The 114899-nt window shown below is 69.8% G+C and carries 101 protein-coding genes, 2 tRNA genes and 8 pseudogenes (2 of these 111 only partly in view); 51 read left to right on the top strand and 60 right to left on the bottom strand.

Features of this window, described 5'->3' with window-relative positions:
* The 8 genes from ACH492_RS04655 to ACH492_RS04620 form a co-directional block, all read left to right on the top strand.
* Window positions 1-1633, top strand: partial view of a hypothetical protein gene (locus tag ACH492_RS04655; RefSeq protein ID WP_398982679.1) — the 3' portion only. 509 nt of this gene lie to the left of the window's left edge; only the last 1633 of its 2142 coding nucleotides appear in the window; its start codon lies off the left edge, out of view; its stop codon occupies window positions 1631-1633.
* 119 nt (window positions 1634-1752) lie between these two features.
* Window positions 1753-3240 (top strand): GT4 family glycosyltransferase PelF, encoded by a 1488-nt coding sequence (gene pelF / locus ACH492_RS04650; RefSeq protein ID WP_398982677.1) that lies wholly within the window; start codon window positions 1753-1755, stop codon window positions 3238-3240.
* Between the two features lie 47 nt (window positions 3241-3287).
* A complete protein-coding gene (locus ACH492_RS04645) occupies window positions 3288-4598 on the top strand; it encodes a hypothetical protein (protein ID WP_398982675.1) in 1311 nt (436 codons plus the stop codon).
* 90 nt (window positions 4599-4688) lie between these two features.
* Window positions 4689-5690, top strand: a complete 1002-nt coding sequence (locus tag ACH492_RS04640; RefSeq protein ID WP_398982673.1) for an SDR family NAD(P)-dependent oxidoreductase — start codon at window positions 4689-4691, stop codon at window positions 5688-5690.
* 27 nt (window positions 5691-5717) lie between these two features.
* Entirely contained in the window at window positions 5718-6431 is a 714-nt protein-coding gene (locus ACH492_RS04635) for an NDP-sugar synthase (protein ID WP_398982671.1), read from the top strand.
* 6 nt (window positions 6432-6437) lie between these two features.
* Window positions 6438-7337: an NAD-dependent epimerase/dehydratase family protein gene (locus tag ACH492_RS04630; RefSeq protein ID WP_398982669.1), complete on the top strand. Its 900-nt coding sequence runs from the start codon at window positions 6438-6440 to the stop codon at window positions 7335-7337.
* 54 nt (window positions 7338-7391) lie between these two features.
* A complete protein-coding gene (locus ACH492_RS04625) occupies window positions 7392-8051 on the top strand; it encodes a spherulation-specific family 4 protein (RefSeq protein WP_398982667.1) in 660 nt (219 codons plus the stop codon).
* Entirely contained in the window at window positions 8048-8845 is a 798-nt protein-coding gene (locus ACH492_RS04620; protein ID WP_398982665.1) for an endo alpha-1,4 polygalactosaminidase, read from the top strand. Before ACH492_RS04625 ends, ACH492_RS04620 begins: the two co-directional genes overlap by 4 nt.
* Before the next feature lie 15 nt (window positions 8846-8860).
* Here the strand turns inward: ACH492_RS04620 and ACH492_RS04615 are convergent, their stop codons facing one another.
* Window positions 8861-9277, bottom strand: a complete 417-nt coding sequence (locus ACH492_RS04615; protein ID WP_398982663.1) for an ATP-binding protein — start codon at window positions 9275-9277, stop codon at window positions 8861-8863.
* A gap of 196 nt (window positions 9278-9473) precedes the next feature.
* Window positions 9474-12173, bottom strand: a complete 2700-nt coding sequence (locus ACH492_RS04610; RefSeq protein WP_398982661.1) for a PA14 domain-containing protein — start codon at window positions 12171-12173, stop codon at window positions 9474-9476.
* Window positions 12174-12274: 101 nt separating this feature from the next.
* Between ACH492_RS04610 and ACH492_RS04605 the strand changes: the two genes are divergently transcribed.
* The gene (locus tag ACH492_RS04605) at window positions 12275-13300 is read left to right on the top strand and encodes a LacI family DNA-binding transcriptional regulator (protein ID WP_398982659.1); all 1026 of its coding nucleotides are present in this window, start codon (window positions 12275-12277) and stop codon (window positions 13298-13300) included.
* Between the two features lie 150 nt (window positions 13301-13450).
* On the opposite strand, the gene glgC is transcribed toward ACH492_RS04605, so the two are convergent.
* From glgC to ACH492_RS04590, 3 genes are all read right to left on the bottom strand, one after another.
* Window positions 13451-14668 (bottom strand): glucose-1-phosphate adenylyltransferase, encoded by a 1218-nt coding sequence (gene glgC, locus ACH492_RS04600; RefSeq protein ID WP_398982657.1) that lies wholly within the window; start codon window positions 14666-14668, stop codon window positions 13451-13453.
* 41 nt (window positions 14669-14709) lie between these two features.
* The gene (gene glgA, locus ACH492_RS04595; protein ID WP_398982655.1) at window positions 14710-15873 is read right to left on the bottom strand and encodes a glycogen synthase; all 1164 of its coding nucleotides are present in this window, start codon (window positions 15871-15873) and stop codon (window positions 14710-14712) included.
* A gap of 107 nt (window positions 15874-15980) precedes the next feature.
* The gene (locus tag ACH492_RS04590) at window positions 15981-16670 is read right to left on the bottom strand and encodes a (2Fe-2S)-binding protein (protein ID WP_398983318.1); all 690 of its coding nucleotides are present in this window, start codon (window positions 16668-16670) and stop codon (window positions 15981-15983) included.
* 200 nt (window positions 16671-16870) lie between these two features.
* Here ACH492_RS04590 and ACH492_RS04585 point away from each other — a divergent pair, with 200 nt between their 5' ends.
* Window positions 16871-17914, top strand: coding sequence for a DMT family transporter (locus tag ACH492_RS04585; protein ID WP_398982653.1), 1044 nt, complete (start codon window positions 16871-16873; stop codon window positions 17912-17914).
* Here ACH492_RS04585 and ACH492_RS04580 read toward each other — a convergent pair.
* Both ACH492_RS04580 and ACH492_RS04575 read right to left on the bottom strand, forming a co-directional pair.
* The gene (locus ACH492_RS04580) at window positions 17816-19024 is read right to left on the bottom strand and encodes a transglycosylase family protein (protein ID WP_398982651.1); all 1209 of its coding nucleotides are present in this window, start codon (window positions 19022-19024) and stop codon (window positions 17816-17818) included. The two genes, ACH492_RS04585 and ACH492_RS04580, sit on opposite strands and share 99 nt — an antisense overlap.
* 76 nt (window positions 19025-19100) lie before the next feature.
* Window positions 19101-20387, bottom strand: a complete 1287-nt coding sequence (locus ACH492_RS04575; protein WP_398982649.1) for an ROK family protein — start codon at window positions 20385-20387, stop codon at window positions 19101-19103.
* 142 nt (window positions 20388-20529) lie between these two features.
* Here ACH492_RS04575 and ACH492_RS04570 point away from each other — a divergent pair, with 142 nt between their 5' ends.
* The 6 genes from ACH492_RS04570 to ACH492_RS04545 all read left to right on the top strand — a co-directional run bounded on the left by ACH492_RS04570 (window position 20530) and on the right by ACH492_RS04545 (window position 26645).
* Window positions 20530-21840, top strand: coding sequence for an extracellular solute-binding protein (locus tag ACH492_RS04570; protein WP_398982647.1), 1311 nt, complete (start codon window positions 20530-20532; stop codon window positions 21838-21840).
* A 10-nt stretch (window positions 21841-21850) separates the two neighbouring features.
* Entirely contained in the window at window positions 21851-22858 is a 1008-nt protein-coding gene (locus ACH492_RS04565; protein ID WP_398982645.1) for a carbohydrate ABC transporter permease, read from the top strand.
* Window positions 22851-23714: a carbohydrate ABC transporter permease gene (locus tag ACH492_RS04560; RefSeq protein WP_398982643.1), complete on the top strand. Its 864-nt coding sequence runs from the start codon at window positions 22851-22853 to the stop codon at window positions 23712-23714. Before ACH492_RS04565 ends, ACH492_RS04560 begins: the two co-directional genes overlap by 8 nt.
* A 29-nt stretch (window positions 23715-23743) precedes the next feature.
* Entirely contained in the window at window positions 23744-25117 is a 1374-nt protein-coding gene (locus ACH492_RS04555; protein ID WP_398982641.1) for a GH1 family beta-glucosidase, read from the top strand.
* A 163-nt stretch (window positions 25118-25280) separates the two neighbouring features.
* Window positions 25281-25619: a hypothetical protein gene (locus ACH492_RS04550; RefSeq protein WP_398982639.1), complete on the top strand. Its 339-nt coding sequence runs from the start codon at window positions 25281-25283 to the stop codon at window positions 25617-25619.
* A gap of 561 nt (window positions 25620-26180) precedes the next feature.
* A complete protein-coding gene (locus tag ACH492_RS04545; protein WP_398982637.1) occupies window positions 26181-26645 on the top strand; it encodes a peptidoglycan-binding protein in 465 nt (154 codons plus the stop codon).
* Between the two features lie 301 nt (window positions 26646-26946).
* Here the strand turns inward: ACH492_RS04545 and ACH492_RS04540 are convergent, their stop codons facing one another.
* Window positions 26947-27957 (bottom strand): GlxA family transcriptional regulator, encoded by a 1011-nt coding sequence (locus ACH492_RS04540; RefSeq protein ID WP_398982635.1) that lies wholly within the window; start codon window positions 27955-27957, stop codon window positions 26947-26949.
* Window positions 27958-28031: 74 nt separating this feature from the next.
* Here ACH492_RS04540 and ACH492_RS04535 point away from each other — a divergent pair, with 74 nt between their 5' ends.
* Window positions 28032-28616, top strand: coding sequence for a cysteine hydrolase family protein (locus ACH492_RS04535; RefSeq protein ID WP_398982633.1), 585 nt, complete (start codon window positions 28032-28034; stop codon window positions 28614-28616).
* 156 nt (window positions 28617-28772) lie between these two features.
* On the opposite strand, the gene ACH492_RS04530 is transcribed toward ACH492_RS04535, so the two are convergent.
* The 6 genes from ACH492_RS04530 to ACH492_RS04505 form a co-directional block, all read right to left on the bottom strand.
* The gene (locus ACH492_RS04530) at window positions 28773-29684 is read right to left on the bottom strand and encodes a PfkB family carbohydrate kinase (protein ID WP_398982631.1); all 912 of its coding nucleotides are present in this window, start codon (window positions 29682-29684) and stop codon (window positions 28773-28775) included.
* Window positions 29681-30673 (bottom strand): zinc-dependent alcohol dehydrogenase family protein, encoded by a 993-nt coding sequence (locus tag ACH492_RS04525; RefSeq protein WP_398982629.1) that lies wholly within the window; start codon window positions 30671-30673, stop codon window positions 29681-29683. Before ACH492_RS04525 ends, ACH492_RS04530 begins: the two co-directional genes overlap by 4 nt.
* The gene (locus tag ACH492_RS04520) at window positions 30670-31578 is read right to left on the bottom strand and encodes a carbohydrate ABC transporter permease (RefSeq protein WP_398982627.1); all 909 of its coding nucleotides are present in this window, start codon (window positions 31576-31578) and stop codon (window positions 30670-30672) included. The genes ACH492_RS04525 and ACH492_RS04520 overlap by 4 nt, the downstream gene beginning before the upstream one ends.
* Window positions 31575-32549 (bottom strand): carbohydrate ABC transporter permease, encoded by a 975-nt coding sequence (locus ACH492_RS04515; RefSeq protein ID WP_398982625.1) that lies wholly within the window; start codon window positions 32547-32549, stop codon window positions 31575-31577. Before ACH492_RS04515 ends, ACH492_RS04520 begins: the two co-directional genes overlap by 4 nt.
* Window positions 32546-33904, bottom strand: coding sequence for an ABC transporter substrate-binding protein (locus tag ACH492_RS04510; protein WP_398982623.1), 1359 nt, complete (start codon window positions 33902-33904; stop codon window positions 32546-32548). The genes ACH492_RS04515 and ACH492_RS04510 overlap by 4 nt, the downstream gene beginning before the upstream one ends.
* Before the next feature lie 126 nt (window positions 33905-34030).
* Window positions 34031-34792: a DeoR/GlpR family DNA-binding transcription regulator gene (locus tag ACH492_RS04505; RefSeq protein ID WP_398982621.1), complete on the bottom strand. Its 762-nt coding sequence runs from the start codon at window positions 34790-34792 to the stop codon at window positions 34031-34033.
* A 426-nt stretch (window positions 34793-35218) separates the two neighbouring features.
* Here ACH492_RS04505 and gndA point away from each other — a divergent pair, with 426 nt between their 5' ends.
* Window positions 35219-36661: an NADP-dependent phosphogluconate dehydrogenase gene (gndA, locus tag ACH492_RS04500; RefSeq protein WP_398982619.1), complete on the top strand. Its 1443-nt coding sequence runs from the start codon at window positions 35219-35221 to the stop codon at window positions 36659-36661.
* Window positions 36662-36958: 297 nt separating this feature from the next.
* Here gndA and ACH492_RS04495 read toward each other — a convergent pair whose 3' ends face one another.
* The 4 genes and pseudogenes from ACH492_RS04495 to ACH492_RS04480 all read right to left on the bottom strand — a co-directional run bounded on the left by ACH492_RS04495 (window position 36959) and on the right by ACH492_RS04480 (window position 39436).
* A complete protein-coding gene (locus ACH492_RS04495) occupies window positions 36959-37591 on the bottom strand; it encodes an arylsulfatase (protein WP_398982617.1) in 633 nt (210 codons plus the stop codon).
* 45 nt (window positions 37592-37636) lie between these two features.
* A pseudogene (locus tag ACH492_RS04490) lies at window positions 37637-37987 on the bottom strand (GNAT family N-acetyltransferase); the annotation flags it as partial.
* A gap of 69 nt (window positions 37988-38056) precedes the next feature.
* A complete protein-coding gene (gene panD / locus ACH492_RS04485; protein ID WP_398982615.1) occupies window positions 38057-38473 on the bottom strand; it encodes an aspartate 1-decarboxylase in 417 nt (138 codons plus the stop codon).
* 409 nt (window positions 38474-38882) lie between these two features.
* A pseudogene (locus ACH492_RS04480) lies at window positions 38883-39436 on the bottom strand (DoxX family protein).
* Between the two features lie 179 nt (window positions 39437-39615).
* Between ACH492_RS04480 and ACH492_RS04475 the strand changes: the two are divergent.
* Window positions 39616-40038, top strand: coding sequence for a DUF350 domain-containing protein (locus tag ACH492_RS04475; protein ID WP_398982613.1), 423 nt, complete (start codon window positions 39616-39618; stop codon window positions 40036-40038).
* Between the two features lie 500 nt (window positions 40039-40538).
* On the opposite strand, the gene ACH492_RS04470 is transcribed toward ACH492_RS04475, so the two are convergent.
* Window positions 40539-42005, bottom strand: a complete 1467-nt coding sequence (locus ACH492_RS04470) for an AlkA N-terminal domain-containing protein (protein WP_398982611.1) — start codon at window positions 42003-42005, stop codon at window positions 40539-40541.
* 83 nt (window positions 42006-42088) lie between these two features.
* Here ACH492_RS04470 and ACH492_RS04465 point away from each other — a divergent pair, with 83 nt between their 5' ends.
* The 4 genes from ACH492_RS04465 to ACH492_RS04450 all read left to right on the top strand — a co-directional run bounded on the left by ACH492_RS04465 (window position 42089) and on the right by ACH492_RS04450 (window position 44919).
* Entirely contained in the window at window positions 42089-42454 is a 366-nt protein-coding gene (locus ACH492_RS04465) for an SDR family oxidoreductase (RefSeq protein ID WP_398983316.1), read from the top strand.
* A gap of 100 nt (window positions 42455-42554) precedes the next feature.
* Entirely contained in the window at window positions 42555-43001 is a 447-nt protein-coding gene (locus tag ACH492_RS04460; protein WP_398982610.1) for an SRPBCC family protein, read from the top strand.
* A gap of 253 nt (window positions 43002-43254) precedes the next feature.
* The gene (locus tag ACH492_RS04455) at window positions 43255-43656 is read left to right on the top strand and encodes a YciI family protein (protein ID WP_398982608.1); all 402 of its coding nucleotides are present in this window, start codon (window positions 43255-43257) and stop codon (window positions 43654-43656) included.
* Between the two features lie 6 nt (window positions 43657-43662).
* Window positions 43663-44919, top strand: a complete 1257-nt coding sequence (locus ACH492_RS04450; RefSeq protein WP_398983314.1) for an RNA polymerase sigma factor — start codon at window positions 43663-43665, stop codon at window positions 44917-44919.
* Window positions 44920-44973: 54 nt separating this feature from the next.
* On the opposite strand, the gene ACH492_RS04445 is transcribed toward ACH492_RS04450, so the two are convergent.
* Complete coding sequence (locus ACH492_RS04445) at window positions 44974-45756, bottom strand: VOC family protein (RefSeq protein ID WP_398982606.1); 783 nt, start codon at window positions 45754-45756, stop codon at window positions 44974-44976.
* Between the two features lie 528 nt (window positions 45757-46284).
* On the opposite strand from ACH492_RS04445, the gene ACH492_RS04440 reads away from it, so the two are divergent.
* The 4 genes and pseudogenes from ACH492_RS04440 to ACH492_RS04425 form a co-directional block, all read left to right on the top strand.
* Window positions 46285-48081 carry a S8 family peptidase gene (locus ACH492_RS04440; protein ID WP_398982604.1) on the top strand — a complete coding sequence of 599 codons (1797 nt, stop codon included), beginning with the start codon at window positions 46285-46287 and terminating at the stop codon, window positions 48079-48081.
* Between the two features lie 193 nt (window positions 48082-48274).
* Entirely contained in the window at window positions 48275-51208 is a 2934-nt protein-coding gene (locus tag ACH492_RS04435) for an AAA family ATPase (RefSeq protein WP_398982602.1), read from the top strand.
* Window positions 51209-51271: 63 nt separating this feature from the next.
* Window positions 51272-52042, top strand: a complete 771-nt coding sequence (locus ACH492_RS04430; RefSeq protein WP_398982601.1) for a DUF427 domain-containing protein — start codon at window positions 51272-51274, stop codon at window positions 52040-52042.
* Between the two features lie 665 nt (window positions 52043-52707).
* Window positions 52708-52943, top strand: a pseudogene (locus ACH492_RS04425) (DUF1266 domain-containing protein); the annotation flags it as partial.
* Window positions 52944-53105: 162 nt separating this feature from the next.
* Here the strand turns inward: ACH492_RS04425 and ACH492_RS04420 are convergent.
* From ACH492_RS04420 to ACH492_RS04405, 4 genes are all read right to left on the bottom strand, one after another.
* Window positions 53106-54359 carry a cytochrome P450 gene (locus ACH492_RS04420; RefSeq protein ID WP_398982599.1) on the bottom strand — a complete coding sequence of 418 codons (1254 nt, stop codon included), beginning with the start codon at window positions 54357-54359 and terminating at the stop codon, window positions 53106-53108.
* An 82-nt stretch (window positions 54360-54441) separates the two neighbouring features.
* Window positions 54442-56001, bottom strand: a complete 1560-nt coding sequence (locus ACH492_RS04415) for an aldehyde dehydrogenase family protein (RefSeq protein WP_398982597.1) — start codon at window positions 55999-56001, stop codon at window positions 54442-54444.
* Window positions 55998-56633, bottom strand: coding sequence for a hypothetical protein (locus ACH492_RS04410; protein WP_398982595.1), 636 nt, complete (start codon window positions 56631-56633; stop codon window positions 55998-56000). Before ACH492_RS04410 ends, ACH492_RS04415 begins: the two co-directional genes overlap by 4 nt.
* Entirely contained in the window at window positions 56620-57531 is a 912-nt protein-coding gene (locus ACH492_RS04405; protein ID WP_398982593.1) for an SDR family NAD(P)-dependent oxidoreductase, read from the bottom strand. Before ACH492_RS04405 ends, ACH492_RS04410 begins: the two co-directional genes overlap by 14 nt.
* 301 nt (window positions 57532-57832) lie before the next feature.
* Between ACH492_RS04405 and ACH492_RS04400 the strand changes: the two genes are divergently transcribed.
* Window positions 57833-57982, top strand: a complete 150-nt coding sequence (locus ACH492_RS04400; protein WP_398982591.1) for a hypothetical protein — start codon at window positions 57833-57835, stop codon at window positions 57980-57982.
* Here ACH492_RS04400 and ACH492_RS04395 read toward each other — a convergent pair.
* From ACH492_RS04395 to ACH492_RS04345, 11 genes and pseudogenes are all read right to left on the bottom strand, one after another.
* On the bottom strand, window positions 57954-59498 hold the full coding sequence (locus ACH492_RS04395; RefSeq protein WP_398982590.1) for a prenyltransferase/squalene oxidase repeat-containing protein: 1545 nt from the start codon (window positions 59496-59498) through the stop codon (window positions 57954-57956). The two genes, ACH492_RS04400 and ACH492_RS04395, sit on opposite strands and share 29 nt — an antisense overlap.
* A 9-nt stretch (window positions 59499-59507) precedes the next feature.
* Window positions 59508-60803, bottom strand: coding sequence for a cytochrome P450 (locus ACH492_RS04390; protein WP_398982588.1), 1296 nt, complete (start codon window positions 60801-60803; stop codon window positions 59508-59510).
* A complete protein-coding gene (locus tag ACH492_RS04385; RefSeq protein WP_398982586.1) occupies window positions 60800-61585 on the bottom strand; it encodes an HAD family hydrolase in 786 nt (261 codons plus the stop codon). Before ACH492_RS04385 ends, ACH492_RS04390 begins: the two co-directional genes overlap by 4 nt.
* Entirely contained in the window at window positions 61582-62664 is a 1083-nt protein-coding gene (locus tag ACH492_RS04380; protein ID WP_398982584.1) for a polyprenyl synthetase family protein, read from the bottom strand. Before ACH492_RS04380 ends, ACH492_RS04385 begins: the two co-directional genes overlap by 4 nt.
* Window positions 62661-63779, bottom strand: coding sequence for a flavodoxin-dependent (E)-4-hydroxy-3-methylbut-2-enyl-diphosphate synthase (gene ispG, locus ACH492_RS04375; protein ID WP_398982582.1), 1119 nt, complete (start codon window positions 63777-63779; stop codon window positions 62661-62663). Before ispG ends, ACH492_RS04380 begins: the two co-directional genes overlap by 4 nt.
* A gap of 346 nt (window positions 63780-64125) precedes the next feature.
* A pseudogene (locus ACH492_RS04370) lies at window positions 64126-64371 on the bottom strand (flavodoxin-dependent (E)-4-hydroxy-3-methylbut-2-enyl-diphosphate synthase); the annotation flags it as partial.
* Complete coding sequence (locus ACH492_RS04365) at window positions 64371-66227, bottom strand: 1-deoxy-D-xylulose-5-phosphate synthase (RefSeq protein ID WP_398982580.1); 1857 nt, start codon at window positions 66225-66227, stop codon at window positions 64371-64373. The gene ACH492_RS04365 and the pseudogene ACH492_RS04370, both read right to left, overlap by 1 nt.
* A gap of 565 nt (window positions 66228-66792) precedes the next feature.
* Entirely contained in the window at window positions 66793-67569 is a 777-nt protein-coding gene (locus tag ACH492_RS04360) for a LuxR C-terminal-related transcriptional regulator (protein ID WP_398982578.1), read from the bottom strand.
* A gap of 546 nt (window positions 67570-68115) precedes the next feature.
* Complete coding sequence (locus tag ACH492_RS04355; protein WP_398982576.1) at window positions 68116-68352, bottom strand: hypothetical protein; 237 nt, start codon at window positions 68350-68352, stop codon at window positions 68116-68118.
* A 181-nt stretch (window positions 68353-68533) separates the two neighbouring features.
* A complete protein-coding gene (locus tag ACH492_RS04350; protein ID WP_398982574.1) occupies window positions 68534-68983 on the bottom strand; it encodes an acyl-CoA dehydrogenase in 450 nt (149 codons plus the stop codon).
* A gap of 176 nt (window positions 68984-69159) precedes the next feature.
* A pseudogene (locus ACH492_RS04345) lies at window positions 69160-69501 on the bottom strand (acyl-CoA oxidase); the annotation flags it as partial.
* A 105-nt stretch (window positions 69502-69606) separates the two neighbouring features.
* On the opposite strand from ACH492_RS04345, the gene ACH492_RS04340 reads away from it, so the two are divergent.
* Entirely contained in the window at window positions 69607-69759 is a 153-nt protein-coding gene (locus tag ACH492_RS04340) for a hypothetical protein (RefSeq protein ID WP_398983338.1), read from the top strand.
* 353 nt (window positions 69760-70112) lie between these two features.
* Window positions 70113-70634 (top strand): transposase, encoded by a 522-nt coding sequence (locus ACH492_RS04335; RefSeq protein WP_398982572.1) that lies wholly within the window; start codon window positions 70113-70115, stop codon window positions 70632-70634.
* Here ACH492_RS04335 and ACH492_RS04330 read toward each other — a convergent pair.
* Complete coding sequence (locus ACH492_RS04330; protein WP_398982570.1) at window positions 70561-70839, bottom strand: hypothetical protein; 279 nt, start codon at window positions 70837-70839, stop codon at window positions 70561-70563. The genes ACH492_RS04335 and ACH492_RS04330 overlap by 74 nt on opposite strands.
* 58 nt (window positions 70840-70897) lie before the next feature.
* Window positions 70898-71715, bottom strand: a protein-coding gene (locus tag ACH492_RS04325) for an IS5 family transposase (protein WP_398982567.1) whose coding sequence is annotated in 2 segments (ribosomal slippage) — window positions 70898-71367 and window positions 71367-71715 — 819 coding nt in all. Because the reading frame shifts where the segments join, the coding sequence is not laid out codon by codon here.
* A 686-nt stretch (window positions 71716-72401) separates the two neighbouring features.
* Here ACH492_RS04325 and ACH492_RS04320 point away from each other — a divergent pair.
* A pseudogene (locus tag ACH492_RS04320) lies at window positions 72402-73186 on the top strand (tyrosine-type recombinase/integrase); the annotation flags it as partial.
* 99 nt (window positions 73187-73285) lie between these two features.
* Here the strand turns inward: ACH492_RS04320 and ACH492_RS04315 are convergent.
* From ACH492_RS04315 to ACH492_RS04285, 7 genes and pseudogenes are all read right to left on the bottom strand, one after another.
* A tRNA-Pro gene (locus ACH492_RS04315) sits at window positions 73286-73359 on the bottom strand.
* Window positions 73360-73495: 136 nt separating this feature from the next.
* Entirely contained in the window at window positions 73496-73681 is a 186-nt protein-coding gene (locus ACH492_RS04310; protein ID WP_307659893.1) for a rubredoxin, read from the bottom strand.
* Window positions 73678-74565 carry an alpha/beta hydrolase gene (locus tag ACH492_RS04305; RefSeq protein WP_398982565.1) on the bottom strand — a complete coding sequence of 296 codons (888 nt, stop codon included), beginning with the start codon at window positions 74563-74565 and terminating at the stop codon, window positions 73678-73680. The genes ACH492_RS04310 and ACH492_RS04305 overlap by 4 nt, the downstream gene beginning before the upstream one ends.
* Window positions 74562-74912 (bottom strand): hypothetical protein, encoded by a 351-nt coding sequence (locus ACH492_RS04300; protein WP_398982563.1) that lies wholly within the window; start codon window positions 74910-74912, stop codon window positions 74562-74564. Before ACH492_RS04300 ends, ACH492_RS04305 begins: the two co-directional genes overlap by 4 nt.
* 40 nt (window positions 74913-74952) lie before the next feature.
* Window positions 74953-75507, bottom strand: a complete 555-nt coding sequence (locus ACH492_RS04295; RefSeq protein ID WP_398983312.1) for a hypothetical protein — start codon at window positions 75505-75507, stop codon at window positions 74953-74955.
* A pseudogene (locus tag ACH492_RS04290) lies at window positions 75508-75630 on the bottom strand (thioesterase family protein); the annotation flags it as partial.
* Between the two features lie 523 nt (window positions 75631-76153).
* Complete coding sequence (locus ACH492_RS04285) at window positions 76154-76678, bottom strand: winged helix-turn-helix transcriptional regulator (protein WP_398982561.1); 525 nt, start codon at window positions 76676-76678, stop codon at window positions 76154-76156.
* A 173-nt stretch (window positions 76679-76851) separates the two neighbouring features.
* On the opposite strand from ACH492_RS04285, the gene ACH492_RS04280 reads away from it, so the two are divergent.
* Entirely contained in the window at window positions 76852-78270 is a 1419-nt protein-coding gene (locus ACH492_RS04280) for an MFS transporter (RefSeq protein WP_398982559.1), read from the top strand.
* 60 nt (window positions 78271-78330) lie between these two features.
* Window positions 78331-78819 carry a DUF309 domain-containing protein gene (locus ACH492_RS04275; protein ID WP_398982557.1) on the top strand — a complete coding sequence of 163 codons (489 nt, stop codon included), beginning with the start codon at window positions 78331-78333 and terminating at the stop codon, window positions 78817-78819.
* On the opposite strand, the gene ACH492_RS04270 is transcribed toward ACH492_RS04275, so the two are convergent.
* The 3 genes from ACH492_RS04270 to ACH492_RS04260 are packed head-to-tail and all read right to left on the bottom strand — an operon-like array spanning window position 78808 to window position 81571.
* Complete coding sequence (locus ACH492_RS04270; protein WP_398982555.1) at window positions 78808-79449, bottom strand: lactate utilization protein C; 642 nt, start codon at window positions 79447-79449, stop codon at window positions 78808-78810. The genes ACH492_RS04275 and ACH492_RS04270 overlap by 12 nt on opposite strands.
* Window positions 79446-80864 carry a LutB/LldF family L-lactate oxidation iron-sulfur protein gene (locus ACH492_RS04265; RefSeq protein WP_398982553.1) on the bottom strand — a complete coding sequence of 473 codons (1419 nt, stop codon included), beginning with the start codon at window positions 80862-80864 and terminating at the stop codon, window positions 79446-79448. Before ACH492_RS04265 ends, ACH492_RS04270 begins: the two co-directional genes overlap by 4 nt.
* Entirely contained in the window at window positions 80861-81571 is a 711-nt protein-coding gene (locus tag ACH492_RS04260; protein ID WP_398982551.1) for a (Fe-S)-binding protein, read from the bottom strand. Before ACH492_RS04260 ends, ACH492_RS04265 begins: the two co-directional genes overlap by 4 nt.
* Before the next feature lie 72 nt (window positions 81572-81643).
* Between ACH492_RS04260 and cobF the strand changes: the two genes are divergently transcribed.
* Window positions 81644-82399: a precorrin-6A synthase (deacetylating) gene (cobF, locus tag ACH492_RS04255; RefSeq protein ID WP_398982549.1), complete on the top strand. Its 756-nt coding sequence runs from the start codon at window positions 81644-81646 to the stop codon at window positions 82397-82399.
* On the opposite strand, the gene ACH492_RS04250 is transcribed toward cobF, so the two are convergent.
* Window positions 82368-83030 (bottom strand): sulfite exporter TauE/SafE family protein, encoded by a 663-nt coding sequence (locus ACH492_RS04250; protein WP_398982547.1) that lies wholly within the window; start codon window positions 83028-83030, stop codon window positions 82368-82370. The two genes, cobF and ACH492_RS04250, sit on opposite strands and share 32 nt — an antisense overlap.
* Window positions 83031-83127: 97 nt before the next feature.
* Here ACH492_RS04250 and ACH492_RS04245 point away from each other — a divergent pair, with 97 nt between their 5' ends.
* The 5 genes from ACH492_RS04245 (at window position 83128) to ACH492_RS04225 (ending at window position 90721) form a co-directional block, all read left to right on the top strand.
* Complete coding sequence (locus ACH492_RS04245; protein WP_398982545.1) at window positions 83128-83946, top strand: rhomboid family intramembrane serine protease; 819 nt, start codon at window positions 83128-83130, stop codon at window positions 83944-83946.
* A gap of 440 nt (window positions 83947-84386) precedes the next feature.
* Entirely contained in the window at window positions 84387-84782 is a 396-nt protein-coding gene (locus ACH492_RS04240; protein WP_398982543.1) for a hypothetical protein, read from the top strand.
* Complete coding sequence (locus tag ACH492_RS04235; protein WP_398982541.1) at window positions 84782-85339, top strand: hypothetical protein; 558 nt, start codon at window positions 84782-84784, stop codon at window positions 85337-85339. The genes ACH492_RS04240 and ACH492_RS04235 overlap by 1 nt, the downstream gene beginning before the upstream one ends.
* Window positions 85339-89967, top strand: coding sequence for a putative T7SS-secreted protein (locus ACH492_RS04230; RefSeq protein WP_398982539.1), 4629 nt, complete (start codon window positions 85339-85341; stop codon window positions 89965-89967). The genes ACH492_RS04235 and ACH492_RS04230 overlap by 1 nt, the downstream gene beginning before the upstream one ends.
* Complete coding sequence (locus ACH492_RS04225; RefSeq protein ID WP_398982537.1) at window positions 89960-90721, top strand: hypothetical protein; 762 nt, start codon at window positions 89960-89962, stop codon at window positions 90719-90721. Before ACH492_RS04230 ends, ACH492_RS04225 begins: the two co-directional genes overlap by 8 nt.
* A 281-nt stretch (window positions 90722-91002) precedes the next feature.
* On the opposite strand, the gene ACH492_RS04220 is transcribed toward ACH492_RS04225, so the two are convergent.
* Window positions 91003-91076, bottom strand: a tRNA-Pro gene (locus ACH492_RS04220).
* A gap of 311 nt (window positions 91077-91387) precedes the next feature.
* Between ACH492_RS04220 and ACH492_RS04215 the strand changes: the two are divergent.
* Window positions 91388-91572 (top strand): annotated as a pseudogene (locus ACH492_RS04215) (transketolase); the annotation flags it as partial.
* Between the two features lie 73 nt (window positions 91573-91645).
* On the opposite strand, the gene ACH492_RS04210 reads toward ACH492_RS04215, so the two are convergent.
* Entirely contained in the window at window positions 91646-92011 is a 366-nt protein-coding gene (locus tag ACH492_RS04210; protein WP_398982535.1) for an MmcQ/YjbR family DNA-binding protein, read from the bottom strand.
* A gap of 177 nt (window positions 92012-92188) precedes the next feature.
* Between ACH492_RS04210 and ACH492_RS04205 the strand changes: the two genes are divergently transcribed.
* Together ACH492_RS04205 and ACH492_RS04200 are read left to right on the top strand one after the other, a co-directional pair.
* Window positions 92189-95680 carry a ThuA domain-containing protein gene (locus ACH492_RS04205; RefSeq protein WP_398982533.1) on the top strand — a complete coding sequence of 1164 codons (3492 nt, stop codon included), beginning with the start codon at window positions 92189-92191 and terminating at the stop codon, window positions 95678-95680.
* Window positions 95681-95693: 13 nt separating this feature from the next.
* The gene (locus ACH492_RS04200; RefSeq protein WP_398982531.1) at window positions 95694-96551 is read left to right on the top strand and encodes a sugar phosphate isomerase/epimerase family protein; all 858 of its coding nucleotides are present in this window, start codon (window positions 95694-95696) and stop codon (window positions 96549-96551) included.
* 246 nt (window positions 96552-96797) lie between these two features.
* Here ACH492_RS04200 and ACH492_RS04195 read toward each other — a convergent pair whose 3' ends face one another.
* The 3 genes from ACH492_RS04195 to ACH492_RS04185 form a co-directional block, all read right to left on the bottom strand.
* The gene (locus ACH492_RS04195) at window positions 96798-97637 is read right to left on the bottom strand and encodes an ABC transporter ATP-binding protein (protein ID WP_398982529.1); all 840 of its coding nucleotides are present in this window, start codon (window positions 97635-97637) and stop codon (window positions 96798-96800) included.
* Window positions 97634-98653, bottom strand: coding sequence for an ABC transporter substrate-binding protein (locus ACH492_RS04190; RefSeq protein WP_398982527.1), 1020 nt, complete (start codon window positions 98651-98653; stop codon window positions 97634-97636). The genes ACH492_RS04195 and ACH492_RS04190 overlap by 4 nt, the downstream gene beginning before the upstream one ends.
* Before the next feature lie 75 nt (window positions 98654-98728).
* Window positions 98729-99592: an ABC transporter permease gene (locus ACH492_RS04185; RefSeq protein ID WP_398982525.1), complete on the bottom strand. Its 864-nt coding sequence runs from the start codon at window positions 99590-99592 to the stop codon at window positions 98729-98731.
* A 144-nt stretch (window positions 99593-99736) separates the two neighbouring features.
* On the opposite strand from ACH492_RS04185, the gene ACH492_RS04180 reads away from it, so the two are divergent.
* The 3 genes from ACH492_RS04180 to ACH492_RS04170 all read left to right on the top strand — a co-directional run bounded on the left by ACH492_RS04180 (window position 99737) and on the right by ACH492_RS04170 (window position 103864).
* Window positions 99737-100774, top strand: a complete 1038-nt coding sequence (locus tag ACH492_RS04180; protein ID WP_398983310.1) for a LacI family DNA-binding transcriptional regulator — start codon at window positions 99737-99739, stop codon at window positions 100772-100774.
* Window positions 100774-101913: a mandelate racemase/muconate lactonizing enzyme family protein gene (locus tag ACH492_RS04175; RefSeq protein WP_398982523.1), complete on the top strand. Its 1140-nt coding sequence runs from the start codon at window positions 100774-100776 to the stop codon at window positions 101911-101913. The genes ACH492_RS04180 and ACH492_RS04175 overlap by 1 nt, the downstream gene beginning before the upstream one ends.
* 754 nt (window positions 101914-102667) lie before the next feature.
* Window positions 102668-103864, top strand: coding sequence for an acyl-CoA dehydrogenase family protein (locus ACH492_RS04170; RefSeq protein ID WP_398982521.1), 1197 nt, complete (start codon window positions 102668-102670; stop codon window positions 103862-103864).
* 72 nt (window positions 103865-103936) lie between these two features.
* Here the strand turns inward: ACH492_RS04170 and ACH492_RS04165 are convergent, their stop codons facing one another.
* The 7 genes from ACH492_RS04165 to ACH492_RS04135 all read right to left on the bottom strand — a co-directional run bounded on the left by ACH492_RS04165 (window position 103937) and on the right by ACH492_RS04135 (window position 109845).
* Entirely contained in the window at window positions 103937-104512 is a 576-nt protein-coding gene (locus ACH492_RS04165; RefSeq protein WP_398982520.1) for a GAF domain-containing protein, read from the bottom strand.
* A complete protein-coding gene (locus tag ACH492_RS04160; RefSeq protein ID WP_398982518.1) occupies window positions 104509-105123 on the bottom strand; it encodes a GTP-binding protein in 615 nt (204 codons plus the stop codon). The genes ACH492_RS04165 and ACH492_RS04160 overlap by 4 nt, the downstream gene beginning before the upstream one ends.
* Window positions 105101-105472, bottom strand: coding sequence for a DUF742 domain-containing protein (locus ACH492_RS04155; protein WP_398982516.1), 372 nt, complete (start codon window positions 105470-105472; stop codon window positions 105101-105103). Before ACH492_RS04155 ends, ACH492_RS04160 begins: the two co-directional genes overlap by 23 nt.
* 2 nt (window positions 105473-105474) lie before the next feature.
* Window positions 105475-105909, bottom strand: coding sequence for a roadblock/LC7 domain-containing protein (locus ACH492_RS04150; RefSeq protein WP_398982514.1), 435 nt, complete (start codon window positions 105907-105909; stop codon window positions 105475-105477).
* A gap of 7 nt (window positions 105910-105916) precedes the next feature.
* Window positions 105917-107758 (bottom strand): sensor histidine kinase, encoded by a 1842-nt coding sequence (locus ACH492_RS04145; RefSeq protein ID WP_398982512.1) that lies wholly within the window; start codon window positions 107756-107758, stop codon window positions 105917-105919.
* A 298-nt stretch (window positions 107759-108056) separates the two neighbouring features.
* Window positions 108057-109241, bottom strand: coding sequence for an MBL fold metallo-hydrolase (locus ACH492_RS04140; RefSeq protein ID WP_398982510.1), 1185 nt, complete (start codon window positions 109239-109241; stop codon window positions 108057-108059).
* Between the two features lie 142 nt (window positions 109242-109383).
* A complete protein-coding gene (locus ACH492_RS04135) occupies window positions 109384-109845 on the bottom strand; it encodes a PPOX class F420-dependent oxidoreductase (RefSeq protein WP_398983308.1) in 462 nt (153 codons plus the stop codon).
* 138 nt (window positions 109846-109983) lie between these two features.
* On the opposite strand from ACH492_RS04135, the gene ACH492_RS04130 reads away from it, so the two are divergent.
* The 6 genes from ACH492_RS04130 to ACH492_RS04105 all read left to right on the top strand — a co-directional run.
* Window positions 109984-110553, top strand: coding sequence for a carboxymuconolactone decarboxylase family protein (locus ACH492_RS04130; protein WP_398982508.1), 570 nt, complete (start codon window positions 109984-109986; stop codon window positions 110551-110553).
* A gap of 122 nt (window positions 110554-110675) precedes the next feature.
* Entirely contained in the window at window positions 110676-110870 is a 195-nt protein-coding gene (locus ACH492_RS04125) for a hypothetical protein (protein WP_398982506.1), read from the top strand.
* A gap of 1 nt (window position 110871) precedes the next feature.
* On the top strand, window positions 110872-112671 hold the full coding sequence (locus ACH492_RS04120) for a thiamine pyrophosphate-dependent enzyme (protein ID WP_398982504.1): 1800 nt from the start codon (window positions 110872-110874) through the stop codon (window positions 112669-112671).
* Window positions 112668-113846, top strand: coding sequence for a Glu/Leu/Phe/Val dehydrogenase dimerization domain-containing protein (locus ACH492_RS04115; RefSeq protein ID WP_398982502.1), 1179 nt, complete (start codon window positions 112668-112670; stop codon window positions 113844-113846). Before ACH492_RS04120 ends, ACH492_RS04115 begins: the two co-directional genes overlap by 4 nt.
* Window positions 113847-113954: 108 nt before the next feature.
* Complete coding sequence (locus tag ACH492_RS04110) at window positions 113955-114575, top strand: TetR/AcrR family transcriptional regulator (RefSeq protein ID WP_398982500.1); 621 nt, start codon at window positions 113955-113957, stop codon at window positions 114573-114575.
* A 117-nt stretch (window positions 114576-114692) separates the two neighbouring features.
* On the top strand, window positions 114693-114899 hold the 5' portion of the coding sequence (locus ACH492_RS04105) for a carbohydrate kinase family protein (protein WP_398983306.1). The gene runs 672 nt beyond the window's last position; only the first 207 of its 879 coding nucleotides appear in the window; it begins with the start codon at window positions 114693-114695; its stop codon lies off the right edge, out of view.

Raw genomic sequence — 114899 nt, 5'->3', positions numbered from 1 at the left:
CGGGTCCGTACCCTTCGAGGACAACTCACCTTCCGTGGGCGAGAGTTACGCGCATATTGCGAAGCCCGCCGCGGGCGCCGACTTCACCAGCTACGTGGACGCGCCACTGCCCGGCTCGCAGCAGCGCGGTTCGATCGTCGGCGAGTACCGCCACGACGGCCGCCGCGAGCTCGTCGTGACCTTTGTCTACAACCAGTACCAGCAGCAGTTCCGGCTGCTCGCGCGCGGCATCGTGAACTGGCTGACGCAGGGAGTCCAGATCGGCGCGGCCCGCAACTACTTCGCCGTCCATGTCGACGATGTATTCGGCGCCGACGACCGCTGGGACGGCGTCCTCAACTGCACCCCCGGCGACGTGGACTGCGCGCCGGGACAGGGCGAGCCGGACCCGATCCGGATGACGGCCGCCGACGCGCAGTACGCGGCGCAGTGGTCCGCCTCCAAGGGCTTCACCCTCGACATGGTCTACAACGGCGGGGGCAGCGAGCTGTTCAAGGAGGAGCACGGCGGCAGCGACCCGCTCGCGCAGCAGCTGACCGCCGACAAGGACGCCTACCGATGGGTGAACCACACCTACAACCACCCCTTCCTCGGCTGCGTCCAGGACGTCACCGTCGTCCCCTGGGTGTGCGCCAAGAACGCGGACGGGAGTACGAAGTACGTCAGCCGCTCCGCGATCTCCGCCCAGATCGGGGACAACCGCTCCTGGGCCCAGCGGGCCGGATTCCCTCTGCACAGCGACGAGTTGGTCACCGGTGAGCATTCCGGGCTGCGGATCCTGCCGCAGCAGCCGGACGACAATCCGAACCTCGCGCCCGCGCTCGCCGACAACGCCGTCGCCTGGCTCGGCTCCGACAACTCGCGCGACCGAGCCCAGCGCCGGGTCGGCTCCGCCCTGACCGTGCCCCGCTTCCCGATGAACGTCTTCTACAACGCGGGCCGCACCGCCGAGCAGATCGACGAGTACAACTGGATCTACACCCGCTCGGCGGACGGTGGCAGCGGCATCTGCGAGACCGCGGCCAACTCCACCTGCCTGGCAGAGCCGCTGGACACCGCGACCGGGTACGCGGACTACGTGGTGCCGCTCGAGGCCCGCATCGGACTCGGCCACGCCCTCGCCAACGACCCGCGGCCGCACTTCATCCACCAGTCCAACCTGGCCGAGGACCGTATCGCCTACCCCGTGCTGAACCGCGTCCTCGACGACTACGCGGCCCTGTACGCGGACAGCACCCCGCTGGTGAATCTGCGCCAGCGCGACATCGGCGCCGAACTGCGCGACCGTGCCGCCTGGAACACCGCCGTCAAGTCGGGCCGGGTGACCGCCTACCGCATCGGCGACGCCGTCACCGTGCAGGCCCCCAGCGGCGTCCGGGTCACCGCGACCATGCCGGCCGGCACCCGGCAGAACCTGCTCCTCGGCACCGACGACTTCGGCAGCCCATACGCCGGCGCGGTCTCCGGATGGGTCGGCCCGGGGCTGCTCCAGGACCGGGTCACGCTCACCCTGCCCACCGCGGCGCCGACGGCGGCCCGCACCGCGAAGGCCTCGCCGGTCCAGGCGTCCGCGCCGCGGCTGCCGCTGCCCGTGGGCGTGCGCCAGCGGGTCCCGTACGGCGTGACCGGCTGACGCCTCGCCACACGCGGTCCCGGGGCCAGTCCCCCCGGGACCGCGCGCTCGACGCGCCGCCGCCCGCCCTTCGGGCGAGGCGCCCCCTTCCCTTCTCGCATCCAGGGGAGCAGTTCCAGATGGCCGAGTCCTTATGCGCGCCGCGGTCCGGCGCGCCTCTGGTCACCCTCCTCACCGAAGGCACCTATCCGCACAGCCATGGCGGCGTGAGCGTGTGGTGCGACCAACTTGTCGGCGGAATGCCTGACTTCGACTTCCACGTCATCGCGGTGACCGGCACCGGCCGGGAGTCCCTCGCCTGGGAGCTGCCCGCCCATGTCGCCGAGCCCGTCAGTGTCCCCATGTGGGGGCCCGACCCGGCCGGGGCCGCGCCGCGCGGACGCCGACTGCGGCGGCTGACTGAGACGTACGAAAGGTTTCTGACCTCGCTCCTCGACCCGGCGGCCGAGGCGCACTTCGGTCCCGCGCTGTACGAACTGGCCGGGGCGGCCCGGGACGGCGTACTCGCGCCCGCGCTGCGCACCGACCGGGCCGTGCGCATCCTGGCCGCCGTCTGGAACCGCCGCGACCTGCCGGTGTACGCGGCGCGGCCCACCCTGCACGATGCGCTCACCGCCACCGATCTGCTGGAACACGCGCTGCGGCCGCTCGCGGCCGCGCCGCCGGAGCGGGGCGTCGCGCACGCGGTCAGCGGCGGCATAGCCGTCCTGCCCGGTCTGGTCGGCCGACAACTCCACGGCGTACCGCTGCTGCTCACCGAGCACGGGGTGTATCTGCGCGAGCGGTATCTCGGCTACCGCACGGGCCCCTACCGCTGGCCCGTGAAGGCGCTGCTGCTCGGCTTCTTCAGGCTGCTCGCCGAGGAGACGTACCGCACGGCCGACCTGATCACTCCCGGCAATCGTTACAACCGGCTGTGGGAGGAGCGCGGCGGTGCGGACCCGGAGCTCATACGCACGGTCTACAACGGCGTCGACCCGGCGGCGTTCCCGCCCGCCGGGCCCGAACCGGACGTTCCCACGCTGAGCTGGGCCGGCCGCGTCGACCCGATAAAGGACCTGGAGACGCTGATCCGGGCCTTCGCGATCGTACGGAAGGACCTGCCGGACGCGCGGCTGCGGCTCTTCGGCGGCACCCCGCGCGGCGGCGAGGCCTACCGGGAGCGCTGCGAGGCGCTCGCCGCCGAGCTCGGGCACGCGGACGCCGTCACTTTCGAGGGGCGGGTCGACGACATACGGGACGCGTACGCGGCCGGCAATGTCGTGATGCTGTCCAGCATCAGCGAGGGCTTTCCATTCACGCTGATCGAGGCCATGTCCTGTGGGCGCGCCACCGTTTCCACCGACGTCGGAGGGGTACGCGAGGCCGTCGGCGACAGCGGTCTCGTGGTGCCGCCGCGGGAGCCGGAGGCAATGGCGCGCGCCGCGCTGGAGCTGCTGCGTGATCCGCGGCGGCGGGGCGCGATGGGCGAGGCGGCGCGGCTGCGGGTGATCGAGCAGTTCACGCTCCGGCAGACCGTCGACACCTTCCGCTCGATCTATCTCGAACTCGCCCTGGGCGCCCATGAGCCGGCGGCCTCGGCATGGCCCGCGGAGGTCCTCGCATGAGCGGCCCGTTACGCCTTCTGCCGGGCGACGGCGACAGCTTGCCTGTCATGCCCAGGCCACGCCTCCGGACGCGCTCACGGCCCAGCTGGGCCGAGGACCCGATCGACGAGCTCGCCGAGCGTCTGGTCGAGCAGGTCGCGAGCGCGGTCCATCCGTACGAGGTGGCCGCGCTGCTGGAGTCGGACGGCCTGACGGGTGAGCAGATAACCGAACGCTACGCGCGTCCGGACCTCTTCACGCTCGCCGAGGATCTGTACGCCCGCGTGCCGCGCCACTACCCGGAGCCGCCGCCCGCGCCCGACCCATGGCGGCCCGACCATCTGCGCTGTGCCCTGCGCGGTCTGGTCTTCGCCCTGCCCGGCCTTGCCTATGTGCTGGGCGCAGGGCTGTGGCACGGCACGGCGGACGTCTCCGGGCTCATCGTCTCCGCGCTCGCGGCCTGGGCGTGGAACCAGGCGCTCAGCCATCGCGCGTATCTGCGGCTTGCGGCCGAGGGGAAGGCCGCAGCCGGGCGGACCCTGCGCATCGGCGCGCCCGCCGGTGCGCTGGGGGCTGCGGTCACGGGTCTGCTCGTATCGGGTCCCGGTACGGGCGCGGCCTTCGCCGCCGGTCAGTCCTGCTATCTCGCGGCGGCGAGCGTCCTGCTGGTCCTCGGCCGCGAACGGGCCCTGCTGCTCACCCTGTTGCCCGTGGCCGCCGGTGCGGGAGGCGTGCTGATCCGGCAGGCCCCGGCACCACTCGCACTCGGGCTGCTGCTGGCGACGGTGACGCTCGCAGTCCTGGCCGCCGGTCACGCCGTACGCGACGCCGTGCGATCCGAGACCACGGCCGCGGGGGCCACGCCCAGGGTGCTGCGCTCCCTTCCGTACGGGCTGTTCGGCCTCGCCGCGGGCGTGCTCGCGGCGCTGGCCGGGGCGGACGACCCGCGCTCGGTCGTCGTCCTCACGCTCAGCATGGGCTTCGCCGAGTGGCTGCTGTACCGCTACCGCTCGCTCGCGCTGGCCGCGCTGCGGGCGAGCACCACCAGTCGCGGCTTCACGCTGCGCGCAGGGCGGGCCCTGGCGTACTGCCTCGGCGCGTATCTGGCGGTGCTCGGTCTCGGCTCGCTGGTCGCGGGGACCTGGCCCGCTCCCCTGCTCGGCCTCGGTGCCGTGCTCTGGACCGCGCTGCTGCTGCAGGCGTTCTCGCTGGCCTGGACATCGGCCGCCGTCACGCTCGCCGCCGCGGCCGCGGAAGCCACGGCCCACTTCGCCGGGCTGCCGCCCGGACCAGCCCAACTGATCTGTCGCACCGCGGCGGCGGCCGTCCTGGTCGCCGCGGCCTGCCGGCTGCTCGGCCGGCCCACCCCACACCGCTGACCACATCCCACCTCAACGCACCGTCCACGGACCACTCACCACCGTCCACCGACAGCTCACCACCGACCACCGACCACAGGAGCAACTGTCGTGACATCCAACGCGCTTGTCGCCGTCACCGGAGCCGAGGGCTTCATAGGATCACATCTGACCGAGGCCCTCGTCGCCGCCGGCTACCGGGTCCGCGCCATGGCCCAGTACAACTCCTTCTCCTCCTACGGATGGCTGGAGACGCTCTCGCCAGACACCCTCGACCAGGTCGAGATCGTCCTCGGCGACGTCCGTGACGCCGGCTCCGTGCATCAGCTCGCCGAGGGCGCCGAGGCCGTCTACCACCTCGCCGCACTGATCGCGATCCCGTACTCGTACCGGGCCCCGCACAGCTACGTGGACACCAATGTCACGGGCACCCTCAATGTGCTGGAGGTGGTGCGCAAACTGGGGATCCCGCGCATGGTGCACACCTCGACCAGCGAGACGTACGGCACCGCGCAGACGGTGCCGATCAACGAGGACCACCCCATCAACACCCAGTCCCCGTACGCCGCTTCGAAGGCCGGCGGGGACCGGCTCGCCGACAGCTACCACGCCAGCTTCGGCACTCCGGTCGTCACCCTGCGCCCGTTCAACACCTTCGGGCCGCGCCAGTCGATGCGGGCGGTCATCCCGACGGTCATCGGCCAGGTCGCGGCGGGCGAGCGGGTCATCACCCTCGGGGATCTGCGCCCCACCCGCGACTTCCTGTACGTCAAGGACACCGCCCGCGCCTTCCTCACCGTCGGCACCGCGCCCGCCGACGCCGTCGTCGGCCGCACCTTCAACGCCGGTACCGGCGGTGAGATCTCGGTGGGCGAACTCACCAGGCTGATCGGCAAGTTGATGGAGGCCGACCTTGATGTGCGCGAGGACGAGGAGCGCATCCGGCCGGCGGGTTCGGAGGTGATGCGGCTGGTCGCCGACGCGACGCGGCTGCGCGACGCCACCGGCTGGCAGCCCGAACACGACTTGGAGAACGGGCTCATACGCACCATCGAGTTCTTCCGCAACCCGGCGAATCTCGCCCGCTACAAGACCGGCATCTACAACATCTGAGCCACCGGACCTGACAGGGGAGTCCCCATGCACGCAGTGATACTCGCAGGAGGCAAGGGCGTCCGGCTTCGGCCGTACACCACCGCTTTACCCAAACCGCTGGTGCCGATCGGCGACCAGCACGCGATCCTGGAGATCGTGCTGCGCCAGCTGGCCGCCGCCGGCTTCGTCAGCTGCACCATCGCGATCGGCCATCTCGGCCACATCATCCGCGCCTACGTCGGCAACGGCTCGCAGTGGGGGCTGCGCGTCGGCTATTCCACCGAGGAGAGTCCGCTCGGCACCATGGGTCCGCTGCTCACCATGATGGACCGGCTGCCCGACGAGTTCCTCGTCATGAACGGGGACATCCTCACCGACCTCGACTACGGCGACGTCCTCAAGCAGCACCGGAATTCCGGCGCACCGCTCACCGTCGCCACATACGCGCGCACGGTCTCCATCGACTTCGGCGTGCTCACCACCGAGTCCGGCCGGGTCGTCGGCTTCGCCGAGAAGCCGAGCATGGACTACCGCGTCTCCATGGGCGTATACGGACTCACCCGCGAGACGCTCGCCGGCTATACGCCCGGTCTGCCGCTCGGCTTCGACGAACTGGTGCTCGATCTGCTCAAGGAGCAGAACCCGCCGCACGCCTACGAGTTCGACGGCTACTGGCTCGACATCGGCCGGCCCGACGACTACGACCGGGCGAACGCGGAATTCACCACGCACCGCGGCCTGCTGCTCAAGGGAGCGTGACGGTCCGTGCGCATCCTCCTCCTGGGCTCCACCGGATTCCTGGGCGGGCACACCGCCGAGCAGCTGCGCGCCCTGCCGGGCGTGCGGCTGCTCGTCGGCGGCCGGTCCGCGGACGCCGACGTACGGCTCGACCTCACCGCCACTCCCGGCGCCCTCGCGGACGCGCTGCTGGCGGCCCGGCCGTCCGTCGTCGTCAACTGCGCGGGCCTGGTGGCCGGCAGCGCCGTCCACCTCACCGACGTCAACGCACGCGGCCCGGCCGCGCTGTGCGAGGCCCTGGGCGACGCGGCACCCGACGCCCGGCTCGTCCACCTCGGCTCCGCCGCGGAGTACGGGCCGACCGCGCCCGGCGAGCCGGTCACCGAGGCTGCCGCGACCAGGCCACTGGGCCCTTACGGCGCCACCAAGCTGGCCGGCACGGTCGCCGTCGGCGCCTCCGGGCTCGACGCGGTCGTGCTGCGCGTCTTCAACCCGGTGGGCCCGGGAGCGCCTGCCGCGGGCCTGCCCGGGCGGCTCGCCGCCGAGCTGCGACGGGCCGCCGACGCAGACGACACGGTGCGGGTCGGCGACCTGTCAGCGCACCGCGACTTCGTCGACGTACGGGACGTGGCGGACGCGGTGGTGCGCGCCGCGACTGCCGAGGGTCCCCTGCCGCCGGTGCTCAACATCGGCAGTGGTGTGGCGACTTCGGTACGCGACCTGGCCCACGGTCTGGTCCGGACGGCCGGTTTCCGCGGCCGCCTGGAGGAGACCGGCACGGGGTCGGCGCGCTCGACGGCAGTCTCCTGGCAGTGCGCGGACATCACGTCGGCCGCGCGGGCTCTCGACTGGCGGCCGAGGCGCTCTTTGGTCGACTCGCTGTACGACCTTTGGGCGTGGCCGACGCCGGCGGGGGCGCCGCGATGAGGGGGCGGGCCGGCTCCGGCGAACCCGTGGCCTCCCCGTGAGCGGCGGACCGGCATGAGCATGCTCGTGCCCATGTACGTACACCCCGCCGTCGCCCCCGCCGCCTGGCAGGCCCTCGTCGCGTCCGCTCCCCTCCTCTACGGCGTGGTGCTCAACGTCGACGACGGTCCCGGCGCCGCGCCGGACCCCGCGTTCGTCGCCGCCGCCCGCGAACTGCGGGCGGCCGGCGTGCCGGTGCTCGGGTACGCGGACACCGACTACGGGCGGCGGCCGGCCCGCGAGGTCGCACGGGACTTCGAGCGGCATCGCGACTGGTACGGCACGGACGGGTTCTTCCTCGATCAGGTCGCCCCCGACGCGGCCGGGCTGCGTCACTACCGGCGGCTCACCCGGGCCGCCCGGTCGCGCGGCGGGCGGACCGTCGTCCTCAATCCGGGCGCCCACCCCACCCCCGGCTATGCCGCGCTCGGGGATCTGCTGATCACCTTCGAGGGCGACTGGGACAGCTACCGCGCCGCCCCGGTCGCCCCGACGTGGACCAAGGGCCTTCCGCCGAGCCGGTTCTGCCACCTGGTGTACGGGGTTCCCCGCGGGCTCTGCCGGCTCGCGGCCCGTACCGCGGAACTGCGCGGCGCCGCGGTGCACTGTGCCGTAACCGGTCACGGCCCCAATCCCTGGTCGGCTCTGCCACCCGCCCTCCGGAAGGACTCATGAACCGCACGACGTGTCTGCGGACCGCGATCCTCGCTCTTGCCCTCGCGATCCTCGCCGCGTGCTCGGGCCCGCCGCCGGACCCGTCGCCCCACCCGCGGCGCTGGCAGCCGAGGCCCGGAACCGCCTGGCAGTGGCAGCTCGACGGCCGGGTCGACGCCCGCGTCGACGTGCCCGTCTACGACATCGACGGATTCGAGAACGACGCCGCGACCGTCCGCCGGCTCCACCGGGAAGGCCGCAAGGTCATCTGCTATCTCAACGCGGGCGCGTGGGAATCCTTCCGCCCCGACCACGGGAACTTCCCCGCCTTGGTACTCGGCAGGGCCAACGGGTGGGAGGGCGAGCGCTGGCTGGACATCCGGCATCTCGACATCCTCCGCCCGCTGATGGCGAAACGCATGGACCTCTGCCGCGACCGTGGCTTCGACGCGGTGGAGCCCGATCTGCTGGACGGCTATCTCAACGACACCGGGTTCCGGCTGACCGCCGCCCACCAGCTCGCGTACAACCGCATGATCGCGCGTCTCGCCCATGATCGCGGCCTGTCGGTGGGACTGAAGAACGATCTGCCCCAAGTCAGGCAGCTGGTACGGGACTTCGACTTCGCCGTGAACGAGGAGTGCGCGGAGTTCGGGGAATGCGCGGCGCTGAAACCGTTCGTGCAGGCCGGGAAGGCGGTCTTCCATGTCGAATACGCGCTTGAGGTCGACAAGTTCTGCAAGCCGGCGCGCGCACTGGGGTTCAGCTCCATGCGCAAGAAGCTCAACCTGGGGGTGTGGCGGCAACCGTGCTGAGCCGGGAGGGCTCCCTCAGGACGCGGCGAGAACCGCCTGTACTGTCTTGCCGCCGCCGGGTCCGCCCCGTACGGCGAGGGTCTGCGCGAGCTCACGCACCATCACCATGCCCCGCCCGCACTCGTCCGTTTCCACCGGCGCGCACAGCCGCGGCGGAATCGGGCTGAGGTCCTCCACCTCGACGGTCACCAGCCCAGGATCGACGTGCAACCGCAGCCGGCAGCTGCTGCGGCCGTGCCGGGTGGCATTGGTGACCAGCTCGGAGACGACCAGGGTGGCATCCTCGACCTGGTCGCCGGAGACCTTCTCGCCGCAGCCCCGGGTGAGGAAGGCCGCCGTCAGATGCCGTGCCAAGCGGGCGGATGTCTCCGCCTGCGGCAGGACATACGTCGCGCGTGCGGCACGCCGACGCGAGCGCCTGTGCGCACGCATGTGCATCACTCCGTTCCGGTAGAGCGGCATAAATCAGCCAGAAATCGGCCGGGAAAGCCGACTGGGGCGGGCCGTCGGCGGTCCAGGCACAATGGCAGGCCCCTAACCCCTCTGTGATGCCCGTAGGCAGTGATCGGCAATCAGCCACGGGGGCTCCGGTCCGCCTGCGCAGCGGCGGACCGGAGCGGCCGGCCGGTCAGGAGCTCGCGCACTCCGTCGAAGCCGGGTCCGAGGCGTCTCGGATCAGGGCGTCGTGCGCCGCCTTGAGCCGCTTGACGTCGGGCTTCATGATCTTGCGGTCGTAGGTGAGCAGGCCGTTCAGCTCACCTTCCACATCGGTGATCTGGGTGTAGACGGCGCCGTTGCTCCCCTGGCAGGCCAGTCTGCGTACGTTGCCGAGCTGTGCCAGGTACTCGTCCGTGTACTTGGCCTGGTCGACGCCGACGTAGGTGTGCTGGACCGGCCAGGCGTGGCCAGGCACGGCGAGTCCGAGCCCGCCGTACTCACCGCTGACCAGCGCCCGTTTTCCGTCTGCCGCGGGGATCTGCGGGCTCGGATAGCCGTGCGCGTCGGCGATGTCACCGTTGCCTCCGTCGACGGCTCCGCAGCAGTTGACGCCGCTCATGTTGTTGACCAGCCGGGTCGGGTCCCATGCCTTGGCCTGATCGGCGATCCTCGCCTGGTCGTACTGGCCCCAGCCCTCGTTGAAGGTGACCCACATGACCACTGACGGGCTGCTCGAATGCTGGTCGATCATCTCCTTCAGCTCGCGTTCGTACTGGGCGCGCGAGGCGGCGTTCGGGTTGATGGTGTTCATCGCCGGCATGTCCTGCCAGACCAGCAGTCCGAGCCGGTCGGCCCAGTAGAACCAGCGGTCGGGCTCGACCTTGATGTGCTTGCGCACGGAGTTGAAGCCGAGCTTCTTGTGCATCTTGAGGTCGTACGCCAGCGCCTCGTCGGTCGGCGCCGTGTGCAGCCCGTCCGGCCAGAAGCCCTGGTCAAGGGTGGCCATCAGAAAGATCGGCTTGCCGTTGAGCACCGTGCGCGGCACGCCGTTCACCTTCTCGACGGCGATGGTGCGCATGCCGAAGTAGCTGCTTACCCGGTCGGAGCCGGTCTTCACCTCGAGCCGGTACAGATGCGGATCATCGGCGGACCACAGATGCGGGTCCGGGACGGGTATCGCCAGCGGTGAGCCGGTGGTGCCGGTGGCGGTGCCGACCTTGCGATTGCCGTCGTACGCGGTGGCCGTGACCGGCACTGAGGCCCGCACCCCGCGCACCTCCACCGCCAGCTTCTCGCCCGCGACGTCGGGGGTGAGCTTCAGCGAGTCGGCGTGATCGGCAGCGACCGGCTCCATCCAGACGGTCTGCCAGATGCCGGACGAGGGGGTGTACCAAATGCCGCTCGGGTCGAGGCGCTGCTTGCCGATGGGCGGGTTCTCGCCGTCCCTGGAGTCCGTCGGATCGTAGACGCCGACGATCAGCTCCTGGGCGCGGCCGGGCTTCAGCGCGTCGGTGACATCCACGCTGAACCGGTCGTAGCCGCCCTTGTGCTCGGTGACCTTGACGCCGTTGACGTACACCTCGGACTGCCAGTCGACGGCGTCGAAGTTGAGCTTGAGGCGCTTGCCGTCGCCGACGCGCCAGCTGTCCGGGACGGTGAAGGTACGGCGGTACCACATGCGGTCCTCGTGCCGCTCGATGCCGGAGAGCTGCGACTCCACCGGGTAGGGCACGAGGATCCGCTCGCCCAGGGTCTTGCCGACCGGCGGCCGCTCCCCCGCTTCTGCGGCGGCGAACTGCCACTGCCCGTTGAGACTGCGCCAGGCGTCGCGGGTCAGCTGCGGGCGCGGGTATTCGGGGTGGGCGTTGCCCGGACCGACGTCCTTGGCCCAGGGAGTACGCAGCTGGTACTCGGACTTGTTGGGCCCGCTGCTCCAGAACCGGCCGACCGCTGTGCCGTTCTCGGCGCTCAGGCCGCCCTTTCCGTCGTAGCGCAGGTCGGCGATGCCGCCGCCGTTGCCGTCCTTCTTGCCGACGACGGGCTCTTCGAGTGCGACGAGGAGGCGACGCGGGTCGGCCGGGTCTCGTGTGACGGCGCCGAGCGGCCACTTCGCGCCGCCGATGACCGCCTCGAAGTGCGCGGCGAGCCCGGCGGGCGGCGCGGCGAGCTTCTGTACGAAGTCCAGCCGCAGGCTGCGGCCGTCGGCGAGGACGGTGGCGCCGATCGCTCCGTCGTACGCGTAACCGTCGGGCAGGCGGAAGGCCGAGGAGGGCACGGGCACCTTGGCGCCGCCGGGCTCGGTCCAGTTGAGGTGCAGGTTCGAGCCGCCGTAGTGCTCGAAGTACTCCACCTTGATGTCGTACGCGCGTCCCGCGGTGAGGTCGACGGGCGGCGCGGTCTGTTCCCTGTCCCAGTCGTCGACCCAGTGGTCGATGGTGAGCCGGCCGTCGACCCACAGCCTGAATCCGTTGTCGCCGATCATCGAGAAGGTGTGGGCGCCGGTGCGGGTGGGAACGACCTTCCCGGTCCAGCGGACGCTGACGTCGTCGGCGCGTCCGGTGGCGGCGCTGAGGCGGGGTTCGAGGTTGCCGAAGTCTATGGACGGATCGAAGCCGGTGGCCTTGAGCTCGGCGAAGTCGAAGGCCCCGGGAGCGGACTGGGTGTAGTACTCACCCTTCAGGCCATGTGCTTCGACCGGCTCGTCCGCGGTGCTGGACGCCAGCGCCGACGGAGCGGACACGGCCGGTACGACGGTGAGTCCGGCAATCCCCAAGGCGGCTGCGAGAAGCAGGGCCAGCTTTCTGTGAATGCGCACAAATCCTCCTTGCCAGTGAGGGTGGCGGCTCGCTGCGACGCTCTGTACAACGTTGGAAGGAACGGCAGTTGGCATAAGAGCACAGGGTTCCGCTTGGCGTCCAGGGTCATGACAAGACAGGGGTGGAGGGCTTATACATCGTTGTACAAGCGGGCCAGGGCCGGAGGGAAACAGGCGTGAAGGTGAGTCTCAAGGACGTCGCGGAGCATGCGGGGGTCTCGATCAAGACCGTCTCGAACGTGGTGAACAACTATCAGCACGTCACGCCGGCCATGCGCGCCCGGGTCCAGCTGGCCATCGACGAACTCGGCTACCGGCCCAACCTGACGGCCCGCCACCTGCGCAAGGGGCGCACCGGAATCATCGCGCTCGCCGTGCCCGAGCTGGGCAATCCGTACTTCGCCGAGCTGGCCGGCGCGGTGATCGACGTGGCTGCCGAGCACGAGTACACCGTGCTGCTCGACCACACCGGAGGCCGCCGCGAACAGGAGGTGCTGGTCAGCCAGGGCTTCAGGGCGCGGGTCATCGACGGCCTGATTCTCAGCCCCATCGAGCTGGAGCCGGAGGACCTGCGCCGGCGCGGCGACGACGCCCCGCTGGTGCTGCTCGGAGAGCGAGAATACGACCTGCCGTACGACCACATCGCGATCGACAACGTCGCCGCGGCCCGGACGGCGGTGCGGCATCTGCTGGACCTTGGCCGCACCCGGATCGCCTTCCTCGGCGCGCGCACCGACCGGGTCAACCAGCCCGCCCAACTGAGGCTGCGCGGCTGGCGCGAGGAGCTTGCGGAGGCGGGGCTACCGGCCCCGGACTCGCTGGTCGCACCGACAGCCGGCTGGGACCACGCGGCCGGGGCGGTGGCGATGGCCGGGCTGCTGGAGTCCGGGGAGCGGCCCGACGCGGTCTTCGCGTACAACGACCTCATCGCCATCGGCGCGATGCGGGTGCTGTCCGAGCAGGGTCTGCGAGTGCCCGAGGACGTCGCGGTGGTGGGCTTCGACGACATCACCGAGGGGCGGTACGGAGCCGTCACCCTGACCACGATCTCGCCGGACAAGCAGACGATCGCGCGGCTCGCCGTGCAGTCGGTCGTGGGGCGGCTGCTGGGCACGACGGATTCGGCCCAGGCGCGTGAAGCACGCGAAATCCGCCCTGATTTCAGCCTGGTTGAACGTGAGAGCACGCGGGGCAGGCTCTGACGCGAAGGGTTTACAGGCTTCGTACAACGATGTAAGAACTCCTCCGAACGACTGCGCCGGCGGTCGTGGCGATCGCCCGGACCTGGCTCGGGAGGCGCCGGCGCATGCTGTGAGCTCCGGCCACCCTCCGTCGCGCCAGGTCCCGGTGCCTCAGAGCACCGGCTGTCCCTTGCCCAGCGCGATGACGCCGTTCTTGGAGACGGTGTAGAGCTCCTGGTCCCGCCCGGGGTTGACGCCGATCGTCGCGCCGGGCGGGACGTCCACGTTCTTGTCGAGGATCGAGCCGCGCACCACCGCGCCGCGGCCTATGCGCACGTTGTCGTGGAGGACCGAACCCTGCACGACAGCACCCTCCGCCACGGTCACGCCCGGCGAGAGGACTGACCGGGTGACCTGGCCGCGGACGACGCAGCCGGGGCTGATGATGGACTCGCTCGCGATGCCCGCGCCGATGAATCGAGCCGGCGGCAGCTGGCCGGAGTGGGTGTAGAGGGGCCAGCGGCGGTTGTCGAGGTCGAAGACCGGCCGGTCCGGAATCAGATCCATATGGGCTTCGTAGTACGTGTCGATCGTCCCCACATCACGCCAGTAACCGTGCTCCCGCGCACTCTCGCCGGGCACATGGTTCTCATTGAAGTCATAGAGCTGCGCCACACCCTGTTCGGTGAGCATCGGCAGGATCGAGCCGCCCATGTCATGGACGGAGTGCTCGTCCTCCGCGTCCCGGTGGAGTGCGTCGACGAGGACCTTGGTGGTGAAGAGGTAGTTGCCCATGGAGGCGAAGACCCGGTCGGGGTCGCCGGGCAGTCCGGGCGGGTCGGTGGGCTTCTCCAGGAACCGCTCGACCCGGGTGCCGTCGGAGGCGGGGGTGATGATCCCGAACGCCGACGCCTCGGCACGCGGCACCTTGATCCCCGCGACGGTGACGCCCGCGTCGTTCTCGATATGGCGCCGCAGCATCTGCCGCGGGTCCATCCGGTACACATGGTCGGCGCCGAACACCGCGATGTAGTCGGGCTGTTCGTCGTTCACGAGGTTGAGGGACTGCAGGATCGCGTCCGCGCTGCCCAGATACCAGCGCCGGCCCAGCCGCTGCTGGGCCGGGACGGGGGTGACGTAGTTGCCGAGCAGACTCGACATCCGCCAGGTGGTGGTGACATGGCGGTCCAGCGAGTGCGACTTGTACTGCGTGAGCACGCAGATACGCAGGATGTCGCCGTTGACCAGGCTGGAGAGCACGAAGTCGACAAGGCGATACATGCCGCCGAAGGTCACCGCAGGCTTGGCGCGGTCGGCGGTGAGCGGCATCAGCCGCTTGCCCTCCCCGCCGGCCAGTACGATCCCCAGCACCGAAGGTCCACCGCGCATCGCCGCCCCTTCCACGCCCATGCCTGCCCTGCCGTGCCGTGCTACGCCTGCTTGAGCAAGTCCTCGTACACCTCGTACGTCCGCCGGGCCACCTGGTCCCAGCCGAACTCACGCACCGCGCGCTCCCGGCCGGCGGCGCCCATCCTGGCGGCCTCCACGGCGTCGTCGACGACCCGGTTCACCGACTGGGTCAGGCCCGACTCGAAGGCCTCCGGGTGATGAGCGTCGTAGGGCACGAGCAGTCCGGTGCGTCCGTCGTCCACGACTTCGGGGATGCCACCGACGGCGGACGCCACGACGGCCGTGCCGCAGGCCATGGCCTCCAGATTGACGATGCCCAGCGGCTCGTACACCGAAGGGCAGACGAACACCGTGGCGTGGCTCAGCAGTTGAATGACCTGGGGTCGGGGCAGCATCTCGGGGATCCAGTGCACCCCGTCCCGGACCCGCTCCAACTCCTCGACGAGTTCGCGGAATTCACGGTCGATCTCGGGCGTGTCCGGGGCTCCCGCACACAGCACCAGCTGGATGTCCGGGTCGAAGGAGCGGGCCGCGCGCAGCAGATGCGGGACGCCCTTCTGGCGGGTGATGCGGCCGACGAACAGCGCGAGGGGGCGGTGCGGGTCGATGCCGATCCGCTCAAGGACGTCCGTCTCGTGGTCAGGGCGGTACATGCGGGTGTCGATGCCGTTGTGGACGACGCGCACCCTGTCCGGGTCGAGGGCGGGATAGCAGGCCAGGATGTCGGCGCGCATACCGTGGGAGACGGCGATGACCGCGTCCGCGGCCTCGATCGCCGTGCGCTCGGCCCAGCTGGACAGGGCGTAGCCGCCGCCCAGCTGCTCGGCCTTCCAGGGGCGCAGCGGCTCCAGGGAGTGTGCGGTCATCACATGCGGGACGCCGTAGAGCAGTTTGGCGAGATGGCCGGCGAGGTTGGCGTACCAGGTGTGGGAGTGGACAAGCTCGCGGCCTTGCAACTCGGCGGCCATCGCCAGGTCGACGGAGAAGGTGCGCAGCACTTCGTTGGCACTCTCGAGTCCGGCGAGCGCCTGGTGGCGCAGGACCCCTTCGGCCGCACCCTCGCCCCAGCAGTGCACTTCGAGGTCGGTCAGGGCTCGTAACTCCCGGGCGAGGAACTCCACATGGACCCCGGCGCCCCCGTAGACGTCCGGCGGATACTCGCGCGTGAGCAGTCCGACCTTCACCCCATGATGGTCACGCAGATACGGCGTACGGGGAAGAGCGCGGTCAGGATCACTCGCCACCAGTCGGTGCCACGGTGCCAGTCGGCATCACTCGGCTTCAGTGGGCTTCAGTGGGCGGATCGCTGCGGCGGAAGGTCGAAGACGCAGTCGCCGCAGAGCCCGCCACCCGGGCAGCGGTAGAAGAGACAGCAACTGCGCCGCCGCATCGCACGTCCGTGGACGGTGCCGGACAGATCGGGGTGGGCGAAGAGCTCGGCGGAGAGCGCCGAGGCCCGCTCGGCCACCTCCGGCCGGCCGACGCGCCGGGCCCAGGTGTGCAGTTCCCGTACGGCTCCGGCGAGCGCGGAACCCGCGTTGCCCCACAGCAGCTGCGGCGAGATCCGAGTGTCGGTCCGCAGCGCGGCGGCGAGCGGGACGAGGTGACCGTACTGCACCGTCTCGCGGATCGTGGACGCGTCGGCCGGCAGCGGACGGGGGCCTGTCAGGCACAGGTCGTCGGGCGAGCTGCGGTCCGGATCCCAGTGCAGCCGCGCGGGGTCGAGGTCGGGAACCTTGCCGTGCAGCGCGGCACAGCCGAGCGCGACCGACCAGAGCCGGGCGGCGAGCCCCAGATGCGCGATGGAAGCGGCGACCCGGCGCTCGGGGGCGCGCAGCCCGGCGGCGACGGTGTCGACGCGGGCCACCAACGGGGCAGTGTCGCCCGCGTACAGCCGCGCGAGCGGGGCATGCCCGTCACCCGGCATCCCGGTACGCAGGGCGAAGAAGCCGCCCACGGACGCCGTCTCGTCGAGGTCCACGCCCACGCTCCCGTCCCCTGTCACCGTCCGTATTCGCACCCGGTCACCGTATCGATGACCTGGGGGCATCTCATCCCCGCTGACCTGCTCACCCGCCGTAAGGGGGACTTTTGGCCTAGGCTCGTACTACGTCGGCAGTACGTCCAAGTGCCTGCTCAAGGACGACGACGGATTCGTTTTAGAGGGAGATCGTGGTCTCTATGAGTTCCCTCGCGCTGGCCGTGGTGCTGTCCCTGGTCTCTGCGGTCGCGTATGCGGCCGGGGCGATCATGCAGGAGCATGTCGCCGCCTCCACCTCGGCCCGGCCGTACGCCCCGCTGCACCACGCCGCGTGGTGGGTCGCCGTCGCTCTCAACAGCCTCGGCGCAGTCCTTCATGTGATGGCCCTCGCGTACGGGCCGCTCAGCCTGGTCCAGCCGCTCGGCGCGCTGACGATCGTCTTTGCCCTGCCGATGGCTGCCCTCTTCGTACGGCGCAGGGCGGGCGCCACCGCCTGGCGCGGCGCGATCATGGCGACGGCAGGCCTCGCGGGGCTGCTGGCGCTGACCGGCGAGGCCGACGCCCACTCACTGACCGGCGGGCAGCGCGGGGTGCTGGCCGGCGTGACCTTGGGCGGCGTGGCGCTGATCTTCCTGGTCGCCCAGACCGTGCACCGGCCCATCCTCCGCAGCGTGGGGCTTGCCGCGGCGGCGGGCGTGGCCTTCGGCATCGCCTCGGTATTCACCAAGACCGTCGCTGTGGACTGGACATGGTCCGCACCACTCTCCCGGTGGCCGAGCCTGCTGGTGATCTCGGTCCTCGCGATCGGCGGTCTGCTGCTCTCCCAGGCGTCCTACCGCGGCGCGGGCCTCGCGGCCCCGCTGGCCACGGTCACGGTCGTCAACCCGGTGGTGGCGGCGGCGGTCGGGATAACGATGTTCGGCGAGACCTTCCGGTACGGCGTGCCGGGCACCGTGCTCGCGCTGGGCTTCGGCGTCGTGGCGGCCGGCGGGCTGATCCTGCTGACGACCGAGCGGCTGAAGGCGGCGCGCACGGAGGCGGAAGCACATACACAGGTTGAGGCGTCGGTGCGCCCCGCGCAGCAGCCGGTGTGCCGCTCAGAACCTCGCATGCTCCACGCGGATGCCCAGGCCCCGGTGCTCCCCTCAGACAGAGACGCCGCCCGATCTGAGGTAGGCGAGGGGATCGATGTCGGACCCGTATCCCGGCCCCGTACGCACCTCGAAATGGAGATGCGGCCCTGAGCTGTTGCCGGTGGACCCCGACCGTGCGATCCGCTGACCGCTGCTGACCTGCTGGCCGGAGCGCACGGTGAGCGCCGACAGATGCGCGTACTGGCTGTACTTGCCGTCGGCGTGGCGGATGACGACCTGATAGCCGTACGCGCCGCCCCAGCCGGCCGAGACGACGCGTCCGGATGCTACGGCCTTCACGGAGGTGCCGGTGGGGACCGGGAAGTCCACGCCGGTGTGATAGCCGCTGGACCAGGCGGAACCGGCCTTGCGGTAGGGAGTGCCGGTGCTCGCGTCGACGGGGGCGCTGAGTCCGGTCCGGTGCGCTGGCTTGGTGGCGTGTACCGGCTTTGCCTGCTTCTTGGGATCCTGTTGCTTCGGAGCCTGCTGTTTCGGCGCAGGCCGCTTCGGAGCCTGCTGTTTCGGCGGGGTCTTGGGCCGCGGCTGGGCCTTCGGCTTCTGCGGGGCCGGTGCGTCCGGAGTCTCGACTCGCAGGATCAGCTTCTGCCCGGGGTGGATCAGGTTGGGGTCGCTGCCGACGACCGCGCGGTTCTGTGCGTACAGCCCCTGCCAGCCGCCGCTGACCTCCTCGGCCTCCGCGATCTTGGAGAGTGAGTCGCCGCGGGCCACGGTATAGCCCTCGCGGTGCGTGGGCACGGTGGTCGGCGTCACCTTCTTCAGCGCGGCCTTCCGCTCGCTCTTCGGTTCTAATCGCCTGGCGGGCGCGATCTCGGGGGCGTCACCGCCGCGGGTGAGGCCCGCCCGGGTGGAGCAGGTGGGCCATGCCTTCGGCCCCTGTCCCTCGAGGACCTTCTCGGCGATGGCGATCTGCTGGTCCTTGTCGGCCAGATCCGCGCGCGCGGCGAATCGTCTGCCGCCGTAGGCCTCCCAGGTGGACTGGCTGAACTGGAGCCCGCCGTAGTAGCCGTTACCGGTGTTGATCTTCCAGTTACTGGTGGACTCGCAGGCCGCGACCTTCTCCCAGACGTCCACGGAAGCCGCATGGGACGTGCCCGCGCCGATGAGCGGCAGAGCCATTCCTGCCCCGCCCGCGGTGACGGTGAGAGAAGCCCGGTTGATGCGGCTCGGCTGGTATCGGCGGTGCCGACCGGTTGCGGCCATGGTTGGACTCCCCCACTGACATAGGTCACGTCGCAAGCGGTCAACTTAGGCGCTTGGCCCGGACCATGACAAGGGTTCAGGCGTGGCGCACAGAGGCGGCAGGGCGCACCGGGTCGGCAGCCGGGGGCCGGCTGCCGCCGCGGGCCAGGAAGTCGGCCAGCGGCAGGGTCGCCGCGCCGACGGTGACCGCGTCCGGGCCGAGCTTTCCCAGCTCGATGGTGGTGCGGGCGGCGGCGTGACGCAGGGCGTACTCCCCTGCGTACCGGCGTACTTCGGGGAGCAGATGGGGACCGATGAGCAGTCCGGCCCAGCCGCCGATGAGGATACGTTCGGGGTGGAAGAGATTGATCAGGTCGGCGACGGCCGCGCCCAGGTACTCGGCGGTGTCGTCGAGGAGGGAGAGCGCGACGGGGTCGGGCTCGGGTCCTTCCGGGCCGGGAAAGGCCGCCGCCAGCAGCGCGGCAAGCGCGGTTTCGTCGTCGGCGTCGGCGGGAAGCGGTCCGCCCGCCTCCTGCCAGCGTTCGCGCAGCGCTTCCGCGCCGGCGTACGCCTCAAGACAGCCCGGCGAGCCGCAACGGCAGCGCCGGCCCCGGATACGTACCGTCGTATGTCCCCATTCGAGGGCGCTGCTGCGGGCGTTCTCGTCGGGGGTGGCGGCGTGCACGACGCAGGCGCCGACTCCTGAGCCGATCAGGGCGACGGCGGCGTCGCGAGCGCCGCGGCCGCCCCCGAACCACATCTCGGCCTGGCCGAGTGTCTTGGCGCCGTTGTCGATGAACAGCGGGACTTGTGGGGGCAGTTCGATGGAGTCGCGGACCAGTTTCTCGAACGGCACGGCGCTCCAGCCGATCGTCTGGCCGTGCACGATCGCGCCGTCCGACGTGTCCTGCTCGATGATGCCGGGGACGCCGATCCCGATACCGAGCAGGCTCGCGGCGTCGGCGTTCGCGTCCCGCAGGACGTCGGCGACGCCGGTGCGGACATGGGCGACGACGTGCTCGACGTCGTAGCCGTGCTGGGCCAAGAGGTGTTCGGTGCGGCCGAGTTCGGTGAGCGAGAGGTCGAAGAGCTCGACGCGTACCCGGGTCTCGCCGATGTCGATGCCGATCAGCAGGCCGCTGGTGGGTTTGACGCGCAGCAGGGTGCGTGGGCGGCCGCCCTCGGAGTCGACCATTCCGGCTTCTTCCAGCACGCCCTCGGTGACGAGTTCCGAGACGACGTTGCTGATAGAGCCTGAACTCAGCCCGGTGGCCGGCCCGAGCTCCTGGCGGCTCAACGGGCCGTCGAAATACAACCGTTGCAGAACCCTGGCGCGGTTGCCGCGCCGCAGGTCACGCACCGTCCGTCTGTTGCGCTCCGCCATGGTGCTCCTTTCCTGGACGCAACATACCCCGGCCGCAGACCTTGACGCGACCTTCTTTCACCTCTTAAATCACGGCATAAATTAAGTCATGGAGGCCGTTCGGGTACCGAACGCAGCCACCCCGGGAAAGGGGCCACCTCTCATGCGCATCAGAGCCGCACTCGCTGTCACCGTCGTCACCGCGCTCGCCGCCGTCACCGGCTGCGGCGGCGGCACCTCCACCGATGGGGGCGGCAGCAACGAGTCGCCCAGGACCCTCACGTACTGGGCCTCCAATCAGGGCCCCAGCGTCGAGGCCGACAAGAAGATCCTCACACCCGAGCTCAAGAAGTTCGAGGAGCAGACGGGCATCAAGGTCAAGCTCGAGGTGATCCCATGGTCCGATCTGCTCAACCGGATCCTGGCCGCCACGACGTCCGGGCAGGGCCCCGACGTCCTCAACATAGGCAACACCTGGTCCGCCTCGCTCCAGGCGACCGGTGCGCTGCTGCCCTGGGACCAGAAGAGCTTCGACGCGATCGGCGGTCGGGACCGCTTCGTCGCGTCGGCTGTGGCATCGGCCGGGGCCGAAGGCAAAGACCCCGCGGCCGTGCCGCTGTACTCGCTGGCGTACGCGCTCTACTACAACAAGAAGATGTTCGCCGACGCGGGGATCTCCCAGCCGCCGGCCACCTGGGACCAGCTGGTCGCCGACGGTAAGAAGATCTCCAAGGACGGGAAGTGGGCGCTGGGCGCCGAGGGCGGCAACCTCGCCAACAACATCCACCAGGTCTTCGTCCTCGGCAAGCAGCACGGCGCGGACTTCTTCGACTCCTCCGGCAAGCCCACCTTCACCTCGGACGGCGCGGTCGCCGCGGTGAAGCAGTACGTCGACTTCATGGCCAAGGACAAGATCGTCGCGCCGGGCAACGCGGAGTACGCCCAGAACCAGTCCCTCCAGGACTTCGCGCGCGGCAAGACAGCCATGGTGCTGTGGCAGGCCGCCGCCTCGACCTTCGCCGCCCAGGGCATGAAGCCCGCGGACTGGGGGGTCGCGCCCGTGCCGGTCCCGGCCGGCACTCCCGGCACCGGACAGAACACCAACTCCATGGTTGCCGGCATCAATATGGCCGTCTTCAAGAACACCAAGAACATCGACGGCGCGAAGAAGTTCGTGAAGTTCATGACGAGCGATGCGGAACAGAAGCTGCTCAACAAGACGTACGGATCGATCCCACCGGTCAAGGCCGCGCAGCAGGACCCGGCGTTCTCCGCGCCCGATCTGAAGGTCCTGCGCGACACGCTGGCCACCAGCGCGGCGCCCCTCCCCCAGGTGCCCACCGAGTCGCAGTTCGAGACGGCCGTCGGCACCGCGGTCAAGGAGCTGTGGGCCGATGCCGCGGCGGGACGCCCGGTGACGACCGAGTCCGTCAAGGACCGGCTGGCCAAGGCCCAGCAGCAGATGCAGCAGTGAGGACGGCGCGATGACCACCACTGTGACTCCGGGCCGCACGGACCGGGCGGGCAGCGGTGAGAGCGTGGGAACGACGGATACGCGCAGAAGGCTGCCGCGCATCCCGGACCGGATCCGCCACGGCGGCCTGCCCTATCTCCTGCTGCTGCCCGCCGTCGTGCTCGAACTGCTCGTCCATCTGATCCCGATGGTCATCGGCATCACGATGAGCTTCCGTCAGCTCACCCAGTTCTACATCCGCAACTGGGGCGAGGCGCCGTGGGCGGCGTTCGACAACTACCGGGTCGCCGTCGACTTCGACGCCCCGATCGGCCAGGCGCTGCTCCACTCCTTCTATGTCACCTGCCTGTTCACGGTGCTCGCCGTCGGCCTGTCCTGGCTGTTCGGCGTCGCCGCGGCGATCATGATGCAGGAGAACTTCCGCGGCCGAGGCTTCCTGCGGGCCGTCTTCCTCACTCCGTACGCACTGCCGGTGTACGCCGCCGTCATCACCTGGGCCTTCATGTTCCAGCGCGACAACGGCCTGATCAACCACGTCCTGCAAGACCAGCTCGGCCTCACCGACGAGCCGTCGTTCTGGCTGATCGGCGACAACAGCTTCATCGCACTGGTCGTGGTGGCGGTCTGGAAGTCCTGGCCGTTCGCCTTCCTCATCATCATGGCGGGGCTGCAGAACATCCCGCGCGAGCTGTACGAAGCGGCGGCCATCGACGGTGCGGGCATCTGGCAGCAGATCCGCAAGATCACCCTGCCGTCGCTGCGCCCGGTCAACCAGGTGCTGGTGCTGGTCCTGTTCCTGTGGACGTTCAACGACTTCAACACGCCGTATGTGCTGTTCGGGAGGGCCGCGCCGGAGGCCGCCGACCTGATCTCGATCCATATCTACCAGTCGTCGTTCGTCACCTGGAACTTCGGTTCGGGCTCAGCGATGTCCGTCCTGCTGCTGCTCTTCCTGCTGCTGGTCACGGCCGCCTATCTGCTGCTCACGTCCCGGGGAAGGAAGGCCGCCGATGCCTAGGCCGCCGAGCTCGCCGACCGCACCGCCGCGGTCCTTCCGCTGGACGCGCCGTATCGTCCTCACTTTCCTTACGGCCTTCGCCCTGCTGCCCGTCTATGTGATGCTCAGCAGCTCGCTCAAGCCGCTCCAGGACGTGTCGGGGAAGTTCCAGTGGATCCCGTCCGGGCTCACCGTCCGGCCGTACATCGACATCTGGGACACCGTGCCGCTGGCCCGCTACTTCCTCAACTCGCTGATCGTGGCGGGCGCGGCGACCGTGCTGTCCGTGGTGATCGCGGTGTTCGCCGCGTACGCCGTGAGCCGCTACCGGTTCCGCGGAAGGCGGGTCTTCACCGTCACGGTGCTCTCCACACAGATGTTCCCCGGCATCCTTTTCCTCCTCCCGCTGTTCCTGATCTTTGTCAATATCGGCAACAGCACCGGCATCGCCCTGTACGGCTCGCGCGGCGGGCTGATCCTCACCTATCTGACGTTCTCGCTCCCCTTCTCCATCTGGATGCTGATCGGCTACTTCGACTCCATCCCGCGAGATCTGGACGAGGCAGCCATGGTGGACGGCTGCGGGGCGCTCGGCGCGCTCTTCCGGGTCGTCGTGCCGGCCGCCGTCCCCGGCATCGTCGCCGTGGCCGTCTACGCGTTCATGACGGCATGGGGAGAGGTCCTGTTCGCCTCCGTGATGACGAACGACACCACCCGCACGCTCTCCGTCGGGCTCCAGGGCTACGCCACCCAGAACGACGTCTACTGGAACCAGGTCATGGCCGCCTCGCTGGTCGTCAGCGTGCCTGTGGTCGCCGGGTTCCTGCTTCTCCAGCGCTATCTCGTCGCGGGCCTCACCGCGGGCGCCGTCAAGTGACGCACGTGTCCCCATCAGAAAGGATGTCCGTGAACGACCTCAACGCCCTCCCGGCCGACTTCACTTGGGGTGTCGCCACCGCCGCGTACCAGATCGAGGGAGCCGTGGCCGAGGACGGCCGCTCCCCGTCAATCTGGGACACCTTCGCCCACACTCCGGGCGCCGTCGCGGGCGGCGACACCGGCGATGTGGCCTGCGACCACTACCACCGCTGGCCCGAGGACATCGGGCTGATGAAGCAACTCGGCGTCGACGCCTACCGGTTCTCGATCGCCTGGCCGCGGGTCGTCCCGGGCGGCGACGGACCGGTGAACAAGGCCGGACTCTCCTTCTACGACCGGCTGGTGGACGGTCTGCTCGAAGCGGGCATCACTCCGTTCGCCACCCTCTACCACTGGGACCTCCCGCAGGCACTCCAGGACCGGGGCGGCTGGACGTCCCGTGAGACCGCGGAGCACTTCGCCGCGTACGCCTCGGTCGTCACCGAGCGGCTCGGCGACCGGGTCAAGAACTGGGCGACCCTCAACGAGCCGCTGTGCTCCGCGTGGATCGGCCATCTGGAAGGGAAGATGGCTCCGGGGCTGACCGATCTCGGGGCCGCCGTGCACGCCTCGTACCATCTGCACCTCGGCCACGGTCTCGCCGTGCAGGCGATCCGCGCGACTTCGTCGGACGCCCGCGTCGGGATCGTCAACAACCTGAGCCCGATCGAGCCGGCGAGCGAACGCGCGGAGGACGTCGCCGCCGCGCTGAGGGCCGACGGCCACACCAACCGCTGGTGGCTCGACCCGATCCACGGGCGGGGCTATCCGCAGGACATGCTGGAGCTGTACGGCGTCGAACTGCCACAGCACGCCGGGGACTTGGCGACGATCGCGGCCCCGCTGGACTGGCAGGGGCTGAACTACTACTTCCGCCAGATCGTCACAGCCGACCCGACCGGCGCTGTCCCGTACGCCCAGCAGATCTATCTGCCGGGGGCCCGGCACACCGCCATGGACTGGGAGGTGCACGCGGACGGCCTGGAGCAGCTACTGCTGCGGCTGACCGAGGAGTACGGCACCCAGCGCATCTACGTCACCGAGAACGGCTCGGCCTATCCGGACGTCGTACGTGCTGACGGCACCGTCGACGACCCTGAGCGGGTGCGGTACCTGGAGGAGCATCTGGCTGCGTGCGGGCGGGCAGCCCGCCGGGGCGCACCGGTCGCCGGGTACTTCGCCTGGTCGCTGATGGACAACTTCGAGTGGGCGTACGGCTACGACAAGCGGTTCGGCCTGGTGCATGTCGACTACGCGACGCAGCGACGGACCATCAAGGGCAGCGGGCACAGGTATGCGGACATCATCCGCGCGGCGACGCGCAGGGCACGCAGGGCACGCAGGGCACGCAGGGCGGCTTGATCGGGCGTCTATGTACTCGTAATCCCCAGCTCAAGAATCCCGAGGGCGGGCTCGGCGGGGAGCATGCCGGACCGGGCCGGCGCGGCAGCCCCGTCGGAACCGTGCACCGCGCCGTCGCGTCTGTCGCAGGCATGAGCGGAAGAACCACGGGAGGACCACGGGTATGAACCCGAAAACCAGGGGCAGCGCCCGATGCCTCGTCGCCGGCCTCGGTGCGGCGATCGCGGCGCTCGTGTGGGCACCGCGGGCTGCGTTCAGTATCGACGGTGGATTCGAGGGCCATGCCCGCGATCTGAGCGTGATCTTCGTCGATCTGCCGCTCATCGTGCTCGGCGGCGCTCTGGTTCCGCTCGTCGCGTGGGCGCTGACCACGAGATGGGTGCACCGTCCCTGGGTCGCGGCACTCGCAGCCGTGGCCGCGCTGGCGCTCGGGGTGTGGGGGCTCACCGAGTGGTGGAACCCCCGCCAGCTGCCGGACCCCGGTTACGGACCCGGGATCTGACCCCGGCGTCGTCCACAGCCCACCCACCCAGACTCGCCCGGCGCTCTCACCCGTGGGCCCGGACGACACCGGAAGCCCCGGCGGCCGCTCTGCACCAGCAGCAGCCGGGACTTCTACACCCGAAGTCAGCTCAAGCTTCCGCTCCGCTCACCACTTCTCAGCCCAGTACAGAGCGTTATGAGCCGCCCGAATGGGCGCCGCGCCATCGAGGGGGCGGGCGAGGCGGAGTTGGGTACGGGCAGCGATAGTCAGCTGGCGGGCGGCCTTTATTGGCCATTTCTCACTGCGGACCGAGCCGAATACGGCAGAAGTTGTACATCCGTTGCCACTACTGCGGTTGATAGAGACGGATGTCAACTCCTGGATGAGTGAACGTCAGCGCAGCGGGCGACGACAGCCCATTCGCCGAGAGGTAGCTTCTGTCCGTACCGCGCTGACGCGGGCGGGTCTACCACGACCATGGTCGCTTCTGCGCGCACCAAGAGAGGGTGACACCGAGGCGACCGATGATTGGCGCGCCAGCCGCGCCAGGTGCCGCCCTTCGACCCGAAGGGGGAACGAATGGGACCGAATGTTTTAACGAGGACACTCGTCAGTGTCACTGCCGTCGTCGGGATTGCGGCCGGGAGCCTGACGAGTGCGGGCGCCAGCTTCGCGGCGTCCGCGCCGACCTCGAAGCCGGCGGCGAGCTCCGAGGCGGTCGTCCCGCTCGCGGTGGTCAACCTCGGCCTGAGTACTACGCAGGCCAGGTACGTCCAGTGCTGGCTGAAGGCGAACTGGGGCTACACCGGCGCGCTCGACGGTCAGCTGGGCACCAATAGCTGGAAGGCGTTCCAGCGCAACCTCAGGGCGTACTGGGGCTACACCGGCGCGATCGACGGAATCGTCGGAAGCGGCACGGTCAAGGCGTTGCAACGCCTGCTGAAGGACAGCTGGGGCTACACCGGCGCGATCGACGGAATCGCCGGATCGGGGACCCAGGCCGCGTTCAAGCGGTTCGCCAATGCCTGCAGCGGCTGGTGTTGAGCGGCTCTCTGTATGAGCACGTAGGCCTGTTCTTTACGGTCTGACCTCGAACAACGTCCCGAACGGTGTCACTCGGCCGGGAGTTCGGCGGGCGGAGACGGCGGTCTTGGCGTGATCCTTCGTGCTGATCCAGAGTGCGAGTTTCACCGGCCCCAGACCGCCGTCGGAGGTGAGTCTGCTGCAATCCGATGTCCAGCAGAAAGCATTCGCTTTCGCCTCACATTTCCGGGACGACTTCCTTGCGTGTCTGCACGCGCCGGGACGAGCTGTTCGAGCTCACCGACGCGCGGCGCGGACTTGCTCAGCGGTTCCGGGTCCGTCCTTGATCGGAAGATCCGGACGCATGAGCGGCGAACGAGGCGCGGTAGGCGCGCGGGCTGGTGGCGAGGCGTGAGGCGAAGTGCTGGCGCATCGTGATCTCGCTGCCGAAGCCCGTACGGCGGGCGACCTCGGGCATGGGCAGGTCGGTGTGTTCGAGGAGCTTCTGGGCGGCTGCGATGCGCTGGTCCAGGAGCCAGCGCAGCGGCGTCGTGCCGGTGGCCGCGGCGAAGTGGCGGGCGAAGGAACGTGCCGACATGCCCGCGTGGGCTGCGAGGTCAGCGACGGCGAGCGGTTCGTGCAGGTGGTGGAGGGCGTACTCGCGCACGGAGGCGAGGGCGTCGGCGTCGCGGTCGGTGCGCGGGGTTGGGTGCTCGATGAACTGAGCCTGGGTTCCGGTGCGGAAGGGGGCCGTGACCATCGAGCGGGCGATCGTCGCCGCCGCCTCCGCGCCGTGAGCCGTGCGTACCAGGTGCAGGCACAGGTCGATGCCGGCGGCCGTACCGGCGGCGGTCCAGATGTTGCTGTCCTCGATGAAAAGGGCGTCGGGTTCGGCGGTGACGCGGGGGTGATGGGCGCGGAGCAGATCGACGAGGTTCCAGTGTGTGACCGCGCGGCGGCCGTCGAGGAGACCGGCCTGGGCGAGTGTGAAGGCGCCGCCGCACAGGGCGGCGATGGTGGTACCTCGGATGTGTGCGCGGCGTAGGGCTTCGAGTACCGGTTCGGGTGCCGGGGTGAGGTGGTCGTCCAGGCCGGGGACCAGGATCAGGTCGGCACCGGCCAGCCAGGCGAAGGAGCGGTCGGGGGTGAGGCTGAGACCGCCGCGCATGGGGACGGGCGTGGTGTCGGCGGCGACGCGACGCAGGTCGAAGGCGGGGACGCCGCGGTCGGTGCGATCCGTGCCCCAGACCTCGGTGATGACGGAGACGTCGAAGGCTCGGACGCCCGGGAAGCTGACAAGGGCGACACGGTACGGGACGGGGTCGGCTGCCACGGTGGCAGTAAACCATCGATCGCTGACTTGCACCCCTCTGGGGCCGGGTCGACCGGGGCGGCAGCATCGTGGGTATGGAGATCGCAGAGAACGCAGCACTGGTCGTGGTGGACGTACAGAAGGGCTTCGATGAGCTGGACTTCTGGGGCCGGCGGAACAATCCCGAGGCTGACGAGAACATCGCCTCGCTCATCGACGCATGGCAGGCCACGGGGCGGCCGGTCGTCTTCGTCCGGCACGACTCGTCGAAGCCGGACTCGCCGCTGCGACAGGGGCACGAGGGGAACGGTTTCAAGGAGTACGTCGAGCAGCGGCGAGGAAAGGGGGCCGCGGCGGAGCTGTTCGTGACGAAGACCGTGAACTCGGCCTTCTACGGGACACCGGACCTGGGCGCGTGGTTCAGGGCTGAGGGCATCTCGCAGTTCGTGGTGGCCGGGATCCAGACCAATATGTGCGCGGAGACGACGGCACGGATGGGTGGAAACCTTGGGTACGAGGTGCTCTTCGCGCTGGACGCGACGTACACATTCGATCTCGAGGGGCCGTTCGGCTGGCGACGGTCCGCGGACGAACTGGCGCAGGCGTCGGCCGTGTCACTGCACGGCGGAGGCTTCGCCACGGTGGTGACGACCAAGGAGGTCGTGGCCGCAGCGCGGTGAGGACCAAGGAGGTCGTGGCCACAGTCGCCTGAACGCGGCCCACCCCGCATACGGGCGCATCGGCGAGACCGGGACCGCACCCGCCCCGCCGGACCGGATCCGGCGGGGGCAGGCCCGGTCACGTGGGCAGGCGCGGTCAGGCGGGGGCAGGCCCGGTCAGGCGTGGGCAGGCGCCGAGGGCTCTGTGCCGGTCTGCGTGACCACGGACGCAGCGACCCGCGACGCGTACTCCAGCATGGTCCCGGCACGCTCCGGGGACAGCGCGCGCTCCCGGCTTCCCGTGGTGCCGAGCCAGGCGAGGACGCCCGCCATGAACGCGTCCCCGGCACCGATCGTGTTGACCACCTCGACCGGTACGGCCGGTACGGACACGGGCGGACCGTCCGGGGTGTACGCGGCCGCGCCCCGCGCGCCGCGCGTCAGCACCACCAGCCGTCCCTCCGCCGCCAGCCGGCGGCAGCTCTGGTCCGGGTCGGTGTCCGGCCAGAGCCGCGCCAGGTCCTCGTCGCTGGCCTTGACGACATGGGCCAGCGCGCACAGCTCGCGTAGCAGCGCCAGGCCCCGGCGGGGGTCGAGCGTGCGGTCCTCGCGCACATTGGGGTCCACCACCAGCAGCGAGTGCCGGGCAGCCGCCCGCGCGGTCGAGGCGACGGCCTCCGCGGCCGGTTCGACGACCGCGGCCAGGGCTCCTGCGTACACCGCGCCGAAGCGCCCGACGTCGGCCGCCCGGTCCGGGAACCGGAAAGTCGCGGTGGACTGGAGGTGGAAGTGGTAGCCGGTTCCCGCCTCCCCCGGGTCGGCGACGGCCAGCGTCGTGGGGAGGTCGGAGCGGGCGCAGAGGCTTAGATCCACGCCCGCGTCCACCAGCCGCCGCTCGATGGCCCGCGCGAAACCGTCGCCGCCGAGGGCTCCGGCGAACGCGACCGGCCTGCCGAGGCGAGCGAGGCCGACCGCGACATTGGCGGGGGCGCCGCCCGGCTGTGCGCGCCGGACCTCCGGGTCACCTGCCACGGGGACGAGATCGATGAGCGCCTCGCCGAGCACCAGTACGGCATCGGACCCGCTCACGGCTCCACCACGATCTTGCGGCCCTGTCCCGCCTTGAACCGGTCGATGGCCTGCGGGTACTGCTCCAGCGGCAGCCGGTCGCTGATGAAGACGGACGGATCGAGCACCCCGGTGGCGAAGAGCGCGGCGGCCCGCTCGTAGCTGTGCAGCACTGCCATGGAGCCGGTGATGGTGATCTCCTGGTTGTAGATCCGATACGGCTCGATGACCGCGGTCGTCGCGTAGTCGGCGACCCCGAACTGCAGGAAGGTGCCTCCCTTGGCGACCCGTCCGAGACCGTCCTGGATGGCACCGGCGTTGCCGGTCGCGTCGATGACGAAATCCCAGCCGCCCGGCTGGTCCAGCTCCTCGGCGGTGGCTGCCGAGCGGGAGCAGCCGAGCAGAGAGGCCGTGGCGAGGCGGTCCGGATTGATGTCGAGTACGTCCACGCCCGCAGCGCCGGTGCGCTTGGCAAGCTCCAGCATCATCAGGCCCATGGTCCCCGAGCCGTAGATCAGCACGCTGGAGCCGAGAGTGCTGCTGCTCAGGACGTCGTATCCGCGGACCGCGCAGGACAGCGGCTCGATCAGCGCCGCGTCCTTGACGTCGATGTGGTCGGGCAGCCGTATGCAGTTCGCGACGGGCGCGACGGCGAACTCGGCCGCGCCGCCGGGCACGGTGACGCCGATGGCCGCCCAGCGGTCGCAGAGGTTGCCGCGTCCCGCCCGGCAGTAGCGGCATTCGTGACAGTGCAGGGACGGATCGACAGCGACACGGTCACCGACGGCCAGTTCGGTGACGTCCCTTCCGATGCCCACGACCTCGCCGGCGAACTCATGGCCGGGCAGGATCGGCAGGGTCGGCGCGAACTCGCCCTGGAGAATGTGCAGATCAGTGCCGCACAGACCGCACGAGGCCACGGAGACGACGACCTCCCGCGGTCCCGGTGTGGGGTCGGGAACCGTCGTGACGGAGACCTTGCCAGGGGCTTCGACGATCGCTGCCCTCATTTAACAGCTCCAAGAGAGAGGCCCTGGACAAGCTTGTCCTGGGCGGCGTAGCCGGCGGCGAGGACCGGCAGGGACACAACGACGGACGCGGCGCACAGCTGGGCGAGGAAGAGGCCCTGGCTGGTGACGAATCCGGTCAGATAGACGGGTGCGGTCTGGGCGACGACGCCGGTGAGGACCCGGGCGAAGAGCAGCTCGTTCCAGCTGAAGATGAAGCAGATCAGCGCGGTTGCGGCGATCCCCGGAGCGGCCACCGGCGCGACCACCCGGGCCAGGACCGTGGGCAGCCGCGCGCCGTCCACCTGAGCGGCCTCGATGATCGAGACCGGCACGTCCGCGAGGAAGGACTGCATCATCCACACCGCGATCGGCAGATTCATCGAGGTGTAGAGGAGGACGAGGAGCCAGATGTTGTCCAGCATCCCGGCGTTCTTCGCGAAGAGGTAGATGGGCAGCAGACCGGCGACCACCGGCAGCATCTTGGTGGAGAGGAAGAAGAACATCACGTCCGTCCACTTGCGTACGCGCCGGATGGAGAGCGCGTACGCCGCGGGGAGGGCGAGGACGAGTACCAGCAGCGTGGAGAACGCGGACGCGGTGAGGGAGTTGATCAGGGACGGCCAGGGGCTCGGTCCGCCGCCCGCGCCGAAGAACTCCCGGTAGCCGGCCAGGGTCAGCGGCGCGGCGAGGGAGGGCGGATTGGTGGCCGCGTCCGCCTCCGAGTGCAGTGAGGTCAGCAGCATCCACACGGCCGGCAGACAGAACCCGAGGCCTGCCACCCAGGCCAGCAGGCCCAGCGCCGTGGAGCGGCGCCTGGCCCGGCGCGCGGCGGGCGGCAGGGGCTCGGGGCGGGCTGCCTTCGTCGTGGGTCCGGGGGCCGGAGCGGGCGCGGTGTGAGCGGTCATGCGCGGTTCGCCTCCTCACGGAAGAGGGACGAGACCACCCGGAGCGCGAACGTCGCGATGATCATCGTGCCGATCACGACGACGACTCCCGCGGCGGACGCCAGTCCGTACTCGTGGGCTTGGTAGAAGGTCTGGTAGATCGTGTAGGGGAGGTTGGCGGTGCCGAGGCCTCCGGAGGTGATCGTGAACACCGCGTCGAAGTTCTGGACGATGTACACGGAGCCGAGCAGGACGCCCAGTTCGAGGTAGCGGCGCAGATGCGGCAGGGTGAGGTAGCGGAAGGACTGCCAGCTACTCGCTCCGTCGAGGTGCGCGGCCTCCATCATGTCGGCGGGCCGGCTCTGCAGTCCCGCGAGCAGGATCAGCATCATGAACGGCGTCCACTGCCACACGAGGGCGGCCTCGACCGCGATCAGCGGCATGCCGGATATCCAGTCCGGCTGGGCGGGTGTGTCGTCGCCGAAGAGCCCGGCGATCCAGGTCCAGGCGCCGTTGAGGAGCCCGTACTCCGGGTTGTAGAGCGCGTGCTTCCACAGCAGCGCGGCCGAGACCGGGACGATCAGGAAGGGCGTGATGAGCAGGGTGCGCACCATGCCGCGGCCGAAGAAGGTGCGGTCGAGGAGCAGGGCGAGCCCCAGACCGAGCACCACGGTCGCGATGACGACGCTCGCGGTGAGCAGGACGGTGGTGAAGACCGAGTCGCGCAGCTCCGCGTCGGTGAACACGGAGGTGTAGTTGGACAGTCCGGCGAAGCTGCGCTCGTCGGGGCTCAGTGAGTTCCAGTCGAAGAGCGAGATCACCAGCGTGGCGACGAACGGCAGCTGGGTGACCGCGATCAGGAAGACCAGGGCCGGCAGGAGCGGCGCCCGGGTGGCCCAGGCCCGCACTCCCCCCTTTCTCTGCTTCGTCTTCCGCGTCTGCTTCGACCGGACCGTGGGGGACGGCGGCTGTGTGGTGACGGAGGCACTCACTGCTGCTCCTTGCCGACCTTCTCGGCCAGCTTCTGGGACTTGGCCAGGGCCTGGTCGACGGACTGGCGGCCGGCGATGGCCGCGCTGATCTCCTGCGAGACCTTGGTGCCCAGATCGGTGAACTCGGGGATGCCGACGAACTGGATTCCGGCCGCCGGGCGGGGCTGAGTGCCGGGGTTCTCCGGGTTGGCGCTTGCGATGGCCTTCTCGGTGATGTCCGCGAAGGCGCCTGCGGCCTTGCGGTACTCCGGGTTGGCGTAGGTGGAGGCCCGCTTGCCCGCGGGCACATTGGCCCAGCCGCTCTTCTCGCCGACCAGCGCCTCGTACTTCTTGCTGGACGCCCAGGAGATGAACTTCCAGGCGCTGTCGGACTTCTTGGATGCCTTCTGCATGCCCCAGGCCCAGGTGTAGAGCCAGCCGGAGCTCTCCGTCTTCTCCACCGGCGCCGGTACGTAGCCGATCTTGCCCTTCACCGGGGACCCGGACGCTTCCAGGGAGCCCGCTCCGGCCGTGGCGTCGTACCACATCGCGGTCTTGCCCTGTGTCATGTTGTTGAGGCACTCGGCGTATCCGGACTGGGCCGCGCCCGCTTCACCGTGCTCCCGCACCAGGTCGACGTAGAACTGGGTGGCCTTCTTGAACTCCGGGGAGGTGAGCTTCGCCTCCCAGTCCTCGGTGAACCAGGTGCCGCCCATGGTGTTGACGACAGTGGTGAGAGGGGCGATGACCTCGCCCCAGCCGGGGAGTCCGCGCAGGCAGATGCCCTTCATCCCGCTCTCGGCGCCGTCCGCCTTCGCAGCGAGGTCGGCAACCTGCTGCCAGGTGGGCTGCGCCGGCATCTTCAGCCCCTTGTCGGCGAAGACGTCCTTGCGGTACATGAGGAAGGACGACTCGCCGTAGAAGGGCTCGGCGTAGAGTTTTCCGTCCTTCGCGGTGAGCGATTTCCGCAGCGGCTCGAGGATGTCGTTCTGGTCGAAGGCGGTGTCCTTCTTCGCGTACTCGTCGAGCCCGTGCAGCCAGCCGTTCTTGGCATAGAACGGCACCTCGAAGTTGCTGATGGTGGCGACGTCGTACTGGCCCGCCTGGTTGGAGAAGTCCTGACTGATCTTGTCTCGGACGTCGTTCTCCGGGAGCACCGTGAAGTTGACCTTGATGCCGGTCTCTTTGGTGAAGTTGTCCGCGGTCAGCTTCTGCAGTTCGACCATCTGCGGGTTGTTCACCATGAGTACGTTCACTGCCTCGTCCCCCGCGGAAGAGGAGGCGCCTGCTCCGCTGCACCCCGCGAGAAGTGCCATGGCGGCCGTGCCGGCGCCCGCACTCAGGCGGATTCCACGTCGTCGTCGCTGGAGGTGCATGATTTCTCCTGATCATTCGTAGCGGCTCGGTGATCGGTGGTTCAGGACATGACGGCTCTGCCCTCGGCCGGGCGGCCGGGGATCAAAAGGCCTATGGGGTAAGGCAGTTGTGCGGCATGAGCGTGCTCAGACGCGGATGACCTGCGGGCCGAGGAGGGAGTAGCGCTGCGCCTCGGCCGAGGGCAGGCCCGCGTCGGTGACGATGGCCTCGAAGTCGCCGACGTCGGCGAAGCGGCAAAAGCTCACCGCCCCGAACTTCGAATGGATTCCGGCGAACACGCGGCGGCGTGCGCTGCGCATGGCCTGTGCCTTGACCTCGCTCACCGCGGGGTCCGGTGTGGTCAGTCCGTACTCTCGGGAGATGCCGTTCGCGCCGACGTACGCCAGATCGATGACGAAGTCGGCGAGCATCCGGGTGGCCCAGTGGTCGACCGTGGCCATGGTGCCGCCGCGGACGCGCCCGCCGAGCAGCAGCACGGAGATCTTCTCGGCGTCCGCGAGGACGGTCGCCACCGCCAGGGACGCGGTGACGACGGTCAGCGGCCGGTCCCGCGGCAGCGCTTCGGCGACGAGCTGCGGGGTGAAGCCCTCGTCGACGAAGACCGTCTCGGCGTCACCGAGCAGATCGGCGGCGGCCGTCGCGATCCGTGACTTCTGCGGCACATGACGGGTGGTCCGCACCGCGAGCGTCGTCTCGAAACCGGCGGACTCGACGGGGTAGGCGCCGCCGTGCGTACGCCGCACCAGACCGTGTTCCTCCAGGGCGTGCAGATCCCGCCTGATGGTCTCCTTGGCCACCTGGAACTGGCCGGCCAGCCGGTTGACATCGACCGACCCGTCCCGCCGGGCCGTCTCGAGAATTCCCCGTCGGCGTTCCTCGGTGTCCACGGCACACTTCCCTGCTTCTGTCCTGTAGCGCTGTCCGTGCGATGTAGGCGCGCTGTTTCGTGCGCTGTCGGTGCTTCCGAGCCCGGCGTCCGTTCGGGCTCATGCGTCGTTTGTACAAGCAGGTACGCCCGCTCGACCAGGCTCTTCGCAGGATTTGCTGTGCCCGTTCTTGCCCGTTTCGGCGAGGCCGTCGGCGCTGGTAGTGCGGGCCGGGGCACGCATCGCGGCGCAGCGCGCTGCCCGCTTGGCACCTTTTGGGCGTCCGAACGGTGCCCGCGGGCGGACACTGGGGCGACGGCGCGATCCAGCCGTCCCGGAATGCGGAAGCGTCCGGAGGGCTTGAGGATCGATGAATGGCTGGCTCCGCCTGTACGTATGCGTAGGGGCGGGACATGGATTTTCCGACGGACATCCAGGAGCACACTGATGAGTGGAACAGCCCAGATCGGCGTCACGGGGCTCGCGGTGATGGGCCGCAATCTCGCCCGTAACTTCGCGCGCAACGGCTTCACGATCGCCGTGCACAACCGCACGGCGGCCAGGACGCGCGAGCTGGTCGAGGAGTTCGGCGCCGAGGGCACGTTCGTGGCCGCCGAGTCGGCCGAGGAGTTCGTCGCGGCCCTGGAGCGCCCCCGCCGCCTGGTGATCATGGTCAAGGCGGGCGATCCGACGGACGCCGTGATCCAGGAGTTCGCGCCGCTGCTGGAGGAGGGCGACGTCATCATCGACGGCGGCAACGCCCACTTCGCCGACACCCGGCGCCGCGAGAAGGAACTGCGGGAGCGCGGCATCCACTTCGTGGGCACAGGTATCTCGGGCGGCGAGGAGGGTGCGCTGCACGGGCCGAGCATCATGCCGGGCGGCTCGGCCGAGTCGTACGCCTCGCTCGGCCCGCTGCTCGAGAAGATCGCCGCGAAGGCTCCCGACGGCACCCCGACCGTCGCGCACATCGGCCCGGACGGCGCGGGCCACTTCGTGAAGATGGTGCACAACGGCATCGAGTACGCCGATATGCAGCTGATCGCCGAGGCGTACCACCTGCTGCGCGCGGTCGCGGGCTACTCCCCCGCGCAGATCGCCGAGACCTTCCGCACCTGGAACACCGGGCGGCTCGACTCGTATCTGATCGAGATCACGGCCGAGGTGCTGGCGCACACGGACGCGGCGACCGGAAAGCCCTTCGTCGACATCGTCACCGACCAGGCGGAGCAGAAGGGCACTGGCCGCTGGACGGTGCAGATCGCCCTCGATCTGGGGGTGCCGGTCTCCGGCATCGCCGAGGCGGTCTTCGCCCGCTCGCTCTCCGGGCACGCGGACCTGCGCGAGGCCTCACGCTCCCTGCCCGGGCCGACGGCCCGGCCGCTGGGCGAGGCCGATGCCGCGCGCTTCGCCGACCAGGTCGAGCAGGCGCTGTACGCGTCCAAGATCGTGTCGTACACGCAGGGCTTCCACCAGATCCAGGCGGGCAGCGACGCCTACGACTGGGACATCGACCTCGGTTCGGTGGCCGCGATCTGGCGGGCCGGCTGCATCATCAGGGCGGCGTTCCTCGACCGCATTCGCGAGGCGTACGACACCCGGCACGACCTGCCGAGTCTGCTGTCGGACAAGCAGTTCGCGGAGGAGATCGGCGCGGCGCAGGACGACTGGCGCGAGGTGGTCTCTGCGGCCGCCCGCCACGGCGTCCCGACGCCGGGCTTCTCGGCGGCCCTCTCGTACTACGACGCCCTGCGCGCCGAGCGGCTGCCCGCGGCGCTCACCCAGGGCCAGCGTGACTTCTTCGGTGCGCACACCTACCGGCGGACCGACCGCGAGGGTTCGTTCCACACCCTGTGGGGCGGCGACCGCTCGGAGGTGCGCACCGACTGATCAGCCCTGCGGGCCGATTCAGCTCGCCGGACCAGGCTGGGGTTCGGGCTCCGGCGGCGGTACGGGTTCGGGGCCGGGGCCCGGCGGCTGCGGAATGGGGTCGGGCGCGGGTCCCGGCGGCGGCCCTGGCACCGGCCCCGGGCCCGGCAGCGGTCCGGGATCAGGTCCGGGCGGCCCCGGCGACGGGATCGGCGAAGGCGGGACAGGTGGGTGGGTCATGCCAGACCTCCAACGGTTCAAAGTCGTGCGTTCCCAATGTCTCCCGGTGCGCGTGCCCACGCGCGCCGGGTCCAGTCATCATGATCCGCACCTGGTGGCCAGGGCGGCGGCCCGCAGCCCGGACCGCGGGCTGGACAGGACGGGGACCGCAGTCGTCGTACGGTCTGCCGCGTCCGCCATCGACACCTGGGCCAGCACGATGACATCCGTGGCGGGTACCCCGTCGACCGCGGCGGCCACGGCGTCCAGATAGCCGTCGCGGTCGCCCGCCTCGATGCGCTCCCAGGCGTCTGCGACGAGCAGCGTGCGGACGTCGACCGCGCGGCCCGCGGCCTCTTCGCGGATCAGCGCGACTGTCGGCTCCAGGGTGCTGCGCAGGGCGGCGACCACCACGATCCGGTCCGCCGCGGCGGCCGCGGCTGCCATCGGGCGGTCGACCCGCAGCACCACAACGCCGAGGTCCGCGGCGCACGCCTCGGCGACGCCGCCGATCGTGGAGCAGGTGACGAGGACGGCGGCCGCACCCTCGGCGACGGCCCCGGCGAGCACGGCGGCGACGGCCGGCGCGACCGCCTCGGGGCTCTCCTCCCGGGCCCGGGCGAGGAGATCCTCGTCAACGAGATGACGCAGCGCGAGACCCGGATGGTCCGCGTCCCGAAGGGCGTCGAAGACCGGGACGTGGACCGGGGAGGTGTGCAGCAGCGCCAGCATGGACCGAATGCTAGAGCGTGGCCGGCAGTAGCGCCGTCCGCCCGGTCACCAGAGCTGCGGCTGGTCCTTCAGCTGCTCCTCCGCCGTGCGCACCAGCTCGGCCGGCGGCTTGGGGGCCTCGTCGGGGTGGCTGTGGGCCCACTTGGCCGCGTACGGGCACAGTGGCACGACGGGCACACCCTCGCGCGCCCCCATCGCGTAGAACTCGCGCACCAGCGCGCTCGCGATGCCCTTGCCCTCGTGCTCCGGTTCCACCACGGTGTGCACGGCGACCAGGGCGGCCGGCGTGGCATCGAGGGTGAAGTAGGCGATGTGGCCGGTGACTTGACCGTCCTCGTACGCCTCCAGGAGCCCCCTCTGGCGGTTGTCGCGGATGTCGGGTTCTGCCATGGCGGCTGTCTCCTTCGGGCGGGCAGGACGCCGGGAACGGTCACACGGCGGCGTGCGGTCGGACGACGGCGTGGGTCAGACGACGGCGTGCGGGCTGCGGTCCGTACGGCTGCCGGGCACCGGCGCGGAGGCGTCCGAGCCGAGGGCGACGATCCGGTTCTCCGCGTCGACATGGACGACGCTGGGCACCAGGGTGCGCGCCTCGGCGTCGTCGACCTGGGCGTAGCTGATCAGGATCACCAGATCGCCGGGGTGCACAAGGTGAGCGGCCGCGCCGTTGATGCCGATGACTCCCGAGCCGCGCTCGCCCTCGATGACGTACGTCTCCAGCCGGGCGCCGTTGGTGATGTCCACGATGTGGACCAGCTCACCAGGGAGCAGATCGGCGGCTTCCAGCAGAGCGGCGTCGACGGTGACGGATCCGACGTAGTGCAGGTCGGCCTGGGTCACGGTGGCCCGGTGGATCTTGGACTTGAACATGGTACGCAGCACGGCGGCACTCCCGGATCTTGGCTCCCTGCCTGCGGCTGCAGGTCAGGGGCGGTTTCCATACCCAACTGTCTGTTGCATCCTCGGGCAGACTCAGCAGTGTTTCAGGTCGTGCTGACCCATTGCCGCCCTTGCCCGACACCACGTCGGCTGAGTGCGGAGGCGTTGCCTGCAACCTTCCGCCCCGTCCCACGTGGACCCCACCAGCCTACGCAACCGCTCCCAGCTGCCCGGCCGAGCGTGCAGGCGAGGCGTTCAGGGCGCTGATCCGAGCGCTGGTGCTCGGCGATCCGGGCCATGTACCGGGGGCGGGTGAGACGGAACGTGCTGGTGCCAAGAATGCGTACTGGGTGCGCGCCGGCGCCATGTGCCGGCCCGTGCGGGCCAGGGGGCCGCCGCCGGCGAGGACGGGCTACTCTCCGGCGGCGTCCGCGCGGGCCTCGCCGGACTGCGTAGCGGACTGCCTCTTGGCCCGCTTGCCGAGCACCGCGGCCGCGGCGAGCGCACTGCCGAGGAAGGCGACGGCCACCACCCACGGCTGGTCGAAGCGGTGCCTCGTCGCGTGATCGAGGGAGTAGCGGCCGGGCCCGGCGATGCCGACAGCGGCCGCCGTGAAGCCGAGGGAGGCCGGGTACTCGAAGCCGCCGGCCTGGTTGAAAAACCCGGCGGGCGCGTGCACCGACACCGCCCCGGCCATCGCGCCCGCGGCGGCGGAAGCGGCCCCGGGGGTTGCCAGACCCAGTGCGAGCAGCGCCCCGCCGCCCGCCTCGCCGAGCCCGGCGGCGACGGCGCTCGGCCGGCCCGGGCGGAATCCCATGGCTTCCCTTCCATGGCCTGCGCGGTCGCATCAAGACCGCCGCCGCCGAACCAGCCGAACAGTTTCTGTGAACCGTGCGCCGCGAGGACCGCGCCGGTGCCGACCCGCAGGACGAGCAGGCCGAAGTCGCGTCGGTCGAGGCAGGTCAGTGCTGACGCGGTCAGGTGGGGCGTACGGGATCCACTCTCGTACGAGTCCGGCCGCCGTCCGCTGCGCTGCCGCGTCATACGGGTGACACGGACCAGGTGATCCACTGGCCGGAACCGTGCGGTAGATTTTGCACGCCCTTGACCAGCATCAACTTATGGACACGGAGACCGTCCCCTCAATGAGCGACATCCTCTACGGACTTGGCCGCGCGAGCACGTACGGCGCCCTCGGTGTGGTCCTCCTGATCCTCGGCATGGTCCTGGTCGACCTGCTGACGCCCGGAAAGCTGGGCCGGCAGATATGGGAGGACCGCAACCGCAATGCCGCGCTGCTGCTGAGCTCCGCGCTCCTGGGCATCGGCGGCATCGTCTTCACCTCGATCTGGACGACGTACGACAACTTCGGCAAGGGCCTCGCCTCCACCGCCGCGTTCGGTCTGCTGGGCCTGGTGATGATGGGGGTGGCATTCCTGGTGGTGGACCTGGTCACGCCGGGCAAGCTGGGCGCGACGCTGGTCGAGCCGGAGCCGCATCCGGCGGTGTGGGTGACCGCGTCCTGCAACCTGGCGGTCTCGGCCATCGTCTCGGCGTCCATCGCCTGAGGTCGGCCAACAACGCAGACACGCACAGCGACCAGCAGGGCAGTTGATATTCTCGGAGCTCGCCCGGAGCCCCCGGGCGGGGGCTTTAGGGCGGAACCATGAAGCCGCGTCTGGTGTTCGTTGCATGGCATCGGCGGTCCGCGGGACGCAGATGCCGAACTCAAAGCCTGGCTGCGTGCGTTGGCCGACGGCGCCCGCGCCGCGGGCCATTCGCGCCGGTCCTGGATCTGGTGCAGGACTGAGCGGCGGATCGGAGACGAAGGCCCCGAACTCCGCGCCGGCCAGGGCCGGTTGACGGGGACGGGCCAGCTACGGTCGCCCTACGGCCGTCGGCTGGTGGTGGGCCGTTTCCGACTGCGCGGCACCGGGGGGCGGGAGCCGAACGTGGTCTTCAGTCATCTGCCGCAAGACCGTGAGCGAGCGCGACTGATGGGGCTTCCCGTCCCAGAGCCGGGCGAGTGGGTGAGCTTCCGCACGCCGTAGACCGATATGCCCTCATGTCACGGCGTGATCCAGAAGTGGTGCATCGCGTACGAACTCCAGGGCCGCCACCCCTCCGCATCCTCCGCCTCCGCCCCGGCGCGCCGCATCCCCGCCTGGACCGCCGCGTCCCCAGTCAGCAGTACATCCGGGTCGCCGAGAGCGCGCATCCGGATGTAGCCCGCCGTCCAGGGGCCGATGCCTGGCAGAGCGAGCAACTGCCGCTCGGTCTCGTCCCGGTCGGCGCCCGGGTCCAGGGCCACCGCGCCCTCCGTGAGCGCGGCCGTCAGCGTACGCAGCGTGGCGCGCCGCGCGTCGGGCATGTCGAGTTCGCTCAGCGCGGCCGCCGCAAGCTCGTCCACGCGCGGGAACAGATGCGTGAGCCCGCCGCTCGGCTCGCACAACCGCTCTCCGTACGCAGCCACCAGCGCGTCACCGAGTCGCCGACCCGCCGCCACCGAGACCCCCTCACCCAGTACTGCCCGTACGGCGAGTTCGTGCGGGTCGGCCGTGCCGGGGGCACGCAGGCCTGGGCGTGCGGCGACCAGCGGGGCGAGCGCCGGGTCCGTGCCCAGGCGTTCGGCGACGGCGCACGGGTCGGCGTCCAGGTCGAACAGGCGGCGCATGCGCTGCGTGGCCGTCGTCAGGTCGCGCAGGTCCGCGAGGTGCAGCCGGCATTCCAACCAGCCTCCCGGGCCCGGCTGTTCGCCGACTTCGGCGACGCCGGGCCCGCCGGGCAGCCGCAGGGTGCGCCGGTAGACGCGGGAGCCGCGCTCGCCGACGAGTTCCTCGATTCCGGTGACGGCGCGGCGGCCCAGGTAGTCGAAGACCTCAACGGCGGCGTAGGGACCGCGGTGCGCGAGTCGCAGCGGCACTCCGGCAGCGGCACCGTTCTCGGGAGCGACCGGGCCGAAGCGTGAGCTGCGGCCGGGCCGGGCGGAGCGGAGTTCGCTGGGGGTGGCCGCGTAGATCTCCCGGATGGTGTCGTTGAACTGCCGTACGCTCGCGAACCCTGCCGCGAACGCGATCTCCGCCGCCTGCATGGTGGTCGTCTGCAGCAGCACACGCGCGGTGTGGCCGCGCTGGGCCCGGGCCAGGGCGATGGGGCCCGCGCCGAGTTCCGCGTTCAGCTGGCGCTGCACCTGGCGGGCGCTGTAGCCCAGGCGGCTGGCGAGGCCCGCGACACCCTCGCGGTCCACGATGCCGTCGCCGATCAGCCGCATGGCGCGGCCGACGACGTCGGCGCGGGCGTTCCACTCGGCGGAGCCGGGCACGGCGTCGGGGCGGCAGCGGCGGCAGGCCCGGTAGCCGGCGCCCTGGGCCGCCGCGGCCGTCCGGTAGAACGACACGTTCCGGCGCTTGGGTGTGATCGCGGGACAGCTCGGACGGCAGTAGATCCCCGTGGTGGACACGGCAAAGAAGAACACGCCGTCGAACCGGGCGTCCCTGCTGCTCACCGCCTCGTACCTGCTGTCCTCGATCGTCATACGGCCAGTATGGACACCGCGCCGGGCGCTCGGCTGGCGGAAATCGGACGTGACGTTCGACCTGGGAAAGTCACCCGGCATTCCTGAGTGACCGGCGGCCCGGCGGCCGGATCATCCATCTGCCGTCGATCGCGGCACTGCGGGGCCCGGGTTCGTACGGCGGATCGAAGGCCGCGGTCAATACGTACACCTTCGACCTGGCCCAGAAGCTCGGCCCGGAGGGCATCACGGTCAACGCCGTCGCGCCCGGATTCGTGGCCGACACCGAGTTCTTCGGCGACCGGACCACCCCGGAGTTCATAGCCTCGCGGGTGGCCCAGTCCCTGACGGGCAAGCCCGGCCTCCCCGCGGAGATCGCTGCGTCGGTGCGGCATGTCGCGTCGCCCGAGGCGGCGTATCTGACGGGCCAGATCCTGCACATCAACGGCGGCGCGGCGCTGGGCCGCTAGGACGACCCTGACCAGTTCGCGCGTCTGCCCGGACTCTCCTGACATGTCTGGGATGATGCCCGCACGCCGCCCCCGGGCGCGAGCGATCACTGGAGGAGTCATGGCCGGTCAGTTCGAGGCAACGGTCGAGATCGACCGCCCCATCAAGGAGGTCTTCGCCTTCCTCGCCGACGGAACGAACGATCCCAAGTTCAGCCCCAGGGTGCAGGAGATCGCGAAGTCGCCGGAGGGCCCGACCGCGGTGGGCACCGTCTTCGAGAGCACGGTCAAGGACGCCGGGATGAAGAGCAAGCGGCAGTTCCGGATCAGCGAGTTCGTGCCGCCCACCAAGATCCGCTGGACGGAGATCTCGAAGAACCTCGTGACGGCCGACGAGGGCGGATACGACCTGGAGTCGACCCCCGACGGCAAGACCCGCGTCCGCATCTTCAACAGGCTCGAAGGCCATGGCATCGGCAAGCTGCTCGTGGGCCTCGCCCTGAGCGCGGCACGCAAGGACGCCGACGCGTTCGGCCGGCGGATCAAGGCGGCCGTCGAGGCGTCCTGAGCGGACCCGCGGCAGCTGTGAACCCTACGGTTCGTGGGGCCGAAGCATCCTCCGCACCCGCACGGCACCCGCACCCGCTCTGGCTGCACCCGCACCCGCTCTGGCTGCACCCGCACCCGCTCTGGCTCGCCGAGCGCTTCGCGTGACCGGAGCAGAAAAAAATCTTGGCGCAGGATGTCGAAATCGCGGCGCCTGCTTCTACCTACTCGTGAGAGCGCCGGTGAGGGCGCGACAGAGGACGAAGGAGCAGACCATGAAGTACATGCTGCTGATGCAGTTCAGCGAGCGGACCGCGGACTTCCCGAGGATCGACACCTGGACCCCCGAGGAGATCCAGGCGCACATCGCGTTCATGCTGGACACGAACAAGAAGCTCGTGGACAACGGGGAGTTGGTGGACGCCCAGGGTCTGGCCGGTCCGGAGACCGCCAAGATCGTGCGGGCCGGAGCCGAATCAGCCGCCCCGGTGATCACCGAGGGCCCCTACCCTGAGACCAAGGAGTTTCTCGCCGGGTACTGGATCGTCGACTGTGACAGCCCCGAGCGGGCGATCGAGCTCGCGGCATCCGTGTCGGCGGCTCCCGGCCCCGGCGGAGCCCCGCTGAACATGCCGATCGAGGTACGCCAGGTGATGTCGGCGCCGACTGAGGAGTAGCGAGCACTGGCCGGACCCGGGCAGACCGCCGCCGACCTGCTGCGCGAACTCGCGCCGCGGGTCGTGGGCGTGCTCACCCGGCGCTTCAGGGACTTCGACGCCGCCGAGGACGCGGTGCAGGAGGCGCTGCTGGCGGCGGCGACGCAGTGGCCGGAGGAAGGGCTGCCGCAAAATCCGCGGGGCTGGCTGATCCAGGTCGCGAGCCGGCGGATGACCGAGCAGGTGCGCAGCCAGCAGGCTCGGCGGCGCCGCGAGGATCTCGCGGCACGGCGCGAGCCGGCCGACCGGCAGTCGGCGCCGTCGGCGGACAGTGATGACGTGGTGGAGCAGGACGACACCCTGACTCTGCTGTTCCTGTGCTGCCATCCGGCTCTGACGCCGAGTGCGGCGATCGCGCTCACGCTGCGGTCGGTCGGCGGGCTCAGCACGACCGAGATCGCCAGCGCCTTCATGGTGCCGGACGCCACGATGGCGCAGCGGATCAGCCGGGCCAAGCAGCGCATCAAGTCCTCGGGAGTGCCCTTCCGGATGCCGGGCGAAGAGGACTGGCCGCGCCGCCTCGCCGCCGTGCTGCACGTCCTCTATCTCATCTTCAACGAGGGGCACACGAGCAGTTCCGGCCCGCAGTTGCAGCGTGTCGAGCTGTCCCGGGAGGCGATCCGGCTGGCCAGGGCGCTGCACGCGCAGCTGCCCAAGGACAGTGAGGTCGCCGGGCTGCTGGCGCTGATGCTGCTCAACCACGCCCGGAGCGGGGCGCGGTCCGGCCCGGGCGGTGAGCTGATCCCCCTCGCCGAGCAGGACCGCAGCCTGTGGGACGCCGAAGCGATCGCCGAGGGCGTCGCGCTCCTCACCGAAGCGCTGCCCAGGGGTCCACTCGGCCCGTACCAGGTGCAGGCGGCGGTGGCCGCCTGCCACGACGAGGCGAAGACGGTCGAGGAGACCGACTGGCCGCAGATCCTCGCGCTGTACGGCGTACTCGAGCGCCTCTCCGCCAGCCCCGTCGTCTCCCTCAACCGCGCCGTCGCCGCCGCGATGGTCCAGGGACCCGCGGCCGGCCTGCGGATCCTTGAGGAGCTTCAGAGCGACGGCCGGCTGGCGGGGCACCACCGGCTGTATGTCGTACGCGCCCATCTCCTCGACATGGCCGGTGACCGGGAGGCCGCCGCGGAGAACTACCGTGTTGCCGCGAGCCGTACGACGAGCCTCCCCGAGCGGCACTACCTCACACTGCGGGCCGCCCGGCTGGGCACGCCCGGCGAGTGAGCCGCAGGACGGCGGCGCCGCCGGACCGGCCCGTCAGCGGGCGCGGCCGGCCAGTCAGCGGGCGCTGTGCACGATGGCCAGGGGTGCGCCGAAGGGGTCCAGGAACATCGCAATGCGGCCCACGCCCTCCGCGTCCATCGGCGGGATGAGCGTGGTGGCACCGCGCTCGGTGGCCTTGGCGAAGGTGGCGTCGACGTCGGCCGCTTCGAAGTACGGATGCCACTCCGAGCGGGAGCCCGCGTCCAGGTTCTCCTGCGGGAGCTGCATGATGCCGCCGTGCATGGCGTCTTGGCCGCCGCCCGACGGGGAGACGACGGAGTAGGTGATGCCGGCGAACGGCATGTCCTGGAAGCCCCACGAGAACACGGAGCGGTAGAAGTCCTTCGCGGCGGCCGCGTCCGTGGTGTACAGCTCGACCCAGCTCAGCGTATTCACATCGGTGACCGCGCCCAGGCCCTTGGTGTCGCCGGACTGCCAGACGGCGAATTCGGCACCGGTCGGGTCGGTGTACGCCGCCATCCGGCCTTCGGTGAAGACGTCCATCGGCTGGAGGCGGACCGTGCCGCCGGCCTGCTCGACGGCCTTGGTGGTGGCGTCGGCGTCGGCGGTCAGGAAGTACGGCGTCCACGCGGAGGTCGCGCCCTCCTCGGTGAGCGGGCCGATCGCGGCGACGGTCTTCCCCTCCACCTGGAAGAAGCCGTACCCCCCGGCCTCCGGTCCCATGGTCCGCAGTTCCCAGCCGAACAGGTCCCCGTAGAAGGCTGCGGCCGCGTCCAGGTCGGGGCTTCCGAGGTCGAGCCAGTTCGGCGCGCCCGGGACGTATGTGGTGGTCAGCATCGCAATTCTCCTCCCGCGAGTGCGCGGTGGATGACGGATGTGGTCAGTCGCCTTCAGCATGCCAGCCCCCACTGACATCCGCCGTTCCGCGCGCCGCGACACCCTGCCGCACACGAGAGCGCACCAAGTGCGCCCGTTTCAACCCAATTGGCCCGACGGTCCGTCAGCTCCCCGGCCCCGCGCCGCCTCCCGCGGCTCGCGCACCCCGGCCCCTACCGGGAGCCCGCACGGGGGCGACAAGGGTTTTCCCCGTATCGGGTTCATCTCGGCGTTCCCTACTGTCTGCCGCACCGGCGGATCCCATCCTCTGACTCTTTAATGTCAGGTGCATGTAAATCATGGGTTCCCTCGGTGACGGCCCTTGACCAGGGGCCGTCGCGCCGGCGGCGGCGCGCGGGCGACCCAACCCAGGGAACCGCGGATCGCACCCCCACAGCGAACCGCGGTTCCCGCGCCGCCGCCTGCGCTCCGCACCGTCAGTGGAAAGGGAACACCTTGAACGGTTCCAGACGGAGACTCATATCCGTCGTGGCCGCGAGCGCCACGATCGCCGCAGTCGCCGCCACGTCATCCGTGGCACTCGCCGCCACCCCGCAGAACCCCTCGCCGAAGCCCGCTCCGGCTTCGCAGTCGATGACCGCACTCCCGACCGCGCCGGTCGAGAAGGTCATCGTCACCTACAAGTCCAAGGCGGCCGAGGCCAGTTCCAACAAGGCCGCCGCCGGCGACGCGACGGCCAAGGGCGCCGAGACCGGCGAGAGCCTGTCGTTCGAACGCCGGCTCGCCGGTGGCGCCGCCCTGGTCGACCTGGGTGGCGACGCGTCCAAGAAGGACCTCACCGAGGTCATGGACGCCTTCCGGGCCGACCCCTCCGTCGCGTCCGTGGAGCCCGACATCCGCGCCTACGCGATGGCGGTCACCCCAAACGACACCGAGTACGCCAAGCAGTGGGACCTGTTCGAGGCCACCGGCGGCATGAACGTGCCCGGCGCCTGGGACAAGACCACCGGCAGCGGCGTCACGGTCGCCGTCATCGACACCGGCTACGCCGCCCACACGGACCTGGCCGCAGGCGTCGTCTCCGGCTACGACTTCATCTCCACCTCCGCGGACGCCCGCGACGGCAACGGCCGCGACAGCGACGCCAAGGACGAGGGCGACTGGAACGCCACCGACGGCGAGTGCGGCACCGGTTCCAAGGCGAGCAACTCCTCCTGGCACGGCACGCATGTCGCGGGCACCATCGCGGCAACGGCAAACAACAGCAAGGGCGTTGCGGGCATCGCGTACAACGCGAAGATCCAGCCGGTCCGGGTGCTCGGCAAGTGCGGCGGCTCATCGGCCGACATCGCCGACGCCATCACCTGGGCGTCCGGCGGCACCGTCCCGGGCATCCCGGCGAACCCGAACCCGGCCAAGGTCATCAACATGAGCCTCGGCGGCGCCAGTTCCACCTGCCCGAGCGTCTACCAGAACGCCATCAACGGCGCGGTGTCGCGCGGCACCACCGTCGTCGTCGCTGCCGGCAACAGCAACGCGAACGCTTCCGGCTTCACGCCCGCCAACTGCGCGGGCATCATCAACGTGGCGTCCACCAGCCGTGAGGGCAACCGTTCGTTCTACTCGAACTTCGGCAGCATCGTCGACGTCGCCGCGCCCGGCGGTGAGACCCGCCGCGCCACCGACACGCCCGGCACCATCACCACCCCCGAGAACGGCATCCTCTCCACACTGAACTCCGGCGCCACCACCCAGTCGACGGAGAACTACAAGCCCTACCAGGGCACTTCGATGGCCGCCCCGCACATCGCCGGGCTCGCCGCGCTGCTCAAGTCGGCCAAGAGCACTCTGACCCCGGCCGAGATCGAGGCCGCGATCAAGAGCAACGCCAGGCCGCTGCCGGGCACCTGCACCGGCGGCTGCGGCGCCGGTATCGCCGACGCCACGAAGACCGTGAACGCCGTCACCGGCACCCCCGGCGGCACGACGTTCAGCAACGCGACGAACGTGACGATCTCGGACCTCTCGACCGTGACCTCCTCGATCGCCGTCACCGGCCGCACCGGCAACGCCCCCGCCGCCCTCAAGGTCGACGTGGACATCAAGCACACCTGGCGCGGCGACCTGGTCATCGATCTGATCGCCCCGGACGGGACGGTGCGCAACCTCAAGGCCTCTTCCGGCTCGGACAGCGCGGACAACGTCCTCGCGACGTACACCGTCGACGCGTCCAGCGAGGTCGCCAACGGCACCTGGAAGCTCCAGGTCCGCGATGTGGCATCGGGTGACACCGGCTACATCGACAACTGGAGCCTCACCTTCTAACAGCACCCCGCACAACTGCGTAATCGCTGGTCAGGGGCGCGTCCGCGGCATATTGCCGGGGGCGCGCCCTGCCGCCTGTCCGGCCTCGTGCGTCCGCATGCCGGACTCAAGGCCTGGACTGCGGCGGCCGGATTCGTATGCTCTGCTCCCAGGGCAGGGGGACCGGGCGTGTCCGGAAGGGGGTGGTGGGCACGTGACAACGGCGGCGTACCGCCCCGCGACGGTCGGGCGAGGGGAGCTCCTCGCGCGGCTGGAAAGCGTCCTGCACACCCGTGGGCGCGCCCTGCTCACCGGCCATGCCGGGGTCGGCAAGACGGAGGTCGCAATGGCCGTCGCCGCGCGCGCCGAGTCCCGCGGCGAGAGGGTGCTCTGGCTCGCCACGCTCCCCACCGACCGTGACATACCCGGCGCTGCCGCCGCGGCCCTGGTCGCGTCCGTGTCGGCGAGCGTGTCCTGGGCCCTGCCGGGGGGCCACGGTGGCCCGGGAACTCCCGCCGGTGCGGGCTGTTGTGGAGCTCCGGGCGGGTTCGACATTCTCGAAGGGCTGCCCGGTCCGCAGCGGACCGCCGTCGCCATGCTGTGCCGTGAGGCGCCGATCCCCGAGGCCGGCTGGGACCCGATCGCGCTGCGGCTGGCCCTCGCCCAGATCCTGCGGACCCTCGCCGCGCGCGGTCCCGTCCTGCTCGTTGTCGACGGCGTCCAGCGCATCGACGCCGACAGCGCCGACCTGCTGCGTTTCGCTCTGCATCTGGCCCCCTCCGCGCTGCGGGCCGTTGCCGTCGAGACACCGGCGGCGTACGGCCCCGACACACCCCGTACCGGCGAGCCGCAGCCGGACGCGGCCGGCCCCGAGCCGCTGTGGGTGCCGTCCGAGGCCGATGTCCTGTTCGTGCCGCCGCTGCACGCCGACGAGATCGCCGAACTCCTCATCCACCACCGGCTGCCGTCCCGGATGGCCGGCCGGATCCACAAAGCGAGCGGCGGCAATCCGCGGCTCGCGCTCGCCGTCGGCCGGTCCCTCGCCGACGCGCGGACGCCCGTGCATCATGCCGAGGCGCTGTCCCTCTCCGGGCGCGCCCGCGATCTCGCACGCCAACTGCTCGGCGCCGCGTCTCCCGCCGTCCGCGGCACGCTCCTGCTGGCCGCCCTGGCGCTGCGCCCGACGGCGTCGCTGATCCGCCGCGCGGGCCGCCGCACCGCCGAGGCCGACCTCGCCGCCGCCGAGCGGGCGAATCTGATTTCCCTCACGGACGACGGGACAGTGGCGTTCACCGCCGGTGTGCTGCCCTCCACGCTGGTGCACGACGCCTGCTGGACGGAGCGCAGTGACGGTCACGCGGCGCTCGCCCGGGTCGTGGACGATCCCGTCGAGGCCGTACGTCACCGGGCGCTGGCCACGGACGTTCCCGATGAGATGCTGGCCGCGGAGGTCGCCGTGGCCGCCGACACCGCGCGGCGCCGCGGCAACAGCGCGCTGGCCGCCGAACTCGCCCTGCTCGCCGCCGAGTCCACGCCCGTGCAGCACAGCGCGCAGCGCCTCACCCGGCTCGTCGACGCCGCCCAGGAAGCCGCCCGCGCCGCCCGCGCGGACCTGGCGATACGCGCCGCGACCGATCTCCTCGCCCGCGACGCCGCACCGGCCGACCGGGTCCGCGCGCGGCTCGCGGTGCTGGACACGGCCGGGCAGGGGCTGACCGACCTCGACGAGATCTACGTACACGCGATGGAGGACTCGGAGGGCGACACGGCGCTGCGGGCTGCCGTCCAGCTCCGGCTGGCGGTGAAGTACGTGCTGGCCGACGGCGATCCCGCACGGTCCCGGGCCGCCGCCGTCGAATCCGCCGCACTCGCCGGCTCGGTGGGCGACCGGAAGACGGCGGCCAGGGCGCTGACCGTACAGGCGCGCATGGACCGGGTCCTCGGCTCGCCGGACGCGGAACGGATCCTCGCCGAGGCGCGGGCACTCGAAGTGGTCGAGCGCCCGCTCGGCATCCGTAACGCGGCCCAGATACTGACGATCCGTCATGCCCTGTTCGACGACCGGCTCACCGACGCCCGCGACCAGTTGAACGCCCTGCTGCCGCTGGTCGAGCGGCGAGGCCCGGTCGAGGACGCCATCGAGCTGTTCCGTACGCTCGCGGAGGTGGAGGCCAGGCACGGGCAGTGCGCGGCGGCGCTCTCGCACGCCGGACGGTCGCTCGCCCTGACCCTGGAAGCCGGCCTCTCGCCGGGGCCCGCCTGGTACGCGCTGGCTCTCGCCGAGACCGCGGGCGGCAGCTTCGCACGCGCCGCGAGCTACGCCCGGCGCAGCGCCCAGGCATCCGAGGAGGAGGGCGACCATGTCTTCCTCTCGCGCAGTCTGTACGCACTCGGCCGGGTCCAGCTCGTCGCCGGTGATGTGGCCAACGCCCTGGACACCCTGCGCCGGGTGCAGGCCGGCGAACGCGCCCAGTCAACGGTCGACCCGTCCATGCTGCGCTGGCACGAGGAGCTGGCCGAGGCGCTGCTGGCGAACGACGCCCCGGAGGAGGCCGCGGCCCTGCTCGCCGATGTGCGGCCGGTCGCCGAACGTCTCGGCCGCGCCACGGTGCTGCTCGGCTGCGACCGGGCGTACGCGCTGTATCTGGCGGCGAACGGGCAGCTCGAGGAGGCGACGCGGCTGCTGGCGGAGACGGCCGAGCGCTTCGCCGTGGCCGGTCTGCCGCTGGATCGCGGCCGGACGCTGATCGCGCTCGCCCGGGTTGAGCGCCGCCGCCGCAGACGGTCGGCCGCGCAGAACGCGCTGCAGGCCGCGGCCGCGGTCTTCGAACGGGCGGGGGCGTCCCCGTGGCTGGCGCTGGCGACGGAGACGCCGTCCCGCACGACCGAACCGGCCCCGGACCGCGGCGGCGCCCCGTCCTCCCTCACGGACGCGGAACTGCGCCTCGCGCTGCTGGTCCGCCAGGGGGCCAGCAACCAGGAGGCGGCGGCGAAGCTGTATCTCAGTGTGAAGACGGTCGAGGCCCGCCTCACCCGCATCTACCAGAAGCTGGATGTCCGTTCGCGCGCACAGTTGGCGACCGCGCTGAACGCATGGCCCGGCCACCGGCCGACGGCGCAGACGACGGACAGCCCGGCGGCGGGCTGACCGCCCGGCCCCGAGGGATCATTGATCTCACATCGGTCCGAAACGACCATATGGAGGCCAACGATGGGTACGCAGTCCGAGGGCGTCATCTGGGAGCCCAGCGAGCGCTGGGTCCGCGGGACGAAGGGCGATGTGACCGTCGTCGACAGCCGCCGCCCGATCCTGGTCTGGGAGCCCGGCCGCCCCGTGCCGCTCTACGCCTTCCCCGAGCAGGACGTCCGCACGGATCTGCTGCGGAAGGCCGCGGAGCCCACAACCGGACGCCACGCGGGATCGACGGTCTTCTACGATCTGGAGATCGACGGCGAGGCGACCAGGAACGCGGCGTGGTCCTACCCCGGCGACGAGCTCGCCGGGTACATCTCCTTCGAGTGGTTCGGGCGGGACGTCCTCGACCACTGGTACGAGGAGGAGGCGGAGATCTTCGTACACCCGCGTGACCCGCACAAGCGAGTCGACGCCATCCCCAGCAGCCGGCACGTCCAGGTCGAGATCAACGGCACGGTCGTCGCCGACACCCGCGCACCGGTGCTCCTCTTCGAGACGCAGCTGCCGACCCGCTACTACATCCCTCGCGAGGACATCCGGTTCGGCCTGCTGACCGCCACCGGCCTGCGCACCCAGTGCCCGTACAAGGGCACGGCGACGGAGTACTGGTCCTGGGCGGGCCACGGCGACGCCCCGGCGAACGTGGCCTGGAGCTACCCCGATCCGCTCCCCGCCGTCCGCGAGATCAAGGGCCTGATCGCCTTCTACAACGAAGCGGTCGACATCATCGTCGACGGCGAGCGGCGGGAGCGCCCGGTCTCCCCCTTCAGCGATCTGTTCGCGTGAGAGCGGCGCGGCCAACTGGTCCCGGGAAACCGGAGAGGCCGTATCGGATGGCTCCGATACGGCCTCGACCTGCGTAAACGCCGGTCGGGACGACAGGATTTGAACCTGCGACCCCTTGACCCCCAGGAGTGAGGGTGAGAGGGATTATCGTGACATAACAGATTAATCCTGTGTGGGAGCCGTGCGTGAACACCCAGCACGTTCGCTACCGCGCACACCGTGTGGTCCCCAGCTGGTCCCCAGAGAGCCGGTGCTACCGACCGGGCCCCTGCTTGCATACCGCGTGAGAGGACGGGGAGAAGCGTCCATGCCGCCCGACTGCAAGTGCCGCCTCGTAGCCTGCCGACATGCCATCGACTCGGGATAGCTTCCGATTCACTGCGCTGATGGCCCAGGCCGACGCCGATGACGATCTGGCCTGGGCCATGCCGGTGGACTCCACCATGGGTTATATGAGGCTAGGCGCCACCGTCGCCGTCGTCAGGACTCGTCTTCGGCTCGGTGGGTGTGTTCGGGGCCGGGGTGGGCTACGCCCGGAACGAGCGGATTGTCGTAGTCAAGTTCGATCTTGCCGAAGGCTGTACCCGGGATCGGCGCCGAGTCGTTGTCGGCGGTGATCAGCTGGACCTGAGAGGCGTGGGCCTCCGCGAGTGTTTGAAAGCGCTGGTAGGTCGGCGCGGTTGTGCAATCCGCACGAGGCCGAGCAGGCAATTGTGTACGCCGGGGCGCTGAGCAAGTCGGCCTACCACTCGTGGGAGGACTTCTCGGCGGCGTACGCACTGGGCAGGTGCTGCGCTTCGACGACGAGGAGTACGGCTCGTTCTACGAGCAGAACGTCATCGCCCACCGTCTCCTGACGGAGACCGAGGGCAGCCCGTGGCGGAACATACCCTGGCGCTGAGCCCAGCTCTCGGGGGAGTTGAGGGCGAGCGACGGGTACTCCTGGTCGGCGGCGGTGCGCAGCGCTGAGCGGGAGGGCGGCCGCCGGGTGCGCGCCGACCGGCGACGTCTGGACGGGCCGCTTGACGTCGCCGCCAACACCCGGGGCCGCCTGCCGGGCGTGTCAGCTTCCTGGTGTCCGGCGCAGGCGCACTGGCAGGCCGCGGTGGCCGTTGAGGACCACTGAGGGCAGGCGTTGGAGTTGGTCGGCGGGGATGGCGAGGGTGAGGTCGGGGAAGCGCGCGAAGAGGGCGGGCAGGGCAATCTGGCCTTCCAGGCGGGCCAGGGCAGCACCGGGGCATACGTGCGTGCCGTGACCGAAACTCGTGTGGCCGCTGGGCATGGTGCGGGTGATGTCGAATCGGTGGGCGTCGGGACCGAAGCGGTCGGGGTCACGGCCCATGGCGATGTAGGAGATGAGGACCGGTTCGCCCTCCTGGACGAGGACGCCGCCGATCTCGGTGTCCTTGGTGGCGTAGCGGAAGGGGGCACTGCTGACGGGTGGGTCCCAGCGCAGGGTCTCCTCGATGGCGCCGGGCCACAGGCGGGGATCGGTGCGCAGACGGGCGAGTTGGTCGGGGTGCGCCAGGAGAGCACGGACGCTGCTGATGAGCAGATGGACGGTGGTTTCGTGACCGCTGCCGAACAGAGTGCGCATGATGCCGACCAGCTCCACATCGCTGAGGTCCCCGCCGTCGGGCTGGATGGCCAGGGCGCTGGTGAAGTCGTCGCCCGGGTTCTCGCGCTTGGCGGCGAGGAGTTCGGCGAACAGGGCATGTATGCCCTCCGATGCGGCCAGGACCTGCTGGGAGGCGACGAGGTCGTCGAACAGGAGGCTGTACAGCGCGCGCAGTCTGCCGTGCCAGCTGGTGGGAAGCCCGAACATCTCGCTCATGACGGCCATCGGGAGGGGAAGGGCGAAGGCGGCTTTGAAGTCCACTATCCCGTTGGGGTCGGAGGTTGCGGCTTCGGCGAGCTGGTCGAGGAGGGCGGTGGTGACCTCCTGGGTGGGGGGGCGCAGGCGGTCCATGCGAGCGGGGGTGAATTCGCGGGCGAGGGGGCCGCGCAGGCGCCGGTGCCCGTCGCCGTCGATGGTGGACATGCTGTTGGGAAGGTTGACGTAGGCGATGAGTGGCCAGTCGGCGGGTAACTCGCCGCGCTGCCATGCACCCCATTGTGCGATGTTCTTGACGAAGGTGGCGGTGTCGCGGAGCACGTCGCGGCCGAGGGCGTCGCTGGTGATGGCCCAGCACGGGACGCCGCCGGGGAGAGCGATGGGGACGACGGGGCCGATCTCTCGCATGCGGGTGGCCTCCTCCTGGGGATCGGCGGCCTCAGGGTCCAGCTGGAAGAGCGGGTGGTCCAGGGTCGGTATCATGAGTGTCCTCCATCGGGATGGGTGGTGAAGACGGCGGCAAGGTGGTCAGTTCGCACAGCCACTGGTGAGTCGATGGTCATGGCTACGGTTGTTCCAGGTTCGCGGGTCCGGGCTGTGCGCGGCCCCGTGCGCTTTCCCGCGGTCTTTGTGTCCTGCTTCCCCACAGCACCTTGACCGCTTTCGTGGTGAGCTTGGGGCGTATCCGGGGGCCGCTGAACATCACGGCGGCGAGGCTGGGTATCCGGGGTACACGACTGCTGATCACGGTGTGGCTGCGGGTGAACTCTCGTAGGCCGGTTACGCCCTTCATCCGGCCCGAACCGCTGTTCTTGGTGCCCCCGAAGGGGACGCTCGGCACTCCCGCCCCGACCACGGCGTCGTTGACGTCGACCGTGCCCGCTACCAGACCCGCGGCCAGGCGCCGTGCGCGGGCGGTGTTGTTGGTGAAGACACTGGAGCTGAGGCCGTAGTCGGTGGCGTTGGCCAGGTCCAAGGCCTGTTGTTCGCTGTCGGCTTGAAGGATGGACAGGACGGGCCCGAAGCTCTCCTCGAGGAACAGATCCGATCGCGGATCGACATCGACGACCACGGTCGGCTCGAAGAATATCCCCTCCCTCTCGGTCCGCCATCCGCCACCGGTGAGGATCCGGGCACCGCCGGCCACCGCGTCCGCCAACCTGCACACGAGAACGTGCGCCTGCCCGAGGTGCAGGAGCGGGCCGATGTGGGCGTCCGGCCCCGGGCCGACCGTCAGCCGACGCGCGGTGGAGACGACCTCGTCAACGAAGCGGTCGTGAACCGCGGGGTTGACAATGGCGCGCTCGATCGACATGCAGGTCTGGCCGGCGTTGGCGAACGCCGCTCCGGCCGCGGCTCGGGCTGCTTGGGTCACGTCCGCGTCATGCCACACGATCATCGCGTCGTTGCCGCCGAGCTCGAGGATGACGGGGGTGAGGGTGGGTGCGGCGGCGGCCAGCACCCGTCGGCCGACTGTGGTGCTGCCGGTGAAGACGACCTTGTCGACCCCTGACCGGACGAGGGCCTCCCCCGTCGTGCCGTCACCCGACACCACCTGGACGAGATCGAGTCCGGCGCTGGCGAAGACTTCTCCGATGAGACGGCCCACTCCCACCGTGCGCTCGGCCGGCTTGAGTACCACGGTGTTCCCGGCGACCAGAGCGTGGGGGATGGAATGCAAGGCAATGGCCAGCGGATGGTTTCCCGGCGCGATGACTCCCACGACTCCGTAGGGCTGGTGGAACAACCGCGCCCGTTTGGTGACGAACGGCCGGGTCGGCAGTGTCTGTGGACGCAGTTTGCGGGGTGCGACACGCCCGGCCCAAGACAGGGCGAGACAGCCCGATATCACCTCGAACCATGCGTCGCTCAGCGGTTTGCCGGTCTCGGCGGCGCACATGCGGGCCAGCAGCGCCCCGTTGTCGGCGAGCGCCTGACGGACCACCAGCAGCCGCTGTCCCCGTTGCCGTGCGGAGAGCGCCACCCATGCGGCGGCGGTGTCCCGGGCGCGCGCCACGGCGGCACGGACGTCATCCTGGCCCATGATCGGGGCGGTTTCGATGAGTTCGCCGGTGACCGGGTTGACCGAGGCGATACGCCCTGACGGCGGGGCGGAGGCGGTCATGAGACTTCCCGGGGCTGGTGGACGAGGAGTGGGGAGATGATGCCCGCGCGTGCGTGACGGGCGCGGCGGGCGGTGACGACGGGGAAGCGTCCGGTCGGCCAGGCACCGATCTTCATGATGGCCCGGCCCATTTTCACCCTCATGCTGGATGGCTGGAGGAGCAGCGTTCCTTGTGGGGTGATGGAGAATCCGGTTCCTCGTAGCAGCACCGGGATGCGGGATGTCCGCCCGGTGTCCCTTTCCGTGATTGTCACGAGCGGAGTGCCGTCTTCCAGGATGTGCAGGCTGTGGTCGGTCCAGCGGAACTCCGCGGCTGAGGCTGAGGCGTTCCACAGTGTTTTTTTGGCCTGGGCCGCCTGCTGTGTGCTCACCCAATAGTGGTGTGTGTACACACCGATACGGCGCTTGCAACGGACGACCGAGGCGACGGCGAGTTCGTCGTAGGTGAGGTCGCCCGTGTAGCGGCACGCGAACAGGAAGAACCCGCGCCCGCTGCCGAGTGGTGCCATGCCGGTCGGCAGCGGCCAGCGCTGGTCCGCGCGGAACCAGCCGAACCAGGCTGCCCCCGCCAGCCGCCATGGCATCGCCGGCCAGGCGGCAGTGCCTGTCCGTTGTTGTTCACATTCGCTCATCGGAGTCCTCCCTCTCGGAGGTCACGACGGGAAGGTGACCGTAGTCGCGGCGGGCGGCGCCGCCGAGCGAGGTCAGCCATCGCACGGAGCCGGGGAGCGCCGCGTACAGCAGGTACACCACTGACAAGGAGGCGGGAATGTCGACTTTTGGCCTGCGGTGGACGATGGCCTTGACCACCGAGATTGCCACCTGGGAAGGGGTCAGGCGGGGCAGGAAGTCCGCCATCCGGGGCAGGGCGTTGGACGGTACGTGCTCGCGGAAGAAGTCCGTACCGCAGACGGCTCCCGGTCGCACCAGGGTCAAGGAGACCCCTGATCCCCGCAGCTCGTTGCGCAGGGTCTCGGTATAAGCCTCGAGTGCCGCCTTGACCGCCGCGTACGCGGCGGAGGCCCCGCCGGTGTACACCCGCCCGGCCGACGACCCCATGGTGACGATATGGCCGCCGCCTTGCCTGCGCATGAGGGGCAGCACACTCTTGGTCGTGTACACGGTCGCGTGATAGCCGGTGGCCATGGTCAGCTCCGCTTCCTCCACCGTCATGTCCTCCACGGTCCGCCAGCGGATGAACGCCGCATTGTTGACCAGGACGTCGATGCGGCCCATCCGTTGACGGGCCTGGTCGATCCACTTCTCCACCTCGGCGCGGCGGGTCACATCACCCACCGTGAAGGTGATGCGGGGCCCCCAGGAGGCCGCCCGTGCCTCCTGCCGGGCCCGGTTGACCTGCGCCGGTGAGATGTCGCAGATCTCGACGGTCGCGCCGCGCTGGGCCAGGGCGACCGCGATGGCCCAGCCGATGCCGCCGGCGCCGCCGGTGACCAGGCAGCATCGGCCGGCGAGCGGGGGCTTGACCGGTATCCGACGGGCGCGCCGGGTGAGTTCGAGGAAGGCGCTCATAGCCGGACGTCCGCGCCCGGACAGAGAATCAGCGTGAATCCGGGCAACTGGTCGATGCCGATGGCGGGCGCGAAACGGGGTTCCAGCAGCGGTGCCTGAGGGTATCGGCCCCGCGGCCCAGGGTTCCGCGGGCGGCGGGCCAGGTTCTGCGGCGAAGCATCAAGAGCGAGTGCGTTCATGGTCCCTGCCTTTGCTTGTGTCGGAGAGCTGGTCCGGTTGCGCCGGACCCGGCTCGTCTGGCAGCGGCCGAAGCGCCTTCGGCCTGCGCTGTCCTCGCACCGCCTAGACCACCGATCGCCCGGTGTCGTTCGTGATCGAGCGGGCAGGCGGCTATCACGTCATGGACCTGTGTGCGGAGCTGGTTTTCGAGCTCGGGGCGGCGGGCGAGTTCGTGTGTCCGGAGCAGCTGTTGCTCATGCTGATCACGCTCCTGGTCCCTTCGTGGTGGTGAGGGAGGTGTGGTGTCGGGTGAGGGCTGCGAGGATGGCGGAGCGCACGACGAGTTGGGGGGTGTAGAGGGCTTTGCCGAGCCAGAGTTCGGGCAGCGGCTCGTCCTGGTGGGTGCGGAGGAAGGCGATTGCCTGGGTGATCTCGGTGGTCAGGGACAGCTGGTAGCGGGGTGCGGCGGCGATCAGGGCGCTGACCGCGTAGGCGGTCTCCTCGCAGGTGCCAAAGGGCTCGAACGCGCTCCATCCGCCGTCGCTGTGCCGGGTGTCCAACAACCACTCCAAAGTGGCACGGCCGAGTTCGGGCGCCACCTCGCTGAGGACTTCCAGGGCCCTGCAGCTGGCGTAGTACGCCGAGGCGTGCCATTTGTCGTACCAGTAGGCGCTGTCGGTTCTGCTGTCTGCCAGGTAGGCGAGGATGCTGGTGATTTGCCGGCGGTGGGTGTCGGGTGCGGTTGTCAGGACGTTCAGGACGTGGATGTTCGCGGAGACGGAGGGGTGCCGTTCGAAGTGGTAGGTGCGGTAGCCTCGCGGGCTTTCGAAGGGTCGCAGCACCTCGAGGGGGACGGAGTGGCCGATGGAGCGGAGGAGTTTGATGGCCACTGCGGTGTCGTCGCAGTCGGTGGGGATGCCGTCGGCGGCCATGCCGATGCCGTCATCGCGCCAGATGGCGCGCAGGGGCTCGATGTGGGGACGTAGGAATGCCGTGGGCAGGCCGCCGCGGCGCAGGTTGTCGAGCACCCAGATTCGATCGAACACCTCGTACGGGCTAATGGTGGGTGCTCCTCCGTCCGGGGTCTCGCGCAGGGTCCGCTGCAGGAAGCGGAGGCCGTCCCGGGTGGGACGGACGGTGTGCGCGTAGGCGGTGGAGGAGGGTGAGCAGCCAATCGAGCCGCTCGTCCCCGCCAGGCCGGTGAGTTCCTCGGGCGAGAGGCGGTCGTCGAGGGATTCCAGGGAGTGCGCCAGGGTGCTGGCGAGGTGTCTGCTGCCGGTGGGGAAGAGGGCGAGTTTGCGCTGCTTCAGGTCATGGATCCAGGCATAGTCCGCGTAGGGCAGGGCGAGACGCAGGCTTTGGGCCTGGTCCAGGAGGGTGGGGAAGATCATCTCGAAGGCGACGGTCTCGTGCGGGTCACCGCGCAGTTGGGCACTGTGACGGGCCAGGTAGGCCACGCCCCGGGCCACGGGGACGGCTCCGGATCCGGGCGCCAGCAGCTGGTCACGGTCGGCCTCGGCCAGGGCGACGGTGGCCGCCAGGGTGCAGACGGCGCGGTCGTGGGGGATGGCGATGGTGCCACCCCAGGAGCCGTCCGGGTGCTGGTGGGCGAGCAGCCAGTCCACGGTTTCGGGGAAGTGCAGCCCGCGGTGCGGATGCGGGGTGCGCAGGCGGGCCAGTTGGGCGGTGTCGTAGGCGCTGGAGGTAATGTTCCCCTGGCCCAGCCGGGCCAGCAGGCCGGCGGCCGTGCGGAGTTCGGGCTCCGGGGCGGCGGCTGGAGTGGAAGTGACGTCGATGTGGGCGGCCATGGAGGCTCCTCAGCGGATCCGCTGGATGCGGATGGTGTCGGGCGGGACGAGAGTGGGCCCGGATCTGCGGGGCCGGGCGCTTCCCGATCCGTGGAGCCGGACGGCGATTCCGGGCATGGTCAGGAGAATGCCGATGGCGATCTTCATCTCGTGCAGTGCCAGGGCGGCTCCCAGGCAGCGGCGGGCCCCGGTGCCGAAGGGAAGGTATTCGGTACCGCTGAACCGGCAAGCCAGGAAGCGGTCGGGAACGAAGGTCCCGGGGATGGGGTAAAGCTCCGGGCGGCGGTGCACCGCGTGCAGGCAGGCCACGAACTCGGTGGGCGCGGTGAACTGCCATCCCAGCGCCTGAAACGGCCGGATCACCCGGCGGGTGAACCCGGTCGGCACCACCGAACCAAACCGCAACACCTCCTCACACACCGCTCCCAAGTAGGGCAGATCAGCCATGCGGTCGAGCGGGACGGGAGCAGGCAGTGTCGCGAGTTCGGACCGCAGTGCCCGCAGGACCTGGGGGTGGCGGTGGATCTGGTCGACAGCGATAGCCATGGCGGCGGGGGTGGACTCCTGGGCGGCGACCAGTAAGGTCACCAACTGGTCACGGACCGTCCGGTCGGAGACCTCCGGCTCGGCGGCGGCCAGGTCCGCAAGAACGCTCCCCGCAAAGGGTCCGGGATCATGACGGGCCCGGGAGATCTCCCGGCGGACCAGGGTGTCCAACTGGTCAAGCCGGTCCGGGAATCCGCCGCCGGCGGACCGCAGGGAGTCGGTCACCTGATGGAAGGTGTCCAAGATCTGGTCGGCCCGCTCCGGGGGAAGGTGGCCGAAGGCGAACAGCACGATGACACGCAGCGAGATCTCCTGGGTGATCCCGGTGAGCGGGACACCCGCATCGGTACTCCTGCGGTCCAACGTCTCGGCCGTGATGCGGCTGATGGCGGCGCTGTGCGCGCGCAACCGGTCCCCGTGCAGGGACGGTGCCAGCAGCTTGCGCAGCTCCCGGTGCTCCGCCCCGTTGGCCCCGCCCACCGAGTGCTCCCCGGCCAGCTCCCCGAACAGGCTGGAGGCAACCACCGAGAGATCCACGGCGTGCCCGATGAAGATCTCCCGCACCTCGTCCGGCGCACACACATGCACCCGGGGCGGCCGCCCGGGACGATACACGGTGAACGTGTCGCCGTATCGTCCGATCAGAGCCTCGACCACGCCCCACGGGTCCCGCTCGTAGTGGCGCTCGGCTCGGGCGTCGAAGGTCGGGCCGGGCGGCAGGGGGGCGCCGTCGGGGTGTGAGCGCCAGCCGGGGATCATGGGTTCCCCGCCCTTCGCCGGAAGGAGCCCGACGCACGCGCAGGAGTGTGGTCGTCCAGGGAGGCTGGTGTGGCTTCTCCGGGAGTCGCCGTGCGCGGCGGGTGTGAGCCGGGTGTGAGCAGCAGCTCTGCTGCTCGGGTCAGGGTGGGGACCACCTGCCAGGCACGGCCGGCCAGGTCGCCGACGGCCTCCTCGGCCAGCAGCACGCCATTGCCGGTCGCGGTGAACAACGCCACGTCGTTGTCGGCGTCACCGATCGCCATCACGTCGCCCGGGAGCAGGTGGTGGCGGGAGCAGAAATCCAAGAGTTGCCGGTGCTTGAGTCCGGCGGTGTCCAGGGTGAACGACAGGTCCGCCAGGATGCCGTTGGCGTCGAAGGACAGGTGGACGTTCGCGTAGGACTCGCCTACCCCGAGCCGGTCAGCGACAATCTGCACATACAGGCTCATGGAGCTCGACACCAGCGCCACCGGCAGCCCCAGGGCGTGCACGCGTGCGATCAGGTGCGGCGCATCCGGGCGCAGCGGCATCCGGTGGAAGAGTGTCTCCAGCCAGGTCTGGCTGACTGGGCCTGAGGCGCTCCAGCGCTCCAGCAGGAGGTGGCGGGCTTGAGCGTAGGGGATCTGGCCGGTGTGGCAACCGTAGGAGAGCGCCACCAACTCCTCAGCCGGCATGCCCAACTCGGCGCTGGTGGCGGTCAGCGAGTCCGCAGCGGTGAGGGTCCCGTCAATGTCGATGACCACGGCCTTGAACGTCCTGATTGCGTTCCCCCCGTCCGTCATGAGGTCCTCCGGGTGGCTTGTTCGGCAAGCTGCCGCAGCGCCGTCGTTCCCGCCGGGTCCAACGGTGCCTGCTCCAGGACTTCCAGTCCTGTCCGCAGTCGATCGGCGATCATCTCCTCGACAGCGGTCAGGGCGCCGGTGGCCACCAGCAGCCCTCGCGCTTCAGCGGCCCCGTGCTCGTCCAGCTGCGGATCGCCCACCAGGGCCCGCAGGCGCGCGTCCTGGGCGGGGTTGGCCTCGCGCAGGGCGAGCGCGACGAGTGTGGTGCATTTGCCGTCGCGCAGATCGTCCAGGCGGGACTTGCCGGTGATGGTGGGGTCGCCGAAGACGCCCAGCACGTCGTCGCGCAGTTGGAAGGCCTCCCCGATCGGGAGCCCGAAGGCGGTGCAGGCGGCCAACTGCTCCCGGTCGGCTCCGGCCAGGGCGGCGCCCAGCTGCAGCGGGCGCTCGACGGTGTACTTGGCGGTCTTGTATCGGATCACGGCGAGGGTGGCGTCCAGGTCAGCACTCAGGAACCCGGTGGCCAGCAGATCGAGATACTGACCGATCATCACCTCGGTGCGCATGGCCTCCAGGACCGGGCGTGCGGCACGCAGCCGGCCCCGGGGCAAACCGCCGGTGTGGAACAACTCGTCGGACCACACCAGGGCCAGATCGCCCAGGAGGATCGCGCCGCTCACGCCTAACCGGTCGGCGTCCCTCTGGTCTCGGCGGTCCAGGTACTGGGTGGTCAGGGAGCGGTGCACGGTGGGGCGGCCGCGCCGGGTGTCGGAGTCGTCCATCACATCGTCGTGGATGAGGGCGAAGGCGTGGAAGAGCTCCAGCGCGGCCGCTGCACGCAGCACCGGGCCAATCTCGCCGGTTCCACCGGCCGCGTACCAGCCGCAGCAGCACAGCAGCGGCCTGATTCGCTTGCCTCCGGCGGCCAGAAAGTCACGGAGCTGGTCGATCAGGGGCAGCAGACAAGGATGGGCGACCGTCCGGGCCTTGTGCTCCAAAAAGTCCTCCAGCGTGGTGTCCACCTCGCGGCGCAGGGTGGCCAGGTCGGCCGTGCCCGCGGCGATTGTCGCGGGCGTCATGCGGGGCCCGTCCCGGTCTGCGCGGTCAGCCGGATGGCCTCTTCGAGGAGCCGTTCGACGATCTTGCTCTCGGGTACGGTGGCGACCACGCGGCCACGTACGAAGATCTGGCCTTTGCCGTTGCCGGAGGCGACTCCGATATCGGCTTCGCGGGCTTCGCCGGGGCCGTTGACGACGCACCCCATGACGGCGACCCGGATCGGAGCGGGGAATCCCTCGAAGGCGGCCTGGACTCTTTCCGTCAGGGCCAGGACATCGACCTGGGCGCGGCCGCAGGACGGGCAGGACACGATCTCCACGCCCCGCTCGCGCAGGCCGAGGGATGCCAGGATCTGCTGGCCGACCTTGACCTCCTCGACCGGCGGCGCGGTGAGAGAGACGCGGATGGTGTCGCCGATTCCTTCGGCGAGCAGGACCCCGAAGGCGACCGCGGATTTGACGGTGCCCTGCGGCAAGGGTCCGGCCTCGGTGACGCCCAGGTGCAGGGGGTAGTCACAGGCGTCCGCGAGCCGCCGGTAGGCGGCGATCATCACCAGCGGGTCGTGATGCTTGACCGAGAGCTTCAGGTCGGTGAAGCCGTGCTCCTCGAACAGGGAGCACTCCCACAGGGCGGAGTCGACCAGCGCCTGGGGGGTGGCTTTCCCGTGCCTGGCCAGAAGGCGTTTGTCGAGGGATCCGGCGTTGACACCGATCCGGATCGGCACCCCCGCGGCCGTGGCGGCCTGCGCGATCTCCTTGACCTTGTCGTCGAAGGCCTTGATGTTGCCGGGGTTGACGCGGACAGCGGCGCACCCGGCGTCGATGGCAGCGAAGACGTACCGGGGCTGGAAGTGGATGTCGGCGATGACGGGGATGGTCGCCTTGCGGGCGATGGCCGGGAGGGCGTCGGCGTCGTCCTGGGAGGGGACCGCGACGCGGACGATGTGGCACCCGGTGGCGGTGAGTTCGGCGATCTGCTGGAGGGTGGCGTTGATGTCGGCGGTGAGGGTGGTGGTCATGGACTGGATGGAGACCGGTGCGCCGCCGCCGACGGGGACATCGCCGACGTGGATTTGTCGGGTGCGGCGGCGCACTGGGGCGGGAGGGGCGGGAGGAGACAGGTTGACGCGGGTCATGCGGTGCTCCTTGGCAGGGGACGCGGGCAGGTGCTGCGGCTTCCGTTCTGGTAGGCGGTGGCCGGCCAGCAGACGGCGGGCGGTGTCGGCCAGGGCCGGGCCGGTGATCCCGGCCGTGTGCTAGAGGTCGTTGCGGTCGCCGTGCGGCAGGAACGGGGTGGGTAGGCCGAGCGCGTGGACGGGGTGGTGATGCCCGCCCGGATGCAGTCGTGGGCGATCAGGGTGCCGATGCCGCCGTCGGCGATGCCGTCCTCGACCACCAAGGCGAGGCGGTGACGGGCAGTCAGATGAACGAGGCGGGATTGACCGGTGCGGCCCAGCAGGGGTCGACGGTGACCCCGATCCCGGCGTTGTCCTGCGAGGGGCACGCCACTCGGACGATGTTGCAGCCGGCCGCGGTGAGCTCCGCGATCTGTTGGAGGGTGGCGTTGACATCGGCTGTCACGGTCGTCGTCATCGACTGCACCGACGCCGCGTGCTCGCTGCCCACGCCGACCTTGCCGACAGTCAACTGGCGGGTGGGTCTGCGCCGCGGCGGTACGGCGGGCGGCAGGCCGGGCAGCCCCAGCATGACAGGGCTTTCTCCAGTCATCAGCCCATCACCTTCTCGGTGCTCTGAAACCCAACCGTCGTGGGGGCCTCAACAGACGCCGGTGCGGATCCCGGGTTCACGATGGCGCCGCCGAGTAGCCGCTCGACCAAGTTCTCGGCGTCGAGTCCTTGAGCGGCGAGAACGTCGCTGCGCTGTCCTGCGGCGAGAAACTGCGGCGCGAGGCCGAAGGTCCGCACGGGTGTACGTACGTTGTGCTCACGCAGCAGTTCGGCCACCGCTGTCCCGACACCGCCAGCGCGATTGCCGTCCTCGACGACGGCGACCAGACGGTGGGCGATGGCCATCGGCACCAGGGCCGGGCTGACCGGAATGACCCACCGCGGGTCCACAACCGTCACGCCCACCCCCTGCTTGGCCAGCCGCTCGGCCATGGCCAGACACGCGGGAGCCAGCGCGCCCACGGACACCACCAGGACAGCCGAGCGCGGTTCGCGCCGCAGTACGTCCAGCCCATCGACGTGGTCGATCGCGGGTACATCCGGGCCCACCGCCCCTTTGGGGAACCGCACGAGCGTCGGGCCGTCGGAAACGGACACCGCCTCGGCCAGCTGCTGCCGAAGCGTGACCGCATCCCGCGGCGCTGCTATACGGATCCGGGGAAGTAGCCCGAAGACGGAGAGGTCCCACATGCCGTGGTGGCTGGGGCCGTCCTCTCCGGTCACCCCCGCACGGTCCAGCACGAATGTCACCGGGAGCCTGTGCAGGGCCACGTCCATCAATGCCTGGTCGAAGGCACGGTTGAGAAAAGCGGAGTAGACGGCGACCACCGGGTGCATGCCGGCCATCGCCAGGCCCGCCGCAGAAGTGACCGCGTGCTGTTCAGCGATGCCCACATCGAAGACGCGGTGCGGATACCGCTGTGCGAGCGGATGCAGGCCGGCCGGCCGGAGCATGGCCGCGGTGATGGCTACCAGGTCGTCCCGGTCGTCGGCCAGTGCGGTCAACGCGGAGGCGAACACCTCGGTCCACGATGTCTTGTCGTTCCTCGGTGGCCTGCCCGTGGCCGGGTCCACCACTCCGACTGCGTGCAGGCGGTCAGCTTCGTCCGCCTCGGCCGGCGGATACCCACGTCCCTTGTCGGTCACGCAATGCACGACCACGGGGCCCCCCTGGTCCCGAGCCTGCATGAAAGCCGACTCCAGCGCCACGGCATCGTGGCCGTCCACCGGCCCCAGGTAGGCCAGTCCCAGGTGCTCGAACAGCGACCATCCCGGCTCCACACCGGTGCCCTTCGGGGCGGGGCAGCCACGCAGACGGGCCAGATGGTCCGCGAGGCCCCCTGACGTCGGTGCGTAGGAACGCCCGTTGTCGTTGATCACGATGACCATTCGACGGTCCTTGGCCGCCCCGATGTTGTTGAGCGCCTCCCAGCACATCCCGCCGGTCAGTGCGCCGTCCCCGACGACCGCGACCACAGTGCGGTCGTGCTCGCCACGCAGCTGGAAGGCCTTGGCCATGCCATCCGCGTAGGACAGCGCGGTCGAGGCATGTGAATTCTCGACGAGGTCGTGCTCCGACTCCGCGCGGCTGGGGTAGCCGGACAGACCATCGGCCTGTCTGAGCTGAGCGAAGTCTTCCATCCGGCCGGTGAGAAGTTTGTGGACATAGGCTTGGTGGCCGGTGTCCCACAGGATTGGGTCCCGGGGCGAGTCGAAGACACGGTGCAAGGCGATGGTCAGCTCGACCACCCCCAGATTGGGCCCCAGATGTCCCCCGGTGCGACACACGGTGGAGACCAGGTAATCCCGTATCTCATCGGCCAGTACCAAGAGGTCGGCGGCGTCGAGCAACCGGAGTTGGTGTGGACCACGGACTCTGGACAGTAGGTCAGTCACCGTACGCACCTTTTTGGGAAGGTTGAATCGGATGGTTTCTTCGGCGACTCGCCTCTCGGCAACGGTCACAGGTCCTAGGCCGCGGAAGGCCTCGACAACCGCGCTGATCAGATCGGGCGGGGCGGATGCGCCCGCTGTCAGCCCGACCGTTTCGCAGCCGGCCAACCAGTCCAGTTCGATATAGGAAGGCGTCAATCAGGTAGGCCCAGCATCTCGTCCTCATCTCGTCAAATCCACCAGGGAACAGGGGCAGTTCAGATCATCCGACATCACCCGGTAGGCTAGGCCGAGAAATTCTCCGTAGGAATCCTGCCATTGGGCGTCGTGGTCGAAGGATTCGGCAACTCAGCCAGAGCCCGTACTGTTCGGCCACAATCCGTTCGGTTTCATCGACCCGCCCGCATGGGCGATGATAGGGAGGAAGGTTCGGCTACCCAGTCACTTATGCCAAGTTCAAGGCCCCCACGCCTCGAGGGAAGTGGGGGCCTGATTACCGTTGAAGAAAGGGTAAAGGTGTGGAACTCAGGGCCGATGACCCGAAGGCTGGGATTCGGGGGTGTCGAACTCAGTCCTTACTATTGACCGGGGGCCGGGCGACGTACGCACCGGAGCGACTGACGGCGAGCCTGGCATCGTGTGCAATGAGGGCTGCCTGCACTCGGCTTCCACAGTTCAACTTGGAAAGCAGGCGGCTGATGTGGGCCTTGACACCACCCTCACTCAGGTAGAGGGCGCGTCCGATCTCGTTGTTCGCCATGCCCCGCGCAACGTGTTCGAGCACTTCTCTCTCCCGGGCCGTGAGACTGCCAACCAGTTCGCGAGCCCGTTCGACACGGTCCACGTCGATCTCCGCGATGCGTTCGAGCACCCACTTGGCAACTTTTGGAGAGAGCACCGCTCCGTCGGCCACCGCTGCCGTGACTGCCGCGATGAGATCCAGGGGGTTCCCATCCTTGAGCAAACATCCGGCGACGCCCGCTCTCAGTGCGTGCTCGACGTGGCTGTCGGTGGTCGAGGACGCGAGCAGAACAACGGCGGTGGTGGGCGCCACTCGCCGTACGTACTTTGCGGCCGCCGCACCGTTCATGCCGGCTATGTCCCCATCCATGAGCAGCACTTTGGGGCGGTGGCGCACTACCAGCTCGACCGCGCCACCAGCGTTGCAGGCCTCTGCCACAATCCTGATGCTCTCCGCCTGCTCCAGCAGGGCTCGGATACCCCCCCGTACCAAGATGTCACGATCGACTATTCCGACTGTAATGACCGCGCCGGCGATCTCGCTGGTGCCATGCGATAACTCAGCGACCGGTGCTCGCCGATCGGGAGAGGACCCAGCGCCCAACCTTCGCTTCCCTCCGTTGGTAGATGCCGCAGTGCTCACAGGGTTGGATTGGGGATCAGGCAATAGGCGACGCTCTGACATGAGACGACTCCTTACGGGAGCGTACCGTTGCTCGTGATGTTTCCGGGGGCTCTGCAATCGTTCACGGTCACAACAGTCAAAGGGTTTCAACCTGTTTCTCAAGAGGTGACTCTGCTGGCATCCACGGGTCCCGCGACCAGCCGCATTCCCGGTCAGGGTGCAGGAGGGGTATCGCTGCTGACTCAACGCATAACTGGATAGAAACTGGATAGAAATGGGCTGAGCGAGCGGAACGTCCGCCGGATAAGGAATGCTGGATTTCCATGAAGCCTGCTGCGTCTGACACCCCGTCCACACCTGACCACGTGTCGGTCCCGCAGGTCGTTCAGAAGACGGATGGCCTGCGCGGCATGCCGCAGTACGCTGCGCAAAGCCGGAAGACGCCGCGGCAGGTCGGGTTCGTCCATCAGAGTCCACAGGGCGGCCAGCTGCTGTTCGACGCCGATGGACCAGCTCTCCGCCCGGCTACGGTCCGCCCGGCCCGGGGAACGCAGTGTTCTCCGTCAGCTCCTTCATGGACAGTCTTTCCTCGGAGCAGGACGGAGACTTGGTGCCGAGCAGACAGTTGACCTGATCGCTGACCGCGCCGACGCCCCGTACGAACCCCGGCGCTCCCCGATTCCTCATCGTCGGCTGCACCGAACCCGCCAGCAGCAGTGTCGGCTTCGGCGCGCCCTGCTGCTGGGCTACTACGACAACCACCGGCTGCGCTACGCGGCAAGATCGGCACCGGCTACTACCAAACGCCCCTGCTCGATCTGTTCCGCCGCCTCGACGCCCGCCGGCAGCCCCGTTCCCCTTCGACGAAGCCGTTCGTTCGGCCCGGCCGGAGTGTGCTGGGAGGCCGGGCAGTGACCGCTGGGGACAGGGTGCCAAAGCAGGATCAGAGGTGGGTCTGAGGCCTGTCGGTGGTCGCGTCGTCGAGGCACTGATCGACGTAGGCGCCATTAGCGATGGGGATGGCGGACAGGACTTCGGCCGGAAGATCGAATGCCTCGACGAGGATCATCATGTGCGGGGCGAGCTCGGCGATGACGGTGTCGATGGCCATGGGCAGTGCGCGTACATGGTGGACAGTCAGGTGTTCCTCGGCGAGCAGGTCGCCGGTGTGCTGGCTGAGCTGCTTGAGCAGGAACAGCCGGCACAGGCTGTGGAGCAGGAAGCGCGCCGTGGGGTCTGCCGCCTGAACGGCTGCTGCGAGAAAGGCGTCTGTGGCCTGGAGGCGGGCGTGGGCGGAGACCATCTCCAAGGCGGCGGCCGAGGTCTCGTTCCAGCGGGCGGTCGGTTCCCCGAAGGCCCCTGGCGCAGGGCGCTCCTGGCTCGGGCCTGCCATATGCCTTCGACCTCGGCGAGGAGGTCGCGCAGGTAACGAAGGTCAGTCAGTTCCCGTTGCGTAGCGGGAAGGCCGTGGGAGCTCGGCCGGTCCACCTGGTGACCGAAGACCATCTGGGCGGCAGCCTTCGCCCAGATCACGAGGTTGTCGCCCTCGGCGGTGATCCCGCCTTCGATGTTCAGCGGGAGGTCGGACAGGCCGTTCGCGGGGAAGAGTCCTTGTGCCCCGCACCGCTCTCGGCACTCGATCGTGATCGCGCGAGCCTGCCAGGTGATCCAGCCCTTGGAGATGGCCACCAGGCGCTCGACTTCCGCCCGATCTGCGGCAGTACGCCCCGCCCAGCGGGACACCGCCGTTCGGTGCAGGAAGTTCATGGCGTATGCCGTCGCAAGCCCGTGGAGGAGTCCACTGTGATGACTGCGGTGGGCGGCCAGCGGCACGCGCTCGTCAGGCTTCGGCCCGCTGATGAGCCGACCATGGGCGTAACGCACCGCGATGGTCAGCGCTGCTCGCGACATGCCCAAGGTACCCGCGCTCATACAGAGCTTGCCCATGGTGACGCGGCTGATGGAGCGTAAGAAGCGTTTGCGTCCGCTGCCCAGGTTGCTGCTCAGAGTTCCGTCGTGGTCCAGTCGGCCGTGCTCGGCCTCCAGCAGGGAGAATTCCTCGCCGCTGAGGAGCTTGCGCCAGGTCTCATGGACCCGGTCCCGTTCGCCCTGATCGAACAGCAGGTGTGCCAGCTCACCGGAGGCTCGGGCGGGTGGCCTCGCGTATGAGGCCGGACCGTCCGGACAAGCCGTGTGGCCGGTCTCCTTCATCTCTGTGCCGGTCGGGATTTCCTTCGGGAACGTCAGCACGATCACGGACCTCTCTGCATGGTTGAGGGGCCGAGCAGGTGGGACGCGCAGGCACAAGATACGAACCCGCGCTGCTCGTAGGGGAAGCGCCGACTGACGCACTCGCGCCCACCTGTCTGGCTGTCTGACAGGTTTACGGGCGATCCTGCGGGTCATCAGGAGGCGCTGTCAAGGCTACGGCGGTGCGATCAAGCCATCTCGGACTTCGGCGCCGCGGTGGCTGTCGGCGCCCGTCCCGCGTGACGGCCGCTTCCACGGGGTACCCGCGATGCATGTCCGACGCTTACGCACACACAAATCCGCAGGTCCGGGCGCGCGTTGCGGCGCTGCTCAGTGGCTGGGACCGGCAACTCCTGCACGCCGTCGCCTCCCGGCACGGGCCGGGCAGGGCGCGGCCGGTACTCGACGCGGTGCCGGTGACCGACCGCCAGGCCGCCCGCGTGCTGCTGCCCCAGCTACGAACACGATTCCAGAAGATCACCATGGTGTGGGCCGACGGCGGCTACACCGGACGCCTCGTCACCTGGGCGCGGGAGAAACTCCAGCTCACCCTCGAGATCGTCAAACGCAGCGACGACGTGACCGGGTTCGTGGTGCTGCGGAGGCGGTGGGTGGTTGAGCGCACGCTGGGTTGGTTGATGCGAACGCGCCGCCTGGTGCGGGACTTCGAGACGCTGCCCGCGTCCAGCGAGGCATTCATCTACTTCTCGCAGGCCATGCTCATGAGCCGCCGTCTCGCCCGCCCCGCGGTGCGGTCGCGGTCCGATCAGTCGCGGTGGGCTGCCGCGGCGTGAACCGCCCGGCGGGCGAGATGGCCAGCCAGCCCCGCTCGGCCAGGCGTTTCGCCTTGGACCGCACGCCCTCGATCTTCGCCGGCACCAGGTGAAGCCCCAGCCGGCCGGTCAGTTCCTTCGCCGACACCCCTTCATCGCCGCCGACTTCGTCCTCCACCAGCCCGACGATCCGCCGGTAGTCCGCCGCGAGGGACTGCACGGACACCCCCGGATGCCAGCGCGGCACGACCGATCCCGCGACCGGAGCAACCTTAGACGGTGTCCTATGTGGTGAGGCGGAGGAGTCGCTTGTAGCAGCACAGGGCCGCGGCGAGGCCGAGAAAGGCCAGGTAGTTGCGGGGATGGCGTTCGTAGCGGGGGCTGAGCCTGCGGTATCCAGACAGCCACGAGATCGTGCGCTCGATCACCCACCGACGGCGGCCCAAGCGTTCGCTGGACTCGATGCCTTTGCGCGCGATCCGCACGCCGATGCGCTTGCCACGTAACCACTTGCGCAGGTGGGGAATGTCGTAGGCCTTGTCGGCGTGCAGGCGTTGGGGTTTGAAGCGGCGGCCGTTGTGGGGGTCGTGTCTCGTTTGGTGACCCTCGACCATGGGCTTCAGACCTTCGCTGTCATGGGTGTTGGCGGCGGAGACGCCGACGAGAAGGGGCAGTCCGTTCACGTCCGACAGGACGTGCATCTTGGAACCCGGCTTGCCCCGGTCCACGGGGCTCGGACCTGTGTGTTCGCCCCTTTTTTAGCGCGTACGTGGGCGGAGTCGAGGACCACACGCGACACGTCGATCAGGCCGGCGTCGTCGAGTTGGTACAGGACCGCTTCATGGAGCCGGCCCCACACCCCGGCCCTCGACCAGATCATGAACCGGCGGTGGGCGGTCGACTTCGAGACCCCGAAGCATGGCGGCAGAGCCCGCCAGGCACACCCGCTGACCAGCACGTAGATGATCGCTGCGAACAGCGTCTCATCAGGCGTGTTCGGTGTTCCGCCGCCCTGCGGCCGCACCCTGTCCTCCGGAATCAACGGCCTGGCGAGCTCCCACAGGCCGTCCGGAACGATCCAACTCCACGTACCCCGCCCCATGAACAGCCCAACGACCGATCACCACATAGGACACCGTCTTAGCCTGCGAGGGTGTCCCCGCCGCTGCCTGTCGCGGATCGTTGGCCGCGTCGGCCGGAGGGGTCAGGGCCTCGGAGGTCTCCTCCCGGGCGATCAACCGGCGTTCCAACACCGCCTCCGCCTCAGCGAGTTCGGCAAGAACCCGCTCGGCTTCCGCACGAAGCTCCTCCGCGCGCACCCGGGAAGCCGTCTCCCGCTCTCCCAGCAGCCCCATCACCGATGCCACCGGTCAACTCCGCATCGCCGAGAACGAACTGATCGCCCACACCCTCCCGCAACGACACCGGAACCGTGCCAGACCAGCCGAAACTCAACGATCACATCCGGTAAGGCAACGGCTTCTCAGCTTGACTCTGTCGGGGATCTTGTAGCCGTCGAGTTCAGTCGCTGGCGGTCCGCCAGGACTTCAGCCGAGGGATTCCATGCTGGTCCAGGAAGGCGGTCGGCGCCCTGGGCGTAGGTGTTTCGCCTGTCGGTGGCAGACCGCTGAGGCGTTCGATGTTCACAGCGATGGCCGTGAACACGTGCTGCAGGTGGGTCTTCGGCTGACCCCGGTAGCGGCAGCGGCAGCGGCGCATGCTGTGTGTTCCGTACCCCCCCGAGAATAGCCGCACTTGCCCAATGAGCTTCTAGCAACCATTGCCAACGCTACCATCGCCGTCTTGGCCCGCGTCATGGAGCAGGCAGTCCGTGACGGCATCATCAAGGTCAACCCCGCCCGGGTGACCGGCTGGCAGAAACTCTACAAGCAGGCCGAGGATGAACTCCTCGACCCACGCGCGCTGGCCCTGCCCGACTGGGAGACTCTCCTCGCGCTGGCCGACGCGCTCGTGGCCGCCTCCCACGACGAGTACCGCGGCTGGGGAGACCTCGTCATCTTCGCCGCGTGCACCGCCGCACGGATCGGAGAGATCTCAGGCTGCCGCGTCGGAGACATCGACACCAGCCAGTGGATCTGGACCGTGCGGCGTCAGACCACACCCGCGCCGGGCGGGCTGACCGACAAGGGCACCAAGGCAAGCGGGCCCGCAAGGTTCCCATCGTCGAGGAGATCCGCCCCCTCGTCGCCCAGCGCATCCTGTCCGCCGGCCCCAATCCCGACGCCCGCCTGTTCACCGGCCCGCGCGGCGGACGCATCTCCACCGGTGTCCTGCGGGACGCCACACACTGGGACGACGTGGTCACCAAGCTCGGCTACGAGCACCTGCGCCGCCATGACCTCCGGCACACCGGACTGACCTGGTTTGCCGATGCCGGAGTCCAAGTGCACGTCCTACGCAGGATCGCCGGTCACGGGTCACTGACCACCACCCAGCGCTACCTGCACCCGGACGTACACAAGATCACGGCCGCTGGGGCGGCGCTCTCCGCACACTTCAGCGTGCTGCGCGCACCGCGCTCGCTGCCGAGCCCGATCGTCGTGACCCGCTGACCTCGGTCAAGCACGCCGGTCCCCAACTGGTCCCCAAAAATGATCAAGGGCCGGGTTCGGATACCTCCGAACCCGGCCCTGACCTGCGACTGCCTCCAGTCGGGACGACAGGATTTGAACCTGCGACCCCTTGACCCCCAGTCAAGTGCGCTACCAAGCTGCGCCACGTCCCGATGCGCCGGTCCTCCGGGTTTCCCCAGCTGAGGGCGCAAGAGAACATTACCCCACTCCCCGGGGGCCGCCGGACGTCCGGCCTGCGGTCATGTGCCGGCCGTCGGTTTCGTCGGCGGCGGCGCACGTCCATGAGCGTCAGAGCTCTTCCATGACGAAGTCGGCCTTCATGGCGCCGCAGTCGGGGCACTCCCAGGTGTCGGGGATGTCCTCCCACCGCGTACCCGGCTCGATTCCCTCTTCGGGCAGACCCAGCTCCTCGTAGTACACCCAGCCGCACAGGAGACACATCCACGACCGCTTGCCGGACGACTGGTCGTTCATAAGATCCCTTCTCTGTTCCTGTTCCAGTGGATGTTCCGGGAGACGAACGCGGACACCAGCGCCTTGACCTCCCTGTCCATGAGGATCCCGGCGTGGCCGGTCCCCGGCGCCTCTTCGAGGGTCACATGGCGCAGGCCGGCGGCGAAGGCCTTGGCGTCGGAATACGGCACCATCGGGTCGCCCGGGTCGTGGACGGCCAGGACCGGGGTGTCGAGCCCCATGCCGAGCGCGACGGCGTCCCAGTGGCTGACGGGCACGCCGTTGCGAAGGTGGAGTTCGCGGTAGATGCCGTCGACCATGGTGCGGGTCAGCCGCAGTCCCGCGCCGTCCCATCTGTCCAGCACGCCGCCCAGGGTGCAGGCGGGGGCGATCGCGACAAGGCAGTCGAGCGGCGGCGCGGTCCGCCGCACGGTCCGCTGCATGGCCGCGCCGATCGAGGCGATCGCGCCCAGCGAGTGCGCGACGATCACACGTACGTCCCCGAGAGTGTCGAGGACCGCCCGGACCGCCCGCGTGTACTGGCTCATGGTGGCCTGCGAGCCCTTGCGCACCCCGTGGGCGGGAGCGTCGAACGCGGCGACGGACAAGCCCAGTTCACGCAGCGGCGCGACGAGCGAGTGCATGCTGCTGCTGTCGGACGCCCAGCCGTGGACGAGCAGCGCGGTGCCTTCCGTACCGCCCTGTTCGCCCCACAGGTATCCGTTGGGCGCGTCCGGGCTGTCGTGCACGGTGAAGTGCCGTGCGCCCAGCGGCAGTACGTTGTCGGGGCGCGGCCCAAGAGTGCGCGTGCTGCTGAAGACGTCGCTCGCCCAGCGCGCACCCGCCCCGGGCGCGACTGCGCCCAGGGCGGTGTGGGCGAATCTTCGCAGGGCCCGGGCCGTCACGAGACGCCCTTGCCGGACGCCATGGCTTTCTCCCCCGGCGCCACCTTGGCGCGGGTGCGGTCGGTGTGGAAGCCCGACTCCGTGTCGTAGAAGTGCAGATGGCGCACGATGCGCCACATCTGGCCGAAGGTGAACTTCCTCAGCTGCGCGCCGCACGTCGTCGCGGTCAGTTCCGGCCGGTTCAGATATCCGCTCGCCACGTTCAGGCCGCTGACGCAGATCTCTGCCTGGCCGCTGAAGCGCGGATCGGGCAGGACGGCGTCGGGCAGAGCCGTTCGCGGGGGCTTCGTCTCCAGGGGCTTCGGTGGCGGTTTCGGGGACGACGATTCTGCTGACGGCGTTTCCACAGAGGGCCTTTCTGCTGGACAAGGGTCTGTTGGATCGGGTTCAGGACGGTCTGGCGGTCAGCCCTGACGGACGAGGCGGAGCTGGTGGGCGGTCCCCAAGTGGTGCCGTCGCGGCCCCAGGCGGCGATCTGCTCGTCGACCCGGCCGCTCGGGCTCGCCGCGAGCGTCCTCGCCCGCAGCGGGATCCATGCGACGAGGTCTGGGCGAGCGCGACGCCGGGCCTGACCGTCAGCTCGACCGTTGGCACAAATGCGAGCGTGGACAGGATCGCCGTGTATGAGGGCGCAAGAACGTCCATGAGAGAGACGAAGCGCAGAACGTCCGGCGGATCGTCGTCCTCGACGATCGTTATCCACGCCGTCAGTTCGGGTTCCTTTCCGCCCGCATACGGACGTGAAACACACACCGGCCTGATTTCCACGCTGGTGACGATGGGCAGGAATTCCTTGGGAATGGCGAATACTTCAAGATCCTCGGGCGCCGGTGATTCGGGACCCGCGGGCGCGACGAGCGGCCAGTCCGCATCGCTTCCGGCACCGAAAATCGCGGACGCCTCGACATGCACCCCCTTGTCGGTCTCCGCGGACACCGTCACCGCCGTTGACGTATTGCGCCCGGCCCGCAGCAGCGAACTCGTAATACGGAATCCGGAATCAATCGGCCTGCCGAATCTTCCGATGATGCTCCGTAGCTCGAGACCGAGAGTGTGCGACTCCATGGCGGAGACCGGCACGGCGAGGGCGGGCCCGCCGTGAAACCCCCGAAACCGTTGAGGTGACCTGCGGCTTCCACTCATTCTCCAGCGGGCTTTCGCAGCAGAACGCCGGGCGGGATCAACTCTCCAAGACCATCGTGATCAATTACCACATTTGGCATGAACACGACGATAGGCCGCACCGGATCCAGTCAACAAGAAAAAGCTTTGTGATGCGCGCCACACCCGTGCCGCGCACACGGCAATTAATTGGTCCGCCCCCTGAACGAAACGTCAGGAAATAATTCGGAAACCCGCGAGCAGGTGGTACGGAAATAAGTATCCGGAACATGATCGTGCACTCTGCACTCTCCGGCAGACCAGGCCTGACGTGCCATGAAAGCCTCGGCGTCATATGACCGAGGGTGCTGACCTGAACCAACGTACCCATAAGTAATGAACGACACACGGTCGATATTCAGCCGAACTCGGCGAGCGCTGCGACGGCCAGAACGGGCCGCGGGCGACGATCAGCGGAATGCTGCCCTCAGGCCTCGGCGGAGCCGTTCTCAGGCTCGACCGGCCCGCTCCAGTCCCAGCCGGGTGTGCGCACCTGGAGCCGCAATTCTTCGGGAGCGACCTCCCGGCCGCAGTGGCGACAGCTGTGGACCATGTCCAGCTCCTCGCCGCAGGAGTGGCTGAACACCGCGGGCGGCTCGTCGACGAGCCATCGGTCACCCCACGCGCGCAGCGTGGTCAGCACGGTCAGCAGGTCCCGCCCCGCTTCGGTGAGGTGGTACTCGAAGCGAGGGGGGTGCTCGCTGTACCGCCGCCGGGCAAGGACGCCCACTGACTCCAGATGGCGCAGACGCGCCGTGAGGACATCGCGGGGAGCGCCGGTGTTGCGGGCGATCGCGGCGAAGCGGTGATTGCCGAAGCTGATCTCCCGGACGGCCAGCAGCGACCATTTCTCACCGACGGCCTGAAGCGACACCGCGATCGAGCACGGCCTGCCGCGCGAGTCCACGGCCAGAGGGGGGAGTGCGCCGTCCTCCGTGGTGCGTGCCTTCATACACCCTAGGTTGCCACATCCAACTCACTGCCTCTAGCATCCCGTACCGAGCGGTCAGTTTGATATTCAAACCATTACACCCCAGATCCGCACCCCTGAAGGACGAGCGAACCCCTTCGCGCAGCTGCCGGTTCCGGTCGGCCAGCCGCACCCTCCTGAAGAGAGTGAAGAACATGGCCCAACAGGCCTCAACCGTCGAGGACAAGGCAGCGATCTCCCGCTTCCGCCTCGTCTTCGCCGTCGTCGCCGCGGGTGTGGCGATGTCGAACCTCGACCTCTTCGTCGTGAATGTGGCGATCCCCAACATCAGCAGCCACTTCGACGAAGCGTCGCTGTCCTCGCTGTCGTGGGTGCTCAACGCGTACGCCGTGGTCTTCGCCGCGCTGCTCGTCCCCGCGGGCAGCTTCGCCGACCGCACCGGGGCGCGGCGCGCGTATCTGCTGGGCATCTCCCTCTTCACCGTGGCCTCGGTGCTGTGCGCGGTCGCGCCCAGCGTGTGGTTCCTGGTGGCGGCGCGGGTCGTCCAGTCGGCCGGAGCGGCGCTGCTGATCCCCGCCTCGCTCGGCATTCTGCTGGCCGCCGCGCCGCCGGAGCAGCGCGGCTCGGCCGTACGCAACTGGGCGGCACTGAGCGGACTGGCCGCGGCTCTCGGCCCGGTCATCGGCGGCGCGCTCGCCCAGGCCGACTGGCGCTGGATCTTCCTGATCAACCTGCCGGTCGGCATCGCCACCGTCGTCGTCGGCCGGCGTGCGATCACGCCCTCCCCCCGCCGTACGGAGACAGGCCGCGGCGATCTGATCGGCGCGGCGCTCCTCACCGCCGGGATCGGCGCGGTCGCCCTCGGGCTGGTCAAAGCCCCTGACTGGGGCTGGTCTTCGGGCTCCGTGGCGATCATGCCGGCGGCCGCGGTCGCTCTGCTCGCCCTCTTCGTATGGCGCTCGGCGAAGCATCCGGCGCCGGTTCTCCCGCTGGATCTGCTGCGGATTCCGGCGATGGGCCCCGCCATCCTGGCGAATCTGCTGTTCGCGGTGGCGTTCGGCGCGATGCTGCTCTCCGCGGCCCTGTGGTGCCAGGACGTGTGGCACTGGTCCGCGCTGCAGACCGGTCTGGCGATCAGCCCCGGGCCGCTGATGGTGCCGCTGCTGTCCAAGTACGCGGGCATGCTCGTGCAGCGCTTCGGCGCGGCCGTGGTGTCCACCGTCGGCTGTGCGTTCTTCGCGATCGGCCTCGTCTGGTGGATCGCGGTCCTGAGCGTCGATGACCACGACTACGTACTGGGGCTGCTGCCCGGCATGGTGCTGACCGGCATCGGCGTGTGCTTCACGCTGCCCACCCTGGTGGGCGCGGCGGTCACCCGGGTCCCGCCGACGAACTTCTCCACCGGCTCGGGCGTGGTGACCATGGCGCGTCAGGCCGGCAGCGTGGTGGGTGTCGCGGGTCTGGTCGCCGTGCTCGGCAAGCCGCACGGCGCGGCCGCGATGGACGCCTTCCGCCACGGCTGGAACTTCACGCTGGTGGCGACGGCCGCCGCGGCGGCGGCCTGCTGCCTGCTCCTGCCCCACACGAAGCCGGCGGCCCGCGCCGACGCCTGAGAACGCCCCGCCGCGCCCCGGGGGACAAACGGCCGCCGCGGCCCGGGGGACAATCGAGGCGTGGACAAGGCATCAGGCAGGGACCGCGACGCCGAAGGGCGCGCACGCAACGCACGCCCTCGTGACGGGCTGGGACGACCCCTTCCGTACGGAAGTCCGGGAGTGGAGCGGCAGGCCGAGGGGGTGGTGCGCGCGCCGGGTCAGACGCTGGCCGAGGCACAGCGGCTCCTCGACGCGGGCATGCCCTTCCATGCCCACGAGGTCTTCGAGGACGCGTGGAAGTCAGGGCCCGCGGCGGAGCGTGAGCTGTGGCGCGGGCTCGCGCAGCTGGCGGTGGGGCTCACGCACGCCGCCCGCGGCAACAGGGCGGGCGGCGCGCGGCTGCTGCTCCGGGGCGCGGACCGCATCTCGGAGTACCGGGATCCGTACGCCATCGATGTGGCCGGTCTGACGGCCTGGGCGCGGGAGCTCGCGGCCCGGCTCGAAGGCCCGGTGGACACAGCGGTGGACGCGGGCGCCGAGGCTCCCCGGCTGATCTCAGTCCTGTAGCAGCACGACCTCGAGGGTGCGGGGGCCGTGCACGCCCTCGACCCGGTCGAGCTCGATGTCGCTGGTGGCGGAGGGGCCGGAGATCCAGGTCAGCGGGCGGGTCGGGTCGAGTCGGGGCATCGCCTGCGGTACGGACGCGACGACCTGGTCCGGGGCCCGTACGACGCAGATGTGCAGATCCGGGACGAGGGTGAGCGCCCGGCGGCCCTGTCCCGGGCCCGCGTCGAGGACGATCGTGCCCGTCTCGGCGATCGCGAGGGCGCAGCCGGTCACCACGGCGTCGACGGCGTCGAGTTCGTACGGAGTGAGGGGGCCGTCGTCCGTGCGCTGACCGACATCGGCGGCGGCGAGCCAGGCTGCGGGCAGCCCGTCCGGCACGGCGACCGACCGCGCGCCGCGATCGGCAAGCAACTGCGCGACCAAAGCGGGCAGTTCGGCCTCGCTCGCGCGGTGCACGATCGCCCGGTAGTCGGCGAGGTTCTCCTGCAGCAGGTCGAGGATCGCGGTGGGGTCGTCAGGGGTGTGGCTGTCCAGGTAGTCGCGGGCGGCCTCGGAGGCGTCGGGCGCGTCGGCGACGGCGGCGCGGATCCGGGCGAGGATGCGGTCGCGGGAGCCGGTTTCGGTGCTCATGTGCGGTTCTTCTTCCACCAGTCACGGAAGGATTGGGCGGGCAGTTCGGGCAGTTCGCGGTCGGCGGTCCAGGCGCCCGCGCCCGGCGGCTTCCTCGGATGCAGCCTGCGGGTCCTGGATGCCGCCTTCTCACCGGCGGCCAGCGCGGCCGGATGGTCGAGGATCCAGCCCGCCGCTTTGATCGCGGCCTTCTCAAGACGGTGGCCCTTGCCTCCCTGGTCGGCGACCTTCTCGCGGAGGTGGACGAGGACTTCGGGGATGTCGATGGCGACCGGGCACACCTCGTAGCAGGCCCCGCACAGCGAGGAGGCGTACGGCAGGGAGGCGTCGATCTCGCTCTGGATACCGCGCAGTTGGGGGCTGAGGATGGCGCCGATCGGACCGGGGTAGACGGAGCCGTACGCATGCCCGCCGGCCCGTTCGTACACCGGGCAGACATTGAGGCAGGCGGAGCAGCGGATGCAGCGCAGCGCCTGGCGGCCGACCTCGTCGGCCAGCGCGTCGGTCCTGCCGTTGTCGAGCAGGACCAGGTGGAAGGTCCGCGGTCCGTCGGCGTCGGCGGTGCCGGTCCACATCGAGGTGTACGGGTTCATGCGCTCGGCGGTCGAGGAGCGCGGCAGCGTCTGCAGGAAGACCTCCAGATCGCGCCAGGTGGGGACCGTTTTCTCGATACCGACGACGGAGATCAGGGTCTCGGGGAGGGTCAGGCACATCCGGCCGTTGCCCTCGGACTCGAAGACGACGAGCGTGCCGGTCTCGGCGACCATGAAGTTGGCGCCGGAGATACCGACCTTGGCCCGCAGGAATTTCTCGCGGAGGTGGAGTCGGGCCGCCTCGGCGAGTTCGGCAGGGGAGTCGGAGAGCCCGTCGGGCGCGGGTCGGCCCCAGCTCTCCATTTTCTGCTCGAAGATGTCGCGGATCTCGCCGCGGTTGCGGTGGATGGCGGGAACCAGGATGTGGCTCGGCCGGTCCTCCCCCAACTGCACGATCAGTTCGGCGAGATCGGTCTCGTACGCCGAGATGCCCTCGGCCTCCAGGGCTTCGTTGAGGCCGATCTCCTGGGTCGCCATCGACTTGACCTTGACGACCTCGCTCTCGCCGGTCGCCTTCACCAGATCGGCGACGATCCGGTTGGCCTCCTCGGCGTCGGCCGCCCAGTGGACAGTGCCGCCTGCCGCCGTGACCGCGGACTCCAACTGCTCCAGATAGCGGTCGAGATGACGGAGCGTATGGTCCTTGATCTGCTTTCCGGCCTCGCGCAGCAGCGCCCAGTCGTCGAGTTCCGCCACGGCCTTGGCACGCTTGTCACGGATGGTGTGGGTGGCATGCCGCAGATTGGCGCGCAGGGTCACATTGTGCACGGCGTCCTTGGCGGCCTTCGGGAAGGACGGCATGCCGAGATACGTACCGCTCACAGCAGGGGCTCCTCTTCGGTGCTCGCGAGGATGTCGGCGATGTGCAGGGCGCGCTGCGGAGCGTCCTGGCGGCGCAGGATGCCGCCGATGTGCATCAGACAGGAGTTGTCGGCGCCGCACAGCACATCGGCTCCGGTGGAGGCGGCGTTGCGGACCTTGTCCTGGCCCATGGCGGCGGAGACATCGGAGTTCTTGACGGCGAAGGTACCGCCGAAGCCGCAGCACTCGTCGGCGCCGGGCAGTTCGCGCAGCTCGAGCCCCTTCACCGCCTCCAGGAGCCTGCGCGGCCGCTCCCCCAGCCCCAGCAGGCGCAGGCCGTGGCAGGAGGGGTGGTAGGTGACGGTGTGCGGGAAGTACGCGCCGACGTCGGTGACGCCGAGGATGTCGACGAGAAACTCGGTGAGTTCGTACGTACGGGCCGGGAGCGCCGTCTCCCCGAACTTCGGGTAGTGCTCGCGCACCATCGCCGCGCACGATCCTGACGGGGTCACGACGTATTCGTATCCCTCGAAGGCCCGCGCCGTGCGGCGGACCAGCGGCTCGGTCTCACGCCGGTAGCCGGTGTTGAACTGCGGCTGTCCGCAACAGGTCTGCGCGGCGGGAAAGTCCACCGCCACCCCGAGCCGCTCCAGGAGTCTCACGGTCGCGATGCCCGTGGCCGGATACACCGCGTCGTTGACGCAGGTGACGAAGAGTGCGACACGCATGGTCGGAGGATATGCCGCCACCGGTGACCCCGGTAGGTCCGGCGATCAGCCGGATGGGGCACACTCGTCAGCGTGAGAAGGATCTATGTGATCGGCATCGGGGCGGGCGACCCCGACCAGCTGACCCTGCAGGCGGTCAAGGCGCTGAACAAGGCGGATGCGTTCTTCATCCTCGACAAGGGCGAGGAGAAGTCGGATCTGACGCAGCTGCGCCGGGAGATTCTCGACGCACATGTCGAGGACCCTTCGTACCGTCTGGTCGTGGCGAGCGATCCGGAGCGGGACCGGAAAACATCGGACTACTCCCCCGCGGTCGACGACTGGCGCCACCGCCGAGCCGACCTGTACGAGCGGTTCATCGCCGAGGAACTGGGCGATGACGACTGCGGGGCATTCCTGGTGTGGGGCGATCCGGCGCTGTACGACTCCACCCTCGGCATTCTTGAGGAGATCCTCGAACGCGGCACGGTCGCTTTCAGCCATGAGGTGGTACCCGGCATCAGCAGCGTCTCGGCGCTGCTGGCCAAGCACCGCACCGGTCTGAACCGGGTGGGCCGCCCGGTTCAGATCACCACGGGCCGGCGGCTCGCCGACGGCTGGCCGGAGGGCGTGGACGACGTGGTCGTGATGCTCGACGCGCGGCAGGCGTTCACCCGCCATCTCGACCAGGATCTGTTCATCTACTGGGGCGCGTATGTGGGCACCGAGGACGAGATCCTGGTGTCGGGGCGGCTTTCTGAGGTGTCCGACCGGATCGAGGAGCTGCGTGCCGAGGCGCGCGCAAGCAAGGGCTGGATCATGGACACCTATCTACTGCGGCGGGGCTGAGGCCGCCGCAGCCTGAGGTCTTCGCCCATAGGCCGCGTACGTGCCCGAGATGGCGGGCCATCACCTCCCGTACCGCCTCCTCGTCCCTGGCCGGCAGCCGCGTCCAGCAGTTCGTGGTGTTCCTCGGCGGAGTCCTCCAGCAGGCTCCGTTCGACCAGCGCTGGACGGGCCCGCCCGCGTTGGCGACCATCGTGGTGAATCCGCCGAGTACGCCGTACGAGCGTGCCTTCAGCCGGCCTCTTCGACCTTCCTGCGATGCGAGCGCCTCGTCCGCGCCCGGCCGTCTGCGCCACACGGTGGCCCCGGCCATCAGCAGCAGGATCGCCCCGATCGATGTGCGCACGGCGTCGTCGTCGGCCCAGAACATGAACAGCGTGCCGGCCACCACACCGGCGGCGACCGCGGGAAACAGTCGCAGCAGGGTCGGCCGGTGGGCGTGCCTGCGATAGATGAGTACGGCGACCACATCGCCGACGATGAGTACGGGCAGCAGCACCCCTGTCGACTCGCGCGCCGGCAGCACCGCCGCGAAGATCGCGAGGCTGACCGTGTTCGCACCGCTCACGGCGGTCTTCGAGAAGCCGACGAGTACGGCTGCCGCGGCGAGCGCAGCCAGTTCCCAGCTGATCATGATGTCAGGAGCTGATGCTATGCGCCCGGACCCTGGCATCCCGTCGGAGCCGGGGGCCGGGCCGTATTCTCGGTGCCAATCAGGGCAGGCTCCGTATGTGGTCATTCCCGTCCATGATTCGAATCCGGTACGGCGCACCCCCTGGGTCACCTACGCGCTGATCGTGGCCAACGTCGTGGTGTTCCTGCGCACGCCCGTGGCCGTGTCCTCGATCGCGGGCGACAGCAGCCTGGCGCAACTGTGCCATCTGCAGGCTTTCCTCGAGCAGTGGGGCGCCGTCCCGCGGGAGCTGATCCACAACCGGGTGCCGGACCTGGTCCCGACCGGAACCCCCGCGGTGGGTCCCCAGGGACAGGGTTGCCTGCTTGGACCGCCCGGTTACGACAAGGCGCCTCCGCTGTCCGTGCTGACCTCGATGTTCCTGCACGGCAGCTGGCTGCACCTGCTGGGCAACATGCTCTTCTTGTGGATCTTCGGCGACAACATCGAGGACCGGTTGGGCCGGGTGCGGTACCTGCTGTTCTACCTGTTCTGCGGGTACGTGGCCGGGTACGGCTTCGCGCTGGCCAACCCCGACTCCGCCGAACCGCTGATCGGGGCATCCGGGGCAATCGCCGGCGTGCTGGGCGCCTACCTGGTGCTCTACCCGCGGGTTCGGGTGTGGGGCCTGGTGCCCTTCTTGTTCTTCATCCCTCTGCGGCTCCCCGCCTGGGCGGTGCTGGGACTGTGGTTCGTCCTGCAGGCGTTCTACTCGGCCGGCTACGGCGTCGCGGAGGCCGGCACCGTTGCCTATCTCGCCCATGTGGCCGGTTTCGTGGCCGGGGTGTTGCTGGCGCTTCCGTTGCGCGCCAATACCCCTCCCCCGCCCGAACCGCGGCGGCTGCAGAAAGCGCCGCAGGTACCACCGCATTGGTGAGCTCATTGCCAGTCGCGCAGGAAGCCCTCCCAGGACTTCGGGAGCCTGAACCGGAGCCCGAGAAGAGGGCCTCCGCAGGTTCTGACCTGTGAAGACCCTCAACACCGTCGGGACGACAGGATTTGAACCTGCGACCCCTTGACCCCCAGGAGTGAGAATCAGCGGGATTGTCGTGACATAACAAACTAATTCTGGCTGCGAGTTGTGCGTGAGCACCCGGCACGTTCGCTGCCGCGCACACCGTGTGGTCCCCAACTGGTCCCCAAATCCACTGCGCTAGCGGCCAGGCTTCTGCTTGAACACCGATCCGGCCGCATGGCCGCCGCCTTCGACCGCGCCGGCTACGCGGTCACCGAGATCCGCCTCGTCCTGGAGGAACCGTCGGGGGCCTGGGTACCGTCCCCCTTGGGGGCCCTGATCGCACGGAGGGGAAGCGCGCCATGGAACTGACCGAGGAAATAGCCGCATACCGTGACGGCAGGGGTGAACCCGGCCGCCTCGTGGGCGAGTTCCGGCGGACGGTGCTGCTCGCTCCGTTGGCGGCCGGGGCCGACGGAGGTCTGATGTCCGCCGTGCAGGGCGGCGTCCGCTGGCTGTACGCGTTCACGGACGAGGCGGCGCTCGCCCGCTTCACGCAGGCGCGTGGGGCCGGGGACCGGGAGTGGGAGTACCTCTCGATCCTCGGCGCGCGCCTGGTCGACGCGATCGTCCCGATGGTCGACGGGCCGGCGGGGGTCGCGGTGAACGTGGCCGACGACGACGGCTCGATGCTGTTCCCGCCGGTCCTCGGCATCGTGCCCGAGGCCTGCGCCGTCGACCGCACGGACGTCGCCTGATGGCGGGCGATCCGGACCTGGAGCTCTCGCCCGCGGCCGTCGCGGGCATCCAGAAGGGCCTGCGCGCTGCCATCGCGGAGCTGCGCGAGTCGTCGGACGCGGCGGGTGCCTCCCAGGGCGCCGGTTTCAGCGACCTGTCCATGACCGGCATGGAAACCGGGCACATGGGTGTGGCCACCGACTACGAGGACTTCTGCGAGCGCTGGGAGTGGGGCGTGCGCAGCCTTGTGCAGAACGCGAGCATCCTCGCGCGCTCCCTCGGCATCGCTGCCGGCTCGGTGTGGGAGGAGGACCAGTACATCCAGGGCGCGTTCAAGGTCGTGGCCAATGCCGCGTACGGCAATCCGCATGCGAGCGAGGACGAGATCGAGCAGAAGGCCTGGGGCGACATCTTCCGGGCCGACGTCTACAAGCCGGACTACAGCCCCGAGTCCTTCGAGAAGAGCCGCGAGGACAACAAGCAGACCTGGTCGGACACGGGGGACAAACTGTCCTCCACGGGAAAGGTCGGTTCGCTGAAGGACCTGCTGGACCAGGCCGACGGGGGTGGTAACTGATGGGCTGGAGGGACTTCGTACCGGACTCGGTGGAGGATTGGGCCGAGGACCGCGCCGAGGACCTCGGCGATGCCGTCGAGTGGACCGGCGACAAGGTCGCCGACCTGGCGGAGGACGTCGGTCTCGACGAGGCGGGCGACTGGATCCGCGACAAGAGCCGCTCCGCCGCGAACCAGCTCGGCGCGGACGTCGCGGAGCTGGAACTCGGGCAGACCGAGGACCCGAAGAAGCTGGTCTACGGCAGCGTCTCCAAGATCCGCGCGCAGGTCTCGCACCTAAGTGATTTCGAGCTTTCGTTCACCCTCGTCGGCAACGGCATCAAGTCCCTGCAGGGCGACGGTCTGAAGGGTGAGTCGGCGGATGCCTTCCGGGAGTCCATAGCGAAGGAGCCGCCGCAGTGGTTCAAGGCGGCCGAGTCCTTCGGCAAGGCCGCCGACGCGATGAACCGGTTCGCGGACACCGTGGAGTGGGCGCAGGGCAGGGCGAAGGAGGCCCTGGAGGAGTACAACAAGGCCAAGAAAGTCTCGCAGGACGCGCGGAACGCCTACAACAAGTCGATCGACGAGTACAACGACGCGGTCGAGGCGAAGAAGGACACCCTGCCGCCGAGGCCGTCCGAGAACTTCACCGACCCCGGCGTCCCGTTGGCCAAGGCCGCCCAGGACAAGCTCGACGACGCGCGCAAGCAGCGCAATGAGGTCGCCGAGACGGCCCGTACGGCGGTCCGCGGGGCCCGTGACGCGGCCCCGCCCAAGCCCTCGTACGCCGAGCAGCTCGCAGACGGCCTGGACTACCTGGATCTCGCCAAGACGCATCTGACAGGCGGAGTCCTCAAGGGCGCGGCCGGCCTCGTCAACTTCGCCCGCGCGGTCAACCCGACGGACCCGTACAACCTGACCCACCCCGCCGAGTACCAGACGAACCTCAACTCGCTGGCCGCCGGGCTGGTCACCATGGCCAACGACCCGTGGGGCGCGGGCAAGCAGATGCTTGACGAGTTCATGAAGGACCCGAACGAGGGCGTGGGCAAGCTCCTCCCCGAACTCCTCGGTTCCAAAGGTCTGGGCGCGGCGAAGAAGGGGGGCTCGGCCGCCCAGCACCTGGACGACCTGGACGGCCCGGGCCGCAAGGAGACGGACAGGAACGGCCCGCACCACGGCGAACGGCCCGACCCGGACAAGGCCAGTGAGGGCACTGACCCCGTCGACCTCGCCACCGGCCGGATGTACCTCCCGCAGACGGACGTGGTCCTCCCCGGCGCCTTCCCCTTCGCGTTCAAGCGGCGTGCGGAGTCCGGCTACCGGGCGGGCCGCTGGTTCGGCCCGACCTGGTCGTCCACGATCGACCAGCACCTGGAGATCGACGCCAAGGGAGTCGTCCTGGTGTCCGAGGACGGTCTCCTCGTCGGATATCCGCATCCCGCGCCCGGTGTGCCGGTGCTGCCGGTCTCGGCGTCGGGCCCCCGTCACCCGCTGGAGCGCACCGCGGACGGCGACTGGAAGCTGACCGACCCCCTGACGGGCGACGTCCGCCGCTTCGCCCCGCCGGTGGACGGCGGCGAGAACGGCGTCGCGCCGATCGTCCAGCTCGACGGCCTGGGCGGCCACCACGTCACCTTCGAGTACGACGAAAGCGGCACTCCGCTGGGCGTGGTCCACTCCGGCGGCTACCACCTTCGCTTCGAGACCGCCGACGGCCGGATCACCGCACTGCACCTGACCGGCGGCGGCCGCATCCTCGCGTACGGCTACACCGACGGGAACCTGACTGAGGTCACCAACTCCTCCAGACTGCCGTTGCGGTTCACCTATGACGACCGCACCCGCATCACCTCGTGGACCGATACGAACGACCGCCGCTACGAGTACGCTTACGACGATCTCGACCGGTGCGTCGCGGAAGGCGGCGAGGCGGGCCACATCGCCCTCACCTTCCGGTACCACGAGGCGGACCCGCAGACCGGCCACCGGGTGACGCGGGTGACCACGGCCGCCGGGCGCACTCGCCGCTACCTGATCGACGACCGGTACCGGGTGGTGACCGAGACCGACCCGCTCGGCGCGGTCACCCGGTACGCGTACGACGACCGGGGCCGTCGGATCGCGCACACCGATCCGCTCGGCAACACCACCCTCACCTCCCACGACGACGTCGGCCGCCTGGTCTCCTACGTCCGGCCCGACGGCCGGGAGGCGCGAGCCGAGTACAACGAACTCGGCCGGCCGGTCAAGGTCGTCGCTGTGGACGGCTCCGTCGTTCGCCAGACCTACGACGAGCGCGGAAACCGCACCTCGGTCAGCCGCCCCGACGGGACGGTCACCCGATTCGGCTACGACGAGCGCGGCCACCTCAGCACCGTGACCGATCCCCTGGGAGCGGTCACGCGGGTCCGCACCGACCAGGCCGGACTGCCGCTCGCCGTCACCGACAGGGGCGGCGCCACCACGACGTACGAGCGGGACGCCTTCGGGCGGGCCACGGCGGTCACCGACCCCTTGGGCACAGTCACGCGCATGGAGTGGACGGTCGAGGGCAAGCCGCTGCACCGGACCGGTCCGGACGGCGGCAGGCGCTCGTGGACGTACGACGGCGAGGGCAACTGCCTGACCCGTACGGACGGTCCCGAAGGCGCTACGGTGCACTTCGAGTACACCCACTTCGACCTGATCGCCGCCCGGACCGACACGGACGGCACGCGGCACGAATACGCGTACGACGCCGAGCTGCGGCTGACCCGGGTCCGCAACCCGCAGGGCATGACCTGGGAGTACGCCTACGACCCGGCGGGCCGGCTCGTCCGGGAGACCGACTTCGACGGCCGTGTGCTCGACTACGCCTACGACCCGGCGGGCCGGCTCGTCACCCGCACCGACGCCCTCGGACAGCGGATCACGTACGACCGCGATGCCCTGGGGCACACCGTCCGCAAGGACGCGGGCGGCACGGTGACGACGTACGAGTACGACGTGTTCGACCGGCTTGCCGTCGCGGTGCGCGGGGAGAGCGTGCTGACCCGGCTGCGCGACCGGGCGGGCCGGCTCCTTCAGGAGAAGGTCGACGGCCGCACCCTCACCTACACCTACGACGCCGCGGGCCGCCGCACCGGCCGGACCACGCCGTCGGGGGCCGTCGCCGTGTGGGCCTACGACGCCGCGGGCCGCCACGACGCCCTGACCACGTCCGGCCGACGGATCGGCTTCACGCACGACGCGGCGGGCCAGGAGCTCAGCCGCACCTACGGAGACGCCGTCACCCTCGGCCACGCGTGGGACGAGGCCGGCCGGCTGGTGGAGCAGCGGCTCACGGGCGCCGGGCAGGACGTGGTGCAGCGCCGCGGGTACACCTACCGGTCCGATGGAGTCCTGACCGGGATCGACGATCTGCTGGCCGGACGGCGCAGCTTCGAGCTCGACCCGCGAGGCCGGGTGACGGCAGTGCACGCCGAGAACTGGACCGAGCGCTACGCGTACGACGAGGCGGGCAACCAGACCTCCGCGTCATGGCCCGGCTCCCATCCCGGGGGCCAGGACGCCACCGGACCGCGCACCTACGAGGGCACCCGGCTGATCGGCGCCGGCCGGGTCCGTCACGAGTACGACGCCCTCGGCCGGGTCGTGCTCCGTCAGAAGGCCCGGCTCTCGCGCAAGCCAGACACCTGGCGCTACGAGTGGGACGCCGAGGACCGCATCACGGCCGTCACCACCCCGGACGGGACGCGCTGGCGGTACACGTACGACCCGCTGGGACGGCGTACGGCCAAGGAACTGATGACCCCCGACGGTCTGGAGGTGGCCGAGCGAACGGTCTTCACCTGGGACGGCAGTGTGCTGTGCGAGCAGACCAGCACCTCGGCGGAGGCCGACCGGGCGATCGCCGTGACCTGGGACCACCGCGGTCTGCAGCCGCTAGCGCAGACGGAGCGGATCCTGACGGCCGACCAGGAGGTGGTGGACGAACGGTTCTACGCCATCGTCACCGACCTGGTGGGCACACCCACCGAACTGGTCGACGAGCATGGCGTGCCGGCCTGGCGCAGCCGGTCCACGCTGTGGGGCTCCACGGCCTGGAACCGGGACGCCACGGCGTACACGCCGCTGCGCTTTCCCGGCCAATACTTCGACAGCGAATCGGGCCTGCACCACAACTACTTCCGCGCCTACGACCCCGAGACCGCCCGCTACCTGAGTCCGGACCCGCTGGGCCTGGCGGCGGCCCCCAACCCGGTGGCGTACGTCGCCAATCCCCACGGGTGGTGCGACCCCTTCGGACTGGCCCCCTACTCGGACAGCACCCGGGCGGCGCAGGGCGTCGACCACCAGCTCAACGAGGCGGAGAGCGGCAAGTCGAACCACTACCTGGAGGGCATCGGCGGGGACGAGGTGAAACTGGAGAAGTACCTGCGGGGCCATCTGCAATCGCCGGCCAACTACGTCGACGACGCGACCGGGGCGCGGATCATCATCGACCGCAGCCTCGACCCGTCGAGGCCGGTGGCCATCATCCGCCAGGACCATATGATCCACGCGTACCACATCGACCCGGAGGACCTCTCCAACTACGTGACTCCGCGAGACGGCAAGGACACGGCGAAGTGGCGGACACCGAAGGACGACGAAGTGAATGAGTAGCCGTAGCGGTACACCCCACGACCCCGTACCCGGCTGGCCGGGCTACCGTGCCGAGGCGTCGTACGACGCCGGCCAGAGCCGGGTCTTCCCGGCCCCCGTGCCGCCGGAGCTGCGAGCCCTCGGGGACGAGGTCCGGGCGGCCGACTGGCCGGTGCGGCTCGCCTTCCGTGGCTCCCGGATCGCGCTGCTCGACACCCTCTGCCGCTGGCAGACGCTGCGCGCGCTGGCGTACGTCCACCTGCTGGCCGCCCGCACGGCGGACGAGCGACTGCCGGCCGACCTGCGGGTGGTGCCCGACCCCGAGACGGCCGGCGATCCGGGGCTGCCCGAGCTGCTGGCGCGGCTGGAGGCGGCGGCCGTGGACCTCCCGGTGGACCTGTTGGACGCGGTCGTCTGCGACAGCGGCGGACTGCTCGCGGACAACCGGTTCGCGGCATCGGTGCTGGCCGCCGGGCTCACCGCCGATTCCCGGCCGGGGGGCCCGGACGAGGCGGTCTCCCGCGCGGTCGTGCTCACCAGCTACTGGTACGAGGTTCCAGAGCGGCGCGGCGCGCTGGCCCTCGCGTGGAGCGCGAACCTGTTCGTCCGTTCATGGCTCGGGTGGTCGCAGCGGTTCATTTACGGCGACCCAGCAGGTGGCATCGGCATCGCCGCCGACCCCCGCCCGCCCCGCCCCACGGCGTCCGCCCTCCCGGACTGGGCGGCCCCCCTACTGGACCGCATCGCACGGGGAGACACCGGATCGGCGCCGTGACCTGGACATCGAGTATCGCCCGCACCTTTGATGGGCAACCCATAACACCGTCACAAGCACCGACTACTCCCGGCAGGGGCGTTGGATGGAGGTGGCTGTGCGGGCACCGGCCTGCGAACGACGACAAGTGCACACGTCGACGGACCATATGGCGCACCTTGACTGGGTCAAGGTGCGCTTCGGTGCGGTCAAGTGCGCTGGTCCCCAACTGGTCCCCAAAACGATCAAGGGGCCGCTTCAGATTGCTCTGAAACGGCCCCTTGATCTACGACTTCGAAAAGTCGGGACGACAGGATTTGAACCTGCGACCCCTTGACCCCCAGTCAAGTGCGCTACCAAGCTGCGCCACGTCCCGGTGCCCGTCTGACCTGGGGTTTCCCCTGGCCGAACGCGCATGAGAACAATACCGCACTTCGACCGGTGGTCACGAACCGCTTTCCGCCGGCCCGCCGACCAGGCGCGACGCTCCGGAGGCCTTCCACGACAGTGTGATGCGCGTCATGGCTGGGACCGCCGACGCGTCCGACCGTGATCGCTTCGTCTCCCCAAGGGGGCACGGGCTGGCGCCGGCCGTCGGCACCGCGCTCGGACTGCGGGCCCCGCCGCGACCCACGGCCGGCCCGGCGGGATCGCGTCCGGACCACGGACCCGCGACTCGCGGTCGTACTGGCCGAGACCAGCAGAGACGGCTTCGTCCTGCCGGGCGGCGGCACCCGGAGCGGGTGATCAATGCGGGGATCCGGGAGCAGCTGATGCTCGGCGCGGGCGGCGGCATCGCACTCACCGGGATGCGGCCGATCATGCACACCTTCATCGGCCTCCTGGTGGAGCGGACCTTCGAGCAGGTGAAGCAGCCCAGGGCCTGGCTGACGCGGCCCAGCCGTGCACCGCGGCCCCGCCGTGCACCGCGGTCCCCCCGCGCGGTCACCCCGTCCGCTCGGCCAACTCCGGGTGCGCGTCCAGCAGTTTGCGTGGTGCCGCCTGGCGCCAGGAGTCGAGCAGGATCGCGTACAGCTCCTCCTCGTCCTCCAGCGCCGCCAGCCGCACCCGCAGCCAGGCGTAGTTGTCGTCGTGTCCCACGCGGATGAAGAACTTCTCCGGCTCGGAGGCGATCAGCTCCTCCCGGTCCTCCTTGGGGCACTTCACACCCATCACCTTGTCGTCGTCATCGAGCGAGGCGAAGATCTTGCCCCCGCTCTCCAGGCGAAACGTGGGCATACCCCAGGCGAGCTTCTCCATCGCACCGGGAAGCGAGAGCGCAAGTCTGCGTACGTCGTCGGCGGTGGCCATGTGAAGACCGTACGACGTAGCACTGACACTCGCCCCGCTCCGTGCAACCCCGGGCTCACACCGGGCTCTTCCGACCCATTGACCCCCTGCAAGGCGGGAACCTACGCTGTGCAACGAATTCAGAAAGCGCTTTCTAAACACCCGAGACGCGGTCCGCCCACCAGCACCGGGAGCGCAATGAGTAGTCGAAGAGCACGGCTCAGCCCAGGAGCACCGCTCAGCCGCAGGTCCCTCTCCCCCTTAACCGTCATCACGGCACTGCTGGCGGTCGTCGTCGCCCTCGGGATCGCCTCGCCGCCCCGCGCCGACGCCGCGCCCTATCGCGTACTGGTCTTCTCCAAAGTCACGAACTTCTACCACGACTCCATACCCGCCGGGATCGATGCGATCAAGAAGCTCGGCAGCGAGAACGGCTTCGACGTCGAAGCCACCGACGACGCCGCCGCGTTCAGCGACACGAACCTCGCGCGCTTCCAGGCGATCGTCTTCAACAACACCAACTCCACCCCGGAGAAAGGCGATCTGCTGGGCGCCGAGCAGCGCGCCGCGCTCCAGAAGTACATCCGGGGCGGCGGCGGCTGGGTAGGACTGCACGCCGCCTCGGCGAGCGAGCGCGACTGGGACTGGTACGAGGGACTGGTCGGCGCGATCTTCGACAAGCACCCGGCCGTGCAGACCGGGCGGATCAAGGTGCTCGACCATGCCCACCCCTCCACCAAGGGGCTTCCCGAGCTCTGGGAGCGTACGGAGGAGTGGTACAACTGGCGCACCAATCCGACCGGGAAGGTTCACACCCTCGCCCAGATCAAGGTGCGGGACGGCATCACCGGGCTCGACGAGGGTGTCGATCACCCCTGGTCCTGGTGCCAGAACTACGACGGCGGGCGCTCCTGGTTCACCGCGGGCGGCCACGCCAAGTCCGCTTTCCAGGAAGAGGGTTTCCTCAAGCACATCCTCGGCGGGATCCAGTGGGCCGCAGGCAACAAGCCCGGCGACTGCACCGCCACGAAGACCGGTGCCTTCCAGCGCACACCGCTGGTCACCAGCGATCTCGCCGACCCCTTCGAGCTCGCCGTCGCGCCCGACCGCCGGGTGTTCTTCATCCAGCGCACCGGCAAGGTCAAGGTGATCGACCAGCAGACGCTTAAGGTCACCACCGCGCTGGACTTCGCGTACACGCCCGACATGACGAGCCAGTCCGACGGTCTCCTCGGACTCGCGCTCGATCCGGACTTCGGGAAGAACAACCGGCTCTATCTGCTGAACTCCGACAAGACCGAGAAACGGCTCAACCTCTCGCGGTTCACGGTGACCGGCAACACGATCGACCCCGCCTCCGAGAAGCGGCTCCTCACCATTCCCACCTGGCGGGGCGAGGGGCGGGCCAACTCCCATATGGCCGGCTCGATCGCCTTCGACAAGAAGGGCGAGCTGTACATCGCGACCGGCGACAACACCGACCCGTTCGCCTCCGAGGGCTTCGCTCCGATCGACGAGGGCGAGGGGCGCCGTGCCTGGGACGCGCAAGGCACCGCGGGCAACACCAATGACCTGCGCGGCAAGATCCTGCGCATCACGCCGAAGGACGACGGTACGTACACCGTCCCCGAGGGCAACCTCTTCGCCCCCGGCGCCGACAAGACGCGTGCCGAGATCTACGCGATGGGGATGCGCAACCCGTTCCGGATCACGACCGATCCGCTGAGCGGCGCGCTGCTGGTCGCGGACTACGGTCCCGACGCGCGCGCCGCCAAGCCGGACCGCGGTCCTGAAGGCACCGTCGAGTTCACCCGTATCACCAAGGCGGGCAACTTCGGCTGGCCGTACTGCATCGGCGACAACACCCCGTTCAACGACTACGACTTCACGACCAAGACCCCGGGCCCGAAGTTCGACTGCGCGAAGCCGGTCAACAACTCGCCCAACAACACGGGCCTGGCCGAGCTGCCGTCGGCTCAGCCCGCCACGGTCTGGTACGCGTACTCGGCCTCCGCTCACTTCCCCGAGCTCGGTACGGGCGGCGGCGGGCCGATGAGCGGACCGGTGTACGACTACGACGCGGCGAACACGTACCGCACCAAGTTCCCCGAGTACTTCGAGGGGAAGTGGCTGAACTACGAGCTGACCCGCAAGTGGTTCAAGTCCTTCTCAGTCCAGCAGCAGGACCAGACATTCACCGATCCGCGTTTCGCACCGGCGAAGGCGGGCGATCTTCAGTCGATCAACCCCGTCTTCGGCGACATGACGTGGAACCAGCCCTTCGAAGCCGACTTCGGACCCGACGGAGCTCTGTACGTCATCGACTTCGGCCTCGGCAGCGGTACGGGACGGGGCGGCAGCAACGAAGGCTCGGGCATCTACCGCATCGACTACGTCGGCGACGGCCGGCTGCCCGACGCCAAGGCCACGGCCTCTCCCGACACCGGCTCGGTGCCGCTGACCGTGAAGTTCTCCAGTGCGGGCTCCGGACTGCCGGGCGGCAAGCCGGTGACGTACGCGTGGGACTTCGACGGGAACGGCACGACCGACTCGACCGAGACGAACCCGACCCACGTCTACCGGACGAAGGGACGCCTCACCGCGCGACTGACGGTCACCGGGCCGGGAGATCTGACGGGACTCGCCGTCCAGGACATCACCGTCGGCAACACCCGGCCCGTGGTGACCATCCAACAGCCGCCGAACGGAGGGATGTTCAGCTTCGGCGACACCATCCCCTTCACGGTGAAGGTCAAGGACAAGGAGGACGGTCGGCGGATCGACTGCTCGCGGGTGGTCGTCCAGTCGCAGCTCGGCCATGACACCCATCTGCATCCGCTGGACAACTACACCGGCTGCACGGGCGAGATCGCGACCGACGCGGGCGAGAGCCACGGTCCCGGCCAGAATCTGTACTACGGGATCACCGCGCGGTACGAGGACAAGGGAGCACCGGGCGTGCCCGCGCTCACCGGTTCCAGCTCGCTGACGCTGCGTACGACGTTCCGTGAGGCCGAGCACATGACCACCACCGGCGGCGCGCACGCCGGGGCGGTGGTGGCGAGCCGCGTCGACGCCTCGGGCGGTAGGCGGCTGGCCGAGATCGAGGACGGCGACTGGATCAGCTTCGACCCCGTGCACCTGAAGGGGATCGAGTCGGTGACGGTCGGGGCGGCCTCGGGCGGCCTCGGCGGGGACGTGGAGTTCCGTGCCGGATCGCCGACAGGTCCGCTGCTGGGCAAGGTGACCGTCCAGAACACCGGGGACTGGGGCAATGTCGTCTCGCCCACGACCGCCCTCAGGAACCCGGGCGGCACGGTGAAGCTGTACGCGGTCTTCACCAATCCGCAGTGGTCGGCCGAGAAGCCCGATCTGCTCGCCCTCGACTGGCTGCACTTCAACGGGCGTGGCGTCGAGAAGCACCCGGCGACCAAGGTCGCGCTGACGGCGACGCCCGCGACCGGGGCCGCACCGCTCGCGGTGCAACTCGCGAGCAAGGTCGAGCCGCTGCCCGGCCGCACCATCGCCTCGTACCACTGGGACTTCGGCGACAACGCCAAGCCCACCGCTCCTGAGGGAGCGACGGCGAGGCACAGCTACGCCCGCCCCGGTGCGTACACCGCACATCTGACCGTCACCGACGACAGGAGCGACACAACAGTCAACTACGTCCGAATCAACGTGAGTTGAGGGGGAAGCAGACATGAACGGCACGCGACGTGCGTTCATCGGTACGGCTCTGGGCGCCGCCGCGGCGACGGCCTTGAGCCGGCCGGCGTACGCCGCCGAGCGCGGCCGCCGCCGACGGCGAATTCCGCCCTCCGGCATCGGCATGCACCTCTACACGATGCGCACGCCCCTGGCGAAGGACTTCAAGGGGACCCTCGCGCGACTGGCAGACATGGGGTACGCGACGGTCGGGGTCAGCGGCCGGCACGGCAACAGCGCGGCCGCGATCCGGGGCATGCTGGACGAGACCCGTCTCAAGGCGGTGCTCGAGCATGCCGGCTACACCGTCGTCACGGGCGACGGTCTGCCGCAGGCACTCGATGACATCCACACCCTCGGCGCGCGATGGATCGTGGTGCCGAGCCTGCCCGGCTCGATGCACACTCCGGCCGGATTCCGGGAAGCGGCACGGCAGTTCAACAAGGCCGGACTCGCCGCCCGCGAGTCCGGTCTGGGTCCGCTGCTCTTCCACAATCACGGCCTCGACCACGAGGTCGTCGACGGCGAGAATCTGTACGACATCCTCCTCAATGAAACCGATCCGGAGCTGGTGGCCTTCGAGCTGGATGTCTACTGGGCGGCGAAGGGCGGGGAGGATCCGCGTTCGCTGTTCGTGCGCCACCGGCGGCGCTTCCCCGCGCTGCACGTCAAGGACATGGCTCCGGACGGCGGCTTCGCCGATGTCGGCTCCGGAACCCTGGACTTCCCGTCGATGTTCGACACGGCGCGCAGCGGCGGTGTGAAGCAGTGGCTGGTCGAGCACGACTCGCCGGCCGACCCGTTCGCGACCGCGCAGAACAGCTACACGTACCTGGCGAACCTCAGATACTGACGGCGTCCCGAACTGGGGCTCCGCCCCCAGACCCCGCGCCTCAAACTCCCCCAGACTCCGTCCGGGGGACCCCCACGAGGCTTGTTTTCGGGCCTCCGCCCCGAACCCCGCTCCTCAATCGCCGGAGGGGCTGAATTTCAGCCCGTCCGGCGATTGAGGACACGCCCGAAGGGCGTACCGGGGTCTGGGGGCCTGCCCCCAGTCACGGGAAGGGGCGGGCAGGGGAACAGCCCCGCCGGGCATCGGCTAGTCCTGCGCGGAGGCAGCGCCGAGCAGACCCCGGATATGCGTGGTGGCCTCGCGGAATTCGGGCCGCCCCATCGTCTCGGTGTAGTCGCGCTCGGCGGGCAGCCCCACCTCGATGATCTCGGTGATGGTGCCGGGCCGCGGGCTCATCACCACCACCCGGTCGGCGAGGTAGCACGCCTCCGAGATGGAGTGGGTGACCAGCAGCACTGTGGTGCCGGTCTCGCGCCAGATGCGGTTGAGCTCCATGTTCATCTGCTCGCGGGTCAGCGCGTCGAGCGCGCCGAACGGCTCGTCCATCAGCAGCACCGGCGGCTCGTGCAGCAGCGCGCGGCACAGCGCCACCCGCTGCTGCATACCGCCGGACAGCTCGTGCGGATAGGCGTCTTCGAAGCCGTCGAGTCCGGTCATGGCGATCAGTTGGTCCGCGCGCCCGCGGGCCACGGCGCCCGGCATCCTCCGCATCTCGGCCTGCAGCAGGATGTTGCGCCGCGCCGATCGCCACTCCAGCAGAGCCGCACGCTGGAACACGTATCCGATGTCGTGCCGTGGACCCTGCACCCGCTCGCCGTGCAGCCGGACGTCGCCTGTCGACGGCTCGAGCAGGCCGGCGACGAGTTTGAGCAGCGTGGACTTGCCGCAGCCCGAGGGTCCTACGATGGCGACGAACTCCCCCATCGCGACATCGAGGGAGACGTCGGTGAGCGCGGTGACGTCCCGGTTCTTCGTACGGAACCGTACGGCGACGTCCTCGATGCCGACCGCCGCGGTGGGCCCCTGGTGGCTGTCCTTGACCGTCACTGCCGGCTCCCGCACCGTCGTGTCTTCGCCCATCGTCATCCCTTCGGCGCGGTGGCGCTGTCCCAGTAGTCCGTCGCGGCCTTGGGGCTCTTGACCAGACCCGCCTCGGCGAAGACGTCGATGGTCTGCTGCCAGTCGGCGTCGGTGTTGACACCGGGTGCCTTGCCCTTGGTCGCCTGGGTGTGCAGCAGCGTCAGGGTCGTCTTGAACTGCTCGGACAGGACTTCCCTGGGCGGGAGTTGCTCGCTGGCGCCCTGCATCGCGGCGACGGCGGGCTCGGGCGCCTTCTCGGCGGCGGCGAAGGACTCGCTGACCGCCTTCACCATGCGCGCCGCGACATCCTTATTGCCGGTCAGGAACTTCTGGCCGGTGATGAGGCCGTTGGAGTAGAAGTTGAGCCCGTTCTCGGAGAAGCGCAGATAACCGACCGGCTTCTTGGCCTTGTTCTGCATGGTCGGGCCCTGGTCGCTGGCGTAGCCGAGCAGTCCGTCCGTCTTGCCGGAGATCACCGCGGCGATCTTGCCCGCGGGGTCGGTGTTCTGCACTTTGACGTCTGACTCCGCGAGGTTGTTCTTCTTCAGGAAGATCGGGAACGTCTTGGAGAGCGCGTCGCCCGCGGTGCCCGCGATGGTCTTGCCCTTGAGGTCGGCGGGCGTCTTGATGCCCTTCGACTCGAAGAACTGCACGGAGGAGGGCGTCGTCTGCAGGAAGACGCCGAGGCTCTTCACCTTGACGCCGGAGTCGACACCGGAGAGCAGCGCGGGGGTGTCGGCCCAGCCGAAGTCGGTCTGTCCGGCACCGGTCGCCTGGACCGTCTTCTGGGAGCCCTGCCCGGCCTGGATGTTGAGGTCGATGCCGTGCTTCTCGAATATCTTCTGCTGCTTGCCGTAGTAGAACGGCGCGTGTTCGCCGTACGGGTACCAGTTGAGCGTCAGGGTGACCTTGTCGAGTTCCTTGCCGGAGTCGCTGGTGGTCTTGTCCGAGCCGTCCTCACCACAGGCCGTGGCGACCAGGAGCAGCGGAACGAGGCCGATCAGAAGTCTGCGCGCAGTCATTGCTGGTCCTTCTCGTCAGCGTGGATCGTGCCGGTCAGTAGGTGGGCCGGTCGGTAGGGCGGTCGGCAGGGCCGGTCAGTAGCTGGTGGTGACGCCTGCCTCGCGGTGGCTGGCGTGCCACGGAAGCAGAAGCTTCTCGGCGATCTCGACGAGGACGAAGAGGATCACGCCGATCAGTGACATCACGAGCAGTCCCGCGAAGAGCATGGGGGTGTCGAGGTTCCCGTTGGCCTGGAGGATCACATAGCCGAGCCCCTCGTTCGCCCCGACGAACTCGCCGACGACGGCGCCGGTCACGGCCAGCGTGACGGCCACCTTGAGGCCGGAGAAGAGATGCGGCAGCGAGGCGGGGAAGCGGATCTTGACGAAGGTCTGCCAGGGGCTCGCGCCCATGGTCGACGACAGCTGGAGCATCTCCGGGTCGACGGCCTTGAGTCCGGTCACCATCGAAATGACGACGGGGAAGAAGGCGATGAGGACAGCGATGAGGATCTTCGGCGCGATGCCGAAGCCGAGCCAGACGACAAACAGCGGGGCTATGGCGATCTTTGGGACGACCTGCGCGAAGAGCAGGATCGGGTAGAGCGTTTTCTCGACGGTTGACGAGTAGACCATGATCACCGCGGCGAGCACGCCGACTGCGACGGCGATCAGGAAACCGAGAAGCGTCTCGTAGGTGGTCACCCAGGTGTGCTGCCAGATGTAGTCGGTCTTCCCGGTCAGCACATCCAGCGTCGCGCCGGGTGAGGGAACGAGGTAGGGCTCGACCAGTTCGGCCGCGGCGATCACCCACCACACGCCGAAGCAGACCAGCAGCAGCGCAACGGGCCGCCAGCTCTGCTCGATCGCACGGACGGCGCGCTCCCCCGCGCCTGGCCTGTTCCGCGTAGCAACTCCCGCCACTTTTCGGGGTGCCGCCTTGATGGCGCTCTGGCTCACTGTCGACTCCTCTGGGAAAACGCTTTCAGAAAGCGCTTTCTGATAAGGTGTCGCCACGCTAATGACTGCCTGTACGCACGGTCAATAGGTCGTCCCGAAGTTTCGGGGGGTGCAGTGAGTGAACGGCAAGCAACACCTGTCCATGTGACGCTGGACGTCGTCGCCCGCAGAGCGGGCGTCTCCCTGGCCACCGCGTCCCGGGCCCTCAACGGCACCACCCGGGTCCGGGAGGATCTGCGAAGGCGCGTGCGCGCGGCGGCCGATCTGCTCGGCTATATCCCCAACGCCCATGCCCAGGCGCTCGCCAGCGCCTCCAACAACACCGTGGGCCTCATCTGCCACGACGTCGGTGATCCCTACTTCGCCGCCATCGCGGACGGCGTGATGCGCGCGGCCGCCGAGCAGGATCTGCTCGTCATGCTCGCCAGCACCTTCCGGGAACCGGCCCGGGAGATCGCGTACGTCTCCACCCTGCGCGCCCAGCGGGCCCGGGCCATCCTGCTGATCGGCTCGGGGTTCCAGGACCGGGCCTGGGAACGGGCGCTGGCGGCCGAGCTGGAACCGTATGTCCGCGCGGGCGGCCGGGTCGCGGTCGTCAGCCGGCACCGCAGCCTGCGAGTGGATGCCGTACTGCCGGAGAACCGGGCCGGAGCCGCCGCCCTCGCCGGCGCCCTACTGGCCCTGGGACACCGGGAGTTCGCGGTGCTCAGCGGGCCGCCCGGGCTCACCACCGTCACCGACCGGCTCGCCGGGTTCCGGGAAGGCCTGGCACAGGCCGGGATCATGCTCGGGCCCGACAGGGTGGTGCGCGGCGCCTTCACCCGCGAGGGCGGTCATACGGCCGCCCGTGAACTCCTCGCCCGCTCCACCCGGCCAACGTGCGTCTTCGCGGTCACCGATGTGATGGCGGTGGGCGCGCTGGCCGCCTTCCGGGAAGCGGGCGTCCGGGTGCCGCAGGACATCTCGCTCGCGGGCTTCGACGACATCCCCCTCGTACGGGAGCTGACTCCCCCGCTCACCACGGTGGCGCTGCCGCTGACCGCCATGGGGCGGGAGGTGATCGCCCTCGCGCTGCGCGAGCCGCGCGGCCCGCGTTCGCGGGTGCTGCGGGTCGGCGGCGAGGTCGTCCTGCGCGCCAGCACCGGCCCACCGTCCATCCCGCTTACCGGAAGGACCAGTTGATGGACATCGAGCGCGTCGAGACCTTCGCGGTCGCCCTGCCCACCCGCCGCTCCTTCGGCGTTTCCGGCGGCGCGGTCGCCGTCGCCGGACAGCCGTCGCTGCGGGTGCTGGTGAAGGTGAGCGCGGACGGGGTGCACGGCTGGGGCGAGGCGACGCCCATTCCTGCCTGGACGTACGAGACCGCCGAGTCCATCGTCACCACGATCGACCGCTATCTCGCCCCGGCCATCGTCGGCCGGCCCGCCTGGAACCTGGACGCCGTCGACAGCGCCTTCGACCGGGCCATCAACCGCGGCTTCACCATCGGCGCGCCACTGGCCAAGAGCGCGGTGGATGTGGCGTTGCACGATCTGCTGGGGCGGGCCGCCGGGGTGCCGCTCGGCGTGCTGTGGGGTCAGCGCAGATCGGAGTCGATCGAGCTGGGGTGGATCGTGTCCGGGCAGTCCCCCGCCGAGGCCGGCGACAGCGTGGCGGAGGGCTCGGACGCCGGATACCGGGCGTTCAAGGTCAAGATCGGGCTGCACGACGAGGACACCGACGCGGCCGTGGTGGCGGCGGTGCGCGAACACGCGCCGGGTGCGCCGGTCTGGGTGGACGCCAACCAGGCGTACACCGTGGACGCCGCGCTGCGCATGGCGCGGCGGCTGGACGGGATCGGGATCACCGCCTTCGAGCAGCCACTGCCCGCCAATGACATCGCGGGGCTGCGGCGGCTGCGCGAGCACTCCCCCGTGCCGGTGGCGCTCGACGAGAGTCTGCGGCACCCCACCGATCTCGCGACCTTCGTCCGTCTTGAGGCGGTGGACGTGGCGATAGCCAAGGTGCAGCGCAGCGGCGGGCTCACGCTGTCGCGGCGACTGTGTGCGCTCGCCGAGGACTGCGGGGTGCGGCTGATGGGGTCCGGGCTGACCGACTCCGATCTGGGACTTGCCGCATCGCTGCATCTCTTCGCGGCGTACGGGATCGGCACCCCGGTCGATCTGAATGGCCGTCAGTTCATTGAATCTCCGTACGCGAGGCAGACGGTGCGGGTGGAGAAGGGAGTGGCCCAGGTGCCCGACTCCCCAGGGCTGGGGGTCGAGGTGGACGAGGCGGTGGTGCGTGAGCTGGCCGTCGACGTGCTGGAGCGTCGCGCGTGACAGCGCCCGGCGCGCGTGTACACCTGGGCGTGTTTTAGAAGTCCCTCCCCCAGAGCTTCGCCTGGGAGGTGCCCCCAGCCCCGCGACGCCTGGCACGCACTCCCCCAGCTACCGCTGGGAGGTGCCCCCACGCGATGTTGTCTCAGTCGCCCAAGTACGTCCAGTACGAGGGCGATCTCCCCCAGACTTCGTCCGGGGGTGCCCCCACCGCCTTGCGATTGCACGCACCAGACGCCGCAGGACCCGCCCTGCGGGCGGACGGCGCTACTTCTAAAACACGCCCTAGTCGCGCGCCCCTGGCACCCCTTGTGCGCTTCGCGCGCCGGGCAGCACTCCCGTACGCCGGTACGGTCGGCCTCCAAATCCGTCACCCCTGCCCGCAAGCGTTCCTTTCCGTCTGGGTCTGTGCCGGATCGGTTCTTCCGGTGTTCCGGGATGTCACCGTTGTGTACGTGTGAGGCTTCCACTTGTCCCTCAGTGCCATATGCCCACGAAACCTTTGCCTATGGCATGTGGCAGAAACAAGCACAGGGGGAATGCCGTACGGCAGGACCGGACGGGCGTGTACCACACGGGACACACCCTCAATCAAACGTCAACGGTCTGCTTTTTGGACAAAGTTGGGGTCGATCTTGTGTCGCCTGGAAACGATCAACACCATAATGTGGTCGGCCTGTTCGGGACGGGACCACTGCCGATGCACCACCTGCTCGAACAACAGCCCGAGCAGGCGTTTCGCAGAGGAGGGCTCGCGATGGACGGATACTTCGCCAGTCGACTGCATCATCAATTACGTGACCATGTCCGCGACTTCGCGGAGAGGGAGGTACGTCCGAGGATTCCCGCGATGGAGGCCGCCCGCTCGGTCCACCGCGATCTGTCCCGGCTGATAGCCCGGCAGGGCTGGCTCGGCGCCACCATCAGCAAGGAGCACGGCGGGATGGGTGTCGGCCACCTCGCCAAAACCATCATCATCGAGGAACTGTCCCGGGTCAGCGGGGCCATGGGCGCGATGATCCAGGCCTCCCAGCTGGGCGTTGCCAAGATTGTCCATTTCGGCAGCGACCAGCAGAAGAAGACCTGGCTGCCATCCATCGCCGCAGGCGAATGCCTGCCGACAATCGCGGTCACGGAACCCGAGTCGGGCGGCCATGTGCTGGGCATGAGAGCCACCGCGGTGCGGGACGGCGACGACTACATCCTGAATGGCCGAAAGGTATTCGTCGGCAACAGCCATGTCGGCGATCTGCACGGCGTGGTGGTCAGGACCGCTCCAGGATCGAAGGGGCTGACGGCCTTCCTGGTCGAGTCGGACCGCCCGGGGTTCGGAGTCGGCGAGCAGCGGCCGACGATGGGACTGCACGGCTTCAGCTTCGGTGAGCTGCACTTCCACAACTGCCGTGTCCCGGCCCCGAACCGGCTCGGCGAGGAGGGCGACGGTCTGTCCGTGGCGTACTCCTCCAGCGTGCTGTACGGCCGCGCCAACCTCACCGCCGTGTCGCTCGGCATCCACCAGGCGATCCTGGAGGAGACCACCCGCTTCTGCGCGGAGCGGCACCGGTATGGCAAGCCGCTCCATGAACTTCCGTCCATCAAGCTGAAGTTGGGAAAGCTGCAGTCGCGGCTGATGACCGCCCGGCTCGCCGCGTACCACGCCGTGCACCTGCTCGACCAGGGCCTGCCGTGCGATGCGGAGCTGATGAACGCCAAGCTGGTCAATGTCGAGTCGGCGATCGACTCCGCGCGCAACGCCATGGAGATCCATGCCGCAGCCGGGCTCTTCACCGACCGCCCCATCGAACGGTATCTGCGGGACGCACTCCATATGTTCGCCCCGGCCGGGACCTCCGACATTCAGCTGCTGCGCCTGGCGGAGGTCGCGCTGGGCACGGCGAAGGGGCAGTGGTCGCAGCGGCTGGCCGACGAGATCAGGCTGGAGCCCGCTCTTTGACTCGTGACTCCGCCCCGGACCCGACTGAAGACACTCCCCCTACGCCCTGCGGGCGTAGGGGGAGTGCGCGCCTCAGATGCGGCTGTCCTCGCGCCGGTGGATCTGCTCGATCAGCTCCGCGGCCAGCGTCTTGATGGTCTCCAGACCTGCCCGCCCCCACGGCCGCGGCTCGGTGTCGACGACGCAGATCGTGCCCAGTGCGATCCCCGTACGGTCGATCAACGGCGCCCCAAGATAGGAGCGGATGCCGATCTCGTCGACGACCGGGTTCCCCGCGAACCTCGGATAGTCGCAGACGTCCTCCAGCACGAGCGCCTTGCGCCGTACGACCACATGCGGGCAGTAGCCGTGGTCGCGCGCCATGAAACGGCTGACGTCACCGCCACCCGCCGCGGCCGCCGCGCCCAGATCGTTGCCGCTGTGCGTACCGGCCGGGGTGTGCAGCCCGGCGAAGAACTGCCGGTTCTCATCGATGAAGTTGACCATCGAGTACGGCGCGCCGGTCACCTCCGCGAGCCTGTGCGCGAATTCGTCGAAGGCGGGATCGGGCCGGTCCCCGAAGCCGAGCTGGCGCAGCCGTCGCACACGGACGGGCGCTTCGCGGTCGACGGGGGTCAGCAGCAGATGACCGGTCGGGTCATACGTCATATTGGTGCTCCGTAGCTCGGTGCCGGAGCCGGCACCGCGGTGGTGGTGAGCAGATGCTGGACGAGGGTGACCAGCGTCCCTGTCGCCGAGCTGGCGATCCGCGCGTCGCACAGCACGACCGGCACCTCCGGCTTGAGGTCGATCGCGGCCCGCACTTCCTCCGGTTCGTAGCGGTACGCGCCGTCGAACTCATTGACCGCGACGACGAATCCGATGCCGCGCCGCTCGAAGAAGTCAACGGCGGAGAAGGAGTCCTCGAGCCGGCGGGTGTCGGCGAGGACGACCGCGCCGAGCGCGCCTTCGGAGAGTTCGTCCCACATGAACCAGAAGCGCTCCTGACCGGGGGTGCCGAAGAGATAGAGCACATGGCTCTTGTCCAGTGTGATCCGGCCGAAGTCCATGGCGACCGTCGTGGTGGTCTTGGACTCGATGCCGTCCAGGCTGTCGGTGGCCGCGCTGACCTGCGTCAGCAGCTCCTCCGTACTCAGCGGTGCGATCTCGCTGACCGCTCCCACGAAGGTCGTCTTGCCCACCCCGAATCCCCCCGCTATGAGGATCTTCAGCGCGGTGGGGAAGAGCCCGTCGAGTTCAGAGCCGTCGTCGTAGGCCATCGAGCACCGCCTCCAGCAAAGAACGGTCAGTGGGTGTGTGGCCGCAGCGGGGCGCCCGCGCGGTGAGCGCGCCGCAGTCCACGAGATCGGAGAGCAGCACTTTGGTGACGACCGCCGGCAGCCTGAGGTGCGCCGAGATCTCGGCGACCGAGGTGGGCCCGTCGCACAGGCCGAGCGCCAGGGCGTGCTCGGGGCCCAAGTGCTTCTGTGGCACGGTCCCGGTGGCCATCACCAGTGAGAGCAGGTCCAGCGCGGTTGTCGGACGGGTGCGGCCGCCGCTCACCGTGTACGGGCGGATGAGCCGGCCGGCCGCGTCGTCGAGCAACGGCCCGTCCTTGGGGGACGGCACTCTCATTGTCCTGCGGCGCTCGGCGTCACCGCCGACTGTCTGGCCGGCGTGGTCAGGTAGGGCCGTACGCTCTTGACCAGCATCGCCATCTCGTAGCCGAGGACCGCGGCGTCCGCCTCGCGCCCGGCGAGTACGGCGAGGCAGGTGCCGGAGCCGGCGGTGGAGACGAACAGCAGCGTGGAGTCGAGCTCCACCACCACCTGGCGTACCTCTCCGCCGTCACCGAAGCGCGCTCCGGCGCTGCGGCCCAGGGAGTAGAGGCCGGAGGCGAGTGCCGCCATGTGGTCGGCGCTGTCGGGGTCCAGGCCGTGCACGGATTTCACCAGCCCGTCGGAGGAGAGCAGCACCGCGTTACGGGTGTACGGCACACGCTGGACCAGGCCGCTGAGCAGCCAGTCGAGGTCCGAGACATGACCGTTCGGCACATCGCTCGCCATGGTGCATCTACTCCTTGGAGGTGTTGTCGTGGCGCTGCGGTCCGGGCTGGGGGCCGGGGTCCGCGGGGGAATGGGACTCGGCCAGTCCGATGCCCCGCTGGAAGGCCGCCATCAAGCCAGGGTCGTGGAGGGCGTGGTCGTCGTCCTTGCGGGGCGACGGGGCGTCCCTGAGCTGAGGGACGAGGTGTTCCTGACTGCGGCGTCGGGGCAGTTGGGGGCGGCCCATGGTGCCGCGGACCACCCCGCCCGCGGGCGGATCAGGGGTGGTGTGGGCGGACTCGGCGGGTGAACTCCCCTGCGGCGCCGAGTGGTCGGCGCCCGGGAGGGCGGCAGCCGGGTTGGGCCTGTCGGCGTGCTCTCCACGTACAGGAAGGGGGCCCGCGCCAAGTGTGGCGTGCACCGTCTCGCGCTGCGGCTGTGACTGTGGTTGTAGCTGCGTCTGCGGCTGCGATTGCTGCCAGTGCTGCGGCTGGAGCTGATCCAGGTACGGCGGGGAGTGCGGCTGCTGCGGGATCGAGGGGGACTGCGCCGCGGCCGCCCGGGGGACTGCCGTCCGGCCGCTTGGGTCGTGCCCGGCTTCGGACGCCGCGTCGGCCGCCCGAGCGAGTCGTTCCGGCTCGGAGCCGAGCAGCCCCTGCGGCAGCACGAGGATGGCCTGGACGCCGCCGTAGATATTGGACTGGAGCCGGACCGCGATGCCGTGTCTGCGGGCCAGCGCCGAGACGACGAAGAGGCCGATCCGCCCGTCCTGCAGCAGATGGGCGACATTCACCTGGTCGGGGTCGGCGAGCAGGGCGTTCATCTTGTTCTGCTCGCCGACCGGCATGCCGAGGCCACGGTCCTCGACCTCGACGGCGAGTCCGGCCGTGACGTGCGAGGCGCGCAGCAGCACCTGGGTGTGCGGCGCGGAGAACAGCGTGGCGTTCTCGACCAGTTCGGCCAGCAGGTGGATCACGTCGGCGACGGCGTGGCCGCGCAGTGTGCCGTCGATCGGCGGCACCAGCTTGACCCTGGGGTACTGCTCCACCTCGGCGATCGCGGAGCGGAGCACCTCCGTCATGGTGACCGGGTTGGACCACTGCCGCCGGGAGATCGCGCCGCCGAGGACGGCGAGGTTCTCCGCGTGCCTGCGGATGCGGGTGGCGAGGTGATCGACATGGAAGAGGCCCTTGAGCAGCTCGGGGTCCTCGACCTCGTTCTCCAGCTCGTCGAGGAGCTGGATCTCCCGGTGGACCAGCGACTGGAGCCGCCGGGCCAGATTGACGAAGACTTCGACCTTCTGTTCGTTGCCGACGCTGCTGGAGAGCCGGGACGCCTGCACCACCGCCGCCACCGCGGCTTCGTGCGAACGGCTCAACTCCTCGGTCAGCAGGTCGAATTCGTCCCCGCCGGGCGGGGCGGGCGAGGGCGTACCGCGGGCAGGCGGTGCCTCCCCCCGTCTGAGCTGCTCGACGACGGTGCGCAGGTCCGCCTGCCCGCGCGCGCTGGAGCGGCGCAGGTCGGCGCACCGGTCGAGTACGGACTTGGCCATGCGGTCCGCACCCATCGCCGCCGCCGCCACGGCGGCCATGGCGACCACGGCGGAGGCGGTGAGCACCGCCCACAGACTCGCGGATGGCTGAGGGGTGGCGATGCGGATCGTGAATATCACCGCGGCTGCGCCGCTGAGCGCGGCGACGACCGCCGGCAGGGCTGCTGTCCGCAGGAGTTGAGGGCGTATACGGGCTTCCGGCGACGACGGCACGGGATGCGACCTTCCCGCTGACGACAGGGAGCGGGCGCCTGGCCGGCCGTGGCGCCCGCCCTCACGGCGGTCCGGCCGCGCGGCGGGTGCGCGTAGTTGAGACATCAGCGTCCTTGGTACGTGGGGCCCCAGGAATCGGCGTACTGGTCAGCTTCGGCTCAGCGGACGGCTTCGCATACGCGATATCGAATGAAATATCGGTACGCAATATGAGCCGCCCGTTGATCACCGGCCACACACGGTAGTCGCCAAGCGGGCACGTGCGACGGGCAGTTGACAAACTTGCCCGACATTCGTCCCGCTCTGGTATGAGGTCCCGCACGGTTGCCCGAAAACGCTCGCCCGGCCCCCCTCGCCGCGTCGGCGGCGGGGGCCGGACCGGCAGCGGCCGGACGCTCGCGGATCAGGCGGTCGGCGCCACCTCGGGGCTGCCCGTGCCGCCGGAGGTGGCCCAGCCTTCGACGGGCACGGTCGCCACCGCACGCCACCACAGCTCGGACGGAACGCCCTCGGCGGTCGGCTCGAACGGCTCGCCCGGTCGCGGCAGCGCTATGGGTGCGCCCGCGGCGGCCGCGGCCTCGACCGTACCCTCGCCGGGCTCGGCCCACGGGTGCGGCGCGAGGTTGAACGTCCCCCAGTGGATCGGCAGCATCACGCCGGACGGCTGCCCGCCCTGGAGGTCGAGGTGGGCGCGCATGCCCTCGGCGGGCGTCATATGGATGTCCGGCCAGTACTCGCTGTACGCGCCGATCTGGATCATGGTGGCATCGAAGGGGCCGTGCTCGGCCCCGATGTCCTTGAAGCCGGGGAAGTATCCGGTGTCGCCGCTGTGGTAGATCCGGTGCTCCGGGCCGGTGACGGCCCAGGACGCCCAGAGTGTGTGCTGCTGGTTGCGCAGCCCGCGGCCGCAGAAGTGGCGGGCCGGGGTGGCGGTCAGCCGGATACCGGCGACTTCCGTCGACTCGTTCCAGTCCAGCTCACGCAGCCGGTCGGCGGGCACTCCCCAGCGCTCGAGGTGCGCACCGACGCCCAGCGGCACCGCGAAGACCGTGTCCGTGGAGACCAGGGCACGGATGCTGGGCAGATCGAGGTGGTCGTAGTGGTCGTGGGAGATGACGACGACATCGACCGGGCCCAGGTCCGCAAGCGGCACGGGAACAGGGTGCAGCCGCTTGGGGCCGGCAAAGGAGAAGGGTGAGCAGCGCTCGCCCCAGACCGGGTCGAAGAGAACTCGCCGACCATCGATCTCGGCGAGAACGCTGGAGTGACCGATCCAGGTGACCCGCAGCCCGGAGGCCGGCGGTTTCGCCAGGTCGGCGAGGGTCGTGGGGTGCACGGGCACCACGCCGACGGGGGACCGGCGCGCCCGCGTCTCCTTGCGGAAGTAGATCTTGGCAAACTCGATCATGGAGCCGCCGGACGGCCTGGTCCTGGCTCCCACCGGGTTCTGGAAGGACCCGTCTGAGAAGTTCGGCGAGCGGCGGATCCGCTCCCACCGCTCTCCGGCCGGGTCGGCGCCGAACGCGGCGGGTCGCAGCGAGCGCAGCCGGGAGCTGAGAGGGGGGTGGGGGGAGTCAGCGCCGGTCACGGCACCTCCAGGTGTCGGGGTCTCTTCATTATGTGCGGGGGGTACGACAGTGCGAACGCGCGGGGACCGCACACCGTGCTCGCGCTGGTCGGCGTCACCCTGGGTGTGCCGGCGGTGACGGTCACCGGCACCGGTGAAGGGCTCAGCGGCGCGGCTGGCCATAGGCCCGTTCGACGCGCAGCCGCAGCACCAGGCGCTTGTCGCGGACCATCGCGCGCCGGTAGTCGTCCCAGTCCGGATGCTCGCCCTGCACGTCGCGGTAGAGGGTGATCAGCTCTTCGACGGTGGCGTCGTGCGGGTCGGCAGCGACCGGGGAGAGGTCGGCCGTGCCCTCGACGACGGTCCAGGCCCAGCGGTCGGGGCTGGTGACGTGGTAGCCGGCGCGCGGGTCGCGGCGCAGGTTCCTCGTCTTGGCCCGGTCGTCGGTGATGGACACCCGGATGATCCGCTCGTGCGGGTAGTAGGCGTGGTTCACATTGGACAACTGTGGCCTGCCGTCCCGCTTGATGGTGACCAGCACGCCTCCGTCGTACTCGGCGATCAGCTCGAGGAGGGCGGCCTCCGCGTCCCGCTGCGCGTCCTGCTGTGCGTCGATGTCCGTCATGACCACAGGAACGCCTGCCTCCATGCGGGTGTTCCTGAAATTCCTCACCCCTGCGATGTCACATCCGGGCCGAGCCGTCCGTCGTAGGCGTGAAAGGCCGTCGCCAAAGGGCGTCGACCACACGTCAGGAGGCTCGTCATGGCCCGTATCTCGCTCACCCCGCGCCGCTCGCTCCTCTTCCGTGCCACGGAGTGGTACTCCAGGCGCGTGTACGGAAAGGTCCTCGACCCCGCCCGGGCGCTGGCCCACAACCCGCGGGTGCTGTGGTCGGATCTCCGTTTCGAGCAGTCGGTGGCGAAGTGGAAGAGCCTCGACCCCACCCTCAAGACACTGGCGGTGATGGCGTCGGCCGCCTCGATCGGGTGCAGCTGGTGCATGGACTTCGGCCACTGGGAGAGCCGGCGGCACGGCATGGACGTGCGCAAGCTCCAGGATGTGCCGATGTGGCGCGACAGTGATGTCTACGCTCCGCTGGAGCGCGATGTCATGGAGTACGCGGAGGCGATGACGGCCAATCCGCCGCGGGTCGAGGACGAGCTCGCGCAGCGGCTGCTCACGGCGCTCGGCGAGGCCGCGTTCGTCGAGCTGACCGCGATGGTGGCGGTGGAGAACCTGCGCTCGCGGATGAACTCCGCACTGGGGCTGACCAGCCAGGGATTCAAGGACAACTGCGAGATTCCGGCCCGTCGGCGCTCCACGGCCGCCTGACCGCGACGACCGTGCGGTCCGCCCGGCGAGTTTGCTGACGATCATGTTGACAGGGGAGCTCGCTCCTCCAGATACTGACTGACGGTTCAGTTACTGCGTCCGTCGTCGTGCCTGGAGGCACCATGCCCGAGCTCCCCGCCGAGCTGGTCCCGCTCAGGGCCGGACGCCGGGCGTACCCGCTCAGGACCAGACGCCGGGCGTATGGGGGTATTCGCGCGAGTTCCCAGTGGAGCCGTGGATGCGGGGACGCCAGGCTGGAGGAGATCGAGGAAGGCACCTCGGACAACATGCGGCTGATCACCTCGAGGAGCATGTGACATGGCGTCGACGACTCTGACGGGCGGCGAAGCCGTCGTACGGGCGCTGGCAGCGCACGGCGTCACCCAGGCCTTCGGGATTCCGGGCACGCACAACCTGGAGATCTACCGGCATCTCGCCGCCTACGGGGTCGCGCATGTGACGCCGCGCCATGAGCAGGGCGCGGGGTACGCGGCCGATGCGTACGCCCGGGTCAGCGGGCGGCCAGGGGTCGCGATCACCACCACGGGGCCCGCCCTGCTGAACATCGCGGCGGCGGTCGGCCAGGCGTACTCGGACAGCGTGCCGCTGCTCGTCGTCTCCCCCGGGATGCCGCTGCGCCACCCGCGCCAGTCGACCGGGCTGCTGCACGAGATGCGCAGCCAGAGCGAGGCGCTGCGGGGCGTCGCGGCGTTCAGCCACCGGGTGTCGACGGTCGACGAGATCGGCGTGGCGGTCGCCCGGGCGTTCACGCTCTTCACCACGGAGCGGCCGCGGCCCGTGCACATCGAGATTCCGCTGGATCTGCTCGAGGCCGCGGAGAAGGCCGGAGCGGTACGGACCGCCCCGCCGGCCGGGTTCGCCGCACCCACTTCGGGCGAGATCCGACGGGCCGTCGACGCCCTGCGCGCGGCGCGGCGTCCCGCGCTCGTACTGGGCGGCGGCGCGCGTGGAGCCGCAGCCGAACTGCTCGTCCTGGCAGAGGAGTTGGCCGCGCCGGTTGTCACCACCGCCAATGGAAAGGGCGTCGTGGACGAGTCCCATCCGCTGTCGCTCGGTGTCTCGCTGCACAGCCAGGTCGTCCAGAAGTGGCTGGCGCGGCGTGATGCGGTGCTGGCCGTGGGAACCGAGCTGGCCGAGTCCGATCTGTGGTCGGCGCCACCGACGTTGAACGGCACGCTGGTACGCGTCGACCTGGACCCCGCACTGATGTACGCGGCGATCCCGGCGGACGTGGCGCTGGTGGGCGACGCGCAGCGGGTGGTGGGCACGCTGCTGTCCGTGTACCGGAGCGGCGGAGGGGGTGGCGGCGAGCCGGGCGGGCGCGGCGTCAGCGCGCAGCGTCCGGCGCGGGATGCCGGGGCGATGATGCCGCGCGGTGCGGAACTGCGGCTCGTACGCGACACCGGGAGCGGCGACCGGGACGCGGACGCCGGAAGCGGAACGGCCGGCGCCGCCGAGCTGCGGCTCGCCCCCGACGCCCGCGCCGAAGAATCCGCCGCCCCGAGCGCCGCCGAGCAGGTCGCCGAACTGCGCCTCGCGCGGGACGCCGAGACCCGGGACCGGGACGCCCGCTGGCTGCCGTATCTACGGGCGATCCGTACCGTCCTCGCAGCCGATGCCGTCATCACCTCCGACAGCGCCCAGTGCTGCTACTACGGCGCGCTCCCGCATCTGCCCGTCGGGCCCGACGCCCGCTATCTGCACCCCACCGGGTTCGGCACCCTCGGCTACGCGCTGCCCGCAGCGATCGGCGCCAAGACCGCAGCCCCGGACCGGCAGGTCGTCGCGCTCAGCGGTGACGGCGGGCTGCAGTTCTCCGTGCAGGAGCTCGCCACCGCCGCCCAGCTCCGGCTCCCGCTGCCCGTCGTCGTGTTCGACAACGGCGGCTACGGCGAGATCCGCGACGAGATGGCCGCGCGCGGCGACGCCCCGGCCGCCGTCGACCTCGCGCCCGTCGACCTGCCCGCCCTCGCCCGCGCCTACGGCGGACACGGCGAGCGCGCCGCGACCCCCCAAGCGCTCGCCGCCGCCCTCACCCGGGCCCTCTGCGCCCCCGGCCCCACCGTGATCACCGTTCCCGAGGAGACCGCCCGATGACCACTCCCCTGCTGTCGCTCACCTGGACCGACCATGTCACCGGCCGCCAGGGCCACTTGGTCGTCGACGGGCTCGTGCGCGGGGTCTCCAGCGGCGGTCTGCGGATGCGCGAGGGCTGCACGCTGGAGGAGGTGGCCGGGCTGGCCCGCGGGATGACGATGAAGGAGGCCCTGCACTACAACCCCGACGGCCGGTACATCCCGCTCGGCGGTGCGAAGGGCGGCATCGACTGCGACCCGCAGGACCCGCGGGCGTACGGCATCCTGGTCCGCTATCTGCGCGCCGTGCGCCCGTACATCGAGACGATGTGGACCACCGGCGAAGACCTCGGCCTCACCCAGGACATCGTCGACCGCGCAGCCGCCGAGGCGGGGCTCGTCTCCTCCATCCAGGCCGTCTACCCGCTGCTCGACGACGAGGCCACCGCGCGCCGGCGGCTCGCGGACGCCTTCGCCGTCGAGGTCGACGGCATCGGGCTCGACGAGCTCGTGGGCGGCTGCGGCGTCGCCGAGTCCGTACTGGTCGCGCTCGACCGAGCAGGTGTCGCGTACGAAGGAACGCGCGTCAGTGTCCAGGGACTTGGCACGATGGGCGGGGCCAGTGCGCGCTTCCTCGCTCGCGCCGGGCTGAGAATCGTCGCTGTCGCCGACGTCAAGGGGACCGTCGCCAACCCGGCCGGCCTGGACGTCGATGCGCTGCTGGCGGCCCGCGACTCGTACGGCACGGTCGACCGGACGGCCCTGCGGCCGGACGACCTCGAGCTGCCGGGCGACGCGTGGCTGTCGATCGACGCGGAGGTACTGGTACCGGCCGCCGTCTCGTACGCCGTCGACACCGCCAACCAGACGCAGATCACGGCCCGTTGGATTGTCGAGGCGGCGAACATGCCGGTGCTGCAGGACGCGGAGGAGCTGCTCGCGCGGCGCGGCATCACCGTACTGCCGGACGTCGTCGTCAACTCCGGTACGAACGCGTGGTGGTGGTGGACGCTGTTCGGTGACATCGACGCCGACGCGGACGAGGCGTTCGCGTACACGCGTCGCTCGATGCGCGCCCTGATCGACCAGATGCTGGCGCGCGCGGAGGCGGACGGGACGACTCCGCGGGCCGCGGCGCACTCGATCGTCGCCGACCGCCTGCCGGTGATCGCCGAGCGCTTCGGCTGGTACAGATGACGGCGCGGGGGGCTTCGCTCGAACTCGACGCGCATGGAGTGCGGGCACCGGCGGACGGCCGCAGCCGCCGCACAACGCCACCCAAGATCGACTGTGTAGGGTGATGTCGTGTCGAGAGTCCGGTTGAGCGTGGCGGAGCGGCGTGAGGAACTGCTCGCTGCTGCCGTCGAGCAGATTGAGGAACGTGGTGTGGCGGCCGTGCGCATCGCCGATGTCGCCTCCGCCCTCGGCGTGAGCAATGCCCTGGTCCTCTACCACTTCTCGACCAAGGAGAAGCTCGTCGCGGCTGCCTTCACCTATGCCGCCGACGGTGACCTTGCCCATCTGCGCAAACTGCTGGGCCGCCGCACATCCGCGCTGCGCCGACTGCGGGCCGCGGTCCGCTGGTACGCACCGACGGGGACGGCCAAGGGCTGGCGGCTTTGGATCGAGGGCTGGGCGGCCGCGCTGCGCGAGCCGACGCTGCGGGAGGTCGCCCGCGATCTCGACCAGCAGTGGAAGGCCGCCCTGACCGAGGTCATCGCGGAGGGCGCGGCTGCGGGCGAGTTCCCGTGCGAGGACCCGGCGGCAACGGCCTGGCGGCTGACGGCGTTTCTGGACGGGCTCGCCGTGCAGATGACCTCGTACGCGGGATCGCTGTCGCGCGCGGCGATGCTGGAATGGACCGACGAGGCGCTCGCCCGTGAGCTTGGCGTGGATCGCGCCGAGCTCACTGCCGCCGCTCGCTGAACGGCCGTGCGCGCACAGCCTCTTCCCCCATACTTGGCAACTGTGTCTCAGCAGCCGCATTTTCAGTCTCAGTCTCAGTCTCAGTCTCAGCAGACAGATCCTCTCCCTCACGATGTGCTGGTGGTAGGCGGCAGCGGCGTGGACACGGTCGTCCGCGTCGACTCCCTGCCGGTCCCGCTCTCGGACTCCGTCGGAGTCGGCCCGATCCGCGAATCGCCGGGCCACACCGGCGGCAATGTGGCCTTGGGCTGCCGGGCCCTCGGGCTGAATGTCACCCTCCTCGACTACATCGGCGACGACTGGCCGGGCCGGCAGGTCCGCGCA

It is taken from the genome of Streptomyces sp. NPDC019443, from assembly GCF_044389785.1.
Classification (GTDB): Bacteria; Actinomycetota; Actinomycetes; order Streptomycetales; family Streptomycetaceae; genus Streptomyces.
The sequence above is the reverse complement of the archived record's forward strand: the minus strand, read 5'-3'. Positions and strand labels throughout refer to the sequence as shown.

Excerpts from the sequence above, each read along its gene's own strand:
- ACH492_RS04410 (WP_398982595.1), bottom strand. The coding sequence starts at position 56,633 with ATGAGCGAATGTGAACAACAACGGACAGGCACTGCCGCCTGGCCGGCG.
- ACH492_RS04445 (WP_398982606.1), bottom strand. The coding sequence starts at position 45,756 with ATGCTGACCACCACATACGTCCCGGGCGCGCCGAACTGGCTCGACCTC.
- ACH492_RS04280 (WP_398982559.1), top strand. The coding sequence starts at position 76,852 with ATGGCCCAACAGGCCTCAACCGTCGAGGACAAGGCAGCGATCTCCCGC.
- ACH492_RS04120 (WP_398982504.1), top strand. The coding sequence starts at position 110,872 with ATGGCGTCGACGACTCTGACGGGCGGCGAAGCCGTCGTACGGGCGCTG.
- ACH492_RS04520 (WP_398982627.1), bottom strand. The coding sequence starts at position 31,578 with ATGACCGCTCACACCGCGCCCGCTCCGGCCCCCGGACCCACGACGAAG.
- ACH492_RS04150 (WP_398982514.1), bottom strand. The coding sequence starts at position 105,909 with ATGGCGAGCGATGTGCCGAACGGTCATGTCTCGGACCTCGACTGGCTG.
- ACH492_RS04635 (WP_398982671.1), top strand. The coding sequence starts at position 5,718 with ATGCACGCAGTGATACTCGCAGGAGGCAAGGGCGTCCGGCTTCGGCCG.
- ACH492_RS04170 (WP_398982521.1), top strand. The coding sequence starts at position 102,668 with ATGGACGGATACTTCGCCAGTCGACTGCATCATCAATTACGTGACCAT.
- ACH492_RS04525 (WP_398982629.1), bottom strand. The coding sequence starts at position 30,673 with ATGAGGGCAGCGATCGTCGAAGCCCCTGGCAAGGTCTCCGTCACGACG.
- ACH492_RS04270 (WP_398982555.1), bottom strand. The coding sequence starts at position 79,449 with ATGAGCACCGAAACCGGCTCCCGCGACCGCATCCTCGCCCGGATCCGC.
- ACH492_RS04190 (WP_398982527.1), bottom strand. The coding sequence starts at position 98,653 with ATGACTGCGCGCAGACTTCTGATCGGCCTCGTTCCGCTGCTCCTGGTC.
- ACH492_RS04475 (WP_398982613.1), top strand. The coding sequence starts at position 39,616 with ATGAGCGACATCCTCTACGGACTTGGCCGCGCGAGCACGTACGGCGCC.
- ACH492_RS04495 (WP_398982617.1), bottom strand. The coding sequence starts at position 37,591 with ATGCTGGCGCTGCTGCACACCTCCCCGGTCCACGTCCCGGTCTTCGAC.
- ACH492_RS04430 (WP_398982601.1), top strand. The coding sequence starts at position 51,272 with ATGGGTACGCAGTCCGAGGGCGTCATCTGGGAGCCCAGCGAGCGCTGG.
- ACH492_RS04405 (WP_398982593.1), bottom strand. The coding sequence starts at position 57,531 with ATGAGCGCCTTCCTCGAACTCACCCGGCGCGCCCGTCGGATACCGGTC.
- ACH492_RS04565 (WP_398982645.1), top strand. The coding sequence starts at position 21,851 with ATGACCACCACTGTGACTCCGGGCCGCACGGACCGGGCGGGCAGCGGT.
- ACH492_RS04545 (WP_398982637.1), top strand. The coding sequence starts at position 26,181 with ATGGGACCGAATGTTTTAACGAGGACACTCGTCAGTGTCACTGCCGTC.
- ACH492_RS04585 (WP_398982653.1), top strand. The coding sequence starts at position 16,871 with ATGAGTTCCCTCGCGCTGGCCGTGGTGCTGTCCCTGGTCTCTGCGGTC.
- ACH492_RS04535 (WP_398982633.1), top strand. The coding sequence starts at position 28,032 with ATGGAGATCGCAGAGAACGCAGCACTGGTCGTGGTGGACGTACAGAAG.
- ACH492_RS04550 (WP_398982639.1), top strand. The coding sequence starts at position 25,281 with ATGAACCCGAAAACCAGGGGCAGCGCCCGATGCCTCGTCGCCGGCCTC.
- pelF (WP_398982677.1), top strand. The coding sequence starts at position 1,753 with ATGGCCGAGTCCTTATGCGCGCCGCGGTCCGGCGCGCCTCTGGTCACC.
- ACH492_RS04580 (WP_398982651.1), bottom strand. The coding sequence starts at position 19,024 with ATGGCCGCAACCGGTCGGCACCGCCGATACCAGCCGAGCCGCATCAAC.
- ACH492_RS04135 (WP_398983308.1), bottom strand. The coding sequence starts at position 109,845 with ATGACGGACATCGACGCACAGCAGGACGCGCAGCGGGACGCGGAGGCC.
- ACH492_RS04260 (WP_398982551.1), bottom strand. The coding sequence starts at position 81,571 with ATGCGTGTCGCACTCTTCGTCACCTGCGTCAACGACGCGGTGTATCCG.
- ACH492_RS04415 (WP_398982597.1), bottom strand. The coding sequence starts at position 56,001 with ATGACCGCCTCCGCCCCGCCGTCAGGGCGTATCGCCTCGGTCAACCCG.
- ispG (WP_398982582.1), bottom strand. The coding sequence starts at position 63,779 with ATGACCCGCGTCAACCTGTCTCCTCCCGCCCCTCCCGCCCCAGTGCGC.
- ACH492_RS04380 (WP_398982584.1), bottom strand. The coding sequence starts at position 62,664 with ATGACGCCCGCGACAATCGCCGCGGGCACGGCCGACCTGGCCACCCTG.
- ACH492_RS04285 (WP_398982561.1), bottom strand. The coding sequence starts at position 76,678 with ATGAAGGCACGCACCACGGAGGACGGCGCACTCCCCCCTCTGGCCGTG.
- ACH492_RS04470 (WP_398982611.1), bottom strand. The coding sequence starts at position 42,005 with ATGACGATCGAGGACAGCAGGTACGAGGCGGTGAGCAGCAGGGACGCC.
- ACH492_RS04510 (WP_398982623.1), bottom strand. The coding sequence starts at position 33,904 with ATGCACCTCCAGCGACGACGACGTGGAATCCGCCTGAGTGCGGGCGCC.
- ACH492_RS04310 (WP_307659893.1), bottom strand. The coding sequence starts at position 73,681 with ATGAACGACCAGTCGTCCGGCAAGCGGTCGTGGATGTGTCTCCTGTGC.
- ACH492_RS04460 (WP_398982610.1), top strand. The coding sequence starts at position 42,555 with ATGGCCGGTCAGTTCGAGGCAACGGTCGAGATCGACCGCCCCATCAAG.
- ACH492_RS04610 (WP_398982661.1), bottom strand. The coding sequence starts at position 12,173 with ATGCCAACTGCCGTTCCTTCCAACGTTGTACAGAGCGTCGCAGCGAGC.
- ACH492_RS04225 (WP_398982537.1), top strand. The coding sequence starts at position 89,960 with ATGAGTAGCCGTAGCGGTACACCCCACGACCCCGTACCCGGCTGGCCG.
- ACH492_RS04200 (WP_398982531.1), top strand. The coding sequence starts at position 95,694 with ATGAACGGCACGCGACGTGCGTTCATCGGTACGGCTCTGGGCGCCGCC.
- ACH492_RS04335 (WP_398982572.1), top strand. The coding sequence starts at position 70,113 with ATGTCCGACGCTTACGCACACACAAATCCGCAGGTCCGGGCGCGCGTT.
- ACH492_RS04175 (WP_398982523.1), top strand. The coding sequence starts at position 100,774 with ATGGACATCGAGCGCGTCGAGACCTTCGCGGTCGCCCTGCCCACCCGC.
- ACH492_RS04645 (WP_398982675.1), top strand. The coding sequence starts at position 3,288 with ATGCCCAGGCCACGCCTCCGGACGCGCTCACGGCCCAGCTGGGCCGAG.
- ACH492_RS04145 (WP_398982512.1), bottom strand. The coding sequence starts at position 107,758 with ATGTCTCAACTACGCGCACCCGCCGCGCGGCCGGACCGCCGTGAGGGC.
- ACH492_RS04615 (WP_398982663.1), bottom strand. The coding sequence starts at position 9,277 with ATGCGTGCGCACAGGCGCTCGCGTCGGCGTGCCGCACGCGCGACGTAT.
- ACH492_RS04395 (WP_398982590.1), bottom strand. The coding sequence starts at position 59,498 with ATGGCCGCCCACATCGACGTCACTTCCACTCCAGCCGCCGCCCCGGAG.
- ACH492_RS04350 (WP_398982574.1), bottom strand. The coding sequence starts at position 68,983 with ATGGCAGGCCCGAGCCAGGAGCGCCCTGCGCCAGGGGCCTTCGGGGAA.
- glgC (WP_398982657.1), bottom strand. The coding sequence starts at position 14,668 with ATGCGCGGTGGACCTTCGGTGCTGGGGATCGTACTGGCCGGCGGGGAG.
- ACH492_RS04620 (WP_398982665.1), top strand. The coding sequence starts at position 8,048 with ATGAACCGCACGACGTGTCTGCGGACCGCGATCCTCGCTCTTGCCCTC.
- ACH492_RS04570 (WP_398982647.1), top strand. The coding sequence starts at position 20,530 with ATGCGCATCAGAGCCGCACTCGCTGTCACCGTCGTCACCGCGCTCGCC.
- ACH492_RS04240 (WP_398982543.1), top strand. The coding sequence starts at position 84,387 with ATGGAACTGACCGAGGAAATAGCCGCATACCGTGACGGCAGGGGTGAA.
- ACH492_RS04385 (WP_398982586.1), bottom strand. The coding sequence starts at position 61,585 with ATGACGGACGGGGGGAACGCAATCAGGACGTTCAAGGCCGTGGTCATC.
- ACH492_RS04575 (WP_398982649.1), bottom strand. The coding sequence starts at position 20,387 with ATGGCGGAGCGCAACAGACGGACGGTGCGTGACCTGCGGCGCGGCAAC.
- ACH492_RS04625 (WP_398982667.1), top strand. The coding sequence starts at position 7,392 with ATGAGCATGCTCGTGCCCATGTACGTACACCCCGCCGTCGCCCCCGCC.
- ACH492_RS04165 (WP_398982520.1), bottom strand. The coding sequence starts at position 104,512 with ATGACGTATGACCCGACCGGTCATCTGCTGCTGACCCCCGTCGACCGC.
- ACH492_RS04390 (WP_398982588.1), bottom strand. The coding sequence starts at position 60,803 with ATGATCCCCGGCTGGCGCTCACACCCCGACGGCGCCCCCCTGCCGCCC.
- ACH492_RS04560 (WP_398982643.1), top strand. The coding sequence starts at position 22,851 with ATGCCTAGGCCGCCGAGCTCGCCGACCGCACCGCCGCGGTCCTTCCGC.
- ACH492_RS04195 (WP_398982529.1), bottom strand. The coding sequence starts at position 97,637 with ATGACGATGGGCGAAGACACGACGGTGCGGGAGCCGGCAGTGACGGTC.
- ACH492_RS04205 (WP_398982533.1), top strand. The coding sequence starts at position 92,189 with ATGAGTAGTCGAAGAGCACGGCTCAGCCCAGGAGCACCGCTCAGCCGC.
- ACH492_RS04125 (WP_398982506.1), top strand. The coding sequence starts at position 110,676 with ATGCCCGAGCTCCCCGCCGAGCTGGTCCCGCTCAGGGCCGGACGCCGG.
- ACH492_RS04250 (WP_398982547.1), bottom strand. The coding sequence starts at position 83,030 with ATGATCAGCTGGGAACTGGCTGCGCTCGCCGCGGCAGCCGTACTCGTC.
- ACH492_RS04230 (WP_398982539.1), top strand. The coding sequence starts at position 85,339 with ATGGGCTGGAGGGACTTCGTACCGGACTCGGTGGAGGATTGGGCCGAG.
- ACH492_RS04210 (WP_398982535.1), bottom strand. The coding sequence starts at position 92,011 with ATGGCCACCGCCGACGACGTACGCAGACTTGCGCTCTCGCTTCCCGGT.
- ACH492_RS04160 (WP_398982518.1), bottom strand. The coding sequence starts at position 105,123 with ATGGCCTACGACGACGGCTCTGAACTCGACGGGCTCTTCCCCACCGCG.
- ACH492_RS04455 (WP_398982608.1), top strand. The coding sequence starts at position 43,255 with ATGAAGTACATGCTGCTGATGCAGTTCAGCGAGCGGACCGCGGACTTC.
- ACH492_RS04420 (WP_398982599.1), bottom strand. The coding sequence starts at position 54,359 with ATGATACCGACCCTGGACCACCCGCTCTTCCAGCTGGACCCTGAGGCC.
- ACH492_RS04130 (WP_398982508.1), top strand. The coding sequence starts at position 109,984 with ATGGCCCGTATCTCGCTCACCCCGCGCCGCTCGCTCCTCTTCCGTGCC.
- ACH492_RS04115 (WP_398982502.1), top strand. The coding sequence starts at position 112,668 with ATGACCACTCCCCTGCTGTCGCTCACCTGGACCGACCATGTCACCGGC.
- ACH492_RS04235 (WP_398982541.1), top strand. The coding sequence starts at position 84,782 with ATGGCGGGCGATCCGGACCTGGAGCTCTCGCCCGCGGCCGTCGCGGGC.
- gndA (WP_398982619.1), top strand. The coding sequence starts at position 35,219 with ATGAGTGGAACAGCCCAGATCGGCGTCACGGGGCTCGCGGTGATGGGC.